Origin of the sequence: Streptomyces sp. NPDC005262 (assembly GCF_042872425.1) — a bacterium.
Classification (GTDB): Bacteria; Actinomycetota; Actinomycetes; order Streptomycetales; family Streptomycetaceae; genus Streptomyces.
The window spans coordinates 55275-168350 of record NZ_JBIAKK010000012.1; the positions used below are offsets into that span (position 1 = coordinate 55275).

At 69.8% G+C, this 113076-nt stretch carries 106 protein-coding genes, 2 tRNA genes and 1 pseudogene (2 of these 109 running past the window's edge); 74 read left to right on the forward strand and 35 right to left on the reverse strand.

Annotated elements, in window-relative coordinates:
* The 4 genes from ACFYP5_RS26375 to ACFYP5_RS26390 all read left to right on the forward strand — a co-directional run.
* A protein-coding gene (locus tag ACFYP5_RS26375) for a DUF2993 domain-containing protein (protein ID WP_389040573.1) crosses the window boundary here: on the forward strand, positions 1–361 show its 3' portion. 329 nt of this gene lie to the left of the window's left edge; only the last 361 of its 690 coding nucleotides appear in the window; its start codon lies off the left edge, out of view; the stop codon is at positions 359–361.
* A gap of 452 nt (positions 362–813) precedes the next feature.
* Positions 814–1659: a sulfurtransferase gene (locus tag ACFYP5_RS26380; protein WP_389040576.1), complete on the forward strand. Its 846-nt coding sequence runs from the start codon at positions 814–816 to the stop codon at positions 1657–1659.
* A 50-nt stretch (positions 1660–1709) separates the two neighbouring features.
* The gene (locus tag ACFYP5_RS26385; protein WP_030925040.1) at positions 1710–1997 is read left to right on the forward strand and encodes a DUF1416 domain-containing protein; all 288 of its coding nucleotides are present in this window, start codon (positions 1710–1712) and stop codon (positions 1995–1997) included.
* Between the two features lie 212 nt (positions 1998–2209).
* Positions 2210–2467 carry a DUF3099 domain-containing protein gene (locus tag ACFYP5_RS26390; protein WP_389040579.1) on the forward strand — a complete coding sequence of 86 codons (258 nt, stop codon included), beginning with the start codon at positions 2210–2212 and terminating at the stop codon, positions 2465–2467.
* Between the two features lie 9 nt (positions 2468–2476).
* Here ACFYP5_RS26390 and ACFYP5_RS26395 read toward each other — a convergent pair whose 3' ends face one another.
* Complete coding sequence (locus ACFYP5_RS26395) at positions 2477–2839, reverse strand: DsrE family protein (protein ID WP_327125699.1); 363 nt, start codon at positions 2837–2839, stop codon at positions 2477–2479.
* Positions 2840–2944: 105 nt separating this feature from the next.
* Here ACFYP5_RS26395 and ACFYP5_RS26400 point away from each other — a divergent pair, with 105 nt between their 5' ends.
* The 6 genes from ACFYP5_RS26400 (at position 2945) to ACFYP5_RS26425 (ending at position 8062) form a co-directional block, all read left to right on the forward strand.
* A complete protein-coding gene (locus tag ACFYP5_RS26400; protein ID WP_389040583.1) occupies positions 2945–3853 on the forward strand; it encodes a hypothetical protein in 909 nt (302 codons plus the stop codon).
* Positions 3850–4683, forward strand: a complete 834-nt coding sequence (locus ACFYP5_RS26405) for a hypothetical protein (protein ID WP_389040586.1) — start codon at positions 3850–3852, stop codon at positions 4681–4683. The genes ACFYP5_RS26400 and ACFYP5_RS26405 overlap by 4 nt, the downstream gene beginning before the upstream one ends.
* Entirely contained in the window at positions 4680–5681 is a 1002-nt protein-coding gene (locus tag ACFYP5_RS26410) for a hypothetical protein (RefSeq protein ID WP_389040589.1), read from the forward strand. The genes ACFYP5_RS26405 and ACFYP5_RS26410 overlap by 4 nt, the downstream gene beginning before the upstream one ends.
* A 278-nt stretch (positions 5682–5959) precedes the next feature.
* Positions 5960–6532 carry an FABP family protein gene (locus tag ACFYP5_RS26415; RefSeq protein WP_389040591.1) on the forward strand — a complete coding sequence of 191 codons (573 nt, stop codon included), beginning with the start codon at positions 5960–5962 and terminating at the stop codon, positions 6530–6532.
* Between the two features lie 81 nt (positions 6533–6613).
* A complete protein-coding gene (locus tag ACFYP5_RS26420; protein ID WP_389040594.1) occupies positions 6614–7075 on the forward strand; it encodes a Fur family transcriptional regulator in 462 nt (153 codons plus the stop codon).
* Positions 7076–7096: 21 nt separating this feature from the next.
* Positions 7097–8062: a YgfZ/GcvT domain-containing protein gene (locus ACFYP5_RS26425; protein ID WP_389040597.1), complete on the forward strand. Its 966-nt coding sequence runs from the start codon at positions 7097–7099 to the stop codon at positions 8060–8062.
* 50 nt (positions 8063–8112) lie between these two features.
* Here ACFYP5_RS26425 and dtd read toward each other — a convergent pair whose 3' ends face one another.
* Positions 8113–8562: a D-aminoacyl-tRNA deacylase gene (gene dtd, locus ACFYP5_RS26430; protein WP_389040600.1), complete on the reverse strand. Its 450-nt coding sequence runs from the start codon at positions 8560–8562 to the stop codon at positions 8113–8115.
* Positions 8563–8678: 116 nt separating this feature from the next.
* Here dtd and ACFYP5_RS26435 point away from each other — a divergent pair, with 116 nt between their 5' ends.
* From ACFYP5_RS26435 to ACFYP5_RS26450, 4 genes are all read left to right on the forward strand, one after another.
* The gene (locus ACFYP5_RS26435) at positions 8679–9299 is read left to right on the forward strand and encodes an ABC transporter substrate-binding protein (protein WP_389040603.1); all 621 of its coding nucleotides are present in this window, start codon (positions 8679–8681) and stop codon (positions 9297–9299) included.
* Positions 9300–9355: 56 nt separating this feature from the next.
* Positions 9356–10348 (forward strand): asparaginase, encoded by a 993-nt coding sequence (locus tag ACFYP5_RS26440; protein ID WP_389040606.1) that lies wholly within the window; start codon positions 9356–9358, stop codon positions 10346–10348.
* Positions 10349–10410: 62 nt separating this feature from the next.
* Entirely contained in the window at positions 10411–11664 is a 1254-nt protein-coding gene (locus ACFYP5_RS26445; protein ID WP_389040609.1) for a GNAT family N-acetyltransferase, read from the forward strand.
* Between the two features lie 83 nt (positions 11665–11747).
* Positions 11748–12167 carry a GntR family transcriptional regulator gene (locus tag ACFYP5_RS26450; protein WP_389040612.1) on the forward strand — a complete coding sequence of 140 codons (420 nt, stop codon included), beginning with the start codon at positions 11748–11750 and terminating at the stop codon, positions 12165–12167.
* On the opposite strand, the gene ACFYP5_RS26455 is transcribed toward ACFYP5_RS26450, so the two are convergent.
* Positions 12060–12308 carry a hypothetical protein gene (locus ACFYP5_RS26455; RefSeq protein ID WP_389040907.1) on the reverse strand — a complete coding sequence of 83 codons (249 nt, stop codon included), beginning with the start codon at positions 12306–12308 and terminating at the stop codon, positions 12060–12062. The genes ACFYP5_RS26450 and ACFYP5_RS26455 overlap by 108 nt on opposite strands.
* A gap of 229 nt (positions 12309–12537) precedes the next feature.
* On the opposite strand from ACFYP5_RS26455, the gene ACFYP5_RS26460 reads away from it, so the two are divergent.
* The 3 genes from ACFYP5_RS26460 to ACFYP5_RS26470 all read left to right on the forward strand — a co-directional run bounded on the left by ACFYP5_RS26460 (position 12538) and on the right by ACFYP5_RS26470 (position 15466).
* Complete coding sequence (locus ACFYP5_RS26460; protein WP_389040897.1) at positions 12538–13389, forward strand: GntR family transcriptional regulator; 852 nt, start codon at positions 12538–12540, stop codon at positions 13387–13389.
* A 131-nt stretch (positions 13390–13520) separates the two neighbouring features.
* Positions 13521–14240, forward strand: coding sequence for an HAD family hydrolase (locus tag ACFYP5_RS26465; RefSeq protein WP_389040614.1), 720 nt, complete (start codon positions 13521–13523; stop codon positions 14238–14240).
* Positions 14241–14374: 134 nt separating this feature from the next.
* On the forward strand, positions 14375–15466 hold the full coding sequence (locus tag ACFYP5_RS26470) for a phosphotransferase (protein ID WP_389040617.1): 1092 nt from the start codon (positions 14375–14377) through the stop codon (positions 15464–15466).
* A gap of 54 nt (positions 15467–15520) precedes the next feature.
* Here ACFYP5_RS26470 and ACFYP5_RS26475 read toward each other — a convergent pair whose 3' ends face one another.
* Positions 15521–16507, reverse strand: a complete 987-nt coding sequence (locus ACFYP5_RS26475; RefSeq protein ID WP_389040620.1) for a zinc-binding dehydrogenase — start codon at positions 16505–16507, stop codon at positions 15521–15523.
* Positions 16508–16606: 99 nt separating this feature from the next.
* Here ACFYP5_RS26475 and ACFYP5_RS26480 point away from each other — a divergent pair, with 99 nt between their 5' ends.
* On the forward strand, positions 16607–17263 hold the full coding sequence (locus ACFYP5_RS26480) for a TetR/AcrR family transcriptional regulator (protein ID WP_389040623.1): 657 nt from the start codon (positions 16607–16609) through the stop codon (positions 17261–17263).
* A gap of 60 nt (positions 17264–17323) precedes the next feature.
* Here the strand turns inward: ACFYP5_RS26480 and ACFYP5_RS26485 are convergent, their stop codons facing one another.
* Positions 17324–18754: an FG-GAP repeat protein gene (locus tag ACFYP5_RS26485; protein ID WP_389040626.1), complete on the reverse strand. Its 1431-nt coding sequence runs from the start codon at positions 18752–18754 to the stop codon at positions 17324–17326.
* 1203 nt (positions 18755–19957) lie between these two features.
* On the opposite strand from ACFYP5_RS26485, the gene metG reads away from it, so the two are divergent.
* Entirely contained in the window at positions 19958–21679 is a 1722-nt protein-coding gene (gene metG, locus ACFYP5_RS26490) for a methionine--tRNA ligase (RefSeq protein WP_389040629.1), read from the forward strand.
* Between the two features lie 459 nt (positions 21680–22138).
* Here metG and ACFYP5_RS26495 read toward each other — a convergent pair whose 3' ends face one another.
* The 4 genes from ACFYP5_RS26495 to ACFYP5_RS26510 form a co-directional block, all read right to left on the reverse strand.
* Entirely contained in the window at positions 22139–22891 is a 753-nt protein-coding gene (locus tag ACFYP5_RS26495) for a hypothetical protein (RefSeq protein WP_389040632.1), read from the reverse strand.
* 166 nt (positions 22892–23057) lie between these two features.
* Positions 23058–23519 carry a hypothetical protein gene (locus ACFYP5_RS26500; protein ID WP_389040635.1) on the reverse strand — a complete coding sequence of 154 codons (462 nt, stop codon included), beginning with the start codon at positions 23517–23519 and terminating at the stop codon, positions 23058–23060.
* Between the two features lie 287 nt (positions 23520–23806).
* Entirely contained in the window at positions 23807–24355 is a 549-nt protein-coding gene (locus ACFYP5_RS26505) for a GNAT family N-acetyltransferase (protein WP_389040638.1), read from the reverse strand.
* 166 nt (positions 24356–24521) lie between these two features.
* Positions 24522–25331, reverse strand: coding sequence for a class I SAM-dependent methyltransferase (locus ACFYP5_RS26510; protein WP_389040640.1), 810 nt, complete (start codon positions 25329–25331; stop codon positions 24522–24524).
* Between the two features lie 56 nt (positions 25332–25387).
* On the opposite strand from ACFYP5_RS26510, the gene ACFYP5_RS26515 reads away from it, so the two are divergent.
* The 11 genes from ACFYP5_RS26515 to xerC all read left to right on the forward strand — a co-directional run bounded on the left by ACFYP5_RS26515 (position 25388) and on the right by xerC (position 34944).
* A complete protein-coding gene (locus ACFYP5_RS26515; protein WP_389040643.1) occupies positions 25388–26104 on the forward strand; it encodes a GntR family transcriptional regulator in 717 nt (238 codons plus the stop codon).
* 603 nt (positions 26105–26707) lie between these two features.
* Positions 26708–26965, forward strand: a complete 258-nt coding sequence (locus tag ACFYP5_RS26520) for a DUF6284 family protein (RefSeq protein ID WP_389040646.1) — start codon at positions 26708–26710, stop codon at positions 26963–26965.
* A complete protein-coding gene (locus ACFYP5_RS26525; protein ID WP_389040650.1) occupies positions 26965–27804 on the forward strand; it encodes a DUF2637 domain-containing protein in 840 nt (279 codons plus the stop codon). The genes ACFYP5_RS26520 and ACFYP5_RS26525 overlap by 1 nt, the downstream gene beginning before the upstream one ends.
* A complete protein-coding gene (locus tag ACFYP5_RS26530; protein WP_389040653.1) occupies positions 27804–28139 on the forward strand; it encodes an RRQRL motif-containing zinc-binding protein in 336 nt (111 codons plus the stop codon). Before ACFYP5_RS26525 ends, ACFYP5_RS26530 begins: the two co-directional genes overlap by 1 nt.
* Before the next feature lie 27 nt (positions 28140–28166).
* Positions 28167–28541 carry a DUF6251 family protein gene (locus tag ACFYP5_RS26535; RefSeq protein ID WP_389040656.1) on the forward strand — a complete coding sequence of 125 codons (375 nt, stop codon included), beginning with the start codon at positions 28167–28169 and terminating at the stop codon, positions 28539–28541.
* A gap of 322 nt (positions 28542–28863) precedes the next feature.
* On the forward strand, positions 28864–30558 hold the full coding sequence (locus ACFYP5_RS26540; protein WP_389040658.1) for a MarR family transcriptional regulator: 1695 nt from the start codon (positions 28864–28866) through the stop codon (positions 30556–30558).
* 278 nt (positions 30559–30836) lie between these two features.
* Entirely contained in the window at positions 30837–31742 is a 906-nt protein-coding gene (locus ACFYP5_RS26545) for a bifunctional DNA primase/polymerase (protein WP_389040661.1), read from the forward strand.
* On the forward strand, positions 31739–32095 hold the full coding sequence (locus tag ACFYP5_RS26550) for a hypothetical protein (protein ID WP_389040663.1): 357 nt from the start codon (positions 31739–31741) through the stop codon (positions 32093–32095). Before ACFYP5_RS26545 ends, ACFYP5_RS26550 begins: the two co-directional genes overlap by 4 nt.
* Positions 32092–33300: a DUF3631 domain-containing protein gene (locus ACFYP5_RS26555; RefSeq protein WP_389040666.1), complete on the forward strand. Its 1209-nt coding sequence runs from the start codon at positions 32092–32094 to the stop codon at positions 33298–33300. The genes ACFYP5_RS26550 and ACFYP5_RS26555 overlap by 4 nt, the downstream gene beginning before the upstream one ends.
* Positions 33301–33491: 191 nt before the next feature.
* A complete protein-coding gene (locus tag ACFYP5_RS26560) occupies positions 33492–33701 on the forward strand; it encodes a helix-turn-helix domain-containing protein (RefSeq protein ID WP_355788592.1) in 210 nt (69 codons plus the stop codon).
* Positions 33702–33765: 64 nt separating this feature from the next.
* Positions 33766–34944 carry a tyrosine recombinase XerC gene (gene xerC / locus ACFYP5_RS26565; RefSeq protein ID WP_389040670.1) on the forward strand — a complete coding sequence of 393 codons (1179 nt, stop codon included), beginning with the start codon at positions 33766–33768 and terminating at the stop codon, positions 34942–34944.
* A gap of 93 nt (positions 34945–35037) precedes the next feature.
* Here the strand turns inward: xerC and ACFYP5_RS26570 are convergent.
* Positions 35038–35111, reverse strand: a tRNA-Pro gene (locus ACFYP5_RS26570).
* A gap of 110 nt (positions 35112–35221) precedes the next feature.
* A complete protein-coding gene (locus tag ACFYP5_RS26575; protein WP_389040673.1) occupies positions 35222–36160 on the reverse strand; it encodes a metallophosphoesterase in 939 nt (312 codons plus the stop codon).
* A 79-nt stretch (positions 36161–36239) separates the two neighbouring features.
* Between ACFYP5_RS26575 and ACFYP5_RS26580 the strand changes: the two genes are divergently transcribed.
* Complete coding sequence (locus ACFYP5_RS26580) at positions 36240–36704, forward strand: GatB/YqeY domain-containing protein (RefSeq protein WP_389040676.1); 465 nt, start codon at positions 36240–36242, stop codon at positions 36702–36704.
* Positions 36705–36801: 97 nt separating this feature from the next.
* On the opposite strand, the gene ACFYP5_RS26585 is transcribed toward ACFYP5_RS26580, so the two are convergent.
* Positions 36802–39060: a transglycosylase domain-containing protein gene (locus ACFYP5_RS26585; RefSeq protein WP_389040678.1), complete on the reverse strand. Its 2259-nt coding sequence runs from the start codon at positions 39058–39060 to the stop codon at positions 36802–36804.
* A gap of 397 nt (positions 39061–39457) precedes the next feature.
* Here ACFYP5_RS26585 and ACFYP5_RS26590 point away from each other — a divergent pair, with 397 nt between their 5' ends.
* Entirely contained in the window at positions 39458–39808 is a 351-nt protein-coding gene (locus ACFYP5_RS26590; protein ID WP_389040680.1) for a WhiB family transcriptional regulator, read from the forward strand.
* Positions 39809–39838: 30 nt separating this feature from the next.
* Here the strand turns inward: ACFYP5_RS26590 and ACFYP5_RS26595 are convergent, their stop codons facing one another.
* Entirely contained in the window at positions 39839–41224 is a 1386-nt protein-coding gene (locus tag ACFYP5_RS26595; RefSeq protein WP_389040682.1) for an ArsA family ATPase, read from the reverse strand.
* Positions 41221–42207: an ArsA family ATPase gene (locus ACFYP5_RS26600; RefSeq protein WP_389040684.1), complete on the reverse strand. Its 987-nt coding sequence runs from the start codon at positions 42205–42207 to the stop codon at positions 41221–41223. Before ACFYP5_RS26600 ends, ACFYP5_RS26595 begins: the two co-directional genes overlap by 4 nt.
* Positions 42208–42278: 71 nt before the next feature.
* On the opposite strand from ACFYP5_RS26600, the gene ACFYP5_RS26605 reads away from it, so the two are divergent.
* The 4 genes from ACFYP5_RS26605 (at position 42279) to ACFYP5_RS26620 (ending at position 44828) form a co-directional block, all read left to right on the forward strand.
* The gene (locus tag ACFYP5_RS26605; protein ID WP_003967454.1) at positions 42279–42437 is read left to right on the forward strand and encodes a DUF4177 domain-containing protein; all 159 of its coding nucleotides are present in this window, start codon (positions 42279–42281) and stop codon (positions 42435–42437) included.
* Positions 42437–42907 carry a RidA family protein gene (locus ACFYP5_RS26610; protein ID WP_030972189.1) on the forward strand — a complete coding sequence of 157 codons (471 nt, stop codon included), beginning with the start codon at positions 42437–42439 and terminating at the stop codon, positions 42905–42907. The genes ACFYP5_RS26605 and ACFYP5_RS26610 overlap by 1 nt, the downstream gene beginning before the upstream one ends.
* Before the next feature lie 203 nt (positions 42908–43110).
* A complete protein-coding gene (locus ACFYP5_RS26615) occupies positions 43111–44001 on the forward strand; it encodes an NUDIX hydrolase (protein WP_389040686.1) in 891 nt (296 codons plus the stop codon).
* On the forward strand, positions 43998–44828 hold the full coding sequence (locus ACFYP5_RS26620; protein ID WP_389040688.1) for an MBL fold metallo-hydrolase: 831 nt from the start codon (positions 43998–44000) through the stop codon (positions 44826–44828). Before ACFYP5_RS26615 ends, ACFYP5_RS26620 begins: the two co-directional genes overlap by 4 nt.
* 109 nt (positions 44829–44937) lie before the next feature.
* On the opposite strand, the gene ACFYP5_RS26625 is transcribed toward ACFYP5_RS26620, so the two are convergent.
* The gene (locus ACFYP5_RS26625) at positions 44938–45612 is read right to left on the reverse strand and encodes a Crp/Fnr family transcriptional regulator (protein WP_030925113.1); all 675 of its coding nucleotides are present in this window, start codon (positions 45610–45612) and stop codon (positions 44938–44940) included.
* Between the two features lie 253 nt (positions 45613–45865).
* Here ACFYP5_RS26625 and nth point away from each other — a divergent pair, with 253 nt between their 5' ends.
* The 3 genes from nth to ACFYP5_RS26640 all read left to right on the forward strand — a co-directional run bounded on the left by nth (position 45866) and on the right by ACFYP5_RS26640 (position 48911).
* Positions 45866–46759 (forward strand): endonuclease III, encoded by an 894-nt coding sequence (gene nth, locus ACFYP5_RS26630; RefSeq protein WP_389040691.1) that lies wholly within the window; start codon positions 45866–45868, stop codon positions 46757–46759.
* A gap of 84 nt (positions 46760–46843) precedes the next feature.
* Positions 46844–47617, forward strand: a complete 774-nt coding sequence (locus ACFYP5_RS26635; protein WP_389040693.1) for an NUDIX hydrolase — start codon at positions 46844–46846, stop codon at positions 47615–47617.
* A gap of 88 nt (positions 47618–47705) precedes the next feature.
* Positions 47706–48911 (forward strand): MarP family serine protease, encoded by a 1206-nt coding sequence (locus ACFYP5_RS26640; protein ID WP_389040695.1) that lies wholly within the window; start codon positions 47706–47708, stop codon positions 48909–48911.
* Between the two features lie 86 nt (positions 48912–48997).
* Here ACFYP5_RS26640 and ACFYP5_RS26645 read toward each other — a convergent pair whose 3' ends face one another.
* The 7 genes from ACFYP5_RS26645 to ACFYP5_RS26675 form a co-directional block, all read right to left on the reverse strand.
* Positions 48998–49201, reverse strand: coding sequence for a hypothetical protein (locus ACFYP5_RS26645; protein ID WP_326629245.1), 204 nt, complete (start codon positions 49199–49201; stop codon positions 48998–49000).
* A 164-nt stretch (positions 49202–49365) separates the two neighbouring features.
* Positions 49366–50328, reverse strand: coding sequence for an alpha/beta fold hydrolase (locus ACFYP5_RS26650; RefSeq protein WP_389040698.1), 963 nt, complete (start codon positions 50326–50328; stop codon positions 49366–49368).
* Positions 50325–50864, reverse strand: coding sequence for a phage holin family protein (locus ACFYP5_RS26655; protein WP_389040700.1), 540 nt, complete (start codon positions 50862–50864; stop codon positions 50325–50327). Before ACFYP5_RS26655 ends, ACFYP5_RS26650 begins: the two co-directional genes overlap by 4 nt.
* A gap of 45 nt (positions 50865–50909) precedes the next feature.
* The gene (nhaA, locus tag ACFYP5_RS26660; RefSeq protein WP_389040701.1) at positions 50910–52319 is read right to left on the reverse strand and encodes a Na+/H+ antiporter NhaA; all 1410 of its coding nucleotides are present in this window, start codon (positions 52317–52319) and stop codon (positions 50910–50912) included.
* 234 nt (positions 52320–52553) lie between these two features.
* Positions 52554–54551 (reverse strand): acetate--CoA ligase, encoded by a 1998-nt coding sequence (acs, locus tag ACFYP5_RS26665; protein ID WP_389040702.1) that lies wholly within the window; start codon positions 54549–54551, stop codon positions 52554–52556.
* A gap of 128 nt (positions 54552–54679) precedes the next feature.
* Complete coding sequence (locus tag ACFYP5_RS26670) at positions 54680–57388, reverse strand: bifunctional SulP family inorganic anion transporter/carbonic anhydrase (RefSeq protein WP_389040704.1); 2709 nt, start codon at positions 57386–57388, stop codon at positions 54680–54682.
* A gap of 730 nt (positions 57389–58118) precedes the next feature.
* Positions 58119–59114 carry an ATP-binding protein gene (locus ACFYP5_RS26675; protein ID WP_389040706.1) on the reverse strand — a complete coding sequence of 332 codons (996 nt, stop codon included), beginning with the start codon at positions 59112–59114 and terminating at the stop codon, positions 58119–58121.
* A 102-nt stretch (positions 59115–59216) separates the two neighbouring features.
* On the opposite strand from ACFYP5_RS26675, the gene ACFYP5_RS26680 reads away from it, so the two are divergent.
* Entirely contained in the window at positions 59217–60041 is an 825-nt protein-coding gene (locus tag ACFYP5_RS26680; protein WP_389040708.1) for an oxidoreductase, read from the forward strand.
* 550 nt (positions 60042–60591) lie between these two features.
* Here ACFYP5_RS26680 and ACFYP5_RS26685 read toward each other — a convergent pair.
* Positions 60592–61431: an HAD family hydrolase gene (locus ACFYP5_RS26685; RefSeq protein ID WP_389040710.1), complete on the reverse strand. Its 840-nt coding sequence runs from the start codon at positions 61429–61431 to the stop codon at positions 60592–60594.
* 500 nt (positions 61432–61931) lie between these two features.
* Here ACFYP5_RS26685 and ssd point away from each other — a divergent pair, with 500 nt between their 5' ends.
* From ssd to ACFYP5_RS26720, 7 genes and pseudogenes are all read left to right on the forward strand, one after another.
* The gene (gene ssd, locus ACFYP5_RS26690; protein WP_389040712.1) at positions 61932–63047 is read left to right on the forward strand and encodes a septum site-determining protein Ssd; all 1116 of its coding nucleotides are present in this window, start codon (positions 61932–61934) and stop codon (positions 63045–63047) included.
* Positions 63044–64192: a TadA family conjugal transfer-associated ATPase gene (locus tag ACFYP5_RS26695; protein WP_389040714.1), complete on the forward strand. Its 1149-nt coding sequence runs from the start codon at positions 63044–63046 to the stop codon at positions 64190–64192. The genes ssd and ACFYP5_RS26695 overlap by 4 nt, the downstream gene beginning before the upstream one ends.
* Positions 64189–65070 carry a type II secretion system F family protein gene (locus ACFYP5_RS26700; RefSeq protein WP_389040716.1) on the forward strand — a complete coding sequence of 294 codons (882 nt, stop codon included), beginning with the start codon at positions 64189–64191 and terminating at the stop codon, positions 65068–65070. Before ACFYP5_RS26695 ends, ACFYP5_RS26700 begins: the two co-directional genes overlap by 4 nt.
* Positions 65067–65870 (forward strand): type II secretion system F family protein, encoded by an 804-nt coding sequence (locus ACFYP5_RS26705; protein ID WP_389040718.1) that lies wholly within the window; start codon positions 65067–65069, stop codon positions 65868–65870. The genes ACFYP5_RS26700 and ACFYP5_RS26705 overlap by 4 nt, the downstream gene beginning before the upstream one ends.
* A 58-nt stretch (positions 65871–65928) precedes the next feature.
* Entirely contained in the window at positions 65929–66129 is a 201-nt protein-coding gene (locus tag ACFYP5_RS26710; RefSeq protein ID WP_078852720.1) for a DUF4244 domain-containing protein, read from the forward strand.
* A complete protein-coding gene (locus ACFYP5_RS26715) occupies positions 66116–66526 on the forward strand; it encodes a TadE family type IV pilus minor pilin (RefSeq protein WP_389040720.1) in 411 nt (136 codons plus the stop codon). The genes ACFYP5_RS26710 and ACFYP5_RS26715 overlap by 14 nt, the downstream gene beginning before the upstream one ends.
* A 116-nt stretch (positions 66527–66642) precedes the next feature.
* Positions 66643–66876: pseudogene (locus ACFYP5_RS26720) on the forward strand (Rv3654c family TadE-like protein); the annotation flags it as partial.
* Between the two features lie 40 nt (positions 66877–66916).
* Here ACFYP5_RS26720 and ACFYP5_RS26725 read toward each other — a convergent pair.
* On the reverse strand, positions 66917–69490 hold the full coding sequence (locus ACFYP5_RS26725; RefSeq protein WP_389040722.1) for a DEAD/DEAH box helicase: 2574 nt from the start codon (positions 69488–69490) through the stop codon (positions 66917–66919).
* A 78-nt stretch (positions 69491–69568) separates the two neighbouring features.
* Here ACFYP5_RS26725 and bldG point away from each other — a divergent pair, with 78 nt between their 5' ends.
* From bldG to ACFYP5_RS26800, 15 genes are all read left to right on the forward strand, one after another.
* On the forward strand, positions 69569–69922 hold the full coding sequence (gene bldG, locus ACFYP5_RS26730) for an anti-sigma factor antagonist BldG (protein ID WP_078075833.1): 354 nt from the start codon (positions 69569–69571) through the stop codon (positions 69920–69922).
* A gap of 258 nt (positions 69923–70180) precedes the next feature.
* Positions 70181–70654, forward strand: a complete 474-nt coding sequence (locus tag ACFYP5_RS26735; RefSeq protein ID WP_389040725.1) for an ATP-binding protein — start codon at positions 70181–70183, stop codon at positions 70652–70654.
* Positions 70655–70929: 275 nt separating this feature from the next.
* The gene (locus ACFYP5_RS26740; RefSeq protein WP_389040727.1) at positions 70930–73377 is read left to right on the forward strand and encodes a sodium-translocating pyrophosphatase; all 2448 of its coding nucleotides are present in this window, start codon (positions 70930–70932) and stop codon (positions 73375–73377) included.
* A gap of 307 nt (positions 73378–73684) precedes the next feature.
* Complete coding sequence (locus ACFYP5_RS26745) at positions 73685–74290, forward strand: small secreted protein (protein WP_389040729.1); 606 nt, start codon at positions 73685–73687, stop codon at positions 74288–74290.
* Positions 74291–74372: 82 nt separating this feature from the next.
* Positions 74373–75881 carry a methyltransferase gene (locus ACFYP5_RS26750; protein ID WP_389040730.1) on the forward strand — a complete coding sequence of 503 codons (1509 nt, stop codon included), beginning with the start codon at positions 74373–74375 and terminating at the stop codon, positions 75879–75881.
* 59 nt (positions 75882–75940) lie between these two features.
* Complete coding sequence (locus tag ACFYP5_RS26755; protein WP_389040732.1) at positions 75941–76948, forward strand: ArsR/SmtB family transcription factor; 1008 nt, start codon at positions 75941–75943, stop codon at positions 76946–76948.
* 92 nt (positions 76949–77040) lie between these two features.
* Entirely contained in the window at positions 77041–78207 is a 1167-nt protein-coding gene (locus tag ACFYP5_RS26760) for an ATP-binding cassette domain-containing protein (RefSeq protein ID WP_389040734.1), read from the forward strand.
* Positions 78204–78995: an ABC transporter permease gene (locus ACFYP5_RS26765; RefSeq protein WP_389040736.1), complete on the forward strand. Its 792-nt coding sequence runs from the start codon at positions 78204–78206 to the stop codon at positions 78993–78995. The genes ACFYP5_RS26760 and ACFYP5_RS26765 overlap by 4 nt, the downstream gene beginning before the upstream one ends.
* A 19-nt stretch (positions 78996–79014) precedes the next feature.
* Positions 79015–79830, forward strand: coding sequence for an ABC transporter permease (locus tag ACFYP5_RS26770; protein ID WP_389040738.1), 816 nt, complete (start codon positions 79015–79017; stop codon positions 79828–79830).
* 259 nt (positions 79831–80089) lie between these two features.
* On the forward strand, positions 80090–80287 hold the full coding sequence (locus tag ACFYP5_RS26775) for a hypothetical protein (RefSeq protein ID WP_389040740.1): 198 nt from the start codon (positions 80090–80092) through the stop codon (positions 80285–80287).
* 347 nt (positions 80288–80634) lie between these two features.
* A complete protein-coding gene (gene topA / locus ACFYP5_RS26780) occupies positions 80635–83511 on the forward strand; it encodes a type I DNA topoisomerase (protein WP_389040742.1) in 2877 nt (958 codons plus the stop codon).
* Positions 83512–83691: 180 nt separating this feature from the next.
* Entirely contained in the window at positions 83692–86832 is a 3141-nt protein-coding gene (gene tmk, locus ACFYP5_RS26785) for a dTMP kinase (protein ID WP_389040744.1), read from the forward strand.
* A gap of 144 nt (positions 86833–86976) precedes the next feature.
* The gene (locus tag ACFYP5_RS26790) at positions 86977–88182 is read left to right on the forward strand and encodes a DNA polymerase III subunit delta' (protein WP_389040746.1); all 1206 of its coding nucleotides are present in this window, start codon (positions 86977–86979) and stop codon (positions 88180–88182) included.
* A 122-nt stretch (positions 88183–88304) separates the two neighbouring features.
* Positions 88305–89834 (forward strand): alpha/beta hydrolase, encoded by a 1530-nt coding sequence (locus ACFYP5_RS26795; RefSeq protein ID WP_389040748.1) that lies wholly within the window; start codon positions 88305–88307, stop codon positions 89832–89834.
* A gap of 127 nt (positions 89835–89961) precedes the next feature.
* Positions 89962–90035, forward strand: a tRNA-Thr gene (locus ACFYP5_RS26800).
* A gap of 485 nt (positions 90036–90520) precedes the next feature.
* Here the strand turns inward: ACFYP5_RS26800 and ACFYP5_RS26805 are convergent.
* Complete coding sequence (locus ACFYP5_RS26805) at positions 90521–91201, reverse strand: phosphotransferase (RefSeq protein ID WP_389040750.1); 681 nt, start codon at positions 91199–91201, stop codon at positions 90521–90523.
* Positions 91202–91577: 376 nt separating this feature from the next.
* Between ACFYP5_RS26805 and ACFYP5_RS26810 the strand changes: the two genes are divergently transcribed.
* On the forward strand, positions 91578–91874 hold the full coding sequence (locus ACFYP5_RS26810; protein WP_389040752.1) for a hypothetical protein: 297 nt from the start codon (positions 91578–91580) through the stop codon (positions 91872–91874).
* 36 nt (positions 91875–91910) lie between these two features.
* Here ACFYP5_RS26810 and ACFYP5_RS26815 read toward each other — a convergent pair whose 3' ends face one another.
* The 3 genes from ACFYP5_RS26815 to ACFYP5_RS26825 all read right to left on the reverse strand — a co-directional run bounded on the left by ACFYP5_RS26815 (position 91911) and on the right by ACFYP5_RS26825 (position 96721).
* Positions 91911–93605, reverse strand: a complete 1695-nt coding sequence (locus tag ACFYP5_RS26815; RefSeq protein ID WP_389040754.1) for a bifunctional 3'-5' exonuclease/DNA polymerase — start codon at positions 93603–93605, stop codon at positions 91911–91913.
* 153 nt (positions 93606–93758) lie between these two features.
* Positions 93759–95915: an FtsX-like permease family protein gene (locus ACFYP5_RS26820; RefSeq protein WP_389040756.1), complete on the reverse strand. Its 2157-nt coding sequence runs from the start codon at positions 95913–95915 to the stop codon at positions 93759–93761.
* Entirely contained in the window at positions 95909–96721 is an 813-nt protein-coding gene (locus ACFYP5_RS26825; protein WP_389040758.1) for an ABC transporter ATP-binding protein, read from the reverse strand. Before ACFYP5_RS26825 ends, ACFYP5_RS26820 begins: the two co-directional genes overlap by 7 nt.
* 106 nt (positions 96722–96827) lie before the next feature.
* Here ACFYP5_RS26825 and ACFYP5_RS26830 point away from each other — a divergent pair, with 106 nt between their 5' ends.
* Positions 96828–97994, forward strand: a complete 1167-nt coding sequence (locus tag ACFYP5_RS26830) for a DUF2786 domain-containing protein (RefSeq protein ID WP_389040760.1) — start codon at positions 96828–96830, stop codon at positions 97992–97994.
* Positions 97995–98009: 15 nt separating this feature from the next.
* Positions 98010–98312, forward strand: a complete 303-nt coding sequence (locus ACFYP5_RS26835) for a hypothetical protein (RefSeq protein WP_389040909.1) — start codon at positions 98010–98012, stop codon at positions 98310–98312.
* 67 nt (positions 98313–98379) lie between these two features.
* On the opposite strand, the gene ACFYP5_RS26840 is transcribed toward ACFYP5_RS26835, so the two are convergent.
* Positions 98380–98871, reverse strand: a complete 492-nt coding sequence (locus ACFYP5_RS26840; RefSeq protein ID WP_389040762.1) for a hypothetical protein — start codon at positions 98869–98871, stop codon at positions 98380–98382.
* Between the two features lie 281 nt (positions 98872–99152).
* On the opposite strand from ACFYP5_RS26840, the gene ACFYP5_RS26845 reads away from it, so the two are divergent.
* Positions 99153–99395, forward strand: a complete 243-nt coding sequence (locus ACFYP5_RS26845; protein ID WP_389040764.1) for a DUF397 domain-containing protein — start codon at positions 99153–99155, stop codon at positions 99393–99395.
* 58 nt (positions 99396–99453) lie between these two features.
* On the opposite strand, the gene ACFYP5_RS26850 is transcribed toward ACFYP5_RS26845, so the two are convergent.
* Positions 99454–99957 (reverse strand): ATP-binding protein, encoded by a 504-nt coding sequence (locus ACFYP5_RS26850; RefSeq protein ID WP_389040766.1) that lies wholly within the window; start codon positions 99955–99957, stop codon positions 99454–99456.
* Between the two features lie 327 nt (positions 99958–100284).
* Between ACFYP5_RS26850 and ACFYP5_RS26855 the strand changes: the two genes are divergently transcribed.
* The 6 genes from ACFYP5_RS26855 (at position 100285) to ACFYP5_RS26880 (ending at position 105855) form a co-directional block, all read left to right on the forward strand.
* On the forward strand, positions 100285–101166 hold the full coding sequence (locus ACFYP5_RS26855; RefSeq protein WP_389040899.1) for a helix-turn-helix domain-containing protein: 882 nt from the start codon (positions 100285–100287) through the stop codon (positions 101164–101166).
* A gap of 54 nt (positions 101167–101220) precedes the next feature.
* On the forward strand, positions 101221–102678 hold the full coding sequence (locus tag ACFYP5_RS26860; protein ID WP_389040768.1) for an aldehyde dehydrogenase family protein: 1458 nt from the start codon (positions 101221–101223) through the stop codon (positions 102676–102678).
* A gap of 102 nt (positions 102679–102780) precedes the next feature.
* Positions 102781–103332, forward strand: a complete 552-nt coding sequence (locus ACFYP5_RS26865) for a DinB family protein (RefSeq protein ID WP_389040770.1) — start codon at positions 102781–102783, stop codon at positions 103330–103332.
* 17 nt (positions 103333–103349) lie between these two features.
* On the forward strand, positions 103350–103991 hold the full coding sequence (locus tag ACFYP5_RS26870) for a PadR family transcriptional regulator (protein WP_389040901.1): 642 nt from the start codon (positions 103350–103352) through the stop codon (positions 103989–103991).
* An 89-nt stretch (positions 103992–104080) separates the two neighbouring features.
* Positions 104081–105028, forward strand: a complete 948-nt coding sequence (locus tag ACFYP5_RS26875; RefSeq protein ID WP_389040772.1) for an ATP-binding cassette domain-containing protein — start codon at positions 104081–104083, stop codon at positions 105026–105028.
* The gene (locus ACFYP5_RS26880; protein ID WP_389040774.1) at positions 105025–105855 is read left to right on the forward strand and encodes an ABC transporter permease; all 831 of its coding nucleotides are present in this window, start codon (positions 105025–105027) and stop codon (positions 105853–105855) included. Before ACFYP5_RS26875 ends, ACFYP5_RS26880 begins: the two co-directional genes overlap by 4 nt.
* 42 nt (positions 105856–105897) lie before the next feature.
* On the opposite strand, the gene ACFYP5_RS26885 is transcribed toward ACFYP5_RS26880, so the two are convergent.
* From ACFYP5_RS26885 to ACFYP5_RS26895, 3 genes are all read right to left on the reverse strand, one after another.
* Complete coding sequence (locus ACFYP5_RS26885) at positions 105898–107322, reverse strand: glutamate decarboxylase (RefSeq protein ID WP_389040776.1); 1425 nt, start codon at positions 107320–107322, stop codon at positions 105898–105900.
* Between the two features lie 58 nt (positions 107323–107380).
* Positions 107381–108004 carry an NAD(P)H:quinone oxidoreductase gene (gene wrbA, locus ACFYP5_RS26890; protein ID WP_389040778.1) on the reverse strand — a complete coding sequence of 208 codons (624 nt, stop codon included), beginning with the start codon at positions 108002–108004 and terminating at the stop codon, positions 107381–107383.
* Between the two features lie 102 nt (positions 108005–108106).
* Entirely contained in the window at positions 108107–109384 is a 1278-nt protein-coding gene (locus ACFYP5_RS26895) for an ion channel protein (protein ID WP_389040780.1), read from the reverse strand.
* A 148-nt stretch (positions 109385–109532) separates the two neighbouring features.
* Between ACFYP5_RS26895 and ACFYP5_RS26900 the strand changes: the two genes are divergently transcribed.
* The gene (locus ACFYP5_RS26900) at positions 109533–110291 is read left to right on the forward strand and encodes a MerR family transcriptional regulator (RefSeq protein WP_389040782.1); all 759 of its coding nucleotides are present in this window, start codon (positions 109533–109535) and stop codon (positions 110289–110291) included.
* A gap of 44 nt (positions 110292–110335) precedes the next feature.
* Here the strand turns inward: ACFYP5_RS26900 and ACFYP5_RS26905 are convergent, their stop codons facing one another.
* Positions 110336–110698 carry a YbjQ family protein gene (locus ACFYP5_RS26905; protein ID WP_030972297.1) on the reverse strand — a complete coding sequence of 121 codons (363 nt, stop codon included), beginning with the start codon at positions 110696–110698 and terminating at the stop codon, positions 110336–110338.
* Positions 110699–110844: 146 nt separating this feature from the next.
* Here ACFYP5_RS26905 and ACFYP5_RS26910 point away from each other — a divergent pair, with 146 nt between their 5' ends.
* Positions 110845–111558, forward strand: a complete 714-nt coding sequence (locus ACFYP5_RS26910) for a DedA family protein (protein ID WP_389040784.1) — start codon at positions 110845–110847, stop codon at positions 111556–111558.
* 25 nt (positions 111559–111583) lie between these two features.
* On the opposite strand, the gene ACFYP5_RS26915 is transcribed toward ACFYP5_RS26910, so the two are convergent.
* A protein-coding gene (locus ACFYP5_RS26915) for a threonine/serine exporter ThrE family protein (protein ID WP_389040786.1) crosses the window boundary here: on the reverse strand, positions 111584–113076 show its 3' portion. 211 nt of this gene lie beyond the right edge of the window; only the last 1493 of its 1704 coding nucleotides appear in the window; the start codon falls outside the window, past its right edge; the stop codon is at positions 111584–111586.

The following is a 113076-nucleotide window of genomic DNA, read 5'->3' on the forward strand; positions in this document are numbered from 1 at the left end:
CACGGGTACGGCGACCGTCTCGTACGAGGACCTGACGCACGCGGCCGACGACGGCGTCGTCGTCCGGTACGGCGGCAACGGCAAGGTGAAGGTGACCGGTGCCGTCGAGATCCTCGGCCGCACGCTCACGCGCAGCGTGACCTCCACCGTCACCCTGGTCGACGGCCACACCATCCGCGTGCACGCGGACAAGGTGCCTGGTGAAGGCATCCCCGGCCTCGAAGGCCTGGTGCGCAGGAAGACCGACTTCGAGCGGGAGATCGGTGCCCTGCCGAACGGCCTGAAACTGCAGCGGATCGAGCCGACGAAGAACGGCCTGGAGATCTCCGTGACGGGTTCGGACATCCCGCTCGGCGGATAGGCGGCCCGATACGTAAGGCGTGCCGCGGCTGGGTAGGAGCCCCGACAGCCACTGCGCCACATAATGAGACGGACGCGTCCGACCCGTAGATGACCGAGGGACCCGATCGGTCCCGGTTCGGTCCGCGCGGCGCGGCAAGCTTGCTCTCGTCCCGCATTGTGGACGATCGTGTCTCAAGATACGACACGACGGTGACATGCCCGCCCGTACGTCCCTACGATCGGACCCATGAAGCGACAGGCGGATCTCACGAAGCGGCGGGCAGTAGACCTGTGCCGCATCGCCGCCATGCTCTGTCGCACCGTCTGAGCTGGATCGTCGCATCCCGCGTTCCCGGCCCTTCGACCGCTGTCAGGGCCCACCCCGTGCATGTGTGTACGCGCAAATACTGCGCCCCCGTACATCTCGCATCACGCACCATCTCGCCGCAGACTGCCCCGGAGGAGAACAGAATGAGCCGCAGTGACGTCCTGGTAGACGCCGACTGGGTCGAGGCCCACATCGACGACCCGAAGGTCGCCCTCGTCGAGGTCGACGAGGACACCTCGGCATACGAGAAGAACCACATCAAGAACGCCATCCGGATCGACTGGACCAAGGACCTCCAGGATCCGGTCCGCCGTGACTTCATCGACCAGGCCGGCTTCGAGAAGCTGCTGTCCGAGAAGGGCATCGGGAACGACACCACGGTCGTCCTCTACGGCGGCAACAACAACTGGTTCGCGTCCTACGCGTTCTGGTACTTCAAGCTCTACGGTCACCAGGACGTCCGCCTGCTCGACGGCGGCCGCAAGAAGTGGGAGCTGGACTCCCGCGACCTGGTCGACGGCGACCAGATCCCGTCCCGCCCGGCCACCGAGTACAAGGCCCAGGCCCAGGACGAGTCGATCCGCGCCTACCGCGACGACGTCCTGGCCGCGATCGGCAACCAGAACCTGGTCGACGTGCGTTCGCCCGACGAGTTCAGCGGCAAGCTGCTCGCCCCGGCGCACCTCCCGCAGGAGCAGTCGCAGCGCCCCGGCCACGTTCCGAGCGCCCGCAACATCCCGTGGTCGAAGAACGCCAACGACGACGGCACGTTCAAGTCGGACGACGAGCTCAAGGCGCTCTACGAGGCCGAGCAGGTCGACCTGGCGAAGGACACCATCGCGTACTGCCGCATCGGTGAGCGTTCCGCGCTCACGTGGTTCGTGCTGCACCAGCTGCTCGGAGTCGAGAACGTCAAGAACTACGACGGCTCGTGGACCGAGTACGGCTCCCTCGTGGGTGTGCCGATCGAGCTCGGCGCCAACAAGTAGCCCCGCACGACCTGGACCAGCACGACCCCCGACCAGAAGGACAGAACACCATGTGTGGAGCAAAGGCCGGCGGCCCCGACGCTTCGACCATCAAGCCCGGTGAGACCACCATCCAGGGCAGCGTGACCCGCGACGGCGAGCCCGTCACCGGCTACGTCCGTCTCCTGGACTCGACCGGCGAGTTCACCGCGGAGGTCCCGACCTCGGCGACCGGACAGTTCCGCTTCTACGCGGCGGAGGGCACCTGGACGGTACGCGCCCTGGTCCCGGGCGGCAGCGCCGACCGCACAGTCGTCGCACAGACCGGTGGCCTCTCCGAGGTGGCCATCGCCGTCTGATTCGCGGCACACAGATCGGCCGGAGGGCCGTACCCCAGGGGGTTGGACGCCTTCTGAACCGGGGTACGGCCCTTCGCGCCGTTCACGGAGGTGCCGGCGGTGGCGTTCGCGGGCCCGTGCGCGGGGTGGTGCTCGCAGGGGTGTGCACAGCGCGGTCCGCGGGGTCCGTCCACGCTGTTCGCGTGCGCCCGGATCGGGCCTACGCTTGAGTTATGTACGCCCGGCGCCGTCGCGGCTATTTCCTGCTGATGGGCGGATGCATCGTCCTGTTCGTGTCCGCCTGGGCCGTGGTGCGGCTCTGGTCGATGCCCGTCGCCATAGGGATGTGCGTGGTCGCCATGCTCATCCCGCCGATCGCGGCGATGGTCGCCAACCGGCGGGGGCCGGAGGACCGCTGGTGGGACGACCCCTCGGGCGACCCGAAGTCGGACGAGTGGTGGGACGAGCTCGACGGCAAGAAGCGCCGGTAGACAGCTGCTTCAGTAGACGAGGGCCTGGACGCCGTCGGCCATGATCTCGCTGACGAATACCTGGGCACCCGCGATACGTACGCCTTCGAGGACATCGCTCTCGGTGATGTCGCGACGCGCGGCGCACTGCGTGCAGAGGGTGATCAGGCCGGCCGCCTGAATCGACTCGATCAGATCCGGCAGCGGTGCGGCGTGCGGCAGTTCGAACTCGGCGGCCCGGCCCGGCAGCGAGAACCACGAGGATTCGCCGGTCAGCCAGAGCGACACCTCCACACCGCTGGCGACGGCGACCGCCGCCACCGTGAACGCCTGTGAGCAGCGCTCGGGGGAGTCGGCACCTGCGGTCACCTTGATCACGAGCTTCTTCTGCATATGCCGAACTGTAATCGTCGCCGGTACAACCCCACCCCCTTGCGGGGGGTCAGTTCTGTGCGCAGGTAATGGAATCTGCGCCTCAGGTCTCGTGGGGGGACCCTCTTGGAACCGAAAGACACCATTCCTGACGGGCCGGCCGAGCCGCCCGTGCAGGTCGAGGCGCTGGTCCAGGCCGAGGAGCCGCCCGCGCCCGCTCCGGTGGTCGCGCCCGTGACCGAGCCGCTCGCCGGGCCCGCGACTGTTCCGGTGGCCGAGTCCGATGCGCCGGCGACGCCGGTCAAGCCGCGGCCGCGTGGCCGTACCACTCTGCTGATCGCCGCCGCCGCGGTGCTCGGGATCGCCGGTGGCACCGCCGTCGGTTACGGCGTGCAGGCCGACCGGGCCCCGACCCCGCTGCCCGCCCTGTCCCAGCCGAACCTCGCCTACCCGGCGAAGGCGCTGCCCGCGGACAAGGTCCCGACCCCGCTGCCCGTGTCGCAGGACCGGCAGCGGAAGACGGAGGGCGATCTGCGCGGGCTGCTCGTCAGCAAGCCCTCGGGGGCGCGCAACGCCAGGTTCCCGTTCCCGACCAAGGGCTGGATGTCCCTTGACGCGTATGCGCGGGAGTTCAAGAGCGAGGACTACATGTTCGAAACGCTCGCGGAGGCCGACGTCCGCCGGATCGCGGCCGCCAACTGGGCGCAGGGGCAGTACCGCGACGTGGGCATCCGCCTCGTGCAGTTCCGCTCCGGCGCAGAGCTCGGGGCGGCCGACCATGCGAACGACCAGCTGGGTTACATGCCCTACGCCAAGGACGGCGCAGGCAACGAGGGCGATCCGATCAAGGGCAGCGGCAACGGCCGCTACTTCGTGTACAAGGCCGTGAACAAGCCGGGTTACCTGCCTGTCTACCAGGCGCGGGCCATCGCCCAGCGCGGTGACGTCATGTTCGACATCAACATCTTCGACACCGTGCCGATCAGCAAGAAGGACATCCGGACCCTGGCCGAGCGACAGCTGGAGCGGCTGTGAACGACGACATGACACCCGACACCGCCCCGTCGGCCGAACCGGCTTTGCCCGTCGAACCGACGTCGGCCGCCGAGCCGGCCCTGTCCGCCCCGAAGGGCCGGGCCAGGCGTGTGGTGTTCGCCGTGCTCCCCGCGGTCCTGGTCCTCGGCGCCGTCGGCGGTGCGGCCGCCTACACCAAGGTCACCGTGGACGGCGCCGACCGCACCGTCACCACCAAGGTCTGGGGCGAGGGCGCGCCCAAGCCCGCCAAGGACCCCGCCGGGGACACCGGCCGGGGCAGGACCGACACCGAGCTCAGCAAGCTGCTGTTGCCGGTCCCCGAGAGCTACCGACTCGGCCCGGACATGGGCGAGTACGGGAACGACGACGAGATCAGTGGCAAGAAGGCCACGGCCCAGATGAAGGAGGGCGGCCGGGGGATCGCGGGCAAGCAGCGCCGCGAACGGGACCAGCGCATCGACCGGCTCCACCTCCAGGGCATCGCGCAGCGCTCGTACACCTCCGACGACAACGATCTGACGGTCGAGATCCAGATCGTGAAGATGAAGGACAAGAGGGCCGTCCACGACATGTTCGGCTTCCAGACGGAGCTGATGGGTACCTACGGCGGCTTCCGCGACGGGCCGAAGATCGAGGGCCACAAGAAGGCCAAGTGCTTCCGGGAGCCGAAAAGCAAGGCGAAGCTCGACGCCCTGTCCTGCTTCGCATACGACGGCGAGCTGTTCCTCACCGTCGACGCGTACGGCAGCAAGCCGCTCAGCGCGTCCGCCGTCGCCGATCTCGTGAAGGACCAGCTCGACCACATCGAGTCCCCGGGGGAGTACATATGACCGAGCAGACGGCGGCGCCGACCGCCGAGACCGAGGAGCCCGCTGCTCCGGCGCAGGAGCTTCCGCCGACGGGAGCGGAGCCTGCAGCGGCTGCCGAGCCCTCCCCGGCCATGGACGCGCCGGCTGCCGAGCCCGTCCCGGCCACGGAGCCCGTAGCGGCCGTGGAGCCTGTACCGGACACCGAGCCCCTGGCGGCCCCCGAACAGGCACTCGCGGTGGCGGAGCCCGTACCGGCTCCGAAGTCCTCCCGCCGCGTCCTGCGGGCCGTCGCCCGCTGGACCGCCGCCGTGCTGGTGCTCGGCGGTCTCGGCACCGGTACGGCCCTCGGCATCACCTCGATGGAGCGCACCGACGTACCGGGCCTGGCCACCGAGGGCGACGGGCGCTGGGACTACCCGGAGCTCAGCCTGCCCGCGCTGCCGGCCGGTTCGCCGCGCCCGTTCAACGAGGCCAATGTCGCCGAGATCCACCATGCCGACCTGCGGAAGCTGCTGATCCCCGCCCCGACCGGAGCAACCGCGGACAAGAAGCTGACGGGCGGCTGGGTGAGCACGGCGCAGTTCGTCGGCGAGTTCCGCAAGGACAAGCGCGGCGAGCTCACGCAGCTGCTGGACGACTCGGCCCTGCGCCACATCGCGGCGCGCGGCTGGACCATGCCGGACGGCACGAGGTCCCGGGTCTATCTGCTGCAGTTCAACTCGACGGCGTACGCCCAGGGGCTCCGGGACGACACCTACGTGAGCAGCACCCCGGGCATACCGCTCGACTGGCCCACGGAACTGCAGATGGACGAGAGCTGGAACGCCGGCGGCAAGGTGCCGGAGACCGTGGTCTACACGTTCGGCGAGACGAAGACCGGGAAGGGGCGGATCCACGAGGCCTACATCCAGGCCGGCGACACGCTCGCCCTGGTCATCCACTCGCAGCAGGGCAAGAAGATCGCCGAGCAGATCCCGTTCCGCCAGACACTGATCCTGCAGAACCAGCTGCTGGGCTGATCCGCACGCCGGGGAGCCCGCTTCCTCGGCAAGCCCCGAACCATCGCGCCGGGCCCGTACCCATTAGGCTGGGGCCCGGCCCTGTACTCCCGCCATACCGCTCGTTATCGCTCGTCCGAGGAGCTCCCGTGCTTGAGGCATTCTTCTCCACCCTGCTGGTCCTGGTCTGCGTCGGCGTTCTCGCCTTCGCCGCCCTGACCGTGAAGAAGCTGTACCAGGGCCAGCGCTGACCCCGTCCGCACTGCACATCACCCCCTCACAGATCGTCTGAGCCGCTCATGATCGAGATCCCGTCCGACCTCCACCCGGACCTCGTCCCGCTTGCCTTCCTGCTCGGCAACTGGACGGGCGCGGGCGTGTCCGACTTCCCCGGCGCCGAGAAGTGCAACTTCGGTCAGGAAGTCTCCTTCAGCCACGACGGCCGGGACTTCCTGGAATACGTCTCGCACTCCTGGGTGCTCGACGCCGAGGGCAACAAGGTCAAGCCGCTGGAGTCCGAGTCCGGCTACTGGCGCATCGACAAGGACCGCAAGGTCGAGGTCGTCATGGCCCGCGACCAGGGCGTCATCGAGATCTGGTACGGCGAGCTCGCCCACCAGAAGCCGCAGATCGACCTGGTCACGGACGCGGTGGCCCGGACCGCGGCATCCGGCCCGTACAACGGTGGCAAGCGGCTCTACGGCTATGTGAACGGCGACCTGATGTGGGTCGGCGAGAAGGCCACCCCCGAGGTGGAGCTGCGCCCGTACATGTCGGCGCACCTGAAGAAGGTCGTCACCCCCGAAGAGGTCGAGGAGATGGCCAAGGGCCTCGGCGACCTGCCGGACGACGGCATCGCGTTCTTCAAGTAGGCGCACCACCCGCACGCAGCCGGACGGCCGAGTGGCCGTGAGGCCTGCGGGCGGGCGCTCGTCCGGTCCTACACTGGGCCTGTGGTGAGCACCGACTGGAAGAGCGACCTTCGGCAGCGCGGCTACCGGCTGACGCCGCAGCGGCAGCTTGTCCTGGAAGCGGTCGACAGACTGGAACACGCGACGCCGGACGACATCCTCTGCGAGGTGCGCAGGACGGCGTCCGGCGTGAACATCTCCACGGTCTACCGGACTCTGGAGCTCCTGGAGGAGCTGGGGCTGGTCAGCCACGCCCATCTGGGGCACGGGGCACCGACGTACCACCTGGCCGACCGCCACCACCACATCCATCTGGTCTGCCGGGACTGCACCGATGTCATCGAGGCCGATGTCGACGTCGTCGCCGAGTTCACCACGAAGCTGCGGGACACGTTCGGGTTCGAGACCGATATGAAGCACTTCGCGATCTTCGGCCGCTGTGCCGACTGCACGACGAAGGCGGCGGCGGCCGGACCGGCCCCTGCTCCTGGTTCCGAGCAGTAAATCGAGTCGTACGCTGGTCGCATGAAGAGCCCTCTGCTGTCCCTGCCCGGCGCCGTTCCCGCCGAAGGCCGCGACGAAGGCGTCGCCGCGCACTACGGTGACCTGTTCCGCGAGCAGCGCGCCCTCGCCGACGGCACCGGCCTCGTCGACCTCTCGCACCGCGGCGTCGTCACCGTCACCGGAAGCGACCGGCTGGCCTGGCTGCACCTGCTGCTCACCCAGCACGTCAGCGAACTCGCCCCCGGACAGGCCACCGAGGCGCTGATTCTCAGCGCGAACGGGCACATCGAGCACGCCCTCTACCTCGTCGATGACGGCGAGACGGTGTGGGTGCACGTCGAACCCGACACCCAGGGTGAACTGGTCGCCTATCTGGAATCGATGAAGTTCTTCTACCAGGTCGAAGTCGCCGACCGTACCGAGGACTTCGCCGTCGTGCACCTGCCGGCCGGCTCCATCGAAGAGGCGCCGGAAGGTGTCGTCGTGCGGGAGGCGCCGCACGGCCGCGATCTGTTTCTGCCCCGCGCCGACCTGGAGCAGTACGCCGCCGAGCACGGCCCGGTGGCCGGCATCCTGGCGTACGAGGCACTGCGCGTCGAGGCGCACCGCCCCAGGCTGGGCTTCGAGACCGACCACCGCACCATCCCGCACGAGCTGGGCTGGATCGGCACCGCCGTACACCTCCAGAAGGGCTGCTACCGCGGTCAGGAGACCGTGGCCCGGGTGCAGAACCTGGGGAAGCCGCCGCGTCGGCTGGTCTTCCTGCACCTGGACGGCAGCGATGTCCTGCTGCCCGGGCACGGGACGCCGGTACGGCTCGCCGCGGACGGGGCGGACGGCCGTCAGCTCGGCTTCATCACCACGTCCGCCCGCCACCACGAGCTGGGCCCGATCGCACTGGCACTGGTCAAGCGGAACGTGGCGGTGGACGCGGGACTGCTCGCCGGGGACACCGCCGCGGCCCAGGAGACGGTCGTCGAGCCGTAGATCTTCCGCGGCCCCTCTGCGCGTGCGTCCGGCTTCCAGCCGGACCCCGCTCAGACCTCGACGAGGACGGTGAACGGGCCGTGGTTCGTGAGCGAGACCCGCATGTCCGCTCCGAACCGGCCCGTCTCCACATGCGCCCCCAGCGCCCGCAGCTGCGCCACCACCTCGTCGACCAGCGGTTCGGCGATCTCGCCGGGTGCCGCGGCGTTCCAGGTGGGCCTGCGGCCCTTCCGGGCGTCCCCGTAGAGAGTGAACTGCGAAATCACCAGAAGCGGCGCATCAACGTCGGAGCAGGACTTCTCGCCCTCCAGGATGCGGACCGACCAGAGCTTGCGGGCGAGCTGCGCCGCCTTCTCCACGGTGTCCCCATGGGTGACTCCGACCAGCACACACAGTCCCTCGCCGACGATTTCACCCACCACCGCGGGCCCGCTTCCGTCGCCCGCGCCGTCGGCCACCGTGACGCTCGCGCCGTACACCCTCTGTATCACTGCACGCATACAGACCAACCTATCTTGGGCTGAACGGGTACAGAGCACCTGCGTAGTCACAGTACGGAATGGCACCATGCACGGAGGCGGTGTGCCGACGCACCGGTCGAGGGGATGGACAAAGCATGAGTACATATGGAGCCGGGCACCCAGCCGGAGCCGTACCGGTCACGCGTGCCACAACCAGTACCGATATCACCGCCGGCGCCATGCGGCCACCCGTGCAGCGGACCGGTCCGGGCATCGGCGAGCGTCTGCCGGGGCAGTCGCCGCCAGAGCTCGGCGCCCTGCGACTGCCGGAGCTGCGCAACCTGCGCCGTGATTCGCAGCGCGACGAGGCCGACCTCAGTTACGTGCGCCGTCTGGTCCAGGGCCGCATCGACATCCTGCGGGCCGAGCTGGCCCGCCGCCGGGACCCCGAGGCGCCGGTCGTGGACCGGCTCTCCGAGATCCTCACCGACTCCCCGTCCCGGCACCGTTCCTCCGCCCGGCATGTCACGCTCACCACACCGCGCAGCGACGAGTTCCGCCGACTGGCGGCCGAGACGCTCGCCGAGGTCGAACTCTCCGACCTCGACGCCCGCACCGACGAAGAGCTGTACGCCGCGATGGGGCGGCTCGTCCGTTACGAGCAGCAGGTCTCCCGCCGCCGTCACCAGCTGCAACGTACCGCTGACGATTGCAGCGCCGAGATCGCCCGCAGGTACCGTGATGGGGAAGCACAAGTAGACGACCTGCTCGCCTGAAGCGATCCTTCCGGGCGGGGCGGGTCACTCGCCCCGCCCGGAAGGCCGCCCCTCCCATGACCTCCACACCTCTCATATCCCCGGCGTCCACCGCTCTGCCCGCCGGCCCCGCTCTTCCCGTTCTGGCAGAGGTCGTGCGTTCCGGCTTCGTGGAGGGCCACCATCGGGGCTCCCTGGTCGTGCTGGCAGCGGACGGCAGTGTGGAGTGGGCCCTCGGGGAGCCGGACGCGCCGGTCTTCCCCCGTTCGTCCAACAAGCCGATGCAGGCCGCGGCCGTGCTGCGGGCCGGGCTCGACCTCTCCGGGGAGCGGCTGGCGCTGGCCGCTGCGAGCCACTCGGGCGAGGTGTTCCACCTCGACCTCGTACGCAAGATGCTCGCCGACCACGGACTGACGCCCGAGGATCTGCAGACCCCGCCCGATCTGCCGCTGGACCCGGCGGAGGCGGAGACGTATCTCGCCGCAGGCCAGGTCCGTGAGCGGATCACCATGAACTGCTCCGGCAAGCACGCCGCCATGCTCGCGGTCTGCGCACTCAACGGCTGGGACCGGGCGACCTATCTGGACCCGGCGCACCCGCTCCAGCAGCTGGTCCACCAGGTGGTCGAGGAGGCGGCGGGCGAACCCGTCGCGGCGGTCGGTACGGACGGCTGCGGGGCGCCGCTGATGGCGATCAGCCTGGTGGGTCTGGCGCGGGCGTTCCGGTCGTTCGTGCGGGCCGAGGAGGGCACCGCCGAGCGCCGGGTGGCGGACGCGATGCGTGCCCACCCGGAGTGCGTCGCGGGCACCCGGCGGCCCGACACCTGGCTGATGCGCGAGGTGCCGGGCACGCTCTCCAAGATGGGCGCGGAGGCGGTCCAGGCGGTGGCGCTACCGGACGGCCGGGCGCTGGCATTCAAGATCACCGACGGCGGGGGCCGGGCGCTCGGCCCGGTACTGGCCAGGGCGCTGGAGCTGCTCGGCGTCGACGCACCGGTGGTGGGCCGGATCGGACGGGCGCCGCTGATGGGCGGCAGCGCGGAGGTGGGCGAGATCCGGGCGGCCTTCTGACCGGCTCGGTGGCGGCGGAAAACCGGGCGACATTCCACGGACCGCATGCCTAGCGTGGGCGCATGAGCCTTGAGGTCCGTCCCGTCACCGCATCGGAGTTCCCCGACTGGCTGCGCGCCGTGAACACCGGCTTTCTGCGCCCGCCGACGGTGACGGACGTGGAGGTCGCGAGCCGCCTCTCGCACATCGATCTGGACCGGACCCAAGGGGTGTTCGACGCCGGCCGGTGTGTGGCGACGTTCCGCTCGTTCGCGCAGGAACTGACGGTGGTCGGCGGCGCCACGGTGCCGTCCGACGCGGTCACCAATGTCACGGTGTCGCCCACGCACCGCCGGCGCGGGCTGCTCAGCCGGATGATGGCCACGGACCTGGCGGCGGCCAAGGACCGTGGTGACGTGGTCGCGACGCTGATCGCCGCCGAGTACCCGATCTACGGGCGGTACGGGTTCGGCCCGGCCGCCTGGACCACCGAGTGGGAGATCGACGTCCCCCGGGCGGGTCTGGACCCGCGCTGGCCGGGCCCGTCCGCCGCGGACGGCGGCGGTCGGATCGACCTGGTGGACGGCGCGGAGGTACGCAAGCTCGGCCCGGCCCTGCACGACCGGGTGCGCGCCCGGCAGCACGGCGTGGTCAGCCGTGGCGACCGCTGGTGGCAGCTGAACACCGGCGAGGACGTGCCCGTGCCGGGATCGTGGACGGAACCGTTCCACGCGGTGTACCGCAACGAGGACGGCACGGTCGACGGTCTGCTCGTCTACCGCGCCGACGACAAGTGGGGCGATGCGAAGCAGCCGCTGAACCGGGCGTCCGTCCTCGGTCTGATCGCCGAGACCCCGGCGGCGGAACGGGCGCTGTGGCATTTCGTCTGCTCGATCGACTGGATCACCACGGTCCGTTCGGGCCACCGCGCCCCCGACGACGTGCTCCCCCTTCTCCTTCCGGACCCGCGCGCGGCCCGCATCGTGACGCAGGCGGACTGGATGTGGGTGCGGGTCCTGGACGTCGTACGAGCCCTGGAGGCCCGCACCTACGAGGCCCCGGGCTCCCTGACCCTGGACATCCACGACCCGCAGGGCCTCGCCGGCGGCCGTTTCCGCCTGGACGCGTCCCCGGACGGCGCCTCGTGCGCGCCGACGACGCGGAGCGCGGATCTGGCCCTGGACGTACGGGAGCTGGGGACGCTCTGTCTCGGCGACGAGTCGGCGCTGCGGCTGGCTGCGCTGGGCCGGGTCGAGGAGCTCACGCCGGGTGCAGCGGCGGTGGCGGACAGGGTGTTCCGCGCGGGGCGGCGGGCCTGGTGCCCGGATGTGTTCTGAGTCGGCAGTGGTCAACGTTCGTATGAATCAAAGCTGTTGAGTGGCCGGAGCCTTGGTGTCGAGGGGTGCCGAGCCATGGACCTGTGCCAGGTGGCAGCAGTGCGCATCAGTACAAGCGGATCGCCGATGAGCTGCTGAAAGGGATCAACAGCGAGGTATGGCGACCCGGTGACCGGCTGCCCACCTATGAGCAGCTTGCGGACCGTTTCCATGTCTCGTGCGCGACGGTCAAAGAAGCGCTGAAGCTGCTCAGCAGCAAGGGGCTGATCGTCACCCGGCAGGGCAGTGGGACGTTCGTCGGCGAAGGGCCGAAGTCCGAGTCGGGTGCGGTTGGTGCCGCTCGCACCGCAGATGAAGCTCTACGGTCTGAACCGCCGACCCCACGCTCGATCAGGCTACGTTTCATGCAATGTTTGATCGAACTGGGACGAACTGGCGACGTGCGTCGACTTCTGATGGGTCGAGGGTGTCGCATGGGAATCGCGTGCGGAGCCGAGGAGTAGCGCGAGTATCACGCAGCCCACGATCAGGCACTTCGTGTTGCCCAGCTTGATCCCGGCTGCCATGAGGGAGGCGCTCACGCCACCCATGAAGCCGAGTTTCCATTGCGCCAGTTGCTCTAGGAAAAGGGTGATCCAGGGCATGGCGGTCCCTCCTCGGGAGGTGGGGAGCGGAGAGGCTCGGGGGAATCAGCCGATGCGCGAGCAGCACCCGTACGACGGTGGACGGGCGAGCGGGGAGAGGTGCTGGGTCGAACTTGGAGAGGTTACGACCAACTGCCTAAGTTGTTCCCAGTTGGTGCCATCTCGCAAACAACTCCCGCTTGATGGCGGGAAGTTGTAGCGTTCTGTTGTGACTCCTGAGCGCACAGCAATGAACGGCAGTCGTAAGCCCTCGCCCGATGAAGTGGCGGACGCGCTTCGGGCGCGTATCCGTGCCGGAGTCCTGAAGTCCGGCGATCAGCTGCCGACCCAGGCCGTGCTGGCCGAGGAGTTCGGGGTCGAGCGCGGAGTGGTCCGTCTGGCGCTTCAGCGCCTGCAGAGTGACGGGCTGCTCATGGGTGTCACCAGAGGAGCTCCGCCCCGGGTTGCCAGCCCAGCCGCGGTGGAGGTCCCCCAGCAGACGGCGGCGGGGCTCGGTCCCCGGATCCTGGGGGCGTTCCAGGGCGAAGACGTACGGATCGATGCGCTCTGTCTGACGGCCGAGTCCCTCACCCTCGCCCTGTCCGAGCCATTGCAGCGGATCAGAGCGGGGAAGCCGGCCCCGCGTTCGGTGAAGGTCCGGGTGATGCTGCCGGCCCGCGACCTCGACCTGGCTTTTCCCCGACGGGCCGAACCTCTGCACGACGACGGGGCGGTGCACCAGCGCTGGCTGGCGCTGCGCAACTCACAGGGGCAAGTGCTCAAGCACAACCTTGAATCGCTGCGCAGCACGCACGACCTGGACGTCGAAGTGACGATGAGGGCGCTGCCGTTCACTCCTCCGGTGAAGCTGTACCTGCTGAACGAAACAGAGGCGCTGTTCGCGTACTACACGGTGGAGAAGCGTGAGGAGCTGATCGAGGGCTCGCCGACGGAGCTGTTCGATGTGCTGGGCAGTGACTCAACGCTCTTCCGCTTCGAAGTGACTGCCGGGGTACGCGATCAATTGTTCGTGGCGCAGTCTGCGGCATGGTTCGAGAGTCTGTGGAACACGATTGCGACCGAACTGGTTCTGGGCACCTGACACGGAGTGCCCCAATTGTCGTCGTGGTCATGTCGATTGATGGCCCGACACCTCTGACGTACCTGGGGTCTGCGGGCAGTATGGAGGGTGCGAGCCCCGCCACTTGCCTGCTGCCCCACGGACGGAGTGCTGTGACCAACCCGCACCCGAGGGCGCTGTCGGCCCTTTTCGCATCGGCCAAGCATGTGCTCTTCGACTTTGATGGGCCCGTCTGCGATCTGTTCTCCGGACACACTGCGAAACGGGTCGCAGAGGCACTGGCCGGCGAACTGGGGCTGCGCGGAGGTGATCCGGCCAGTGTGTCCGAACCGGTCGGGGAGAGAGACCCGCTGGCCGTGCTGCAGGCGGTCGCCCGCCTCCACACGGACTCCGACCTGGTCGGGCACCTGGAGCGACGGCTCACGGCCGAGGAGGTCATAGCCACAGAGAGCGCCAAAGCCACTCCGGACGCCGATCTGCTGATACGTACCCTTCGCGACGAGGGATACGTCTTGGCCGTGACGACCAACAACTCCGCAACCGCGGTGAATCACTATCTCGCCGACCGCAGTATGGTCGACTGCTTCGGACGACATGTGCACGGCCGGACGCCCGACCCAGCGCTCCTCAAACCGCATCCGCACTGTCTTCGCCGGGCCCTGGAGTCGACCGGATCGGCGGCGGCCGACGCACTCATGATCGGGGACTCGCGGGCCGACCGTGAAGCCGCCCAGACGCTGGGAATTCCCTTTATCGGATACGCGAAGAACTACAGGAAGTGGGAGGCACTGGGTGCCGAGGACGGGGTCACCGTCGAGCGTCTGGGGCTCCTGGTCGAGGCGGTGAAGGGCGTTCGGGGTCAGCGGCGGTGAAGAGTGTTCGGACGGCGTGCGGTGGGGTGGGTGAAGACACGGGGGCGTCCGAGGGATACATGCCCCTGAAAGGCGATGGCACCAGTAGTTTCCCTTCATCAGCTTCAGTCCTGCACCACCAAAGGCACCGAGACATGGCAGTTCCGCTGGAATCCGAAGTCAAGCGCCGAGCGGCGGACACGTTTGGGCGGCCTTTCGACGACCCGGCGATCGAAGGCCCCCTCAAAGGGAACCATCACGAGGCTTATGCGGTTCCGCTGCCTGACGGGGGCCGCGCCAAATACCGGGAGCCCCGCGCGGGGCTGCTCTGGTTCGACCGGAGGTGTTTCGCCTCGGAGGAGGAGCTGCTCCTGGATCTGCGGGGACGTGTGACGCGGGTTCCGGAGGTGGTCGACCGCGGCGTACTTGTGCAACGGTTCATCGAGGGGAGGACTCTTGGGGCCGGCGTACTGCCGAGCAAGGGCCTCTCGCCGAAGCACCGGTCTCAGCTAGGCGAACTCTTTGGAGAGCTGGCCTCTCTCGGCATCGACGATGTCGGAGCGCGTAGGGTCTGTGACGACGTGGACCGCCCCGGCGACGGCGACTCCCACGGATTCCTGACTCGACTGATCAACTTCACAGAGCAACGCGTGTACCGGGGGCACGGCGTCGCGTATCACGGACTGCTGGCAGAGCTCGGCGTACGGGACGGCGCTTTGGACCATCTCAAGGCCCGGGCCGAGGCACTGACGCCACGCTCCTTCTCGCTGATCCACGGTGATCTGCACCGACGTAACTTCATCGTCGACCGCAAGGGGGATCTTTGGGCCATTGACTGGGAGCTCGCCATGATCGGTGATCCGCTCTACGACCTCGCCACCCACCTCCATCTGATGCGTTACTCGGCCAAGGAGGCGCACCGGGTCGGTGAGCTCTGGCGAAGAGCGGTCGAGAGCCGGCGCCCGGAGTGTGTCAAAGGCTGGGACACGGACCTGAATGTGCTGCTCGCGTACAAGAGGGCACAGTCCGTCTACACCGACGTGATCCGGGGTGCACTGGCGCTGAGGACGCAGGGCGCCGAGCCGAACCGGCTACAACTGCCCAGGATCGCCTGGCGGATCAAGCGGGCGCTTGGGGCGGCACGCCTACCGCTCAGGCTGGAGGCCGAGCCCTCGGTGGGTGAGGTGATCACCGCCTACGCTCGCTGGCTGAAGGCGCCCCCTGTCGTTACCGCGACCGCACGCTGAGTAGCACACCGACGGGGTCGGCCCGCCTTTGGGCTCCGTTCCCGCCCCGCCCCGTCACCCCTCCCGTGTGCCTAGCAGCACTTTGCCCAGCAGGCTGCGCTCCTCGATCGTCGTGTGCGCTTCGGCCGCCTGCTCCAGTGGGTAGACGTGCCCGATCACCGGACGCAGCCGTCCGGCCGCTGCCTCGGCCAGTGCGTGTCCGGCCAGGCGTACGTACTCCGCGCCGGTCAGCTGTACGTCCCCGATGCCGCGCAGCGTGATGCCACGCCGTGCCGCTTCTTGCGGGTCGATCGGGGCGAAGCCGCCCGTCGGTGCTCCGTGGGCGGAGAAGCGGCCGCCGTCGGCGGTCAGGGTGAAGGCAGCCGCTCCCATTGCACCGCCGACCCCGTCGAGGACCACATCGGCCGGGCCGCCCGCCGCTTCCAGGGCCGTACGCGCCTGTTCCACCCACCCCCTGCCCGCTCCGTCGATCGCGTCGTCGGCGCCCAGCTCCCGTACCAGCGCCGTCTTCCGGTCGCCGCGGGCCACCGCGACGACATGGGCGCCTGCCGCGTGCGTCAGCTGTACGAGGAGGGTTCCCATGCCGCCGGAGGCGCCGAGGATCAGCACGCGTTCGCCGGGGCCGGGGGCGGTCGCTTCCATCAGCGCGGCGGCCGTCACCCCGTCGTGCGCGAGGGCGGCGGCCTCGCGCAGCCCCAGCCCGTCCGGTACCGGCACCAGGTGGTCGGCGCTGGTCACCGCCTGCTCGGCGTAGCCGCCGGTGAAGCCGACGGAGGCGACGACCCGGCGTCCGGCCCATCCGGTGTCGACGCCCTCGCCGACGGTGCGCACCGTCCCGGCGATCCCGCCTCCCGGAACGTACGGGGGCCGGACCGGAAAGTAGTCACTGAACGCACCCGACCGGATCTGGGTCTCCACGAAGAGCGTGTCGACGTGGCTCACGGCGATCACCACCTCGCCGGGCCCCGGCACCGGGTCGGGCATCTCGGCCGGAGCCAGTACCTCCGGGCCACCCAGCTCCCTGACCAGCGCCACACGCATGCGGATCACACCTCTCCGTCACCGGGCGACCGGCCTGCCCCGCGCCCGTGCGACCACTCTCGGACGTCAAGTCCGGTTGAGGTCAAGGGCGTACCCTTCATGGTCATGAGCGGAGAGAAGACCGGAACCGGGCCGGCTGCGCAGGCGCCGGTCAGTCTGCGTGAGCGGAAGAAGCAGCTGACGTACCAGGCGGTCTCCGATGCCGCGATCGCCATGTTCCTGGAGCGGGGCTTCGACAAGGTCTCGGTGGCGGAGGTGGCGGCCGCTGCCGACATCTCCAAGCCGACGCTGTTCCGGTACTTCCCGGCCAAGGAGGACCTGGCTCTGCACCGGTTCGCCGACCACGAGGACGAGGCGGCCCGGGTGGTCGCGGCCCGTGGGCAGGACGAATCGCCGCTGGACGCCCTGCGCCGCCACTTCCTGGACGGTCTGGAGCGCCGTGACCCGGTGACCGGGCTCTGCGATCACCCGCAGGTCCTGGCGTTCCACCGGATGCTGTACGGGACACCGTCGCTGGTGGCCCGCATGTACGGATACCAGGGCCGCTCGGAGGCGGCGCTCGCCCGCGCGCTGGGCGACGCCGTACCGGACCGGCTGGCAGCGGGGCAGATCATCGCCGTACAGCGGATCCTGGCGCTGGAGAACTGGCGGCGCATCGACGCGGGGGAGAGCGCGGACGAGGTGTACGAGGACGCGGTGCGAGCGGCCGAACTGGGCTTCGTGCAACTGAGGTCGGGTCTGGAGAAGGAGCGGTAGGACGGACGGCCGCGCGAATCCTCCTGGCCGCTCGAACCGAACCGGAATCGCTCGCCCGGCTCAGTCGAGCAGCGACTCTCCGAGGCGCGATCCGTTCGCGAGGCCGTAGTCGTCGGAGCCGAAGACCTTGGAACCGGAGCCGGTGAGGCCGGACGCGGTGCCCAGCAGGGTCCACAGGGCTCCGTTGCGACCGTTCTCGAAGGGTGCGGTGACGGCCAGATCTGCCTTGCCGTTGTGGTTGTAGTCGGCGAGCCGGACCTGGCCGCCGAACAGGTCGTCGGTCTCGGGGCCGCCCGGCACGCCGGTGGTGCCCTGGGAGATGCGCACGACCCCGGACATCGACACTCCGGAGGCGGAGCCGCGGAACACCGCCACATCGCCGGCGTTCTTGGTGCTGCCGAGGTCCTCGCCGTTGACACCGACCACCAGCTCGGCCCGGCCGTCAGCGGTGATGTCGCCGATCGCCAGCGAGCTGCCGAAGCCGTCGGCGTCCTCGTCGGCGCCAGGCACACCGGCGCTGTTCTGGTGGATGACCACCGGATCGCCGACACCCGCCGGGCTGCCGTACCGCACGGTGACGTAGCCGGCGCCGGCGCTCGGATCGGCTGCGGAGTAGTACTCGGGCCAGGTGAGGGACGCCGCCATGTCGTCGTAACCGTCCCCGTTGATGTCGCCGAGGGCGACTGCCGTGCCACCGCCGGTCACCCGCGGCCCCGTCTGCGGCCTTCCTGTCGCGCCGTAGAAGACGTCGACGGCCGGCCGGTCGTACCCGGAGTCGCGTCCGGTCACGGCCAGATCGTCCTTGCCGTCCCCGTCGATGTCGCCCACGGCCGCCTCGCTGTTGCCGAGCTGCCCCCCAGGCCCGGTCAGGCCGGTGTACGTCGGTTCCGGCTGGCTCCCGCGGGCGAAACCCCCATCGTAGACGGCGACGGACTCCGACTCGATCACGGCGAGGTCCGCACCGCTGTCCCCCGTGAAATCGCCCACCGCGACATCCCAGCCGTGGGCCTGCCACGGGTGCGGGTCGGCCACCGCGGTCGTGGTGCTGCTGGTGAACGGCTTGGTGCCGCCCCAGAGGATGGTCACACTGCCCTGGCCCTCGTTGCTGCCCACACCTTCGTGGTCGGCGCCCACGACGAGGTCCGCGTATCCGTCCGCGTCCAGGTCTCCGCTGGCGATCGACATTCCGAAACGGTCGCCGTCCTCCGGCGTCCCCGGAACCCCGGAGGAACTCTGGTTGAGCCCGACCCGCTTGGTGGTCAGACCGGTTGCGGAGCCGAAAGTCACGATCACTCCGCCTGCGGCCGGGGCGCCGTTGATGGCCTTGTACGGCATGCCGATCGCGAGGTCCCGGTGTCCGTCGCCGTTGAAGTCGTCGGCGTACTTGGCGGGGGCGGCGGCGGCCGGCGCCGCGGTGACGGCGGTGAGCAGGCCACCGGTCAGCGCGGCTGCGGCTGCGATGGCGACGAGGGTGCGGGGCTGCAGAGACATGGCGGTGTTTCCCCCCTGGGACAGGTCCAGACAGTTGCGTAGACGACGCGGGGGGCTGAAGGGTTGCACGAGACATGCGTGGTGTTCGTACAGCAGAGGCCACCTACTCCGCTGAGGAGGTGGCCGGCCTGTGTCTGTGCCGTCAGGGCGGTGGGATCGGACCCCCGGCTTCTTCGCCCCGAACGCGGCGATGCGTGCGAGTGGCCTTGTGTGCCAGCTGTTTGGCGTGAGCCGACGCGCAAGTGGCCCGGTCCGTAGCCGTCCACGGGAGTCGGGGAGGGCTGCCGCCGTTGGCCTGCTCGACTGTCGGCCGATGCGCTGGAGGTCGTCCCGTACCGGGTGGTGGTTATGACCTGGGGGTTATGCCCAGCCCTTGTGCGAGTCCCTGGTCCGCTGCCCCACGCTGCAGGGCCCCGCTTTCCCCGGAGCCGCCTCTGCGCCGCAGTACGACCAAGCACGCCCCGACCGCGGCTGAGAACACGACCGCCATGGAAACGATGAAGATCATGGGTCCCCCGTTTGTCCGGCGGAACCGGCCTGCGGTCCCTTGCCGATCCGTAACTGTCAGTATCGGCGCGATGGCGGAGTTTGTGAATACCGCGAACGGGGTCCCGCCGCACATCGCGGTGCGGCGATCTGTTCTTCGGCCCGAACGCGATCACAGACTCAAGTGACCTGACGTGCCTGCCGTTTGACCCGGCCGGCGCGCAAGGTCATGTCCGTAGTCGTCCCTGGGGAACGAGGAAGGCTGCTGCCTCGGCTCTCTGGCCAGGGCATGGTCCAGGTCGGTCCACACCCGCTTCTGGGGTTCGATCGGTTGGGCCTCATGCAGCACGTGCTCCGAGATCTCAGGCCGCTTGCTGCCGCTGGACGCCGCAGCCGTCAGCGAGATCACGACCGTGCAGGCTTCAGAAGTGACCGGCGCTAGCATGAGGACCGCCTCGGCCGTACGGGACTAGCTTGGCCGCCTGCCCCGGACGGCCGAGTGCGTTTTCGACCCGTCGACGCTGGGCGTCCGAGGGATAAACGGCTCGCGGTGACGGTGCCCGGGTGCCATACGATTGCGGCGGTTTGCAGCTCCGGTCCTCACCCCAGGTGATCCGGCTGCGCGACCTGAGCGGTCGCCGCTTGCTGCACCCTTCCGACCTGGGCCCGCCGTGGCATCGCCGCAGGCGCCGTACGTACGAAATGGAGCATCCAAGGATGGCTCGACACCTGGTAACCAGCGCTCTTCCCTACATCAACGGGATCAAGCACCTGGGCAACATGGTCGGGTCGATGCTTCCGGCGGATGTGTACTCCCGGTACCTCCGCCAGCGTGGCCACGACGTCCTCTACATCTGCGCGACCGACGAGCACGGAACGCCGGCCGAGCTGGCGGCCAAGGCGGCAGGGCTGTCGGTGGCGGAGTTCTGCGCGCAGGCCCACGACGACCAGAAGGCCGTCTACGACGGCTTCCAGCTGGCCTTCGACTACTTCGGGCGCAGTTCCTCGCAGCAGAACGTCGAGATCACGCAGCACTTCGCGCGCCGGCTCCACGAGAACGGCTTCATCGAGGAGCGGGATATCCGTCAGGTCTACTCGCCCGTCGACGGCCGCTTCCTCCCCGACCGGTACGTCGAGGGCACCTGTCCGCACTGCGGTTACGACAAGGCCCGGGGCGACCAGTGCGAGAACTGCACCCGGGTGCTCGACCCGACCGACCTGATCGACCCGCGCTCGGCGATCAGCGGTTCCACGGAACTGGAGGCCCGCGAGACGAAGCACCTGTTCCTGCTCCAGTCGAAGCTCCAGCACGAGGTCGAGGCGTGGGTGGCGCTCCACGAGGAACAGTGGCCGCAGTTGTCGTCCTCGATCGCCCGCAAGTGGCTGACCGAGGGCCTGCACGACAGGGCCATCACCCGGGATCTGGACTGGGGTGTACCGGTCCCGGCCGACACCTGGCCGGAGCTGGCGGCCGAGGGCAAGGTCTTCTACGTCTGGTTCGACGCCCCGATCGAGTACATCGGCGCGACGAAGGAGTGGTCGGACGCGGCCCCGGACGGTGAGGTCCGCGACTGGAAGTCGTGGTGGTACGAGGCCGACGACAGCGTGCGCTACACCCAGTTCATGGCCAAGGACAACGTCCCCTTCCACACGGTGATGTTCCCGGCCACCGAACTCGGCGTCCGCGAGCCGTGGAAGAAGGTCGACGTCGTCAAGGGTTTCAACTGGCTGACGTACTACGGCGGGAAGTTCTCCACCTCCCAGAAGCGGGGCATCTTCACCGATGCCGCCCTGGAGACGCTGCCCGCGGACTACTGGCGCTATTTCCTGATCGCCAACGCCCCCGAGTCCGACGACTCCTCCTTCACCTGGGAGCACTTCGCCGCCACGGTCAACAAGGACCTGGCCGACACCCTCGGCAACTTCGTCAACCGCGTGCTGTCCTTCTCCCGCAAGCGCTTCGGGGACGACGTCCCCGCGGGCAACGCGGCAGGCGAGGCGGAGGCACGACTCGGCGAGGAGATCACGCGGCTGCTGGCCGAGTACGAGGAGCACATGGAGGCCCTCCAGTTCCGCAAGGCCGGGGCCGCGCTGCGCGCCCTGTGGTCGGCAGGAAACTCCTACCTGGAGGAGAAGGCCCCCTGGCTGGAGATCAAGACCGACCCGGAAGGTGCGGCCCTGACCCTGCGCACGGCGATGAACCTCATCCACCTCTACGCGATCGTCTCCGAGCCGTTCATCCCGGCTTCGGCCGCCGCGATGCGCGGTGCTTTCGCCCTGGAGAGCGACACCGCGACCTGGGTGACCGCCGAGCCGGCCACGTCTCTGGACGCCGTCCCGGCCGGCACACCGTTCACCGTGCCGCCGGTCCTCTTCGCGAAGATCACGGAGGAGGACCTGGAGTCCTACCGCGAACGCTTCGGCGGAGCCGACGCCTGAGCCAGGATCCGCTTCCGTCGGCGATCACGATGGGCTGAGGGCCCCGAGGGGCTCTCAGCCGTCGAGAGGTTGCCGGAGGGCGTCCTCACGCGTCGGGCAGCAGCCCCGCGCCCTGCGAGCCATCTCGCCGAATCATCGAAACACCCTCACCGCTTCGGGGGCCGATGGGGCGCCGCCTTCCACTCTCGGCTCCCAAGAAGCCTCCGGAAACCACTCAGGGGCCTGATCCACTTAGTGGATCAGGCCCCTGACCTGGTGTTTCAGCTGTCGGGGTGGCGGGATTTGAACCCACGACCTCTTCGTCCCGAACGCGATTCCGAGGGCAGTCGACCTCGTGGGGTGCCCGACTAGCTTGGGCTGGCAGTCCTCGATCTGTCCGTGGCCGTCCAGGGAAATACGCCGCTTGCTAAGGCGGTTGGCCCCCCGTTTGGCCCCCGCTGAGGTGCTGGGACGGCGCGATCAGCTGCCCACAGGCTGCCATTGCCCGCAGCTTTCGCTGTTGAAGGAGTAGTCGCTTCCGAGGATGGTCACTTGGACCCGCTTCGCAGCAGTGACGAAGTTGTTGTCGATTGTCTCCCCGTTGGCGTCGGTCCTTTCCCAGTAGCATCCGTCAACGTCGGTGACGTAGTAGGTGCCGGGTTTGATGTCAGAGCCCACGCGGTAGACGCCGTCGCTGAAGACCCGCCCCTCGTCTTCAAGCTTGTTGCGTTTCGCAGCGCCTCCAACCAGCTTTTCGACCTTTTTCTTGTCTGGGTGGTCCGGGCACAGAAGCAAGGCGCCTCGCACTTCCGCGAGCTGGTCCTTGGAGCCTGCCTGCTGGAGGTACGACCAGCTCTCCGAGCCAGACTGCGCGCAGATGCCATACAGGATGGCGAGGCTGTCGAGGTCCCCCTCATCTCCGTATGCGACCTGCAGCGACTTCGTCTCCGTGTCGCTCATCTCCGTGCCGCTGAGGGTGGCGTCGCACAAATCCTGCTCCTCCGCCCACGCCTCCTCCACGGTGGAGTAGTACTCGCCAGAGCAGTCGATCTCGTCCACCGCGACAGGATCGGGCGCGTCGACGACCTCCTTCTCCTCAGACGGGCTCTCAGCAGCTTCGGTGGCCACCGTGCTTGCCGTCTTCTTTGAATCGGAATGCTGAGTCTCTTCCGGCGCGCCGGAACACCCTGCAACCAAGAGGCCCACTGCCACAACGAGCATGATCTTCTTCATTTTGCCCCCCATACGCACCGAGGCACTCAGATCTCCCCTGCTGGCACCCCGGTTACGGGGCACAATAGACGAACAGCGCTTACTCGAGGAGGCCTTCCGGACCATAAGGACAGCCCCCGACCGGCACTACCCGGGGTCCAGCGAGCAGCCACGTGAGACATCCTCTTTAGTCCTCGGCGTTCAACGCTCTCCGGGCGGCGAACTGGAATTCGCTGCCTGGGACTCGCTTCGCCTTCGCCGCCTGTCGATAGCGTGCATCACACGCTTCGATCAGCCCTGTTCCTTCACTGCGCGCGGCCTTGTGCCAGTCCATCCCGGCCCCGTCCAATGCGGACATGGCATGCCTGAGCGAATCGGCTGCTTCCGCTACGGGACCTGGGCCGGCGACGGTCACGGAGGCCACGGCCGTACTGAACCGCATCCATGCGGCATGGGCTGCTGCAGCAGATTCCTGCCACTGCTCTGGAGTGCTGGTCGCGTCGCGCAGCTGGTCTGCAACTCTCCACCAAGCCGCAGAGAGCTGCTTCGAAGCGTCTATCAAAGTGCCGTAGGCGTCACGGCGGGTCGCTTCCAGTCGGATCTCCCGGTCCACCTGCTGCTGCCGCCGTTGTTGAGCGGTCTGGCTCATGGCGCTCAGCCAACCACCGCCCAACCCCCCTACAGTGCCCATCGCTGCACCGATAACTGCCGCTAGCGCTGCGTCCATGAAGCGGTATTAGAGCGTTCAAGGCGTGCTGACGCCAGACCGCTTAGAGGCGCAACCGCCTGACTGCCCGCTCTCCGTTCGCGAATCTGGCTTTATTCGCGAGTGCGTGGGCCCGAGCCGAGGAGCCCGCCAAGGCTGGCTGAGCCGGCATCCGCGTACACCTATTGCGCTGATCCTGCCGACCTGAACAGCGGGCACGGCCAGTGACATCAGTGCTCATCGTTCAGTAGCGAATACATGAACATGTCCCGCCGGTCGGCCCCCACCTGCTGCCAGCCCCGCAGCAGCCCCTCACGTTGGAACCCCGCGCGCTCGGCAGTGCGCACGGAACCTGTGTTCCACGGCTCGACATACAGCTCAAGCCGAGGAATCCGCAGCTCGCTCAAGGCCCAGCCGGCGACGGCGCTGACCGAGGCAACGGCCGCCCCCTGCCCACGCGCCGACTTAACGACCCAGTAGCCCAACGATGCTCGACCCTGCCCCAGGTCCTTCAGCCACAGCCCCACATTCCCGACCGGCCGACCATCAGCGCTCACGATGACGAACGGATACCCAGTCCTCTCGGTCGCCCGACCCCACTGCCGCTCGACGAACGCGACAGCTGCCGACTCCGAATAGGGCGCGGGCACCGTCGTGATCAACGGGATGTAATCGTCCTCGGACGCCTCGCGGACAAGCTGAAGATCCGAAAGGCGCCACGGCCGAAGACTGAACCGCGCACCAGCAGCGAGTTCGGGCACGTCAAGTGGTTGCTCCATCCGCCCATCCTGCCGTGACGCAAGACCGGCCGCACGCAGATGTTCGCGCACGTTCCGCGCTCTGCTTCCCCATAGTCCGGAAAGGGCCCTCGCAGTCGCCCGCTCTCTGGCCGTGCGGCTCACCGCTGCCGGGCACTACGTGGTCATCCGCCACCGGGACATGGCTTTAATCGCGAGCCCGTCCCACGGCCAGTAGATGCGAACTGGCAGCGAGCAATTCGGGGTACGGCTCGGCCATGCGGGCCGCCTCCATGGCCGAAGCGATCAGCTCATCCGTGGGCCCCTCACCCGGCTGTTGCTCGGCTGTCTTCACGAGCGACCACGCGGGGCCCTCGATCCCAAAAACCTGCACGTCAGTCAGTCCGGACGTCACCAGCTCTGAGGCCAATTCCTCAGCCCTGTGGAAGTAGGACAGGGTGAACCCTCGCACTCCGTCGTAGACGGCTGTCTCAAGAATCTTGGAGACGGAGTCGCGGATTCGCTCTTTGTGGAGGTGGGCGTACGTCACGTGCTCAAAGAGCGAGGCATACCGGTTGATCGCAGCCGCTGCGACCAGCCCGCCCGGCCTCACTACGCGGTGGGCCTCTGCCAGCGCGGTACGACGGTCCTCGGCGTCGGGCAGGTGATACAGCGGCCCGAGGAGCTGCACAACGTCGAAACTGTCGTCCGGCTCACTCAGATCGCGGGCGTCTCCCACGACCGCCGAGCACACGGCTGACGCGCTTTCGACATGGCGCGGCACCGGGTCCACCAGTGTCACGTCGTAGCCGTCCTTCACCAGCCATTCGGCATGAATCCCGGTCCCCCCGCCCACGTCGAGCACGCGGGCCGGCGCAGGGGGCAGAAACCGTCGGAGAAGCTCTTGAGTCCTTTCCAGCTCCATCCGTCCGTCTGCCGAGCTGCGCAGGCGGCTGTCCTCGTTCACCGTCTCGCCATAGAACCGCATCACGGAGGGAGCCAATTCGAGATTCGACATGTTCGCAGTATCGTGTGTACCGGTGGACCAGTCCAGTGTGCGAGGTAGAGGAAGCCATGGCTGTTCTGAAGTACGAGGAGATCGCTGAGTCGCTTCGGGCCCGCATCGCCGCAGGTGAATTCGCTCCTGGCGAGACCATCCCGTCCGGCCGCGACCTGGCCGAACAATGGGACGTGTCACGGGCGACCGCCATCAAGGCGGTGGACGTGCTGCGCAACGACGGCGTCGTGGTGGGCAAGCAGGGGACTGGGTTCGTCGTAACGGAGACACCCGTGGCGCGCCCCGCCGGCGCCCGCCGGGCCGGGTCCGCGCGCATCTTGGGCGGGATGCCGTTCCTGCGGATCGGCACCCCCGACTGGGCCGAACCTCCCACGCACGTCGCCAACGCTCTTGGGCTCGCGCCGGGAGTCCAGGCGCTCCGTCGCGCCCGCGTCCTCCAGCTCCCGGACGGAAGCCCGAACAGCTGCGTGGAGGCGTGGTTCCCGCCCGAGATCGGAGAGGCGGCCCCCCGCCTCTCCGATACCGCTCCCATTGCCGAGGGAACGACTCGCTACGTCCGTCGACAGACCGGACGCTTCCCGGTCGAAGGAGTAGATGTCACCACCGTGCGCCTGGCCACCGACGTGGAGGCGGAGCGGTTGAGGATCGCGGAGGGGAGCCCGGTTGCGGTTCTTCTGCACACGGCGCATGACCAAGCGGGGCGCCCGTTGGTCTGCGAAGAGGGCGTCACGCCTGCCTCCCTCTTCGAGCAGGTGGATAGCTACGCGATGTAGAAAGGCACTCAAATGGGAGCTGGACCGGTCTGCCGGTCCAGCTTTTTTGATGCTTCGTCACGCCGCTTGACCTGCGACAACGAACCAGACCGCTCAGCAACTCAAATTTCATCGCTTGACTGGACCGGTCCACCGGTCCAGTCTCTTGGTGTGGCCACAGCCCAATCCGGAACTTTCGGAGTGGGTCGATCGCGTCACGCCTACAACTCCACAGCGTGATCCACCGCAGCACGACGGCCGTGACCGTTCCGGCCGAGGCGAGTGGAGACCAGCCGATCGAGACCGGGCCCGGTGTCACAACCGGGCCCCACCCCTCCGTGTGGGGGACACGCCATCGGCTTTAAAGAACCGCTACGGCACACCGACTGCGACGACCTCCGGGATCTCGGACCTCCCCGGAGCGAACAGCGCCGTGCGAATCGGAGATCCGAAGTACCAGCGCTCACGGTGCCCGGCATTCGGGCCCGCCTCTTCGGCGGGCTGCGGTGTCGGGTCGCCGTGGTCGCTCGTAGCCACGAACGACCCGCAGACGGCACGCGGCCCCGGTGGGCAAACACCGGGGCCGCTTTCGAGCCGTACCACCTGCTAGGGAGAAAACGACTCATGAAGCACATCGCTGCACTTCAGAACCTTGTTACGGCGGCCTCGCTCGATGGTGAGCCGTCGGGCGCCGAGCTGGACGCGATCGAGCTGGAGATGCCCGTCATCCGGGCGGAAGTCGAGCTGCTGGACGCGCAGATCATGACCCTGGACCGCGAGGCGAACGAGCTGGACGAGCGGCGTATCCGGCGGGCCCGCCGCCGGGTGCTCGCCGCCCGCCGGGAGCTGACGAACCGCGCCGGCTCCGGGGCGGTGGCGTGATGAACCGGACTGGCAAAACGCTGCTCGTCCTCGCCCTGGTCGCCGTGGTCGGTATGGCCTTCCGGGTGTCCTGGAACGCACTGCGCGACGTCGCCACCGCAGTTGGCGCGGACGAGACCGCCGCGACGCTCTACCCGTTCGTGGTCGACGGCCTTATGGCGCTCGCCCTGATCGCCACCCTCGTGCTCGTCGGCAAGGACAAGACGTTCGCGCTGCGGGTGCTGGCCGCCTACGCGCTCGCCTCGCTCGTCCTGAACTACGTCCACGGGCTCGTCCCCGAGCTGCACGGCGGATCGGTCGACTGGGGTCGACTGGCCGACTGGGGCCCCGCGAACTGGGCCCTGGTGCTGCTCGCCACGTCGCTGCCGGTCGGGTCGATCTACTTCGGCTCCGATCTGGTTGCGAAGGTGTTGCATCACCGACCGATCGAGACCACCCCGATCGGCGAATGGGTTGGTACATCAACAAATCGGTCTACTGCTGACCTGGAAGAGTCGACCGCCGCCCCCGTCGCGGTGGTCGAGACTCCTGCCGCGCTTCCTGCGTCCGTCTCCCTCGATCTGGTCGAGCTCGCCCCGGTGCGGTTGGTTGCTGCCGAGTCGGCCCGGCCGCGCGGGGCGACCGGTCGTGTGCCGGACGCTGCCCGCTCCGCCCGACCGGTCCGGACGGCTGATGAACTGCTTGACGAGGCCCGATCGGCTACCGCCGACTGGGCGGTCGCCGATCTGACCGCCGAGGGCATCCGAAAGGCGGTCCGCACCTCTCCGGCCAAGGCCCGTGTGCTGCGCGAGACCCTGCGAGCCGAGCGGACTGCCGCACCGGTTGAGGCGTCGGCCTGATGGCCACGCTCCCCGCATACGCGTGGCGCCTGGCCCCGGACGGATATGCGACCCGCCGCCAGCTCCGGGCGATGGGGTTACGGCCCGGCGGGCAGGACGTCGCCGCTGAACTCCGGCGGCCCCGCAAGCGGCGTGGGCCGCTGGTCGCCTACCTGTACCGCATCGACTTGGCCAAGCCCGTACGGCCCATGACGCGGGGCCGTGCCGCAGCGCTCGCCAAGGCGATGCGAGCGCGCCGCACCTGCCCCAACTGCCGCCGCGACGCCGGGTACTGCATCCCGCCCTCGCTCGGCATGTGCGTGCCCTGCGACTCCGCAAGCCAGACCGCCGCCTGAACTTCCCTGCCTTGAAGGAGTAGGTCCGTGGAATCCCTGCCCGTTCACGCTCAGGTCGTCCAGCTCCCGGACGGCACCTACACCTACGCCGACGCGGCCCACCTGCCCGTACAGCAGCAGACCGGACCGCAGATCGTTCACCAGCACATCCACCAGGCCCCGCCGGACCGGACGGTGCAGCGGATCGCGCTCGGTTCCGGTGTCGGTGCCGGGGCGGTCGCGGCTGGCGTCTACTTCGGCCCGCTGCTCGTGGGTGTCCTGACCGCGATCGCCGCCAACTTGGCGATGCTCGCGTTCCTTGCCGCAGTCCTTGTCTGGGGCGTGACGACTCTCGTGAAGTCGGTGGGCGGTTCGGACGGCAAGGCCGCCGCCAAGACGGTCCGCCGGTCCCGCCGGCGCTGACTGCCCGCTGTCCGTCCGGTCTCGTACCGGGCGGGCGGGGGGCCGGACAGCCTGGCCCCGCATCACCGAAGCCGTGAGCGCCCCGTAGAGCCCTTGACCCCCCTCGCGGGTGGGGTTGAGACCCTCAGGCCGTGTTCGGCCACCAGGGACCCAGTAGCGACGCTGCGTGACATAAGTTTCGCGTCTCGCGCGCGCACGCGTAGGGCCCCCTGAAGGAAACCAGGAAACCGGAAACTCTGTAACTCCCCGTGTTCATAGGTGTGGTGACGGGCCGTCGCATGGCCCGTCACCACCGACTCACAGACATGAGAGGAACCTCCCCGTGAGCCACGCATCAGCCTGGCAGACACAACGCAAGTACGCCGCCACCGCCGCCCGCTGGAGCCACGAACGCTGGCACACCGAGTCCGAGCGCCGCCGCACCCTGCGAGCCGAGCGCCGCCCCATGGTCGGAGACGCCCGCCGCGCCGTTGCCCAGGCGCGCGCCATAGACCCGCAGGGCGTCACGTCCCTCGTTCACCGGGCGGAGCGCGAGCTGGCCACCGCCAAGCGCCGCGTCCCTGACCCCATGTGGCTGTTCGCGTCCAAGACGGCACTCTCCATCGGCGCGGCCGGGTACGTCGGCCTGCCGCTCGTTCCCGGCCGGGTGTGGATGTGGTCGGCCATCGCGGTGACCGTGGCCGTGGTCGGCGCGATCGTGTGGGCGGCTACCCATCGGCCGGCCAAGCCCGACATCGAGCCGACCGCCGAGGAACGCGACCTGCTCAAGCGGCTGCAGCCCGAGCACTGGCGCGACCACGCCGAGCAGCGCGGCCTGGCCGGGACCATCACCGGACGGCCGACGCTCACGGAGTCGGGCATCACGGTCGCGGTGCGGCTGGACGGCAAGTGGACTCCGGGCAAGCTGGCCGACGCCGAGGGCAACGTGCGGGCGCTCCTGGGATGCCGGACCGCGCTGCGCATGGAGATTCAGGCGGGCGAGCGCGGCGGATGGGGAACCATCACGCTCAGGACCCGTCTCGCAGCCGACGGTGCGCGCATGGACTGGACGCCGGACGCCCTGGGGATCGGACTGGACACCGTGACCGGCAAGCCGGTCGAGATCCCACTCGACAACCGCCTGACCGTGGCCGGCGCTTCCGGCTCCGGCAAAAGCTGGTCGTCCCGGCCCCACATGGCCCGCGCCCACATCACGGGTGACCTGGTGTTCGTCGACGGCAAGGGCGAAGAGGCCACCATCTGGGAACAGGTCTGCCGTACAGCCGTCGAGCCGGAAGAGATCCGCACGACCGTGGCCGAGGTCCACGCGGAGATGAACCGCCGGAAGGTGGACATGAAGCGCCGGGGCCTGTCGGTCTGGGACGGGCAGCAGCTCACCCTGTTCGTGGACGAGGGCCGCGTGATCCTCGCGCTCAAGGACAAGGCCCTGACGCAGCAGCTCATCGACATCAGCGCACTGGGCCGCTCCCGTGGCGTGGTCCTGAAGTGGGCGACGCAGTACCCGGTGACCTCCGGGGACGCCCCCGGTATCCACGCACAGATCGCGGCGAACACCGACAGCCGGTTCGCCCTGCGGGTCAAGAACCTCACCCACGCCCAGGTCGCCCTGGACGACGACGCGGACTACGGCCCGCACCTCATCCCCGCGGTGAAGGACATGCGTGGCCACGGATACCTCGGAGGCCACGGCCCCCACCTGATCCGGACGTGGACGATGACAGATGACATGGTCAAGGCCCTCCCGACGAAACGCTGGCACGGGCCGGTCGACACCACGACCGCAGAGGGCCCGTCCCTCCGTCTCGTGAAGCAGGCGCCGACCGATGCTCCGGACAGCACGGAAGCGCGAGTGCTCGCCGTGGTCACCGCAGCCGAGCAGCCGATCCGGCAGAAGGAACTGGCCGAACAGACCGGTCTCTCCAAGGGAACCGTGTCCAAGGTCGTCAAGCGCCTCGCGGACTCCGGGCACATCACCCGGAACGCCGACGGCGGGCTCACCGCCGACGAGGCCGCCTGACCCAGGGAGGCCAGTCATGCCGCTGCTCGACTGGCGCGAAGCCCGGCACTTCGACCCTTCCCGCGACCTTCCCTGCGTGCTGTGCCACCGCCCCACACCGATGCGCTCCCACGACCGCGAACCGGTCCACAAGGTGTGTGTGCCGAGGACTGGTGCGACCAGAACCCCAACTCCAATCGCTTCCACAGCTGAACACCGAGAGCGGCCCCCGTCTCACGCCAATGATCTGGGGCCGCTCTCGTCTGCCAGCACTCTTCACAGAACTGGAGATATTCAGCATGACCCATGAACGCAAGACTGCGCTGCTCTGCGCAGCCTTACAGGCAGCCGATCGTGGTTGGTACGTCCACCCTCTGCGGCCTGGCGGCAAAGCCCCCGCACTGCACGGAGAGGAATACTGCACCGGCGCCGGTGCCTGTGCGGCTGGTCATCAGAAGTGGGAGCAGCGCGCCACTCTGGACGATGACCGTATCCGTGGTGCGTGGTCGGTCCGGCCGTTCAATGTCGGTCTCGCGCCGGGGCCGTCGGGGCTGGTCGTCGTCGATCTTGACATGCCCAAGGCTGAAGACGATGCGGACACACCTAGCGGTGTGGATTCCTTCAAGGCGCTCTGCGAGCGCGCCGGGCAGGCTGTCCCCGCCACCTACCGGGTGCGGACTCCCAGCGGTGGAATGCACCTGTACTTCACCACCCCACCCGGCATCCAGCTCCCCAGCAGCAAGGGCAAGCTGGCCAAGCGGATCGACACCCGCGCATGGGGCGGCAACGTCGTCGCCCCCGGCAGCACCGTGAACGGCCAGGCATACGAGGTCACCGACCCCGCCCCCGTCACCGAACTCCCCGCATGGCTGCTGACCGCTCTTACCCCCGGCCCGCAGCCCGCACCGCCGGTACGCATCCACGTGCGCCGGTGCGGCAACAGGGCCGCCGAAGTGGCGCTGGAACGCGAGACCGTGGCCGTTGCCACCGCATCGGAGGGCGACCGCAACGAGCAGCTGCTCAGGAGCGCCCGCGCCGTGGGCCGTTTCGTCGCATGGGGCGACCTGCCCCGGCACGAGGTGGAGCAGGCTTTTCAGGCCGCGGGCGAGTCGGCCGGACTGTCGGCTGCCGAGTGCCGCTCCACCGTGCGCAGCGCCCTCAACTGGTCTATTCGGACCTGCCGGCCGAGGGAGACCGCCGCATGAGCCGTCAGCAACGCCCGGACCTGAAAAGCCTTCCTGCCACCCCTACCGGCCCCGGCATCGCCGAACGAGCCCCGGCCGCATCCGGCAGTGGAGCGCTGAAGGTCGTCGGCCGTCAGGCCGTCCCCATTGCTGTTCTCCCTGACCCGCGCACGTCCACCCCGAACGGCTTCTGCCCCGGGCTTGATCTCCGTGGCCTGGAGCGGGGCGGATTCCCGGTGGCCGACTGGCTATGCGCCTGCGGCTGTCACGAACGGGCCCGCGGCCGGAAGGCAGTCACCGAACTCACCACCCGCGTACGCGTCGGACAGTGCCCGCACAACGCCGCCGACCAGGCCAGGAGGAACGCCGCATGACTGCCCCCGTACAGACCACGGCACCCGTCGACGGGGCCGTGCTGCTCGCCGAAGTGGAGCGGTTCCACCGCCGGTTCAACGTGTTCCCCCGCGAGGCTGCCTATGTGGCCGTCGCCCTGTGGGACGCGCACGCCCATCTCCTGGATGCGTTTGACTCCACCCCCCGACTCGCGTTCCTTTCCCCGGAACCGGGCTCGGGCAAGTCCCGCGCATTGGAGGTGGTGGAGACTCTGGTGCCGCGTCCGATGCTGGCGGTGAATGCACGGGCTGCTGCACTCTTCCGGTCCGTCTCCGACCCGGTCGGACGGCCCACGATCCTGTTCGACGAGATCGATACCGTCTTCGGTCCGAAGGCCGGGGACAACGAGGAACTGCGCGGCTTCCTGAATGCCGGACACCGCCGCTCCGGAGTCACCTACCGGTGCATCGGGGATGGGGGGAATCAGACGGTGGTGGAGTTCCCCTCCTACACCGCGGTTTCCGTCGCTGGGCTCGGCTACCTGCCGGACACGATCACCACCCGGTCCGTCATCATCCGTATGCGGCGCCGTGCGAGGAACGAGAAGACCGAGCCGTTCCGGGCCCGGCTGCACGAGGCCGAGGGCCACAAGCTGCGGGACCGGCTCGCCCAGTGGGCCGACCAGGTCCGCGACGACATCGCGGGCAGGTGGCCCGAGATGCCCGACGGTGTCACCGACCGGCCCGCCGATGTGTGGGAGCCCCTGCTGTCCGTCGCGGACGCGGCCGGCGGTGACTGGCCCGAGCGCGCCCGCACGGCCTGTGTGGAGTTGGTCAACGCGGCCAGGGCTGATGACAAGGGCAGTCTCGGTATCCGCCTGCTCACTGACCTACGGGACTACGTCATGGCGGGCATCGACCGCATGCCGACCGTCGCCATCCTGGACCGGCTGTGCGCGCTGGACGAGGCCCCGTGGGCGGACATGAGTGGCCGGCCGCTCGACTCCCGGAGCCTGGCGAAGATGCTCGGGGAGTACATGACGACCGAAAACACCCCGGTCAAGGCACGGAACATCAAGTCCGCCGGGACCGTCCTCAAGGGCTACTACGCCGCCGATCTCCACGACGCGTGGCAGCGGTACTGCCCCCCACCCCCCTCAGGGGCCGCTACCTCCGCTACCTCCGCTACCTCGCAGGTCAGCGGCCTGGAAAAGGTAGCGGCAACCCCCTTTCCGTCCGCTACCTAAGCGCTACCCGCTACCGGCCCCGTGCCCGCAGAGGCCGGGGCCGGTAGCGGATTCATCCGCTACCGCTACCCCTATCCGCTACCTCGATCATGCCCCTGACCAGGGCGGTAGCGGAGGTAGCGGAGGTAGCGGACCTGACAGGAAGGGGCCCCGGCCCCGCTTGGACGCACGTTGAAGGGGAGAACGCCTCCATGGCCACGGCACCGACCGCATCTACTCCGCAATGCCGACTCCACCGCGTGGAAGCCGCCGCCGAAATGCTCGGGGTCAAGCGCTCGACCGCCTACGAAGAGATCCGCCGAGGGCGCCTCCGCACTGTTCAGGTGGGCCGCCGTCGCTTGGTTCCGACGGAGTACGTCGAGGAGTACATCGAACTCCTCAAGAGCGAATCCGCCGCCTGAATCTCAGCCCTTCGCGAGGCCGCGCCACCTTGGCGCGGCCTCACCCATGAAAGGAACAGCCGGAGTGACGACGAATCCGAAGCCCGCTCGCAGGGCGGGGCATGGTGAAGACACGATCTATTGGGATGGGGCGAAGAACCGGTTCGTGGGCGCCGTCTCGCTCGGTTATGCGCCGGACGGTAGACGCCTGCGGCCCAAGGTGTACGGCAAGACCAAGACCGAGGTACGCGGCAAGATCCGAGAGCTGAAGAAGGAAGTCGAGGCCGGCGCACGTACGCCCGCGAACTACACGGTCGCCAATGCCGTGAACGACTGGCTTGAGCGGGGGCTGAAGGGTCGCGACGAGCAGACCGTAGGTAAGAACCGCACGCTCGCGACCAAGCATCTGATCCCGTTCGTAGGCCGAGCGAAGCTGAAAGATCTCAGTGCCGACGATGTAGACGACTGGCTGACAGGACGGGCCGAAGAGCTGGCTACCAGAACGCTTCGGGATGTCCTCGCCGTCCTGCGCCGGTCGATCGAGCACGCGCAGCGACGCGACAAGGCGGTGCGGAACGTAGCCGCACTCGTCACCGCGCCAGAGGGGCGGCCGGGGCGACCGAGCAAGGCGCTGAACCTGGAGCAAGCCAAGGCGGTTCTTGTGGCCGCACGAGGCTCGCGGCTGTATGCCTACCTCGTGCTCTCGCTCCTTAGCGGGGTCCGCACGGAGGAAGCTCGCCCACTCACGTGGGACCACGTCTATCTCGCGACGGAGAACGGGGTCCCGCCGCATGTTGCGGTATGGCGATCTGTTCGACGGCACGGGGAGACCAAGACCCGGAAGAGCCGGCGGACGATTGCCCTGCCGAAGCAGGTGGTGGAAGTCCTCGAAGAGCACCTGCGCTGGCAGAAGCAGGAGCGGGGATCCCATGGGATCGAGTGGAGCCCCGCGGGTCGCGTCTTCACCACCAGAAGCGGCGAGCCCCTCGACGCTGCCAACGTGCGCCGTGACTTCCGGGCCATCGTGGTGAAAGCGGGCCTCGAGCCAGAGTGGACGCCCCGGGAGCTCCGGCACAGCTTCGTGTCGCTGCTCTCCGATCACGGCATTCCGCTGGAACGGATCGCGCTGCTGGTGGGGCACAGCAGCCAGGCGACCACAGAGGCCGTCTACCGCAAACAGCTCCGCCCCGTGATCACGCAGGGGGCTGAGGCGATGGATGAGATCTTCGAGTTCGGAGCCACGCGCTCCGACAGCGAGGCTTGATCAAAACCCTTTGGCCCCCGGTTTGGCTCCCTAGGCATGACAAAGGGCACGTACGAAATTTCGTACGTGCCCTTTGACCTGGTGTTTCAGCTGTCGGGGTGGCGGGATTTGAACCCACGACCTCTTCGTCCCGAACGAAGCGCGCTGCCAAGCTGCGCTACACCCCGATCGCCGCCGGTGTCCTGGCGACATCGATTACTTTAGCCCACCCACGCCCGGAGACGAAATCCGGTTTCTGCCCCGGCACGCACCACGTCCCGGGAGGCTGCGTGGGCCGTCAGTCGCGGGGTGCCAGCGTCAGCAGGGTCGCCTCGGGCGGGCAGGCGAAGCGGACCGGGGTGTAGCGGTTGGTGCCGCAGCCTGCCGAGACGTGGAGGTAGGCGCGCCGGTCGCCGACCGTGTGGCTGGAGAGGCCCTTGACCCGGTCCGTGTCCAGGTCGCAGTTGGTGACCAGAGCCCCGTAGAAGGGGATGCAGAGCTGGCCGCCGTGCGTGTGGCCCGCCAGGATCAGGGGGTAGCCGTCGGCGGTGAAGGCGTCGAGGGAGCGCAGGTACGGGGCGTGCACCACGCCGATCGAGAGGTCGGCACCCGTCTCCGGGCCGCCCGCGACCTCCGCGTACCTGTCCCGCTTGATGTGCGGGTCGTCGAGACCGGTGAAGGCGATCTCCAGGCCGTCGACCTTGAGGCGGCCCCGGGTGTTGCTCAGCCCCAGCCAGCCGGCCTCGTCGAACGCGTCGCGCATCGGCTCCCACGGGTTGTGCACGACGCCGACCGCCGGGGCATTCCCGTTGAGACCGTGCTTTCCCTGGGTCTTCTCGAGGAGGTAGAGGGCCGGGTTGCGCAGCTTGGGGCCGTAGTAGTCGTTGGAGCCGAAGACGTACACACCCGGGAAGTCCATCAGCGGACCGAGTGCGTCCAGCAGCTCCGGCACGGCCTTCGGGTCGGAGAGGTTGTCTCCTGTGTTCACGACGAAGTCGGGGCGCAGGCCGGCCAGCGAGTGCAGCCAGCCGCGCTTCTTGCGCTGGCCGCTCACCATATGGATGTCGGAGACCTGCAGTACGCGCAACGGACGTGCCCCGCGCGGGAGAACGGGGATCGTGACGCGGCGGAGCCGGAACGATCGAGCCTCGAAACCTGCCGCGTAGACGAGACCGGCGGCGCCGACCGCTGCGCCGACTGCCGTGACTTTCAGGGGTACTCCGTAGCGTGCGCGCATGCGCCCATCGTCGCAGACACCGTGCGGTCCGCGGAAAACCGGCGGGCGTTCCGCATCCCGCACCTGCCACAATCAGCACATGACCACGCTCAAGTCCAAGCTCAAGGAAGACCTCACGACGGCCATGAAGGCGCGTGACGAGCTGACCTCGTCCACGCTCCGGCTGACCCTCACCGCGATCACGAAGGAGGAGGTCAGCGGCAAGACGGCGCGTGAGCTCTCCGACGCCGAAGTGCAGAAGGTGATCGCCAGGGAGGCGAAGAAGCGCCGCGAGGCGGCGGAGGCCTTCGCCCAGGGCGGCCGGACGGAGCAGGCCGAGCGCGAGCGGGCGGAGGGCGAGCTGCTCGACGCCTACCTGCCGAAGCAGCTGAGCGACGACGAGCTGGGTGCGATCGTGACGGCGGCCGTCGACGAGGCGAAGGCCGCCGGCGCCGAGGGGCCGCGGGCCATGGGCGCCGTCATGAAGATTGTGAACCCGAAGGTCGCGGGGCTTGCCGACGGCGGCCGGGTGGCGGCCGCGGTGAAGAAGCTCCTCGCGGGCTGAGACGGCAGTTCCGTACCTGCGCGAAGGCGGGGTGGACCGGATGTTCCGGTCCGCCCCGCCTTCTGTCTTCTGCGTGGACGGATGCTGCGTCCAGAGGTCAGGGGCCGGTCTGGCCGCCGTTGGTCTGGCCGCGGGGTGTCCCGTCGTTTCCGCCGATCGTGCCCGGCGTGATGGTGATGCCTGGGAACGGGGTGGTGTTGCCGGGCTTGTTCTTGCCGTCGTCGCGGTTGTCGTGCCTGCCCCTGCCCCTGCCTCCGCCCCAGTCCTCGCCCTCGTCCTCGTCATCCCGGGGGTCCGGGATGTCGACGGTGGTGAAGGGTGGTGCAGGCTGGCCGGCGAGGGCGTTCGTCATGGCGTCCCGCCAGATCGGTCCGGGGACCTCACCGCCGTACACCTGGGCCCGGTACACGCCACCGATGGTGATCTGCTCCATCTCGACGCTCTGGGACGGGCTGCCGACCCAGACCGCACCGGACATGTTCGGCGTGTAGCCGACGAACCAGGCGTTCTTACGGGCATCGGTCGTACCCGTCTTGCCCGCGTTGTCGCGGTTCTGGAGACCGGCCTCCCGGCCCGTACCGGAGTCGACGACGCCGCGCAGCAGAGTGTTGATGGTGTCGGCCGTCGTCTGCGACATCGCCTGCGTGCAGGTGGTCTTCGGCACGGGGAGGGAGTCGCCGTTCGCCGTCTTCACCGACTCGATGGCGATCGGCGTGCAGTACGTGCCGCGGTTGGCGAACGCGGCGTATGCGCTGGCCATCGTCAGCGGCGAGAGACCGTTGGAGCCGAGGGTCAGCGCGGACGGGTTCTGCGGCAGCTTGGTGCCGTCGCCCTGCACCACGCCCAGCTTGTCGGTCATGTGCGAGACCGGGCACATGCCGATGTCCTGGAGCATCTGGACGAAGTAGGTGTTGACCGACATCGCCATCGCGTCCTTCAGTGCGTACGGCCCCTCCTCCGACTCGCTCTCGTTCTCCAGGTGATACCTCGGCACGCTGTTGTTGACCCACGGCTTGCCGCAGGTCTGGACCGTGTCCGGGTAGTCCATCTCGTACGGCGCCGAGTACATCTGCGTCGCCGGTGTGCCGCCCTCTATGGCCGCGGCGGCGAGGAACGGCTTGAACGTCGATCCGGTCGGGAAGCCGAAGTTCGAGCCGCCCATGTCCTTGTTGACCGAGTAGTTGTACTGGGTCTCGTTCTGCCCGAGGCCGTACGGCTTGGACTGGCCCATGCCCATGATCTTGCCGGTGCCCGGCTGGACCAGGGTCACGGCGGTGGCGACCTTGTCCGTCTTGTAGACGTGACTCCTGATCGAGTCCTGCACGCCCTGCTGGGCCTGCGGGTCGAGCGTGGTGCGGACCGTGAGGCCGCCCCGGTTCCAGATCTTGGCGCGGTCCTCCTTGGTCTTGCCGAAGGCCGGGTCGGTGAGGAAGACCTGGCGCACGTAGTCACAGAAGAAGCCGGCCCCGCTGACGGCGGTGATGCAGCCGTTCTTGGGCTTGCTGACGTTCAGCTTGATCGGCGTCGACTGCGCCTTCTTCGCCGTGGCCTGCGAGATGTCCCCGACATCCGCCATGCGCTGGAGCACGGTGTTGCGACGCTTGGTCGCCTCCTCCGTGTCGTTGACCGGGTCGTAGCGGCTCGGTGACTGCACGAGGCCGGCCAGCAGCGCGGCCTCCTCCAGCTTCAGGTCCTTCGCCGACTTGGAGAAGTACCGGTGGGAGGCGGCCTCGATGCCGTACGCCTGCTGTCCGAAGAAGGTGATGTTGAGGTAGTTCTCCAGGATCTTCTTCTTGCCGAGCTCTTCCTCGACCTGGATCGCGTACTTCAGCTCCTGGACCTTGCGGCCGATCGTCTGCTGGGTGGCCTGCGCGACCTTGTCCGGGTCGTCGCCCGCCTCCTCGACGAAGACGTTCTTCACGTACTGCTGGGTGAGGGTCGACGCGCCCTGCGCGGTCCCGCCCGACTGCACGTTGCGGTTCATCGCGCGCAGGATGCCCTTGAGGTCGACCGCCCCGTGCTTGTAGAAGCGCGCGTCCTCGATCGCGACGATCGCCTTCTGCATGTACGGGGAGATGTCCTTCAGCGGGACGACGGTGCGGTCGCGCGAGTAGACCGTGGCGATCGCCCCGCCCTTGCTGTCCAGGATCGTGGTGCGCTGGCTCAGCGGCGGCGTCTTGAGATTGGCCGGGATCTCGTCGAATCCCTCGACCGTCCCCTTGGCGGCGAGCCCCAGAGCCCCGGCGGCCGGCAGCGCGATGCCCGCGAGCACGACCCCGGAGAGTGCGGCGACACCGAGAAACTTGGCGGCCTGCTGGGTCGCGGTGAGACCCCCGCCCGAGCGGTTCTTTGGCATGGGGGCAGCCTACGTTCTCATTCGCCGGACAGGCGTACAGGCATTGGCCTAAGCTGCTCCCAACTGTCACAGCAGTCCCGTTGGGTATCAACCCCCATGCATGACCCGGCGTTGGTCCGTTCACGACCCGAGGCGCTCCCGAATTCGCCTGGTGTGTCATCGAACGTCCGTTGTGACCTAGGCGATCTGTCCCGATTTTGGCGGGATGGTCGCGGATGTCGCCACCTCACTCCCCTGGGTGATCTGCCGCGTACGCATAGTCCGTTCGGGCCATTCAAGATTGGGCCCGAAGGGGGTGTTGTGCTGTCACCACTTTCCGTAACGTCCTCAACTGGCAGCGGTGAATATGCCGCTACCGCCGTGGGGGAGCCTCGATTCGGGAGAGGACGGCGCCGTGATGGGCTGGGTAACCGACTGGAGTGCGCAGGCAGCCTGCCGCACTACCGATCCGGATGAACTGTTCGTACAAGGGGCAGCGCAGAACAGGGCCAAGGCGGTGTGCACCGGATGCCCGGTGCGGACCGAATGCCTGGCCGATGCGCTGGACAATCGCGTCGAGTTCGGCGTGTGGGGCGGAATGACCGAGCGGGAGCGTCGCGCACTGTTGCGCAGACGGCCCACCGTCACGTCCTGGCGCCGGCTGCTGGAGACCGCTCGCAGTGAGTACGAGCGGTCCACAGGCATCCTGCCGGTGGCCATCGGTCTGGATGACGACGAACTGCACGAGACGTTCGCCGCCGTGGGGTAGTCGGCGAGGGCGACTAGCCCTTTCAGGTGGTCACGCAGCTCCGGCCGGAGCAGAACCGGTCGCGAGCCGATCACCGATGGCTCGCAGCCCTGCGAGGTCATGGACATCACCGGGCAACGCGGCGACTTCGGTCACGGCGACCTCGGGGTGCAGTGCGGTGAAGCGGTCGCGGGTGCGCTGCTCGCGTGCGACGACCTGCATGCGCTCAGCATGCAGTCGCAGCAGACCTGCGGTCAGCTGCTCCACGGAGACGGCTTCAGCCTCGGTCTCGGGTTCGGACGCGGGTTCGTGCTCAGGGGCTTCGGTGTGCGCGGAACGGGCGGGGGAGGGCGGCGACTCGGGATCTTCGGGAGAGGTGACCACCGAGTCGGCCGGGTCACGAAGTCCAGCCTTCCCGGCCGCCTGATCCACAATGCCGATGTCATCAAGATTTTCTGCGGCCGCCAGGGCGCGCTCGGCGGAGAGCCGAGCGGCGTCGCTGCCATGGACCCGGTTGAGGACCAGACCGGCCAGCGGCATCTCCTCCGCGGCCAGCCGCTCCACGAAGTACGCGGCCTCGCGCAGCGCATCGCGTTCCGGGGTCGCGACGACGAGGAACGCCGTGCCGGGGGCCTGCAGCAGCTTGTACGTGGCATCGGCGCGGGTCCGGAAGCCGCCGAACATGGTGTCCATCGCAGCGACGAACGTCTGTACGTCACGCAGGAACTGACCGCCCAGCAGCTTGCCGAGAGTCCCGGTCATCATCGACATGCCGACGTTGAGGAACTTCATCCCGGCCCGGCCGCCCATCTTCGCCGGAGCCATCAGCAGCTTGATGAACTTCCCGTCCAGGAACGAGCCGAGACGTTTCGGCGCGTCCAGGAAGTCCAGTGCGGAACGCGAAGGCGGAGTGTCGACGATGATCAGGTCCCACTCGTCACGCGCCCTCAGCTGCCCGAGCTTCTCCATCGCCATGTACTCCTGCGTGCCCGCGAAACCGGCCGACAGGGACTGGTAGAAGGGGTTCTCCAGGATCGCGCGGGCCCGCTCGCCGTCCGCGTGCGCCTCGACGATCTCGTCGAAGGTCCGCTTCATGTCGAGCATCATGGCGTGCAGTTCCCCGGCGCCCTCGCCGTCGATGCCCGGCACCCGGCGGGGGATGTTGTCCAGTGAGTCGATGCCCATGGACTGCGCGAGCCTGCGGGCCGGGTCGATGGTGAGGACGACGACCTTCCGGCCGCGCTCGGCCGCCCGTACGCCGAGCGCCGCCGCGGTCGTGGTCTTGCCGACCCCGCCCGAACCGCAGCACACGACGATCCGGATGTCCTGGTCGTCGAGCAGCGCGTCGGCGTCCAGGGCGGGGGCGGCCGGAACGGGCACGGCGGCTGTGCCGGTCTCCGTTCCCTCGGCGGCACCCGTCTTCGTACTCGCTGTCATGAACCCACCCCTTGCCCCGCTCCTTCGCCCACGCCCTGTTTGCGGAGTTCGACCGCCAGGTCGTACAGCCCGGGCAGGTCCACGCCCTCGCCGATCAGCGGGAGTTCGTTCGTCGGCAGATCGAGACCCGCGAGCACCGCACGTTGTTCGCGCTCCAGCTCCACGCGCTGGGCATGCTCGGCGGCCTGCTCGACCAACGGCCTCACGAGCGCCGCGGAACCGGTCACGCCGGCCCGGGTGAGCGTCTTCGCGATCTCCCTGCGGCGGCCGCCCGACGCGGTACGCAGTGCGTCCTCGTCCAGCAGATGCGGTCGCACCATGTTCACGATGACCCTGCCCACCGGCAGTTCGGCCGCCCGTAGCTCCGCGATGCCGTCCGCGGTCTCCTGGACCGGCATCTCCTCCAGCAGCGTCACCAGATGGACCGCCGTCTCGGGAGACTTCAACACCCGCATCACAGCCTGCGCCTGATTGTGTATCGGACCGATCCGGGCCAGCCCCGCCACCTCGTCGTTCACGTTGAGGAAGCGCGTGATGCGGCCGGTCGGCGGCGCATCCATGATCACGTAGTCGTAGCTGTACCGGCCTTGCTTGTCCTTGCGCCGTACGGCTTCGCAGGCCTTGCCGGTCAGCAGCACGTCCCGCACACCGGGCGCGATGGTGGTGGCGAAGTCGATCGCGCCGAGCTTCTTGAGCGCCCGCCCCGCGCTGCCGAGTTTGTAGAACATCTGGAGGTAGTCGAGAAGCGCGCGCTCCGCGTCGATCGCGAGGGCGTACACCTCGCCGCCGCCCGGCGCGACGGCGATCTTGCGCTCCTCGTACGGAAGGGACTCCGCCTCGAAGAGCTGGGCGATGCCCTGCCTGCCTTCGACCTCGACGAGGAGGGTGCGCTTGCCCTCGGTCGCGAGGGCGAGCGCGAGTGCGGCGGCGACCGTGGTCTTACCGGTACCACCCTTGCCGCTGACGACCTGGAACCTGCTCACGTATTCGAGCCTAACCAGTCGAGCCGTGGGCTACGCACGAGGTCGTGCGTGCCAGGCATTACAGTCGGCCTATGACCAAGTGGGAATACGCGACCGTGCCCCTTCTCGTGCACGCGACCAAGCAGATTCTGGACACCTGGGGCGAGGACGGCTGGGAGCTGGTCCAGGTCGTTCCCGGCCCGAACAACCCTGAGCAGCTCGTGGCGTACCTGAAGCGGGAGAAGGCATAGTGGCGAGTGCTGTCGAGGCGAAGCTCGCCGAACTCGGACTGACTCTGCCGGACGTCGTACCGCCGCTCGCCTCGTACCAGCCGGCCGTCCAGTCCGGGGTGTACGTGTACACATCGGGTCAGCTGCCCATGGTGGACGGCAAACTCTCGGTCACCGGCAAGGTCGGTGCGGAGGTCACGCCGGACGAGGCCAAGGAGCTGGCGAAGACCTGCGCGCTCAACGCGCTGGCCGCCGTGAAGTCGGTCGCCGGCGACCTGGACCGGATCAAGCGGGTCGTGAAGGTCGTGGGCTTCGTCGCCTCGGCCACCGACTTCACCGGGCAGCCCGCCGTGATCAACGGTGCGAGTGAGCTGCTGGGCGCGGTGCTCGGCGACAAGGGCGTGCACGCGCGCAGCGCGGTGGGCGTCGCGGTGCTGCCGCTGGACGCACCGGTCGAGGTCGAGGTCCAGGTCGAGCTGACCGGGGCCTGAGCCGCCACAGCGTGGGACGAGCGTTTCCGTGATCCCGTCCGGTCGATGCGACCGGGCGGGATCGTGCGTATGGGCCGCATCGTGGGCGCTGTGCGTAAGGAGCAGGGGTGCACCGGGCCGGAACGCCGGCGTGGCCGGGGGGAACGCGGGATGCGTGATCGGCACCTCTCGAACATCGGCGCGGTTCCGGATAGCCTCCGGCCATGTCCAATGGTCAGTGGTACCCACCGGAATGGCCCGATCGGATCCGGGCGCTCGCCGCGGGCGAGCTGACGGCCGCGACTCCCCGGCGGGCCGCCACCGTGATGCTGCTCCGGGACTCCGCTGACACCGGCGGCCGGCCCGACGTCCACATGCTGCGCCGCCGCGCCTCCATGGCTTTCGCCGGGGGCGCGTACGCCTATCCGGGCGGCGGGGTCGACCCGCGCGACGACGACCGCCTCGTCGAGTGGGCCGGACCCACGCTGGAGAGCTGGGCCGAGCGGCTCGGTGTCGGCACGGCGGCCGAGGCGCAGGCCATCGTGTGCGCGGCCGTGCGCGAGACATACGAGGAGGCAGGCGTCCTCCTCGCCGGGCCGGCCGCCGGCACGGTCGTCAGCGACACCACGGGCGCCGACTGGGAGGCCGACCGCGAGGCACTGGTCGCCCGCGAGCTGTCCTTCGCCGAGTTCCTGGACCGGCGGGGTCTGGTGCTGCGGTCCGATCTGCTCGGGGCGTGGGCGCGCTGGATCACCCCCGAGTTCGAGCCGCGCCGCTACGACACCTGGTTCTTCGTCGCCGCGCTCCCCGAGGGCCAGCGGACCCGCAACGCGTCCACCGAGGCCGACCGTACGGTGTGGATCGCCCCCGGGGACGCCGCCGACGGGTACGACCGGGGCGAGCTGCTGATGATGCCGCCGACCGTGTCGACGCTGCGTCAGCTGCGGCCGTACGGGACCGCCGCCGAGGCTCTGAAGGCCGCGTCCTCCCAGGACCTCACCCCCGTACTCGCACAGGCCCGGCTCGAAGGTGACGAGTTGGTGCTGAGCTGGCCGGGGCACGACGAGTTCACCAAGCACATTCCGACCGGCAGCGCGGGCGGTGAGGCCGTATGAGCGAGGCAGCAGCCCTTCCGGGACAGCCGCGAGGCGGCGTCCTGTCCGGCCCCGCCACCACCCGTACCGTCAACGTCCTCGCGCCCAACGCCTCGGCGATGACGCTCGACGGAACCAACACCTGGATCGTCGCCGAACCCGACTCCGATCTCGCGGTCGTCATCGATCCGGGACCGCTGGACGACGGCCATCTGCGGGCTGTCATCGACTCCGTCGAGCGCGCGGGCCGGCGGATCGCACTCACCCTGCTCACCCACGGACACCCGGACCATGCCGAGGGCGCCGCGCGCTTCGCCGAGCTGACACGCACGAAGGTGCGCGCCCTGGACCCGGCGCTGCGTCTCGGCGACGAGGGACTGTCCACCGGCGATGTGATCACGGTCGGCGGCCTGGAGATGCACGTCGTGCCGACCCCCGGACACACCGCGGACTCGCTCTCCTTCCATCTGCCTGCCGACCGGGCGGTGCTGACGGGGGACACCATCCTCGGGCGGGGCACGACGGTCGTCGCACATCCGGACGGGCGGCTCGGCGACTACCTCGACTCGCTGCGGCGGCTGCGCTCGCTGACGGTCGACGACGGGGTGCACACGGTGCTGCCGGGGCACGGGCCGGTGCTGGACGACGCGCAGGGCGCGGTCGAGTTCTACCTGGCGCACCGCGCGCACCGGCTGGCGCAGGTGGAGACGGCGGTGGAATCGGGGCACCGTACGGCGCCTGAGGTGGTGGCGCAGGTCTACGCGGACGTGGACCGGACGCTGTGGCCGGCGGCGGAGCTCTCGGTGCTGGCTCAGCTGGAGTACCTGGGCGAGCACGGGCTGATCTGACGCGCGGATGCGACACGGTCGTGCGCGGGCCCGGTGGGCGGCCCTGACACGCGTGGAGGGCCCCGCCGGGCGGCGGGGCCCTCCACGTCGTGAGGAGAAGGTGTTCCGGCTAGCGCGAACGCTTCGCGAGGCGCTCCACGTCCAGCAGGATCACGGCGCGCGCCTCCAGGCGCAGCCAGCCGCGGCCCGCGAAGTCGGCGAGCGCCTTGTTGACCGTCTCGCGGGAGGCGCCGACCAGCTGGGCCAGCTCTTCCTGGGTCAGGTCGTGGACGACGTGGATGCCTTCCTCCGACTGGACGCCGAACCGGCGCGACAGGTCGAGGAGGGCGCGGGCGACACGGCCCGGAACGTCGGAGAAGACCAGGTCGGACATCTGGTCGTTGGTCTTGCGCAGTCGGCGGGCAACCGCGCGCAGCAGGGCCGTGGCCACCTCGGGGCGGGCGTTCAGCCAGGGCTGCAGGTCGCCGTGACCGAGGCCGAGGAGCTTGACCTCGGTGAGCGCGGTGGCGGTGGCGGTGCGAGGGCCCGGGTCGAAGAGCGACAGCTCACCGATCAGCTCGCCGGGGCCGAGGACCGCGAGCATGTTCTCGCGTCCGTCGGGGGACGTGCGGTGGAGCTTCACCTTGCCCTCGGTGACCACATACAGCCGGTCACCCTGGTCGCCCTCGTGGAAGAGAGCGTCGCCGCGTGCGAGGGTCACCTCACTCATCGAGGCGCGGAGCTCCGCGGCCTGCTCATCATCGAGCGCCGCGAAAAGCGGGGCGCGCCGCAGAACGTCGTCCACGAGTTCTCTCCTTGTCGGCCTGTTCAGGGAACCGTGGTCCCCATCATGCCGGACGGTAAAACAGTGCGATCAATCACAAACCAGTTTGACGCACGGGCGCAGCTCACCGTGCGGCAGGGGGCCGATTGGGGGTGGATCCGCAGTGACCGGGGCGGATGTCAGTGCGTGGCTCTAGGCTGGCCGGGTGTCCAAATCGCCGGTGAGAGCGCAGGCCAAGGGGGCTGATGGGGTGTCGGAAGGACATAATTCCGCTGTGGGCGAACAGGATATCAGTCGCCCGACAAAAGGGACAAAAAGTCCGTCTGGGGGTTCGGTGAAGTCGGCCAGGTCGGGGAAGCCCGCGAAAGCGGCCGAGGTGGCGAAGTCCCCGAAGCCCGCAAAGCCGGAATCCCACCTCGCGATGGTCCGCCGTGCCCGCCGGATCAACCGCGAACTCGCCGAGATCTACCCGTACGCCCACCCGGAGCTGGACTTCAGGAACCCGTTCGAGCTCCTCGTCGCCACGGTCCTGTCCGCCCAGACCACCGACCTGAGGGTCAACCAGACCACCCCCGCGCTGTTCGCCGCCTACCCCACCCCCGAGGACATGGCGGCGGCCGTCCCGGAGGAGCTGGAGGAACTCATCCGGCCGACCGGTTTCTTCCGGGCCAAGGCCAAGTCGCTGATAGGCCTCTCCGCGTCGATCAGGGACAACTTCGGCGGTGAGGTGCCGGGGCGGCTGGCGGATCTGGTCACGCTGCCCGGCGTGGGCCGCAAGACCGCCAACGTCGTCCTCGGCAATGCCTTCGGTGTCCCCGGCATCACGGTCGACACCCACTTCGGCCGGCTGGTCCGCCGCTGGAAGTGGACGGAACAGGAGGACCCGGAGAAGGTCGAGGCGGAGATCGCCGCGATCTTCCCCAAGAGCGAGTGGACGATGCTCTCGCATCGCGTGGTCTTCCACGGCCGCCGCATCTGCCACGCTCGCAGGCCTGCCTGCGGCGCATGTCCGATCGCCCCGCTCTGCCCCTCGTACGGCGAGGGCGAGACGGACCCGGAGAAGGCCCGGAAGCTCCTGAAGTACGAGATGGGCGGCCAGCCGGGCCAGCGGCTCAGCCCGCCGCCGGACTACCCGGGCAGGCCCGCGCCCGCGCTCGGAGCCGGGTGACGCAGGCGGTGGCCGGCTGACGGGTGCTCCCGCGCCGGAACGAAATGCGTGGCGACAGGCGTTGTGGGACGACGAGGGGTGCCTATGAAGACGCACGAACAGAGCCACGTCCGGCCGGACGGGCAGACGCCCGACCGGAGCGACGTGGAGAAGCGCGAACACGAGCACACCGCCGGGGCGGGTCATGACGACGCGATCGCTGTCACGACTGACGGGCTGCCCGGCTGGCTCGACCCTGTCGTCCGCGCCGCGCGGACCGTCGAGCCCCGGCAGCTCAGCCGCTTCCTGCCGCCCGAGAACGGCGCCGGGCGGCAGTCCGCGGTGCTGATCCTGTTCGGTGAGGGTGAGCGAGGCCCCGAGCTGCTCCTGATGGAGCGCTCCGGATCCCTGCGCTCCCACGCAGGGCAGCCTTCGTTCCCCGGTGGCGCCCTGGACCCCGAGGACGGCGATCAGGCGACCACAGGGCCGCTGAGGGCCGCTCTGCGGGAGGCCGAGGAGGAGACAGGCCTCGATCCGAGCGGCGTCCAGCTCTTCGGCGTGCTGCCCCGCCTGTACATCCCGGTGAGCAGCTTCGTGGTGACGCCGGTCCTCGGCTGGTGGCGGGCGCCGAGCCCGGTCGGAGTCGTCGATCCGGCGGAGACGGCCCGGGTCTTCACGGTTCCCGTGGCGGATCTCACGGATCCGGCCAACAGGGTGACGACGGTGCACCCCAGCGGTCACCTGGGCCCGGCATTTCTGGTCGAATCAGCCCTCGTCTGGGGCTTCACGGCAGGGGTCATCGACCGCATTCTGCACTTCGCAGGGTGGGAGCGCCCCTGGGACAGGTCCAGACAGGTGCCGCTCGACTGGCGCGCATGACAGGCTGACTCCCGCCGGGCTCTTCCGGGCCCGCCCGGCCTCAGCCGAACGAACGGGTCCGGCGACGAATCTGCGAGGGCAATAGACGGTGAACGTGCTGGACATCCTGCTGCTGGCCGGCGCCGTGTGGTTCGCAGTGATCGGCTACCGCCAGGGCTTCGTCGTCGGCATCCTGTCGGTGATCGGGTTCCTCGGCGGCGGCCTTGTCGCCGTCTATCTGCTGCCGGTCCTGTGGGACCAATTGACTGACAGCTCGGAAGTCTCCTCGACTGCCGCGGTCGTCGCGGTCATAATCGTGATCGTGTGCGCGTCCGTCGGCCAGGCCTTCACTACGCATCTCGGTAACAAACTCCGCCGCTACATCACGTGGTCGCCTGCGCGGGCACTCGACGCGACCGGCGGCGCGCTGGTCAACGTGGTCGCGATGCTGCTGGTGGCGTGGCTGATCGGGTCAGCCCTCGCCGGTACGTCGCTGCCGACACTGGGCAAAGAGGTCCGTAACTCCTCGGTGCTGCTCGGTGTCTCCCGGGTGATGCCCTCCCAGGCCTCCACCTGGTTCACGGACTTCTCCTCGGTCCTCGCGCAGAACGGCTTCCCGCAGGTCTTCAGCCCCTTCGCCAACGAGCCGATCACCGAGGTCAGGGCCCCGGACCCGGCTCTGGCCGGCAGCCCGGTCGCGACGCGCGCCAAGCAGTCCATCGTCAAGGTCGTCGGTACGGCTCCGAGTTGCGGCAAGGTCCTCGAAGGCACCGGCTTCGTCTTCTCCGACCGCCGGGTGATGACCAACGCGCATGTCGTCGGCGGCGTCGACGAGCCGACCGTCCAGATCGGCGGCCAGGGGCGGCTCTACGACGCGAAGGTCGTCCTCTACGACTGGCAGCGCGACATCGCCGTACTCGACGTCCCGGGCCTCGACGCGAGGCCGCTGAAGTTCACCGACACCGACCACGACGCGGCCTCGGGTCACAGCGCCATCGTCGCGGGCTTCCCGGAGAACGGCTCCTACGACGTACGCGCCGCGCGCGTCCGCGGCCGCATCGACGCCAACGGCCCGGACATCTACCACCGGGGCACGGTCCGCCGCGACGTGTACTCGCTCTACGCGACGGTCCGTCAGGGCAACTCCGGCGGCCCGCTGCTGACCCCCGACGGCAAGGTGTACGGAGTCGTGTTCGCCAAGTCGCTGGACGACCCCCAGACGGGCTACGCCCTGACGGCCGACGAGATCCGCCAGGACATCACGACCGGCCGCACCGCCAACCAACAGGTCGACAGCCAGGCGTGCGCGCTGTAGGTCGCGAAGAGGGCGAGGAAGTGCGGGGCAGCTGCCCCGCACTCACCTCCTGGAGTCCTTGTCCGTGGGATCGGGTGAGGGGCGCGTCATCCGCGGGGATGCCGCAGCCGCGCCGAGACCCAGCGGGCCCGGCGGCGGAGGATGCGCGGAATGCCCAGCCGGGGATCATGCAGATCATGCGCACTGCGCACCCGGCCCTGGGGGCCGTCCCCCTCATGAGTGCTCGGATCCGCCGTAGCGGTCGAGCGTCGATTGCGTGCTGCGTCACCGAAGTCGTGCGTCCAGCCCATACCCCGACGTCTGCCCGTGCCTCATGGTCGGTAATCGCCCATGCGTCAGCCAATTGGCCTATGCGCCGGGCAATTGGCTGTTCCTCGGACAACTGTGCTCTTCCGGCCACCGGTCGGCCGCGCCGGGAGACCGGCCCCGGCAGCCCGCAGAGCCGGTCGCGGGGCTACCGGTCCGGCTCAGGATCCTTGAGCCAGCTGATGAGTTCGGTCGAGAAACCCACCGGATCCTCCTCGTGCGGGAAGTGCCCCAGACCATCGAAAAGTCGCCAACGGTACGGCGCTTCGACGTACTGGCCGGACCCCGCCGCACTCCGCGTACGGACCGCCGGATCGAGCGAACCGTGCAGATGCAGCGTGGGAACCCGTACGGGGCGCTTCATCCTGCGGTTGAACTGGATGCCGTCCGGGCGAGCCATCGACCGCACCATCCAGCGGTAGGGCTCGATCGCGCAGTGCGCCGTCGACGGGATGCACATCGCGCGCCGGTAGATGTCCACCGCCGCGTCGTCGGGGAACTCCGCGGTCCGCGGCCCCGACCAGTCGCGGATCAGCCGGCCCACCAACGCCCCGTCGTCCACGACGAGCTGACGCTCCGGTACCCACGGCCGCTGGAAGCCCCAGATGTACGAGCCCGCCCGGGACTGCGCGAAGTCGGAGAGCATGGAGGACCGCCAACGGCGCGGGTGCGGCATCGAGGAGACTGCCAGCCGGCGCACCAGCTTCGGCCGCATCACCGCGGCCGTCCAGGCGAGGTAGCCGCCCATGTCGTGGCCGACCAGCGCGGCGTCCGGCTCGCCGAGCGAGCGGATCACGCCGGTGATGTCGAGGGCGAGGTTGGCGGGGTCGTAACCCCGAGGCGTACGGTCGCTGCCCCCCACCCCGCGCAGATCCATCGCGACGGCACGGAAGCCGGCGTCGGCGAGCGCGGTCAGCTGATGGCGCCAGGTCCACCAGAACTGCGGGAAGCCGTGCAGCAGCAGTACGAGCGGCCCGTCCCCCAGCTCGGCGATGTGGAAGCGCGCCCCGTTGGCCGCCACGTCGCGGTGGGTCCAGGGACCGTCGAGGCGTACGGGACTGCCTGAGCCGGGGCCCGTGGGGCCGAATGCGCTGGAATCGGGGACGCTCATGTGGACGAGCGTGCCACAGCGGACGTCTTGTCCTGGACCGCGGACTTCTCCAGGGCCTTGTTCGACGGGGTGCTGCCCGAGGCCGTGACGGCCGGACGGCTCGCACCCGCGGTGACGGCGGGCCGCGGATGCGGCTTGACGCCTTGCAGCACGGCCGCCGTCTGCTTGGCCGAGGCGATGGACTTCTCCGGCGGCTTGACCTTCTTGAACTTGGCGATGGCGATCAGCGCGAGCAGGATCGCCAGCACGATGAACGCGGCGCCGACGATCAGGAACGACCACGCGAGCCCGAGTCCCAGGTTGTGGATTCCGTACGCCGCCGCGAAGCTCAGCACGGGCAGCGCGAACAGAATCAGCACACCTGCGACGATGAACGCCACGCTGCCGGCCACGCCCCGCTTGACGTCCCGCCGCATCTCCGCCTTGGCCAGGGCGATCTCGTCGTGCACCAGTGCGGACACCTCGGCCGTCGCCGAGGCGACCAGCTGCCCGAGACTGCGGTCGGCGCTGCCCGCGTAGTTGCCGGGGTCGCTCATCCCTGACTCCCTCTTCTGCTCCTGCTCGACACATCTGGTGTCAGATCATGCCGGACTGTCCGGCTTGCTGCTCGCTGCCCCCGCCAGTTCGGCAAGGCGGCGGTGTTCCGCGGCCTTCTTCTCGTAGATCGCGGCCATCCGAAGGTGGTACGCCGGATCGTCCTGCTCGTAGATGTCGGGAACGCCGTCCTGGTCCTCGTCGAGCTCCTCCGCCTCGTAGAGCGTCCGGTATCTGCGTACCCGGAGTTTGAGCAATGCACCGGAGAACACGGCCGCGATCAGGGAGCCCATCAGCACCGCGGCCTTGATCTCGTTGGTGAGGGTGGCGTCCCCCTCGAATGCGAGCTCGCCGATGAGCAGCGACACGGTGAAGCCGATCCCGGCGAGCGCGGCGACTGCGAAGACGTCCGCCCATGCCAGGTCCTCGCTGAGCTCGGCCTTGGTGAAGCGGGCGGCCAGCCAGGTACCGCCGAAGATGCCGATCGTCTTGCCGACGACGAGCCCCAGCACCACACCGAGCGTCTCGGGCCGGGTGAAGACCCCCGTCAGCGCGTTGCCGGAGAGCGAGACCCCGGCTGAGAAGAGCGCGAACAGCGGCACGGCGAGACCGGCCGACAGCGGGCGCATCAGGTGTTCGATGTGCTCGCCGGGGGAGTGCTGCTCGCCCTCGCGCCGGGTGCAGCGCAGCATCAGGCCCATGGCGACGCCGGCGATGGTGGCGTGGATGCCGCTGTTGTACATCAGTCCCCAGATGACCAGGGCGAGCGGTACGTAGACGTACCAGCCGCGCACGTTCTTGTGCAGCAGCAGATGGAAGACGGCGAGGCCGACGACAGCGCCGATGAGCGCCGTGAAGTTGATTTTCTCGGTGAAGAAGATGGCGATGATCAGGATCGCGAAGAGGTCGTCGACGACGGCAAGGGTGAGCAGGAAGGCGCGGAGTGCGGACGGCAGCGAGGTGCCGATGACCGCGAGGACGGCGAGCGCGAAGGCGATGTCGGTGGCGGTCGGGACGGCCCAGCCGTCCGTGGAACCGCCGCCGACAACGGCCTCCAGCGTGTAGACGACGGCCGGCACAGCCATGCCGCAGACGGCGGCGATGACCGGCAGGACGGCCGCCCTGGGGTCGCGCAGGTCACCCGCTACCAGTTCCCGTTTGAGCTCGACACCCGCGACGAAGAAGAAGATCGCGAGCAGCCCGTCGGCCGCCCAGTGCTGCACGGAGAGGTCCAGCCCCAGGGACTGCGGCCCGAGGTGGAAGTCGCTGACGGCCCGGTAACTGGACCCGAGTGTGTTCGCCCACGTCAGTGCGGCGACGGCGGCGACCAGCAGGATGACTCCGCCGACGGTCTCGGTGCGCAGGGCGTCGGCGAGGTAGTTCCGCTCGGGGAGGGAGAGACGCCGGAGAAAGGTACGGCGGGACGGAGACGGGGGTGTGGGGGCGGGCGCGGCCACGAGTGGGGTCCTCCGGGTCGGTACGGCAGCAATGGCATGACTCATGCACTTGCCGACCAGACTTCCCGGCACACCCTGTGGAGATTTATTGATGAGTTGTTGATGCAGCTGCCACTGTACCCGGGGTGTGCGGGGCCGTATCCGGTGATCTTCACCTTAAATGCCCGAGGGGCACCCGGCGCGTTGCCGGATGCCCCTCGGGGTCGTATCTGATCCCGCCCGATGCCGCCGGTCTCAGTCCTCGGAGGACGACGACGGCAGCTGCGTCTGGATGAGGTCCATCACCGAGGAGTCGGTGAGCGTGGTGACATCGCCCAGCTCGCGGTTCTCCGCGACATCGCGCAGCAGGCGGCGCATGATCTTGCCGGATCGGGTCTTCGGCAGCTCGGCGACCGGCAGGATCCGCTTGGGCTTGGCGATCGGGCCGAGCGTGGCGCCGACGTGGCTGCGCAGATCGGCGACGAGGCTGTCGGAGGCCGATGCCGAACCACGCAGTATCACGAACGCGACAATGGCCTGGCCGGTCGTCTCGTCGGCCGCGCCGACCACGGCGGCCTCGGCGACCGACGGGTGCGACACGAGCGCCGACTCGACCTCGGTGGTCGAGATGTTGTGCCCGGACACGAGCATCACGTCGTCGACCCGGCCGAGCAGCCAGATGTCGCCGTCCTCGTCCTTCTTGGCGCCGTCGCCCGCGAAGTACTTGCCTTCGAAGCGCGACCAGTAGGTGTCGATGAAGCGCTGGTCGTCGCCCCAGATGGTGCGGAGCATCGACGGCCACGGCTCGGTGAGGACGAGGTAGCCGCCCCCGCCTTTCGCCACCTCGTTGGCCTCGTCGTCGACGACGGTGGCGGAGATACCGGGCAGCGCGCGCTGGGCCGAACCGGGCTTGGTCTCCGTGACGCCGGGAAGCGGCGAGATCATCATCGCGCCGGTCTCGGTCTGCCACCAGGTGTCCACGATCGGGCACTTGTCGGCGCCGATGTGCTTGCGGTACCAGATCCACGCCTCGGGGTTGATCGGCTCACCGACCGAACCGAGAATCCGCAGCGACGACAGGTCGAACTTGGCGGGGATGTCGTCGCCCCACTTCATGAAGGTACGGATCGCGGTCGGCGCGGTGTAGAGGATCGTGACGCCGTACTTCTGGATGACCTCCCAGAAGCGCCCCTGGTGAGGGGTGTCGGGCGTGCCCTCGTACATCACCTGCGTCGCGCCGTTGGCCAGCGGTCCGTACACGATGTACGAGTGCCCCGTCACCCAGCCGATGTCGGCGGTGCACCAGTAGACGTCGGTCTCCGGCTTGAGGTCGAAGACGGCGTGGTGCGTGTACGCCGCCTGTGTGAGGTAGCCGCCGGAGGTGTGCAGGATGCCCTTCGGCTTACCCGTCGTACCCGACGTGTAGAGGATGAAGAGCGGGTGCTCGGCGTCGAATGCCTCGGGGGCGTGCTCGGCGGACTGGCGGCCGGTGATCTCGTGCCACCAGACGTCACGGCCCTCGGTCCACGGGGTGTCCTGGCCGGTGCGCCGCACCACGAGGACATGCTCGACGGTGTCGAGACGCGAGACGGCGTCGTCCACGGCGGGCTTCAGTGCGGACGGCTTGCCGCGTCGGTAGCCACCGTCGGCGGTGATGACGACCTTGGCGTCCGCGTCCTGGATGCGGGCGGCGATGGCGTCGGCGGAGAAGCCGCCGAAGACCACCGAGTGTGCGGCGCCGATGCGGGCGCAGGCCAGCATCGCGACAGCGGCCTCGGGGATCATCGGCAGATAGACGGCGACCCGGTCGCCCTTGCCGACACCGAGTTCGGTGAGGGCGTTGGCGGCGCGGGAGACCTCGTCCTTCAGTTCCGCGTACGTGATCGCGCGGCTGTCGCCGGGCTCGCCCTCGAAGTGGATGGCGACACGGTCGCCGTGGCCCGCTTCGACGTGACGGTCCACGCAGTTGTACGCGACGTTCAGCTTGCCGTCCGCGAACCACTTGGCGAAGGGCGGGTTGCTCCAGTCGAGCGTCTCGGTCGGCTCCGTGGCCCAGGTCAGGCGCCGGGCCTGATCGGCCCAGAAGCCCAGCCGATCCGCCTCGGCCTGCTCGTACGCCTCGGCTGTGACGTTGGCGTCGGCGGCCAGATCGGCGGGTGGTGCGAACCGGCGATCTTCCCGAAGCAGATTGGCCAAGCTTTCGTTGCTCACGACATCTCCCATTCCCAGGGTGTCCGTTGTGTCCCGGGGCATAGCTCATCAGGCCAGGGGCCGGGTGACAAGTCTCTGCCGGGAATTGGTTTAGACCTGTGCTTCGTGTATGGAGGAACGATCACAAGGTCTCACGGACCCGAGGCGCACGTGGTTCAGGTGCGTGTGGTTCAGGCGCTCGTACGTTCCAACTCGCCGGAACCAGGAGGATCGGCGGGGTCGGCCGTGATGGTGGGGGAGGGCATAGCGGAGTGATCACCGGGAACACCGAGACCGGTGGGATCACTGAGGTCGGTGATGTCGTACGGGTGGGCGTGGTTCGGGTCGCAGGGGCCCACCCGGTCGAAGACCTCGTCGACCCCGCTTCCGGCGCTCGCGCCCTCGGCCAGCAGATACGCCTGCGCCTCGCCGACATGGAAGTACATCCCGTGCAACTGGAGCGCACCCTCGGCGAGTCTCCGCGCCACCGACTCATGGGCCCGCAGATGGTCCAACTGCTGGACCACATTGGTGAGGCAGAGCTGCTCCACCTCATCGGCGGGCAGCCGGCCGGAGATCCGCGCCCAGGCATGATGCCGGGACGTCATTCGCTCCATGCTCGGCAGGCCGTGCCGCAGCCAGCGCCACAGTGATGTCTGCGGGGTGTCCGGCTTGGAGTTCATCAGTGCCTGCATCGCACCGCAGCCGGAGTGGCCGCAGACGGTGATGGACTCGACCTCGAGCACATCCACCGCGTACTCGATCGCGGCGCCCACCGAGTCGTCACCGGCCTCCGCGCCCGGCGGGGGCACGAGGTTGCCGACGTTCCGAACAGTGAACAGGTCGCCCGGGCCGCTCGCCGTGATCATGCTGGTGACCAGGCGGGAGTCCGCGCAGGTGATGAAGAGCTGGGAGGGGCACTGACCCTCGCGGGCCAGCCGGGCCAGCTCGTCGCGCACCAGCGGAGCCGTATTGCGCTGGAACGAACTGAGCCCGCTGGCCAGTCGGTGCGCGCCGGTCCGACGCGGAACGGCGGCCCCATGGCCGGGGGTGTCGAGCCGGTCGGTGGAGCCGACGGTGGCGTCGACCGCATCGGCCGCCCGGGCGTCGGCGTCGGCGCAGCCCGAGGCTGTGGGTCCCTGGCCGGCGCCGGGGCTTTCGCCGGGAGCGAAGGCCGCCCCGGTGGCGGCACGGCGGGCGTCGACCGGATGGCCGGGCTGGTCGGGCCGGTCGTGACAGTGATGGTTGCGCCACGGTGTCCAGGGGCGGCAGCAGGAGTGGGCCGCCGAGGCGGGCTCGGCGATCCGGCCACCGGATCTGCCGGTGAAGACGACGTGGCCGCCCTGCGCGGTCTGGGTGTCGCTCCAGTCCTGGATCGTCTCGTATGCCGCGTGGTCCATGAAGAAGCCGTCCAACTCGACCACCGCGTCCCCGCCTCGGGGCAACTGGCCGAGCGCCCGACTGAGCCGTGGCACTGCGAGGAACGTCAGCTGCCCTCGTACGATGACCAGATGCTGGCCGCCCTGATCGGTCACCGTGATCCTGGTGCGGGCCAGCCGGTGCAGGGCGACGGCCACGGCCACGGCGATACCGATGGCCACACCCTCCAGCACGCCGAAGAGCAACACTCCGGTGATCGTCGCCCCGTACACCAGGAATTCACGATGCCTGTGGACATTGCGGATGTGGGCGTAGTTCACCATCTGGAAGCCGACCACCATCACCAGAGCGGCGAGCGCGGCCAGCGGGATCCACTCCAGGGCTGTGACCAGCAGTCCGGCGGCGAGCAGCACCCAGACGCCGTGCAGCACGGTGGCGGCTCTGCCGGTGGCCCCGGCCCGTACGTTCGCCGAACTCCGCACCGCGCCACCGGACACCGGCAGCCCGCCGAGCAACCCGGACAGTACGTTGGCGACGCCCTGACCGCGCAGTTCGCGATCGAGATCGGCGCGCCGGACCGGCTGGGCGGCGGGGGCCGGAGTGGCGGAATCGGCGGTTCGGCCGCCGGCACGGTCGGCGGTCAGTTTGTCCACCGCCACCGCGGCGAGCAGCGATTCGAGGCTGGCCACCAGCAGCACCGTGAACACGGCGGTGGCCAGGGCCAGGACGGGGCCCTGCGGCAGCTCGGGCAGGGCGTGCGAGCGCCAGGACGGCAGGTCGACCCGGGCGATCCCGGGCGCCGCAACCGTGGCCACCGCCGTTGCGATCGCTACCGAGGCGAGGGCCGCAGGCAGCCGTCGCACCGCTCGCCCGATCCGCCCGGGGAGCCGGGGCCACACCACCAGTACGGTGATGGTCAGTGCACCGATCAGGGGCGCGGCCGGGCTCATTCGGCCCAACTGCTCCGGAAGCGCGAGGGCATTGGCGGCTGCCGAGCTCTTGGGCGAGGCGCCGAGCATGATGTGCAACTGGGCGAGCGCGATGGCCACGCCGATACCGGCGAGGGTGCCGTGCACGATGGCGGGGCTGACAGCTAGGGCGCCGCGCGCCGCTCGCAGCGAGCCCAGCAGGATCTGCAGAAGTCCGGCGCCGATGGTGATCGCGCAGGTGGTGCGCCAGCCGTAGATCTGGATCAACTCGGCTGTGACCACGGTCAGACCGGCGGACGGGCCGCTGACCTGGAGGGGTGTGCCGCCGAGCAGTCCGGCGACGATGCCGCCGACCGCGGCGGAGATGAGTCCGGCTTCCAGCGGTGCGTCCATGGCGACGGCCAGGCCGAGCGACATGGGGACGGCGATGAGAAAGACAGTGATCGACGCGGACAGGTCGGCGCCCGCGATGCGGAATCGTCCGCCGCGGCGCGGCGGTGGCGGGCTGTGAGGTCGCTTGATTCCCGAGGCGCGGGAAGGTGGCGAACTGTGGGCTGTGTGGTCATGACGGATGCGGACGCAAGCAGACATGTTCCCGTCTCCTCCGGGGCAGCGCGGTCGCGGAACGTGGGGACGCGGCCGTGGGTCACGGCGTGCAGCGGCGGGATTTCTCAACTCTCAGTAAATGAATCGTAATGGAGAGTAAAGATTCGTGTCCATGATTTAGGGCAAATGGGCCATTGAGTCACTCCTTCAAGTGAATAGGCAGCTTTTTGCGCCATCTTTCATGGCGTCACTTGCGCCGTTGCCTGCGACCTCGGCCGCGCCGCGTCGGAAGATTTCGTACAAATTGGAAGAGGGTGGGGATGGTGGCTGCCGCGAGAGGGGCTGCGGGCCCAAGCGGAACGCGCGCGAAATTGCCCTCGGGAGCCGTGTCCGCCTCACCGGTCCGGCTCCACCACCCTTCACCGGAATCGGCCGAAACAGCCCCGGTCGGAGCGGCTGTCGCCCGGTCAGAAGCCGTCGCAGTGCGTGGTGTTCTTTTGGGGTGGCACGGGGCGAGGGCGTGCTCGGCGTCTGAGGGACGCCGCTGGGCGGAGCGGGGCGGAGCGGGGCGGGCGGCGCGTTGGAAGGCGGGGCGGCTGCCTGCCGCACCCCCCGGTTCCGGACGAGTTCGACGGGAAGCCGGCGCAGCGCCAAGGGGTGTCCGGCCCCGTTACCGCGCTGGTCACCGAGTCGTGGGCGACCGGTTGGATCGCAGATCAGGGGCCGGGCGGATCAAGGGTCCGAGCGATCGACGGAGTACGGCATCGCGACCCGCTCACACGGGCTGTGCGGCGCCGGCATGCGCGCTCCGCTCGTCGAGTACGAAGGAGGGGTCGACCTGGGCAGCCAGGTCGGCGCCCGTTTTCTCGTTGCCCCAGCTCTCCGCGTTCTTCAGATGGAAGTGCACCATCTGCCGCGTGTAGCGCTCCCAGTCGCGCGCCCCGTACGAATCCTCCGCCGCGTCCTGCAGGGCCTGCAGGGCCATCCGGTTGTCGGCCTCCAGCAGCTCGAAGCGGGCCGGTCGGCCTTTTTCCATCGCCCGCACCCAGTCGGACTGACCGACGCTGACCAGCAGGTCGTCGCCGACCTCGGCCCGCAGGAAGTCCAGGTCGTCCTGGCCCTGCACCTTGTTCCCGACGACCTTCAGGGCGACCCCGAAGTCCCGTGCGTACTCCTTGTACTGGCGGTAGACCGAGACGCCTTTGCGGGTCGGCTCGGCAACCAGGAACGTCATGTCGAAGCGGGTGAACATTCCTGACGCGAAGGAGTCCGAACCCGCGGTCATGTCGACGACCACGTACTCGTCGGGGCCGTCGATGAGATGGTTGAGGCAGAGCTCGACCGCGCCGACCTTGGAGTGGTAGCACGCCACCCCCAGATCCGACTCGGTGAACGGCCCGGTTGCCATCAGCCGGATGTCCCCGTCGTCCAGCGCGATCGTGCGGGCGCACGCGTCATAGACCGGGTTGTCCTCGCGGACGCGCAGCAGCCGCGAGCCCTCGCCGGGCGGAGTCGTCTTGATCATTGTCTCGACGGAGGTGATGCGGGAGTTGCTCCCTCGCAGGTACTGCTTGATCAGTGGCAGTTGTGCCCCCATGGCGGGCAGCGCCGCCGCCTCCTCGTCATCGAGGCCGAGTGCGGCCCCCAGGTGCTGGTTGATGTCGGCGTCCACCGCGACGACATGGGCTTCATTGGCGGCAAGGTGGCGGATGAAGAGCGAGGACAGCGTGGTCTTGCCGCTGCCGCCCTTCCCTACGAAAGCGATCTTCATGTTCACCTAGGGTAGCTGCATAATTGCTCTCCGCTGTCGAACTTCGTGAAGAAGGCCACTCCGGGGCGGTATGGGTGTAGGGGGCGCGTAGCCTCGCTACCTATGAGTACGACTGCCCCAGACCCGCTTGCCACCCTGGGCGCCCTGCCGGGGGTCGCCGACGCGGTGGACTCCGTACGCAAGGCCGTCGACCGCGTCTACGGCCACCGAGTCATGCGGCGCCGCAGCAACGAGGTCACCGCGGAGGCGGCGCTGCGCGGCGCCCGTGGCTCCGCCGCGCTCTCCGGTGCCGACTGGAACCTCGAGGAGGTGCGTCGGCGCACCGACTTCAGCGGTGGCGACGAGTCGCAGGTGATCGGAGCCGCCCTCCGGCTCACCGCGGAAGCAGGTCAACTGCTCTCCATCTGGCGCCAGTCGCCGCTGCGGGTCCTTGCCCGGCTGCATCTGGTGGCGGCCGGCGGGGCCGCACCCGACGACGCGGTCGGCCGGCCTCGGCTGGCGGGCGAGCCGGTGGATGAGCCGCTGATCGAAGCGCCGCTGCCGGATGCGGACGAGGTCGCCGGGCGGCTGGAAGGTCTCTCGGGACTGATTTTGGCGGGGAGTGCGGCGCCCGCGCTGGTGACGGCCGCGGTCGTGCACGGCGAACTGCTGGCGCTGCGCCCCTTCGGTTCGTGCAACGGGCTGGTCGCGCGGACCGCCGAACGGATCGTGCTGATCGGGAGTGGGCTGGACCCGAAGTCCATCTGCCCCGCCGAGGTCGGTCATGCGGAACAGGGCCGGGCGGCGTACGTCGCAGCGTTCGAAGGCTATCTGTCGGGGACGCCGGACGGCATGGCCGCCTGGATGGCGCACTGCGGGCGCGCGGTGGAACTCGGTGTCAGGGAGTCGACGGCGGTCTGTGAGGCGCTGCAGCGCGGAGCCGCTTAGCTCCCGCCCGGCGCTCGTCGATCAGCTCGGCCGCCAACTCCCCGGCCGCACTGTTGATTTCACTGCCCGATCAAAGGGTTGCGGCGGTACCGTCCTCGGTACCGCCGCTGGCACGTCCACCGAGTTACCATGCGTCCTCGATGTATGCCCATCAGGTCGGGAACTCAGCCCGTTACCTGGTGCGGCTGGCCCGTAATCGACGGGTCGACGTCGCGTGGGTACTCGGTTTTCGTGCTCGGTCCGTGGGGCCTTCTCTGCGTTACAGGTAATCCTCTCGGATGTCCTTGGTCTCGCGGGCCGTTGACTCCTTTGTACTCCACACCTGGGGCAAGCGGTAGTGCTGGCCATGCTTCTTTACTTTTTGGTTCAAATATGGACGAGCCGAACATGCTGGTCGGGGCCGTAATTTGGCGTACGGCGAGCCGTTCGGTGCGGACCGGGGCCGCTGTCCGGAGGCAGGCTCCGGACAGCGGTCGGGTGGTGACCCGGTCGGCGGCCTTCGCGCGGCGAGGGCCGAGGTCTGCCGGTGCGTGGACGCCGGTGCGGGGCGTCAGGCGGTTGTCGCGGCCGCGCGCCGGCGCGAGGTGTACCAGACGAGTCCCGCGGTGACGGCCGCTGCGCCCACCGCTGCGGCGGCGACGAGTGCTGGTCGGGGTGGCATCGAGAACGTGGGCAGCCGCTGCTTGAGTCGAACCGGGCGGTCGAAGGCGAGAATCGGCCATTCCCGGAGCGCTGCTTCACGCCGCAGCGCGCGGTCCGGATTGACCGCGTGCGGGTGGCCGACGGACTCCAGCATCGGTACGTCGGTCGCGGAATCGCTGTAGGCGTAACAGCGCGAGAGGTCGTATCCCTCCGACACGGCGAGGGCCTGGACCGCCTCGGCCTTCGTCGGCCCGTATGCGTAGTACTCCACCTCGCCGGTGAAACAGCCGTCGTCGCCGACGATCATTCGGGTGGCGACGACCCGGTCGGCGCCCAGCAGCTCGCCGATCGGCTCGACGACTTCTGCACCCGAGGTGGAAACGATGACGACATCGCGTCCGGCGGTGTGGTGCTCCTCGATGAGGGTCGCCGCCTCGTCGTAGATGATGGGGTCGATCAGATCGTGCAAGGTCTCGGCGACGATTTCCTTCACCTGCTGGACGTTCCAGCCCTTGCAGAGCGCGGAGAGATATTCGCGCATCCGCTCCATCTGGTCGTGATCGGCGCCCCCGGCGAGGAACACGAACTGTGCGTACGCGGTGCGCAGTACGGCACGGCGGTTGATCAGTCCGCCTTGGTAGAAGGACTTGCTGAAGGTCAGAGTCGAGGACTTCGCAATGACCGTCTTGTCCAGGTCAAAGAAGGCTGCTGTGCGCGGCAAGGAGTGGTCTTCCACAAGGCAGAGCATAGGGGCCCACCATTCGGCGTAAACTCTGGCGCGTGGGTTTGCCTGAGAAGGCTCTCGGGTACACCATGGAAGTCACGGATCGTTCGCGACCGTGCTAACCCGGTCCGGCTCCTCCCCCCCCGAGTCGGCCGTGGGGACGACCCCCGCTCTCCCCCCCGGCGGGGGTCGTCGCATGTCCGGACGCATTTCCGGTGCTCGGAATCAAGCATTCTGTCTCCTTCTCGGCCGCGACGGCCCGTTTTTCTGCGCTCTCGAACCACCACGACTCGTCACAGTGTGTAGCGGAAGTGCTGCTCTCCGGAAGTCGCCGGTATGGGTGACGGAGATATTCACAGCGGTGGAGTTGTCCACAGTTTTTGAGCAAGATCCACACGATTTCCCGAAGCGTTGCACGGTGATTCCACCGCGAAGTCCGCGGGTTCCGGATATCGCCGATCTCGGAGGGCTCCGAGATCGCCGCGAAACCGCGGTGAAGGTGCAGGGAGAAGGGGGCGGAGATCGTGGCCGAATCCATCGCACGGGGTCGTCTGCCGGTCGCCGAAGAGCGGAGCGGCGGACCGCTGATCGTGACCGAGGATGTTGAACTGCTCGACGATCTGCTTCGGCTGTGCGCGGCCGCCGGAGCCGAACCAGAGGTTCTCCACACGCTGCCCGAAGGCAGAGGCGGCTGGGAGCGAGCTCCCATGGTTCTGGTGGGCGACGACGCGGCTCCGCGATGCCGTGGAGTCGCGCGCAGACAGGGCGTGATGCTCGTGGGGCGAGACCAGGACGCTCCGGACGTCTGGCGGCAGGGCGTGGAGATCGGGGCGGAATATGTGCTGCGGTTGCCCGACGCGGAGAGCTGGCTCGTCGATCAGATCGCCAATGCGGCGGAGGGCGTGGGCAGGCCCGCGCTCACCGTCGGAGTGATCGGCGGACGGGGCGGAGCCGGCGCGTCGACGCTGGCCTGCGCGCTGGCCGTGGCCGCAGCCAGGGGCGGGCGGCGGACCATGCTGATCGACGGCGATCCGCTGGGTGGCGGCATCGATGTGCTGCTCGGTGGCGAGCGCGCCGAGGGGATGAGATGGCCGGATTTCGCCCATTCCAAAGGACGGGTAGGTGGCGGCGCCCTGGAGGAGTCGCTGCCCGCGTTGCACGGGTTGCGCGTGCTCAGCTGGGGCCGCGACGACTGGGTGGTCGTTCCACCCCCGGCCATGGCGGCGGTGCTGGCTGCCGCGCGCAGGCTCGGTGGGGTGGTGGTCGTCGATCTGCCGCGCCGGGTCGATGAGTCGGTGGCCGAGGCGCTTGCCCAGCTGGACCTCGGGCTGCTGGTCGTCCCCGGCGAGTTGCGAGCGGTCGCGGCGGCCAAGCGGGTGGCGTCGATGGCCGGGATGGTCCTGGGCGATCTGAGGGTGATGGCACGCGGCCCCTACGCGGCGGGTCTGGACGAGCGCTGGGTGGCGCATGCCCTGGGGCTGCCGCTCGCCGGTGAACTCCCGCTGGAGCCGGGGCTGCTCGCCGCTCAGGACGGTGGGACGCCGCCCGGCGGCAGCGCCCGCTCCCCGCTGGCCAGATTCTGCACGGCGTTCTGGGAGCGGGCGCTTGCCGGAGGCGTCGCCGGGGGAGCGGTGTCATGACCGACGCACTGCTCGACGCCGTGCGGCAACGGCTGGCGCAGAGCGGCGCCGCACCGACCCCGGCCGGGGTGGCGGCCGCGCTGCGCGCCCAGGGGAGGCTGCTCGGCGATGCCGAAGTGCTCGGAGCCGCGGAGGAGTTGCGCGGCGAGCTGGTCGGTACCGGGGTGCTGGAACCGCTGCTCGCCGATCCCGCGGTCACGGACGTGCTGGTGTCCGCGCCCGACCGGGTGTGGGTGGACCGGGGAGGCGGGCTCGAACTCACCGGGGTGACCTTCCGGGACGCTCCGGCGGTGCGCAGGCTGGCGCAGCGGCTCGCCGCGGTCGCCGGGAGGCGGCTGGACGACGCCCGGCCCTGGGTGGACGCCCGGCTGCCGGACGGGACGCGGATGCACGCGGTGCTGCCGCCGGTGTCCGTCGGCTCCACATGCCTGTCGCTGCGGGTGGTGCGCCCCAGGGCCTTCTCGCTGCCGGAGCTGGTTGCCGCGGGGACCGTACCGCCGGGCGGGGACCGGGTGTTGCGGGCCTTGGTGGAAGGCCGGATCTCGTATCTGATCAGTGGCGGCACGGGCGCGGGGAAGACCACGCTGTTGTCGAGCCTGCTGGGCGCCGTCGGGGAGCGGGAGCGGATCGTGCTCGCCGAGGACTCGGCCGAGCTGCGGCCGGACCACCCTCATGTGGTGCGCCTGGAGTCGCGTCCTGCCAATCAGGAGGGGGCGGGCCGGGTGACCCTGCAGGACCTGGTGCGTCAGGCACTGCGGATGCGGCCGGACCGGCTGGTGGTGGGGGAGGTGCGTGGTTCCGAGGTGACGGAGTTGCTGGCTGCGCTGAACACGGGCCACGAGGGCGGGTGCGGCACGGTCCACGCGAATGCCGCCGAGCATGTCCCCGCCCGTCTGGAGGCTCTCGGCACGGCGGCCGGTCTCGACCGGGTCGCGCTGCACAGCCAGTTGGCGGCGGCGCTTTCGGTGGTGGTCCATCTCGTACGGGACCGGGCGGGGCTGCGAAAAATCGCCGAGGTGCATGTGCTGGAGCGTGATGCGGCCGGTCTGGTGGTGACGGTGCCCGCGCTGCGCTGGGGCGCCGACGGATTCGTCCGGGAGCGGGGCTGGGAGCGGCTGCGGTCGCTGATCGGGGGTGCGACATGACCGGTGGGTTGTCGGCGGGGGCGGCGGAGTACGCGACATACACCATGGCCATGTGCGCAGGGGCGGCTGCCTGGTTGGTGGTGGGGCGGGACCACGGTCTGCGGCGGGCCAGGGTGTTGTTCGTCGACGGGGTGGGTGAGCCGGCGCCGCGGAGCTGCTGGGAGCGGGGCCTGGAGTGGTGCGGCGGGATGTTCCGGGGACGGAGGGAGTGGCTGTGTCTGCCGGTGGCGCTGGTCCTTGCCGTGCTGGGGGAGTCCCTGCTGCCGGTGGCCGCGGGGGCGGTGGCGGTGCCGCTGGTACGGCGGTGGCTGAGCAGACGGGCCGGGCGGCGGGAACGGGAGCGCCGGGCCGACGCGGTGGTGGCGCTGTGCGCTGCCGTGGTGGGTGAGTTGCGGGCCGGGCACGAGCCTGGGCAGGCGCTGTTGGCCGCAGTGCGCGGCACCGGCGCGCTGGGTGCGGCGGAGGCCGCCGTGTCGGCTGCTGCACGGTTCGGCGGGGATGTGCCGGCGGCGCTCGGGCAGGCGGCGCGTGAGCCGGGCCTGGAAGGGCTCGTCGGGGTGTCGGCGTGCTGGCGGGTTGCGGTGGATGGAGGGGCCGGGCTGGCGGCCGGTCTGGACCGTCTGGAGGGAGCGCTGCGGGCCGAGCGGCGTCGGCGGGAGGAGTTGCGGGCGCAGCTGGCGGGTGCCTGGTCGACGGTGGCCGTGCTGGCGCTGTTGCCGGTGCTGGGTCTGGGGCTGGGGGCGGCGCTCGGGGCCGACCCGTTGCGGGTGCTCCTGCACGGTCCGGCCGGGCTGGTCTGCCTGGCGGTGGGCGGGCTGCTGGAGACGGCCGGTCTCCTCTGGGCCGGCCGGATCGTACGGGCGGGGGAAGCCGCATGAGCCGAGTGGCAGGCGAGGTCGTGCACCTTGTCCCCGGGTTGGGTCTGCTGGGGGTGGTCCTGGGCGCGGTCGTGTATCCGGCTCTCGCCCTGGCCGGACGGCGGCGAGAGCGGACGGTGCTTCGCCGGGGCGCGTCGCTGCTGGCGGTCGACCCCGGGAAGCGGCGGCGCAGGCGGTCGGTCGGCGGGGCTCGGATCAGGGATCTGGCCGCGCCGCTGGGCGCTGTGGTGACCGGCTGGATTCTGGTCGGTGGTCCGCTGGGGTGCGCGGCCGGACTCGCGGCCGCGTACGGCACCTGGCGGTGGCAGCGGACGCGCCGTCGGCGCAGACCCGGTGTGCCCGCAGCGGAGATGGCGGAGACCGCACGGCAGCTCCCGCTGGCAGCCGATCTGCTGGCAGCCTGCATCTCGGTCGGAGCCGGGCCGTGTGAGGCGGCAGAGGCGGTGGGGGAGTCGCTGGGCGGTCCGGTCGGCGAACGGCTGGCGCGGACGGCGGCGGAGATCCGGCTGGGCGGCGAACCGGCCGCCTCCTGGGGGAGGTTCGGCGAGATACCGGGCGCCGGTGCACTGGCCCGCTGTCTGGAGCGAGCGGGCTCGACCGGGGCTCCCGCGGCGGAGCCGGTCTCCCGACTGGCCGAGGCGATGCGCGCGGAACGGTCGAGTGCGGCCGTGGCGCGAGCCCAGCGGGCCGGAGTGCTGATCACGGCACCGGTGGGGCTCTGTTTCCTGCCCGCCTTTCTCGCGGTCGGGGTGGCGCCCGTTGTCATCGGCCTGGCGACCGGGCTGCTGCACACCGGCTGAGACAAGAGCGGCAATAGGTGTTCATTCGAACTAAATCGAACCATTCTCGGGGGTTGAAATGGCACAGCGAATCCGGAGCTGGGTGCGGGGCATGGTGCGCCGAGCCCGCTCGGACGGCGGAATGACGACGTCCGAATATGCGGTGGGGACGATTGCGGCCTGCGCGTTCGCGGCGGTGCTCTACAAGGTGGTCACGAGTCCGCCTGTCATGTCGGCGCTGCAGTCGCTTCTCAAGGACGCGCTCGATGCGAAGTTCTGAGAGGCGGCCTCCCGGGAGCGGGAGCGGCGAGGCCCGGGGATGCGGAGGGGGAGGTGACCGGGGCGCGGTGACGGCGGAGGCGGCCATGGTGATTCCGGTACTGGCGTTGTTCGCCCTGGCCCTTGTTTGGGCACTGATGGCCGCCTCCGCCCAGATCCGGTGTGTGGATGCGGCGAGGGCCGGTGCCCGGGCCGCGGCCCGCTCCGAACCGAAGGCGCAGGTGCTCGCCGCCGCCCGGTCGGCGGCACCCGACCGGGCTCGGGTCGATCTGGAACGCGCCGGGGAACTGTGGCGGGTACGGGTCGCCGCACAGACGCCCGGACCCAGCCCGCTGACCCTGACGCTGAGCGCGGAGGCGGCAGCGCTGGCCGAGGACACGGTGGGGGCGGCGCCGTGACGAGGGAGGACGTCGGCTCGGGACACACGGCCCGGCGGCAGGCATGGCAGGCGCGACGGGTGCGGTGCTTCTCGGGGGCGCGGCAGGGCGGGGGAGGGGACCGGGGGGTGGCGACCGTGTGGGTGGCGATGACCACGGCCACGCTGTGTGCGGTCTTCGCGATCGTGCTCGCACTCGGACAAGTGGTGGTCGCCCGGCACCGGGCCGGTGGGGCGGCGGACATGGCGGCCCTGGCAGCCGCCGACCGGGCCCTGCGGGGGACGGAGGCGGCGTGCCGGGCGGCCGAGGAGGTGGCCGGGGCTCAGGGGGCGGTGGTGGTGCGGTGTGTGGTGCAGGGGGAGATCGCCGATGTGACGGCCCGGGTGAGGTTCGGGCCGTACACGCCGACGGTCAGGTCCCGGGCGGGCCCTCCTGAGGCCGTTCCGGGTCCGCCCGGCTCTCCGTGGACCGCTCCGGGGCCGGGCTCGGGCTCCCCGGCTCCTCCCGCTCTCCCGGCTCCTGCGGCTCTTCCGGATCGGCTGGGGCGGACCTGAGGAGTTCGCCCAGGAGACGGACGGCGCCTCGCTTGTGCAGCGGATCGTTGCCGTTGCCGCACTTGGGGGACTGGATGCAGGACGGGCAGCCCGCCTCGCACTCGCAGGACGCGATGGCCTGGCGGGTGGCGGTGAGCCAGCCACGGGCGGTGTGGAAGGCCCGCTCGGCGAATCCGGCACCGCCGGGATGGCCGTCGTACACGAAGACGGTCGGCAGCAGCGTGTCCGGATGGAGGGGCACGGAGACACCGCCGATGTCCCAGCGGTCGCAGGTGGCGAAGAGGGGCAGCATCCCGATCGACGCGTGCTCGGCGGCATGCAGCGCGCCGCCGAGTATCTCCGGATTGATGCGGGCGGCATCCAGCTGGTCCTGGGTGACCGTCCACCACACGGCACGGGTGCGCAGCGTACGGGGCGGCAGGTCGAGCTTGGTCTCGCCGAGGACCTCGCCGGTGATCAGTTTGCGACGCAGGAAGGAGACGACCTGGTTGGTGACTTCGACGGAGCCGTAACAGAGCCGGCCGTCACCCCACGGGATCTCGGTGTCGGTCTCCAGGACGGCGATGGATGTGGTGTCACGGGCGGTTGTCGAGTACGGCGGGTCGGCCTGCTCGACCAAGGCGACCGAGTCCTCCAGATCCAGTTTCCGGACCAGATAGGTGCGGCCCTGGTGGAGGTGGACGGCTCCTTCGTGGACGGCGGTGTGTGCGGCCGATTCGTCGACGGTGCCCAGCAGCCGGCCGGTTCCCTCCTCGACGATCTGGACCGGACGGCCGCCCTCGCCGCGGATGTCGGTGAGATCGGCGGCCCGCTCACGGCGGGTCCAGTGCCAGCCCGACGCCCGTTTACGGAGCAGTTTCGCGGCCTCCAATTGCGGCAGTAGCTCCGGCACGGCGGGCCCGAACAGCTCCAGGTCGGTCTCGGTGAGCGGAAGCTCCGCGGCCGCCGCGCACAGATGGGGGGCGAGGACGTACGGGTTGTCCGGGTCGAGGACGGTCGACTCCACAGGCTGCTGGAACAGCGCCTCGGGGTGGTGGACGAGGAAGGTGTCCAGCGGGTCGTCGCGGGCCACCAGGACGGCCAGGGCGCCCTGCCCGGCGCGTCCGGCCCGGCCGGCCTGCTGCCACAGCGACGCCCTGGTGCCGGGATAGCCGGCGATGACGACGGCATCCAGGCCCGAGACATCGATGCCGAGTTCGAGGGCGGTGGTGGCCGCCAGGCCGAGCAGACGGCCGGAGTGCAGGGCGTGCTCCAGGGCGCGGCGTTCCTCGGGGAGGTATCCGCCGCGGTAGGCGGCGACCCGGGCGGGCAGTGAGCGGTCCACCTCGGCGAGTCGCTCCTTGGCGATGACGGAGATGAGCTCGGCGCCGCGCCGGGAGCGTACGAAGGCGACGGAGCGGACGCCCTGGACGGTCAGATCGGTGAGGAGGTCGGCGGTCTCGGCGGTGGCCGTACGGCGTACGGGGGCGCCCTTCTCGCCGTGCAGCTCGGTCAGCGGTGGCTCCCACAGGGCGAAGACCATTTCGCCGCGGGGCGAGGCGTCGTCGGCGACCTCCCTGACGGGGAGACCGATGAGACGGCCCGCGGCCACCGAGGGCTGCGCCGCGGTGGCCGAGGCGAGCAGGAAGACCGGATCGGCTCCGTAACGGGCGCAGATGCGACGGAGCCGGCGTACCACCTGGGCGACATGCGAGCCGAAGACGCCGCGGTAGGTGTGGCACTCATCGATGACGACGAAGCGCAGGGCGCGCAGGAAGGAGGACCAGCGGGGGTGGGACGGCAGAATCCCGCGGTGCAGCATGTCGGGGTTGGTCAGGACGTAGTTGGCGTACTGACGTACCCACTCGCGTTCCTCGACCGGGGTGTCGCCGTCGTAGACCGCCGGCCTGATCGCGTTGGCGAGCGGCGCCGCGAGCTCCTTCACCGAACGCCGCTGATCGGCGGCCAGGGCCTTGGTGGGGGCGAGGTACAGGGCGGTCGCGCCGCGGCCGTTGGGGGCCTCCGAGCCGGCGAGCAGGGCGCTGAGGACCGGAGCGAGGTAGGCGAGCGACTTGCCGGAGGCGGTTCCGGTGGCGATCACGACGGATTCACCGTTCAGGGCGTGCTCCGCAGCGGCTGCCTGATGGGCCCATGGGTGGTCGATGCCGGCTTTCCGGATGGCGGTGATCACTTCTGGCCGGATGCGATCCGGCCAGATGGCATGGGTTCCCGTACGCGGGGGCAAGTGCTCCGTATGAGTGATGCGCGCGGACCGGCCCGCCCCTGCGGCGAGCCGGTGGAGGATCATTGCCGGAGAGGGGCGGGAGTCCCCGCTCACGGGTGGTCGACTGGGGCGGTGATTCTTGGCCATCAGCACCGAGTGTGTCACCGCCGTGACGGACAATGGTCCCAAGGCGTCGTGCATGGCTGCTGGTAAGTGATTGAATGCCATCGCGGCTGGCGATCCGTCCCCTGGCTCCGTCGGGGAGACCGAGGGGCGACCGCTCGATAGCAAGGTGCTGGAGGATCCGTGGACCTGTCCTTGTCGACTCGCAATGTGTCCGGCCCTGGTGGCGACCGTACGGTCGTCGAGGTCGGTGGCGAGATTGATGTGTATACCGCGCCCAAGCTGCGCGAGCAGTTGGTCGAGTTGGTGAATGACGGCAGCTACCACCTGGTTGTCGACATGGAAGGTGTCGACTTTCTCGACTCCACCGGCCTCGGCGTGCTTGTGGGCGGCCTGAAGCGTGTCCGGGCCCATGAGGGCTCGCTGCGCCTGGTCTGCAACCAGGAGCGCATTCTCAAGATCTTCCGGATCACTGGTCTGACCAAGGTGTTCCCGATTCACACCACGGTCGAAGAGGCTGTCGCGGCCACCGACTGAGGTCGGTCCGCGGCCGGACCGACTGAGGTCGGTCCGGCAGGCAGTCCGTTCGGCGGACAGGCGGTCCATCGGGCCGTCCGTCCGCCGGGCCGGGCCGTCGGCTGCCCGTGGCCGGTGGCCGGACCGGCGTGTCGGCGGCAAGCTGTCGGCTGCTGGTCGGCCGATTGGCTCAGTCGGCTTCCGGAAGAAGAGAGCAGGGGTACCGGGCGGCACGCCCGGGCCCTTGAGATGCACGCCCGTACGTCTGAGGGGGATCGCATGGCCACCGTTGAACTCCGCTTCAGCGCCCAGCCCGAACATGTCAGGACGGCCCGCCTCGTGGCGGCCGCAGTGGCGCGCCGGGCCGGGGTCGACGAGGCTGCGCTCGACGAGGTCAGACTCGCCGTCGGTGAGGCCTGCAGCCGCGCTGTCGGGCTGCACCGCAGCCATGGCATCACCGCTCCGATCAAGGTCGTCCTGACCGAGGAGGAGAAGTCCTTCTCCATCGAGGTCGGCGACGAGGTGCCCGGCCCGGGCGGCGAAGCCGGGTCCGCGGCAGCATCCGGGACACGCGGCGCCACGCCCGGCGGGGCGCCCGATGAGCCGGAATCCGAAGTTGACGCGGACGGCGAGGACGAGATGGGTCTCGCGGTCATCAGCGGCCTCGTCGACGATGTGGAAGTCAGATCGGCAGCCGACGGCGGAGTGATCCGGATGAGCTGGCCGAAGACGCCCGCCCCGCTGGCCCCCTGAGGCGCCGCAGGCGCGACGGCCGGCCGGCCCGTCCTGGCGCGCAACGCTTGATCCGTTCTTCGAGGCCCTGCTGAGCAGGGCCTTTTTCATTTGTGCTTGATCAATGATCAACGGACAATGTGTCTGCCCCATTACTGCATTCGGCTCAATCCGAGAATGCGATCATTTGCCGATCTGGTGTAGAAGGTCAATTACATTTACCGCGCACTGTTTTGATCAGGTTCCGGTCCCTACAATCCGTCCACGTCTTGAGCGCTGAGCGTCGAGGAGGACGTATGGCGGGGTTCTTCAACACATCACTGGCAGAACTGCCCGAAGTTTCCGCACTTTCCGACCGGCCCACCTCACTCGCGGCCGCGGTACTGACCGATGACAACCGCGTCATCGTGATCGTCGTTGCCGCCGTGGCCGTCGCCGCACTGATCGTTGCCAGGCTGCTGGTGCGCCAGGTGCTGGCGGCCGGTGAGGGCACCGACCGTATGAAGGAGATCGCGGCGGCCGTCCAGGAAGGCGCGAATGCCTATCTGGCCCGGCAGTTGCGGACCGTCGGCGTCTTTGCCGTCGTGGTCTTCTTCCTGCTTCTGCTGCTGCCGGCCGACAACTGGTCGCAACGCGCAGGCCGTTCAGTGTTCTTCCTGGTGGGTGCGCTTTTCTCGGCGGCCACCGGATACATCGGCATGCGTCTTGCCGTACGCAGCAATGTGCGAGTGGCTGCCGCGGCCCGTGAGGCGACGCCAGCTGAAGGTGAACCGGAAAAAGATCTCACCGCCGTATCGCACCGGGCGATGAAGATCGCATTCCGTACGGGCGGCGTAGTCGGCATGATCACGGTGGGGCTCGGGCTGCTCGGTGCCTCCTGTGTGGTCCTCGCCTATGCCGCCGACGCGCCCAAGGTCCTGGAGGGCTTCGGCCTCGGTGCCGCGCTGATCGCCATGTTCATGAGGGTCGGCGGCGGCATCTTCACCAAGGCCGCCGACGTCGGTGCCGACCTCGTCGGCAAGGTCGAGCAGGGCATCCCGGAGGACGACCCGCGTAACGCCGCCACCATCGCCGACAACGTGGGCGACAACGTCGGCGACTGCGCGGGCATGGCGGCCGACCTCTTCGAGTCGTACGCCGTGACCCTCGTCGCCGCGCTGATCCTCGGCAAGGCCGCCTTCGGCGACGCCGGACTGGCCTTCCCGCTGATCGTGCCGGCGATCGGCGTGCTCACCGCCATGATCGGGATCTTCGCGGTCGCCCCGCGACGCGCCGACCGCAGCGGGATGACCGCCATCAACCGCGGCTTCTTCATCTCCGCGGTGATCTCGCTGGTCCTGGTGGCGGTGGGAGTCTTCCTCTATCTGCCGTCGTCGTACGCCGATCTGGACGGCGTCACCGACAGCGCCATCACCTCGCACGGCGGCGACCCGCGGATCTTCGCCCTGGTCGCCGTTGCCATCGGCATCGTGCTGGCCGCGCTGATCCAGCAGCTCACCGGCTACTTCACCGAGACCAACCGGCGCCCCGTCCGGGACATCGGCAAGTCCTCGCTGACCGGCCCGGCGACCGTGGTGCTCGCCGGGATCTCCATCGGTCTGGAGTCGGCCGTCTACACCGCGCTGCTGATCGGCCTCGGTGTCTACGGGGCCTTCCTGCTCGGCGGTACGTCGATCATGCTGGCGCTCTTCGCGGTGGCCCTCGCCGGGACCGGGCTGCTCACCACCGTCGGGGTGATCGTGGCCATGGACACCTTCGGTCCGGTCTCCGACAACGCCCAGGGCATCGCCGAGATGTCCGGTGATGTCACCGGCGCCGGTGCCCAGGTCCTCACCGACCTGGACGCCGTCGGCAACACCACCAAGGCGATCACCAAGGGCATCGCCATCGCCACCGCCGTTCTCGCGGCCTCGGCGCTGTTCGGCTCGTACCGCGACGCCATCGCCACGGCGGTCGACGACGTCGGGGCCGGCGCCGGAGCGATGGGGCTCAGCCTCGACATCTCGCAGCCCAACAACCTGGTGGGGCTGATCCTCGGTGCCGCGGTCGTCTTCCTCTTCTCCGGTCTGGCCATCAACGCGGTGTCCCGGTCCGCGGGGGCCGTGGTCTACGAGGTGCGCCGGCAGTTCAGAGAGCATCCCGGGATCATGAACTACACCGAGAAGCCCGAGTACGGACGCGTCGTCGACATCTGTACCAAGGACGCGCTGCGCGAACTCGCCACGCCCGGACTGCTCGCGGTGCTCGCACCGATCGCGGTCGGCTTCACCCTCGGCGTCGGGGCGCTCGGTTCGTATCTTGCGGGCGCGATCGGCACCGGGACGCTGATGGCAGTCTTCCTCGCCAACTCCGGAGGCGCCTGGGACAACGCCAAGAAGCTCGTGGAGGACGGTCATCACGGCGGCAAGGGCAGCGACGCCCACGCCGCGACGGTGATCGGTGACACGGTCGGAGACCCGTTCAAGGACACGGCGGGACCGGCGATCAACCCGCTGCTCAAGGTGATGAACCTGGTGGCGCTGCTCATCGCCCCCGCGGTGGTGCAGTTCAGCTTCGGGGCGGACGCGAGCGCGGGTGTGCGGGCGGTGGTGGCGGTGCTCGCCATCGCGGTCATCGTCGGCGCGGTCTATGTCTCCAAGCGGCGTGGGATCGCCGTGGGTGAGGAGGGCGACTCCGGCGGCGGCGACGACGACGAGGACGGCGGCAGGACCGCCGAGACGACCGATCCGGCGGCCGTTTCCTGAGGCGCGCCGGGGACGGCGCGGCAGCCCGAAGACAGCGGCTGATCGGCATCTGGTCAGCCCGTCGGCGGCAGCCGGCCGAAGGATGAAAGGGGCGGGCGGCACATCATCTGATGTGCCGCCCGCCCCTTCATTTGTTCGAAGCGTTCACCTGTTCGGCTTGTTCACCCGTTCGCGAGCGAGTGGTATCTCCCTCATTTCCCTTGGTGCAAATGGCTGCAAAAGGTCACCCACTGGACGCCGGGCACCCGGATGGAGGTCTTCCGGCGTGTAAGTTCCGGGGCCGAGAGCCTTGGAAGGGACCGATCCGGTGAACAAGAAGCTTGCAGCCGCACTGTCCGGCGGTGCGGTACTCGTACTTGCGCTGTCGGGCTGCAGCGACGACAGCAGCAGCGACAACAAGGTCAACGACTGGGCCAAGAAGGTCTGTGACCAGGTCAAGCCCCAGCTGCAGAAGATCGCGAACGCCAACGCCGCCATCCAGCAGCAGACCGCCGACAACAGCAAGCCCGCTGACGTCCAGGAGACGGACTCGGCCGCCTTCCAGCAGATCTCACAGGCGTACAAGGCCCTGGGCGCAGCGGTGGAATCGGCGGGCGCGCCGCCGGTCGACGGCGGCGAGGCCACGCAGAAGGAGGCCGTGAAGGAGCTCAACGCCTCCTCGGCGGCGTACGCGAACCTGCAGAAGAAGGTCGACGACCTCAACACGAAGGACCAGGCGAAGTTTGCCGACGGTCTGAAGGGCATCGCCGACGAGCTGAACAAGATCAGCTCCAACGGTGACGAGGCGCTGAGGAAGCTCCAGTCCGGCGAGGTCGGCACCGCCATGGCCAAGCAGCCCGGCTGCCAGAAGCCGAAGGCTTCGGTCGCGCCGACCGCTCCTGCACCGTCCGCCTCGCCCAGCAAGAAGTCGTAACCGGCAGTCGTACGACCGGCCCGGTGGCCCAGGTGGCCGCCGGGCCGGTGCCGTTGTCAGCGGGAACGGCCACAATGGGCGGGTGAGTACGACCAGCCTCCCCGCGCCCGACCGTTCGCCCCGGCTCCGCGAAGCCCTGCTTGCCGCCGCCTTCACCGCCGACGGGCTCCTCGACCTGCTCGGCGCGCCCGCCTATGCCGCGCTCGCCCGCAGCGAGACGGTTCCGGCGCTCCGCGCCACCCGGGGTGACGCTCCGCTCGACACACTGGTGCGGCTCTTCCTGCTTCAGCGCCCCGTTCCGTACGAGCGGGCGCGGGCCGCGCTCCCGCTGGCCGAGTGCATCGAGGACGGCTGGGTGGTTCAGGAGGACGACGAGGTACGGGCCACCGTCGATGTGCGGCCGTACAGCGGGCCCGAGGACCAGGACTGGTTCATCGTCTCCGACCTGGGCTGCGCCGTCGGCGGCGCGGGCGGCATCGGTTCGCACGAGGAGGGGGTGGTCCTGGGTGTCGGCGGGGCGTCCACCACGCTCGCCGGAATCACCGTGCGCAAGCCGGTCGCCTCCGCGCTCGACCTCGGTACCGGCTCCGGCATCCAGGCGCTGCACGCCTCGCAGCACGCCACCCGGGTCACGGCCACGGACCTCAACCCCCGAGCCCTCGTCTTCACCCGGTTGACCCTCGCCCTGTCCGGTGCCACCCCGGCCGACCTGCGCGAGGGTTCCCTCTTCGAGCCGGTCGGCACCGAGACGTACGACCTGATCGTCTCCAACCCGCCGTTCGTCATCTCGCCCGGCGCCCGCCTCACGTACCGCGACGGCGGCATGGGCGGCGACGACCTGTGCCGGACGCTGGTGCAGCAGGCGGGCGACCGGCTGAACGACGGGGGGTACGCACACTTCCTCGCCAACTGGCAGCACGTCGAAGGCGAGGAGTGGCAGGACCGGCTGCGTTCCTGGGTGCCGCGCGGCTGCGACGCCTGGATCGTCCAGCGGGAGATGCAGGACATCACGCAGTACGCGGAGCTGTGGCTGCGCGACAGCGGTGACCACCGTACGGACCCCGCGCAGTACGCCGCGCGGTACGACGCCTGGCTGGACGAGTTCGAGGCCCGCAAGACGAAGGGTGTCGGCTTCGGCTGGATCACGCTGCGGAAGTCGCAATCGTCCGCGGAGAACCCGTCGATCGTGATCGAGGAGTGGCCGCATCCGGTGGAGCAGCCGCTCGGCGAGGCGGTGGAAGCCCACTTCGCGCGCCAGGACTACCTGCGGACCCACGACGACGCGGCTCTCCTCGCCGATCACTTCACGCTGACGCTGGAGGTGATGCAGGAACAGGTCGGGCTGCCCGGCGCGGAGGATCCCGAGCATGTGGTGCTGCGTCAGAACCGCGGTATGCGGCGCGCGACGAAGGTCGACGCGGTCGGCGCGGGTTTCGCGGGTGTCTGTGACGGGACGCTGCCCGCAGGCCGGATCCTGGACGCGATCGCCCAGTTGATGAACGAGGACCCGGTGCTGCTGCGCGACCGCACTCCGCAGGCGATCCGGCTGCTGGTGGGGGAGGGGTTCCTGGAACCGGCGGGGCAGGCCTGATCGGTGCACGTCGACGGGCGGGGAGATTCGATGAGGCCGGAGGGGACGGTGGGGGCGCGGTGATCCGGATCGAGCTGGACGAGGCGACGCTCGGCGCGACCCGGATCGCCATCAGCCCGCTGTGGGACGCCTTCTGCAGCCTGCATCTGGCCCGGCCGCACCGCGCGCCCTCCTGGCCGTACGAGGAGTGGGCCGTACGGGCCCGCGAGGTACTGCGTGAGGACGACCGGACCGCGGCGTTGCAGCTGCTGGTCGACGGCCCGGCGAACTTCCCGGACTTCCTGCTTCCGCTTCCCGTCGGGGCCTCGTCCGTCGAGACGGAGCTGGACACCATCCGGGCGACGCCGCCCGAGGTCGTGCGGGCCGGGGTCGAGGAGCACTATCCGGGGCTGGAGGACCATCCCCGGATCCGCCCCTACCTGGACGACCCCGAGGCGGCCTGCGCCGCACTCGCCGATGCGTATCTTGCGTACTGGGAAGGCGCGCTGGAGCAGCGGTGGCCGACCATGCGCCGCCTGGTCGAGGACGAAGTCCTCATCCGTGCCCGGACCTTCGCGACCGAAGGGATCGACGCGCTCTTCGCCGGGCTGGAGGCACGTGCCAGGTGGACGCCGCCCGTCCTCGAACTGACGAAGCACATCGACGCCGAGTACCGGGCGGGCGAGCGGCGGCTCCTGCTCGTGCCGCTCGTCTTCGCCGAGGGCTGCCGGCTCTACTCCACCGACGATCCCGAGGTCCTCGCCGTCTCCTTCCAGGCCCGGGGCGCGGGCGCGCTGCGCGAGCGGGCCGCGACCGGGCCGGAGGCCACCGACCGGCTCGGTGTGCTGCTCGGACGGGGCCGGGCATCGGTGCTGCGCCAGCTCGGCGGACCGCTCACCACGGCAGGGATAGCCGACCGGCTCGGCCTCGCACCGAGCACGGTCTCGGAACATCTGTCCGTCCTCGCCGACGCGGACGTCGTCACTCGTCACCGGGTCGGACGCAGCGTCTACTACCAGCTCACCGACACCGGCCGGGCGCTGCTCGCGCTGCTGTCGGGCGAGGACGTGCTGCGCGCCGTGTCCTGACCGGACCGGACACCGGACCGGTGGGTGAACGACGATTCGGCAGCCACCGAATTGATGGCGGGTGCGGTACGGGCGCGCCTAGCGTCCCCGCCATGCTTGCGATCGAGGCGAAGAATCTCCGCCGCACCTACACCAGCCGCACCGGCTTTCTGCGCCCCCGCCGCACCGCGACCGAGGCCGTGCGCGGCGTCAGTTTCGAGGTCGCGCGCGGCGAGCTTTTCGGACTGCTCGGCCCCAACGGCGCGGGCAAGACCACGACCATCAAGATGCTCAACACCCTGCTGCTGCCCACCTCCGGCACGGCTCGTGTCCTCGGCCATGACGTGGCGTCCGACCCCGTGGCCGTACGCCGCAGAATCGGTTACGTCTTCGGTGGCGACCGTGGCCTGTACGACCGGCTCTCCGCTCTCGACAACCTGCGCTACTTCGCCGAGCTGTACGGGGTCGAGCCACGCGAGCAGAAGCGCCGGATCGCCGAACTCCTCGACCTGGTCGGTCTGGCCGGCCGGGAGAGGGAACGTGTCGAGGGCTACTCGCGCGGGATGAGGCAGCGTCTGCACATCGCCCGCGGTCTGCTGCACAAGCCCGATGTCCTCTTCCTCGACGAGCCGTCCATCGGTGTCGACCCGGTGGCGGCGCGGCATCTGCGCCGTACGGTCGCCGATCTGCGGACCGGTGGCACCACGGTTCTGCTCACCACCCATTACATGGCCGAGGCCGACGAGTTGTGCGACCGGATCGCGGTGATCGCGGGCGGCACGATCCGGGCGCTCGGCACGCCGGACCGGCTCAAATCCCGGGTTCAGGAGCGCGACATCCTGGAGATCGAGGCGTACGGGGCTGCCGGCGAGCACCTCGACCGCATCCGCGAACTGCCGGGAGTGCGCGGGGTGGCGGCCGAGGACCGGGGGAGCCGGCAGGCCGTCATGGTGCAGACGGAACGCGGAGCGGAGCTGCACGCGCAGGTCCTGGCGGCGCTCGACGGGATCCGGATCGGACGGGTCGTCACCCGTGAACCCACCCTGGAGGACGCGTACATCGCGATCGTCGAAGAGGCCGAGCAGGCCGAGCAGGCCGAGCAGGCCGAGGGAGCCGAGGGAGCCCGCCAGGCCGAGCAGGCCGAGGGAGCCGAGCGGGCCGGGGGGCCCGAGGTGGCGGGGATCGGCACGGCCGGTGACGCCGGCCCCGGCAGGGACGGCGGCGCGGGCGACGACTTCCGCGCCGGGAAGGCCGGCCGGTCCGAGGAGGCCGCGGTATGACTGTGTCGCGGGCCCTTCGCCTGACCGTCGTCGGAGTGCGGACCCACGTCTCGTACATGAGCCGCTCACCGCTCGAAATCACCTTCGCCGTCCTCGTGCCCCTGGTGTACGCGACCCTCGCCGTCTACCTCTTCCGTGCCGCCGACGACCCTGACGGGCTGCTCACCGCAGCTGTCGGCGCGGGGCTGATGGGCATCTGGTCCTCGGTGCTCTTCGGGTCGGGCGGAGCCGTACAGAACCAGCGCTGGCTCGGCACCCTGGAGACGCTGGTCAGCTCCCCCACACCGCTCTTCCTCGTCCTTCTGCCCATCACCCTGGCCACGGCCGTCATCGGTACCTATGCCATGGGCGCGACCTTGGTCTGGGGGGCCGTGCTCTTCGACGTGCCCCTCGACTTCGCGCACCCGCTGCTCTTTCTGGTGGCCGTACCGGTGTGTGTCCTGTCGCTCGGGATGATGGGGCTGCTGCTCGCCGCCACGTTCGTCCTGCTGCGCAACGCCAACGCGCTCGCCAACCCGCTGGACGCGCCCGTGTGGCTGCTGTCCGGGCTGCTCGTGCCTGTCACCGTGCTCCCGGACTGGACGTCTCCGGTCTCCTGGGCGCTGCCGACCACGTGGGGTTCGCGGGCCGTGCACGCGGCGGCATCGGGTAGGGCGTCCGTCGATGAGGTACTGACCCCGATGGCCGTCGCCCTCGCCCTCGGCGCGGTCTACGCGCTGGTCGCCGTGCTCGTCCTGGGGCGGGTCGAACGCCGTGCGCGGGCCGCTGCCACCCTCTCCCTCGCCTGAAGCCCAGGAGTTACGCCGCATGTTCCACCGGATTCCCCACCTCGCTCGACGCCTTGTCCGCACGCTGCGACTCGTCCTGATCGGTGGTGCCCTCTCGTACCGGGCACTGTTCAACTGGACGACGCCGCCCATGTTCATCGGCACATTGCTGGTCGGCCCGCTGCTGCAACTGCTGTTCTTCGTCTTCCTCGGGCGACAGCTGGGTGTCGCCGACGACCGCTTCTACCTCCTGGGCAACGCCGTTGTCGCAGCCTCCACGGCCTGCGTCTACGGCGGAACCATGGCCATCGCCAACGAGCGCCGCTACGGCACCCTCGGAGCGGTGTTGCTGAGCCCTCGGCACCGGGCTCCGCTCTGGTTCGGGCGCGCTCTGCCCTACGTACTGAACGGCCTCCTGATCAGCGTCTTCACGCTCACGGCCGCCTGCCTCCTGCTGGGACTGCGGGTTCCGGTTGGCTCGCTGCCCGGTCTCGGAGCGGTGCTCGTCGCCGCCGCGGCCGGCTGCTCCGCCTTCGGGCTCGCCCTGGGGGCGCTCGGGCTGCGTCTCCGCGATGTGTTCCTGGTGTCCAACGTGGCGAGTTCCGTACTCCTTCTGCTCACCGGGGCCAATGTGCCGCGCGAGACCCTGCCGGGATGGATGCGGGCCTTCGGGGACGTACTCCCGCTGACCCACGCCGCCGAGGCCGCCCGGCAGTTGTCCGCGGGGGGTGGGCTCGACCGGGGGCGGCTCGGTGCCGAGCTGGCGACGGGGGCCGGGTACGCGGTACTCGCCGTCGTTCTGCTGGCGCTCTTCGAACGCGGCAGCAGACGACGCGCGACGCTCGACGTGATGTGAGTCCGGGTGAGGTGAATCCGGCCATCGCGGACGGTCGAGACGCACGGCGGTCATGCACGGCCGTCACGCTGCCCGGCGGGTGCGGCCCCGGCACCGACCGTGCCGGGGTGCACCGCCGCCCGGCACCGCCACGGGCCGCGGTGCTGGAGTTCACCCGGGGTTCGTGTCCACGACGCCCGTGCGTGGCAGCCTCCCCTGGCGAGGCGACTGGACGCGGGCACCGGCTCCGCGCGGGGCGTAGACAGAGAGGCGTGCGGACATGGAGAGCGGACCTGCGGTCTTCGCCGGGACGGCGTTCGCGCTGTTCGGGGCCGCGCTGCTGGTATGGACGGGGGCGCGCATCGTCCACCGGGCGCCGGTCGCGCACGGGGTGAGCCCTTTCGTGTCCACCACACTCGCCACTTTGTTCGGCGTACTTTTCCTCGTCCTCGGCGTGTGGTGCTTCACTCACCTCTGATCCGTTCTTCGGCCCGGCGCCACCGGGCTCCCACCGTCTCCCCGGCCGTGCCGCCACCGGGTCCGGACCCGCGAACACGCCCGGCGGCGCCGCCTCTCTCCCCTGTCGATCACAGGGCGGCCACCGGGCCCCGAAACCCGCAGGCAGCGACCGTGCGCACCGCGTAACGGGCACTCCGGGCGGCAGGAATGGCGGAAGTCGGGTTACCGTTCGAGTGGCCGTTGCGGGCTTTTGCCGTTTGACACGGGGGCGGGTTGTACCGTCACACTCCGCAGCGACAGCACCGTCGGCAGCGCCATCGCGCTGCCCGGATGCCCACTGAGTGTCGACCGGAGAGAAGAGCGAAGTTGTCCCCGACCAGCGAGACCGCACAGGGCGGCCGCCGACTCGTCATCGTCGAGTCGCCTGCCAAGGCGAAGACGATCAAGGGCTACCTCGGCCCCGGATACGTCGTCGAGGCGAGCGTCGGGCACATCCGCGACCTGCCGAACGGCGCCGCAGAGGTGCCGGACGAGTACACCGGCGAGGTCCGCCGGCTCGGCGTCGACGTCGAGCATGACTTCCAGCCCGTCTACGTCGTCAACGCGGACAAGAAGGCGCAGGTCAGGAAGCTCAAGCAGCTGCTGGCCGAGTCCGACGAACTCTTCCTCGCCACCGATGAGGACCGCGAGGGCGAAGCCATCGCGTGGCACCTGCAGGAAGTGCTCAAGCCGAAGGTTCCGGTCCACCGGATGGTCTTCCACGAGATCACCAAGGACGCGATCCGGGAGGCTGTGGCCAACCCGCGCGAGCTCAATCAGCGCATGGTCGACGCCCAGGAGACCCGCCGTATCCTCGACCGTCTCTACGGCTACGAGGTCTCGCCGGTCCTGTGGAAGAAGGTCATGCCGCGACTGTCGGCCGGCCGCGTCCAGTCCGTCGCCACCCGCCTCGTCGTCGAGCGGGAGCGCGAGCGCATCGCCTTCCGGTCCGCCGAGTACTGGGACCTGACCGGCACGTTCGCCACCGGCCGGACCGGTGACGCCTCCGACCCGTCGACGCTGACCGCCCGCCTCAGCGCGGTGGACGGCCGCCGGATCGCCCAGGGCCGCGACTTCGGTCCGGACGGGCAGCTGAAGTCCGGCTCCGGCCAGGTGCTGCACCTGGACGAGACGAATGCCCGGGCCCTGGCCGCCGCGCTCGCCGACTCCGCGTTCGCCGTACGGTCCGTCGAGTCGAAGCCGTACCGCCGCTCCCCGTACGCCCCGTTCCGTACGACGACCCTCCAGCAGGAGGCGAGCCGCAAGCTGGGCTTCGGGGCCAAGGCCACCATGCAGGTCGCGCAGAAGCTGTACGAGAACGGCTTCATCACCTACATGCGTACCGACTCCACGACCCTCTCCGACACCGCGATCTCCGCGGCAAGGGCGCAGGTCACGCAGTTGTACGGCGCCGACTACCTGCCGGAGAAGCCGCGTACGTACGCAGGGAAGGTCAAGAACGCACAGGAGGCGCACGAGGCGATCCGCCCCTCCGGCGACCGCTTCCGCACGCCTGCCGAGACCGGCCTGACCGGCGACCAGTTCCGGCTCTACGAGCTGATCTGGAAGCGGACCGTCGCCTCCCAGATGAAGGACGCGGTCGGCAACTCCGTCACCGTGAAGATCGGTGGCCGGGCGAGCGACGGCCGGGACGCCGAGTTCTCCGCGTCCGGCAAGACGATCACCTTCCACGGCTTCATGAAGGCGTACGTCGAAGGCGCCGACGACCCGAACGCCGAGCTCGACGACCGTGAGCGGCGGCTGCCGCAGGTCGCCGAGGGTGACGCGCTGTCCGCCGAGGAGATCTCGGCCGACGGCCACTCGACCAAGCCGCCGGCCCGTTACACCGAGGCCTCGCTGGTCAAGGAGCTGGAAGAGCGCGAGATCGGCCGTCCGTCGACCTACGCCTCGATCATCGGCACCATCCTCGACCGCGGCTATGTCTTCAAGAAGGGCACGGCGCTCGTCCCGTCGTTCCTCTCCTTCGCCGTGGTCAACCTGCTGGAGAAGCACTTCGGCCGGCTCGTCGACTACGACTTCACCGCGCGGATGGAGGACGACCTCGACCGCATCGCGCGGGGCGAGGCCCAGTCCGTGCCGTGGCTGAGGCGCTTCTACTTCGGCGAGGGCGACGACGCCGTCAGCGGCGCGGCCTCCGCCGCGGGCAACGGCGACGGCGACCACCTCGGCGGTCTGAAGGAGCTCGTCACCGACCTCGGCGCGATCGACGCCAGGGAGATCTCCTCCTTCCCCGTCGGCAACGACATCAAGCTCCGCGTCGGGCGGTACGGCCCGTACATCGAGCGCGGGGAGAAGGACGCCGAGGGGCACCAGCGCGCGGATGTGCCGGAGGACCTGGCGCCCGACGAGCTGTCCGTCGAGTACGCGGAGGAGCTGCTCGCCAAGCCGAGCGGCGACTACGAGCTCGGTGCGGACCCGGTCACCGGGAACCAGATCATCGCGAAGGACGGCCGGTACGGTCCGTACGTCACCGAGGTGCTGCCCGAGGGCACGCCGAAGACCGGCAAGAACGCGGTGAAGCCGCGGACCGCGTCGCTCTTCAAGTCGATGGCGCTGGACACGGTGACGCTGGCCGACGCGCTCAAGCTGATGTCGCTGCCGCGGGTCGTCGGTGAGGACGCCGAAGGCGTCGAGATCACCGCGCAGAACGGCCGCTACGGCCCGTACCTGAAGAAGGGCACGGACTCGCGTTCGCTCACCTCCGAGGATCAGCTCTTCGACATCACGCTCGAAGAGGCCCTCGCGATCTACGCCCAGCCGAAGCAGCGGGGGCGGGCCGCCGCCAAGCCGCCGCTGAAGGAACTGGGCACGGACCCGGTGAGCGGTGCTCCGGTCGTCGTCAAGGACGGGCGCTTCGGTGCGTACGTCACCGACGGCGAGACGAACGCGACGCTGCGCACCGGCGACAGCGTCGAGGACATCACGCCGGAGCGCGGCTACGAGCTCCTCGCGGAGAAGCGCGCCAAGGGACCCGCCAAGAAGAAGACGGCGAAGAAGGCCCCGGCGAAGAAGGCCCCGGCGAAGAAGGCGACCACCGCGAAGAAGACGACGACGGCGAAGAAGACGACGGCGTCGGCGGCCAAGAAGACCGCGGCGAAGAAGGCGACGACCGCGAAGAAGGCGACGACGGCGAAGAAGGCCGTGGCCAAGAAGGCGACTGCGGCGTCCCCCGCCGAGGACTGACGGCACTCGGCTGACGGCCGAGCACGTGCGAGCGCCGGGGCCCGGCACCTCCCAAGGTGCCTGGCCCCGCGTTTTTCGGGTGGGCGACAGGCAGGCCGCAGGCGCCGGGACACCGCGCCTGGCGCCCATATGTTCGGATGGGGGCACCGGTGACCGCACCGCTCCGGATAGGCTGGGCGGATGACGCGAGCCGAGCAGCCAACGGTCGTGAGCCCCACCTCCGACACACTTGCCGCAGACTCACGCGAGCGCGCCGTACGAGCCCTGTTGCGTGTTCCCCCGCTGAAGCGGTTGTGGAGCGCGCAGCTCGTCGGTGGAATCGGCGATGCACTCGCCCTTCTCGTGCTGGTGCTGCTGTCGCTGCAAGCGGCGGTCCTCGAGGGCTCATTCGGATCCGGATACCGCGGGGCGGCCTTTGCCGTCGCCGCTGTCTTCGGTGCCCGAATCCTTGCCACGCTCCTCTTCGGAGCCGTACTCCTGGGGCCGCTGACGGCGCTCACCGCGCCCGGCGGCCCGCTGGACCGGCGGTGGCTGATGATCGGAGCGGACGGGCTGAGGCTCGCACTGCTCGTGGTCGCACCGCTGTGGATCGACTGGGTGCCCGACAAGGCGCTCATGATGATCCTCATCACCGTCTTCGTCGCCGGCATCGGCGAACGGCTGTGGACCATCGCCAAGGAGAGCGCCGCGCCCGCGCTGCTGCCCGCCCCGCCCGCGGAGGGCGCCGCGGTACGCCCGCTGCCGGACCACCTCGACGCCCTGCGCCGGCTCTCCCTGCGTACGGACTTCGCCGCCGTTCCCGCCGCGGCGGCCGTCCTGCTGATCGCCACGCTCATCGGCAATCTGCTGGGTTCGGGGCTGGAGTGGTTCTCCTTCCACCAGGCGGCCCTCGGCTCGTACGTCGCGGCCGGGCTGTTCTCCGCCTCGATCTCCACCCTGTACTTCCTGGAACTGCCCGGTTCGCCGACGCCCCGCCCGCGCTCGCCCCTGGAGGGCCTGCGCCGGCCGTCCACGGCCGACGGCCCGGACAGGGGCCGTACCGGCGCCGTCCCGCTGATCGTCGGTGCCTGCGCGGCGGTCGCCGGAGCGATCGCCGCCGCGGCCGCGGTCGCCGCACTGCACGCGGCCGACCTCGGTGGTGGCCCCGTCACCTTCGCACTGCTGATCCTCGCCCTGACCGGCGCCACCGGGACGGGCATCCGAACCGCCGAGAAGGTGCTGCGCACCCTGTCGCGGCGCCGGCTTCTCGCGCTCGCCACAGCCGTCACCGGGGTCGCGCTCCTCGCGATGGGCCTGGTGCCGGACACGGCGACCGTGGTGCTCCTCGCGGTGCTCGCCGGATACGCGGCGGGTGTCGCCGCGTACACCGGGCACACGCTCGTGGACCAGGAGACCGAGGAGGTCCGCCGGGCCAGGACCACCGAGCACCTCCAGGCCGTCGTCCGGGTCCTGATCGCGCTCGGCGCGGTCGGGGGCCCGCTGCTGGCCGCTGCCATCGGCACGCACCGGCTGACCGCAGGTGACTTGGTCTTCGCGCACGGCGGCGCCGCCTTCGCCCTGATGCTCATCGGCGCCCTGCTGCTGCCGGTCGCCGCCATCGTCCTCGCCAGGACGGACGACCGGTCCGGAGTGCCGCTGCGCCGCGATCTGCGCGAGGCGCTGCGCGGCGGCGAACCGGCTGTGGCGCCCGCGGCGACGGGCTTCTTCCTGGTCCTGGAGGGCGGCGACGGGGCCGGCAAGTCCACCCAGGTCGAGGCGCTCGCCGAGTGGATCCGCGCCAAGGGCCACGAGGTCGTCGTCACCCGCGAGCCGGGGGCGACCCCGGTCGGCAAGCGGCTGCGTTCCATCCTGCTCGACGTGTCGTCGGCCGGTCTTTCGAACCGGGCCGAAGCCCTGCTGTACGCCGCCGACCGGGCCGAGCACGTCGACTCGCTGGTGCGTCCGGCGCTGGAGCGCGGCGCGATCGTCATCTCCGACCGTTACATCGACTCGTCCGTCGCGTACCAGGGCGCCGGCCGCGACCTGTCCCCGACCGAGATCGCCCGGATTTCGCGGTGGGCGACGAGCGGCCTCGTCCCGCATCTGACGGTGCTGCTCGATGTCGACCCGGAGACCGCGCGGGAACGGTTCACCGAGGCACCCGACCGGCTGGAGTCCGAGCCGCCCGAGTTCCACGCCCGGGTGCGGTCCGGCTTCCTGACCCTGGCCGCCGCCGACCCGACCCGCTATCTGGTGGTGGATGCAGGCCAGGATCCGGAGTCGATCACCACTGTCGTACGTCACCGGCTCGACCAGCTCCTGCCGCTCTCCGAGGCCGAGATCAAGGCCCAGGCGGAGGCGCGCAAGGCGGCCGAGGACGAGGCCCGGCGCAAGGCCGAGGAAGAGGCCGCCCGTAAGGCGGAGGAGGAGCGACTGGAGCGCGAGCGCCAGGAACAGCTCGCCAAGCTCCGCGCCGAGGAGGAGGAGCGTCAGCGCCGCGAGCTGGAGGAGGCGCGGCAGCGCGAGGCCGAACGGCAGGCGGAGGAAGCCCGTCGACGGGCTGAGGAGGCCCGCAGGATCGCCGAGGAGGAGCGGGTCAGGCGGGAGGCCGAGGAGCAGGCCCGCGAGGCCGAGCAGGCCCGGCTGCGCAGGCAGGCCGAGGAGGAGGCCAGGCTCCGCAAGGAGGCCGAGGCGCGGCGGCTGGAGAAGCAGCGCAAGGCCGAGGAGGCTCTGCTGCGGGCCGAGGCGGCCCGGCGGCAGGCGGAGGCCGAGGCGGCTTCGGCTGCGGCGGCGGGGGCTGCCCGAGCGGGGTCCGCGTCCGTCCCGGACAACGAGCTGACGGTGCCGACGCCGGTGGTCGGCCCCAACGAGGTGACCCAGGCGGTGCCGTCGCCGGTTGCCACACCGTCGCCCGAGGCCGAGACGACGATGCTCCCGAAGATCTCCGACGAGACAGACCGTTCCGAGCGGTCGGAGCGTCCTTCGGCACGGGACGCTGCGGGCGCCGCGGACGAGACGACCGTGCTTCCGCCGGTCAGGGACGTACGGGAGGCTCGTGACGAGCACCCGGCGGACCGGGTTCCGCGTGGCATCTTCCGTGACGAGCACGCAGCGGAGAGGGAGAACGAGCGCACCCGGGAGCTGCCGCAGTTCAGCGATCCGCACGCCGCCCCGCACGCTGCCGAGGAGCGGCGGCCGCACGGCCGGCGTCCTCGTCCGGACTGGGCCGAGGAGACCCCGCTGGACGATCTGCCGACGCTGGCGGACGAGCTGCTCGGTGATCACGACAACGACGACGAGGACCCCGGCACCTCCGGACGCGGCCGCCGCCCGCGCCGCTGAGCGAAGCCCGCTGACGGGGCTCCGGCCGGATCCCCGGCCGGAGGCCCGGGGCCCGGGGACGGACCGGATCGTCGGGATTGTCAGACCCTTCCCCCACAATGGGAAGCCGGAGCCCGTACACGACCACCGGAAGGGCGGTGACCCATGTCCGTATGGGACGACCTGGTCGGCCAGGACCGAGTGCAGGAGCAGCTCGGCGCCGCCGCTCAGGACGCCGATGCGCTGGTCACCGCAGTCTCTGCGGGGGAGGAGGTGCCGCCGGGGTCGAGGATGACCCACGCCTGGCTCTTCACCGGACCGCCGGGCTCCGGGCGGTCCACCGCCGCCCGCGCCTTCGCCGCCGCCCTCCAGTGCACCAGCCCGGACCGCGCGCTGGGCGGCGCACCGGGGTGCGGCTTCTGCGACGGCTGTCACACGAGCCTGGTCGGTACGCATGCCGACGTCGAGGTGGTCCGCACGGACCTGCTCTCCATCGGGGTGAGGGAGACCCGCGAGCTGGTCCGCCGCGCCCAGCTCTCCCCGGCCGTCGGCCGCTGGCAGGTGATCATCCTGGAGGACGCCGACCGGCTCACGGAGGGCGCGGGGAACGTGCTGCTGAAGGCGGTCGAGGAGCCCGCGCCCCGCACCGTGTGGCTGCTCTGCGCCCCCTCCCTCGAAGACGTGCTGCCCACCATCCGGTCCCGCTGCCGTCATCTCACGCTGCGCACCCCGCCGGTCGACGCCGTCGCCGATGTGCTGATCCGGCGCGACGGCATCGATCCGGAGCGGGCCGCGTCCGCCGCGCGCGCCACGCAGGGCCACATCGGCCGGGCCCGCCGCCTCGCCACCGACGAGAAGGCCCGCGCGCGCCGCGCGGCCGTGCTCAAGCTCCCGCTCAGGGTCGACGACATCGGCGGCTGTCTGAAGGCGGCCCAGGAGCTCATCGACACCGCTGCCGACGATGCGAAGCAGGTCGCCGAAGAGGTCGACGTCAAGGAGACGGAAGACATGAAGGCCGCGCTCGGCGCGGTCGCCGGAGGCCGGATGCCGCGCGGCACGGCGGGGGTGATGAAGGAGCTGGAGGACAAGCAGAAGCGCCGCAAGACCCGCACCCAGCGCGACAGCCTGGATCTGGCGCTCACTGATCTGACCGGCTTCTACCGTGACGTACTGGCGCTCCAGCTGGGTTCGCAGACCGCGCTCTCCAATGGCGATGTCCGGGACTCACTCGACCGGATCGCCCGGTCCTCCACACCCGAGCGCACCCTGCGCCGGATAGAGGCGGTGATCGCCTGCCGCCGGGCGCTGGACCGCAATGTGGCGCCGCTGCTCGCGGTGGAGGCGATGACGATGGCACTACGCGCAGGCTGACCCGGACTTCCGACACGAAGCTCCGGCATCGATCGCCGACACGGATCGCCGGCGCGGATCGCTGATTCATCCGATTGGGTAATGAATCGGGTGAGTCGTCGCATGGAGGCTACGCTCCGAGGATGGACACCAGGCGCCTGCTCCGTACCTTCGGCACCCTGCTCGGCACTGCCGGCCTACTAATCTCCGGCTGCAGCAGCGGCAGCTCGACGACGAGTGCGTCGAGTTCCGCGTCTGCTGCGCCCAAGGGGCTCCTGTCGTACTACACACAGCATCTGACCTGGCGGGACTGCGGCGTCTCCGGCTTCCAGTGCGCCACCATGAAGGCGCCCCTCGACTACGCGAAGCCGGGCGCCGGCGACATCAAACTGGCCGTCTCCCGCAAGAAGGCCACCGGCCCGGGCAAGCGGATCGGCTCCCTCCTGGTGAACCCGGGCGGCCCCGGCGGCTCGGCCGTCGGCTACCTCCAGAGCTACGCGGCCGCGGGCTACCCCGCCCCGGTCCGCGCCCGCTACGACATGGTCGCCGTCGACCCGCGCGGCGTCGCCCGCAGTGAACCCGTCGAATGTCTCACCGGTCCGCAGATGGACGCGTACACCCAGGTCGATCAGACCCCCGACGACGACGCCGAGGTCACGCAGCTGAGCGACTCGTTCCAGAAGTTCTCGGGCGGTTGCGAGCAGCGCTCCGGCAAGATCCTCCCGCACGTCTCCACCGTCGAGGCGGCCCGCGACATGGACATCCTGCGGGCGCTGCTCGGTGACGAGAAGCTGACGTATGTAGGGGCGTCGTACGGCACCTTCCTTGGTGCGACGTACGCCGAGCTCTTCCCTGCCCGGACCGGCCGCCTCGTCCTCGACGGTGCGATGGACCCGTCGCTCTCGTCGCTCGAGATGAACCGCGACCAGACCGCGGGGTTCGAGACCGCATTCCAGTCCTTCGCCGCGGACTGCGTGAAGAAGTCGGACTGCCCGCTCGGCACCGCGTCCACCGCCGATGCCGCCACCCGACTCGAGCAGCTCTTCGCCGACCTCGACGGCAAGCCCCTCCCGACCGGCGAGACCCGCAAGCTCGGCGAGTCCCTCGCCACCATGGGCGTCGTCGCCGCCATGTACGACGAATCGTCCTGGCCCCAGCTCCGCGAAGCCATCAAGGGCGCCCAGGCGGGCGACGGTTCCGGCCTGCTGGCCCTCGCCGACAGCTACTACGAGCGTCAGCCGAACGGCACGTACGCGAACCTGATGGCCGCCAACGCAGCCGTGAACTGCCTCGACTCGCCCGCGGCCTTCGCCGGCCCGAACGCCGTCATGCAGGCCCTCCCCAGCTTCGAGGAGGCGTCCCCGGTCTTCGGCAAGGCTCTCGCCTGGGCCTCCCTGAACTGCGCCGGCTGGCCCGTGGGCGCCACCGGCACCCCGCACCGCATCAAGGCGAAGGGCGCTTCCCCGATCGTCGTGGTCGGTACCACCCGCGACCCGGCCACCCCGTACAAGTGGGCCCAGTCCCTGGCCGGCCAGCTGTCCTCCGGAAGGCTCCTCACCTACGAGGGTGACGGCCACACGGCGTACGGCCGCGGCAGCGACTGCATCGACACGGCGATCAACACGTACCTCCTGAACGGCACCCCGCCCGCCGCCGACAAGAGGTGCTCCTGACTCCCCGATCCGCCGAACCTCCCCCCTGACCAGCGGATACGGCTCCGGGGGAGGGCGGTACGGAGCACTCTCCGAAACTGTGTAGACTTGGCGACGCCGCTGATCGCACCATGGTGCGACGGGGCGCGCCGCCTTAGCTCAGTTGGCCAGAGCAACGCACTCGTAATGCGTAGGTCTCGGGTTCGAATCCCGAAGGCGGCTCAGAGAAACCCCAGGACTCACTCGCCGTGACCTGGGGTTTTTCCCTTTTGTGGACGTGACGTCGAGGTCCGGCGTGGCGGCGGCCGCCGCAGGGCGACAACAGCGACTGATTCTTTCCGCTTCCTCTCTTGTACTACGGACAAATGAGGAGGAAGCTAGCTAATACACCAGCCAACCAATGAGAGCCGCACCGTCGATGAAGACGTTCGTCGACCGAGTGACACCCATCTCGGCGACTGGCTAGGCTCCCGGGAGAGCAACGCATTGGCATCGGAGTCGTCAGCGACGACTGACGCTTACGGACCGATGTGGGGCACCGGGAGCCACCGTCTGTCCGGCTCCGTCTCCGTAGTGGCGCCAGAATTTGAGCAACCCCAGAACTCACTCGCGTGTGATCTGGGGCTTTTTCTTTTCCCGGTTTCCCGGGGTGGGCGTCGGGAACGCGTTGATCTCGGCGCCGGGCTGTCGCTCGGGCGTTTAGGGGCTCAGCCGGCCAGTTCCCCGATCAGGTCCGCGGCCGGGTCGATGAGGGCCAGTTCGTCCGGGCTCAGGTTCGAGTCCGCCGCGCGGCGGCGCTTGGCCTGGGCGAGTTGGGTAGCGGGGACGCCTCCGTGGTCGGCGAGGTGCGGGAGCAGGACCTTGAGCAGGGAGCGGGCGCCCGCTGCCGACGGCGACGCGGGGCCCACCGCCACCTGGGCCAGGATCAGCGACGACATGGCCCGGTCCAGGGCCGGCGGACCTTCCGCGGTGGTCCGCCAGTCGATCACCACCGGGCCGTCGGGCGTCAGCATCACATTGTCCGGGTGCAGGTCGAGGTGGAGGATCCGGTCCTCCGGGTCCTGGGAGACCCTGGCCGGGATCGTGTGCAGGTCGGTGAGGAGGCCGGCGAGCATGGCGCCGCCCTCGTCCTCGGCGAGCGCGCCGGAGAGCAGCGACTCCAGCATCGTCGGGCCGGTCAGACGCTGCAGCACCAGTTCGGAGGGGGTGGCGTCGGCCGGGCTCGGGCCGACGCGGGGGACGGGGTAGCCGCACGCCGAGAGGTAGGACATGACGGCGAGTTCCGGTGTGGCATCGCTGCTGTCGCGGTACCGGCGGAGGACCCAGGCCTCGTCGATCGCGTACACGTCGGCAGAACGTCCCGTACCCAGCAGTTGGCCTATTCGCATGAGGGGAACCTACTGGTGCGGTCCTCGGCCGGGGAGATCTCCCACGCATATCGGAGGGGCCCATAACGCGAAGTGAGGGACCGCTCCAGCCGTTGTCGCTGCGGTGTCGGCAATTCCCGCCGGCGCCCTTGGCCGCCACCGTGGTCACCGGCGCGCTGGCTCCTTCGGGCCGGCGCCCGGCATCGCGTCCGCCGACCCGGCCTTCCCTCGTCTTGCATGGCTCACGGCGCCGGGACGAAAGCGTTCCCGGTCCGGGCCGTTTTCCGCGGAGTAGCCTGGGAATGTCGAGAACGTTCCGTACGCCGGTTCGTCGGGCTGCGTCGTTCCCGGCGATTCTTGTTCTTTCGGCCTGCGCGTGCGAAGGGGGCCGTCTCTTATGGACACCTTGATCATGGCGGCGGTCGTCGTGGCGATGATCGCGCTGACCGCGTTCTTGATTCATCTGCTCAACGCGCGGCACCGGCATCAGCATCTGCGAGCGGTGCATTACGACCACGGTCTGGCCGGGTTCGGCGGCTTCGGGGGGCCGGGCGCGAGTACCGGGCGTGTCGTACCGCCGGTGGAGACCGTGCAGCCCGCGCCATCCATGCGGAAGCCCGCGCCATCCTTGCGGAAGGGCGAACCACGGGCGGCCGCTCGGCCCGGTGGTTCCGGTTCCCGTTCCGGGAAGTGATGGATGGTGACGGGGAGTGGCATCTCCTGAGCGGTCCTACTTGGCGTCGGAGTAGCGCTCCACGATCGCCGTCGTGAAAGGGAAACGCACCGGCGTCTCGCCGAAGGCGGTCCGCCCTGCCCGCTCCCCGGCGGCCCGGATCGCCTCCACCACCGTATCCGCCTCCTCCTGGGGGCAGTGCACCATCACCTCGTCGTGCTGGAAGAAGACCAGCTCGGCCCGGAGACCGGCGGCCGTCAGGGACTGGCGCAGCGCGGCCAGGAACAGCAGTGCCCAGTCCGCGGCACTGCCCTGCACCACGAAGTTGCGGGTGAAGCGCCCGCGCGCGCGGGCGTTCGACGAGGCATAGCCCGGGGTGAAGCCGTCGTCGCCGGACGACTGCTCGTCGCTCTCCTGCGGGATACCCGCCTCGTCGTCGTCCCCGCTCCCGGCGGCCGGCGGGCTGGTCCGGCCCAGCCAGGTCCGTACGAGACGGCCCTCCTCGCCTTCCTTCGCCGCGTCGTCGACATACGCGACGGCCAGCGGGAACCGGCGCCGCAACGCCGCCAGATTCTTCAGGCCGTCGCCCGACGTCTGGCCGTAGATCGCGCCCAGCAGCGCGATCTTGGCATGGTCGCGGTCGCCGTGGAACGCGCGGTCCGACAGCGCCGTATAGAGGTCGCCGTCGTGGCCCGCCACCTCCATCAGGCCGCGGTCGCGGGAGATCGCGGCCAGCACCCTCGGCTCCATCTGATCGGCGTCGGCGACGACCAGCCGCCAGCCGTCGTCGGCGACGACCGCCTGCCGGATCACCTTGGGGATCTGCAGCGCCCCGCCGCCGTTGGTCGTCCAGCGGCCGCTGACCGTGCCGCCCGGCTGGTACTCGGGGCGGAACCGGCCGTCCCGCACCCAGTCCTGGAGCCAGCTCCAGCCGTGCGCCGTCCAGATCCGGTACAGCTTCTTGTACTGGATCAGTGGCTCCACCGCCGGATGGTCCAGCTCCTCCAGCTCCCATCGGCGGGTCGACTTCACCTTGATGCCGGCCTGCGCGAATGCCTTCACGACGTCGGCGGGGAGGTCGGGCCGGACACGGCGACCGAACGCCGCGGACACCTCGTCGGCCAGCTTGGCCAGTCTGCGGGGTTCGCCGCCGCCGGCGTAGCGCTCGCCCAGCAGGTCGTGCAGCACGTCCCGGTGCACGTCGGCCCGCCAGGGCAGGCCGGCCCGGTGCATCTCCGCGGCGACCAGCATGCCGGCCGACTCGGCGGCCGTCAGCAGGCGCATCCTGCCGGGGTGCGCGGTGGCGTCGTGGCGGCGCAGCTGTTCCGCGTAGACCTGGAGGAGCGCCTCGAACGGGATGTCCGTGCCGGACGGCGGCTCGAAGAGGGAGGACTGCGAGCCGGGTTCGGCGGAGCGGGACGGGGGATCCCGAGGCACGGGAGCGTTACGGAGGCGGGCATGGGCTGCTGCGGCTGAGCGAGGCTCGCCGAGCCGTCCCTCGTGTGCGAGAAGGAGCGACTCGGCGACTTCGATGTCGTAGCAGCGGCTGACCCGTACGCCCGCCGCCAGCAGGCGTGGGTAGATCTCGGCGGTCGACCGCCAGACCCAGCGGGTGACGTCCGGGCGGGAACGGACGGCCTCCACCAGGTCGGGCTCGGTGTGGAACGGGGCCGCGGGCAGGCCGGTGGGGGCCAGCGGGGCGAGGTGGGCTCCGCCGGTCTCTGTGGCGGTCAGAGCCCAGCGCTCGGTCATGCGTTTGAGTTTGGCAGGTGGGACTGACAGCGGGGGTGGGGCTGCGGGGCGGCCCCGCACGGTCCCACCAGAAGACGCTTCTTCCCGAACCGGGGCTTCCCCGGGCGGACCTCCAGTCCTTGATCACCTGATGGGCTGAGGGGGAGCGGCGATTCACCCGTGCCGGACGGCCTTCGGCGCCATGGCCGCCGCCACCGCGACCACTGCACAGGACCCGGCCGCACCCCCCACGACCGGCCACTGGACCGCCACCGTGACCGGTGCGGACAGCGTGGCGAGCGCGGCGCCGAGCCCGGCCAGATTCACGGCGGTCACGGCCAGGCCGAGCACCGTGCCGAGCCCTACCGCGAACAGCGTCTCCCCGGCGACGACCCCGAGCACCTGCGGCCGGGTCGCCCCTGCGAGGCGCAGTGCGTTCAGCTCCGCGGACCGTACGGACCCCGCCATCAGCAGGGTGTTGGCGAGCGAGAGTGCCGTGTACACGAGGGCGATGCCCAGCACCACGATCAGGCCTAGCCGCGTCTGCGGGCTCGTGCGTGGATGCGTCGCGGCCAGCCACTGATCCGTCGACCGCACCGTCCCCCCGGTGTCGCGCAGGGCGGCTGTGACCGCCACCCTGTCCGCGCCGGGGGCGAGGCGTACGTCGATCCGGTCCACCGGAGCCGTCGGCGCGTTCGCCGCCGTGACGTACGCCCCGTTGTTCCCCGTCCCGATGGCCAGTACCGCCGCGATCCGCAGTGACACCGGGCGCCCGTCGCCGAGCCACACCCGTACCGTCGAGCCGACCGTGTGCCGCTCCCACTCCTCGTTCACGACGATCGAGCGGTCGTCGAGATCGCGCAGGTCGCCCGCCACCACCGGCAGCCGCTCGACGGCCGCCAGCGCCTTCGCGTCGTCCACCGCCCGCGCCTGCGATCCGATGAGGGCGGTGCCCTCCTCCCGTACGAAGACCGCGGTCGACGCCGACGCGGACAACGTCGCCCCGGGAACCGGGCGCGCCTCCAAGTCCTTCGAGCCCCTCAGGTCCTCGCCTGTCACGACCAGATCGGCCCGGGTGTGTTCGCGCGCCTCGGCGGCCTTCGCCTGCGACACCGTCATCGCGGAACCCAGCACCGAACCGGCGAGTGCGACCGTGATCAGGACCGGAGCGGCCACCGCGGCGGTGCGGCGCAGGCCCGCGGCCGTATTCGCCTGTACGAGCATCCCCACCGCCCCGGGAAGACGGAGCAGCCGGGTCGACGGACGTACGAGCAGCGGCGCGAGCAGGGCCGCGGCCGTGATCAGCACCATCGGCTGGGTGGTGTACGTCTTCCGCTTCAGTAGCCCGGACGCATCCGTGACCAGCGACTTCGTCATCAGGAACGCGGCGCCGACGAGCAGTGCGAAACCCAGCAGCCGGCGTACCGGTGGCAGGACGCCCGTGTCGACGTCGGCCTCGCGCAACGCCTCGGCCGGGCCGGTCCTGCCCGCTCGCCGCGATGCCGCCCATACGCCCGCCAGCGCCACGGCCGGGCCGGTCCAGAAGGCCGCGTGCAGTGGCCAGGCCACGGGGTGGATGGTGAACCAGGAGGGCGCCGCCCCGCCGTCGACCAGCAGTCGCGCGAGGTGCGGTGCGCCCCAGCGGCCCAGTACGCACCCGGCCGCCGAGGCGAGCGTGCCGACCACGGCCGCCTCCGTCAGCAGCAGCCGCCGCAGCTGGCCGGGGGTGGCGCCCGCCGTGCGCAGCAGTCCGAACTCACGGCGGCGCAGTGCCACCGCGAACGCGAACGTCGATGCGACGACGAAGACCGAGACGAATGCGGTGATACCGGCCGCCGTGCCGAGCAGCGCGTTCACGGTCAGCAGCGCCTCGGCGTCCTGCTCCGTCGCCGGGTCGGCGCGGCGGCGGTCGTCGCCGGTGAGGATCTGGGCGCGGTCGCCGACGACGCGGCGTACGTCGGTGACGGGGGCGTCCACGCCGACGGCGTCCGGCCCGCCTCCGCGGGTCGTCTGCCGTCCGGCCAGGGTCAGCGGGCCGAGCGCCCGTAGGTCGCTCAGGAGTTCCCTGTCCACAGGGTGTGGATGAGCGAGTCGCTTCGTGACCTGCGCGGTGGACACTCCGCGCCGCACCGGTACGGTCAGCGTGTCGTTGCCCATCACCACCACCCGGGAGGCGGCGAACCGTTGCGGCTCACGGTCGGGGGCGTCGAACGTCGAGGCCAGTCCCAGCCCCATGGTCGCGATCAGCCCGACGCCGAGCGCGAGGGCGACGAAGGTGCCGATGAGGGTGGTCCAGCGGGTCCGCAGGGCGGCCAGGGCGACGGTCAGCACGACGCCTCCGTGCGAACGGGAAGGAACGGGGCCGTCCGGCTGGAGGTCTTCTGCGGGCTGCCTGTTCGTCCTTCGGCCGTCCGGGTCGCGATCCGTTCCGCGGTGAGGCCGGTCAGGTCGTCCGCCACCTGCCCGTCGACCAGGAAGACCACCCGGTCCGCACAGGCCGCCGCCACCGGATCGTGCGTGACCATCACGATCGTCTGCCGCTCCCGGTCCACCAGTTCGCGCAGCATCACCAGCACCTGCCGGCTCGTCGCGGTGTCCAGCGCGCCGGTGGGTTCGTCGCCGAAGAGCACCGCGGGCCGGGTGATCAGCGCCCGTGCCAGCGCGACCCGTTGCTGCTGGCCGCCGGAGAGTTCGGTGGGCCGGTGGTCCGCCCGGTCGGCGAGACCGACCCGGGCGAGCGAGGCACGTACGTCGGTACGGGACGGGCGGCGGCCGGCCAGTCGCAGCGGCAGCGCGACGTTCTGGGCGGCCGTCAGCGAAGGGACCAGGTTGAACGACTGGAAGACGAAGCCGATCCGGTCCCGGCGCAGCAGCGTGAGCCGGCGTTCACTCAGTCCGGTCAGCTCCGTGCCGCCCACCTCGACGCTGCCGGACGTCGGCCGGTCGAGTCCGGCCGCGCAGTGCAGGAGCGTCGATTTGCCGGAACCGGACGGTCCCATGACGGCGGTGAAGGTGCCGGGGCGGACGGTGAGGTCGACGCCACGGAGGGCGTCGACGTCACCGTGGACGCGTCGTACGGAGCGGAGCCGCACGGCGTCGGTGGCATCGGTGGAGTCGGTCGCGGGGGCGGAAGTCATGCTTTCGATCGAACCGTGGCAGGACCCGCCGGACACGACCACCAGAACCCGTCTCCGGGGTAGGGCCAGGCGTACCCCGGAGCCCGGCCCTGCCTACCCTGACCTCATGGAACCGGTGATCGACCAGGCATTCGCGGCAGCCCTCTACTCGGACGGCGACGCCGGTCTCGACACCGGTGCCTCCCTTCTCGCCGCCGACCCGACGGCGGATGCGGAACTGTTCCGGCGCGGCGAGGAGTTCGTCCGGCGCGCTTGGGAGCGCGGCTGGCAGCCCGCGGACGTCGTGCGGATCGTCCGCCGCGAACTCGACGAGACGCGGGCCGGGCTCGCCGCCGACCTGATCACCACGGAGACCGGACGGTACGAGCAGTTGCCGTCCCGCTGGGGGGCCCAGCTCGCCGAGCTTCCCGCGCCGCCGCCCCGGAACCGGCCCGACCGGTTCTCGTACGCCTCCGCCCTGCTCGGTCTCTACCGGCTGCTGCTCCGGCTCCCCGCGATCGAACCGGTCGGCCCGCCGCCCGGCGCCACCGGCAACCGGCTCCGTCTGCCGCCCGCCCACGACGAACCCCGCATGCTGACCCGGATCCGCGCCCTGCTCGCGAAGGCGGAGGCGACCGGTTTCCCGGAGGAGGCGGAAGCCCTGACCACCAAGGCGCAGGAGCTGATGGCCCGGCACTCCATCGACGAGGCCCTTCTCGCCGCCCGTACGCACAGCAAGGAGGCGCCGGGCGCCTGCCGGATCGGGGTCGATGCCCCGTACGAGACGGCGAAGGCGATCCTGCTCGACGCCGTCGCCTCGGCCAACCGCTGCCGCGCGGTGTGGAACAGCGACCTCGGCTTCTCGACGGTCGTCGGCTTCGAACCGGACCTGGAGGCCGTGGAACTTCTCTACACCTCCCTGCTGGTCCAGGGCACGGCGGCGATGGCGAAGGCCGAGGCGGGGCAGCGGGCCGGCGGACGCAAGCGGACCAAGACGTTCCGTCAGTCTTTCCTGATGGCGTACGTCCAGCGGCTGGGCGCTCGTCTCGCGGCCGACACCGCCCGGGTGACCGCGGCCTCGGTCTCGGAGGAGGGGGCTGCCGCCGGCGATCTGCTCCCGGTCCTTGCGGCGCGGGACGTGGCGGTCACGGACGCCGCGGACCGGATGTTCCCGGAGACGACGAGCACCCGGGTGCGCGGAGTGTCGGACGGCGAGGGCTGGGCGCACGGTACGGCTGCCGCCGACCGGGCCCGGATGGGTGAGCGGAGGCCGGGCATCGACGGCTCCCGGTAGCGGGTGCGCGCGTATGTGACACGTCGCAGCCGGGTGCCCGTCATGGTGATGCGGCCCGAGTTCTCCCAGACGTACGCACGTTCCGTGGCCCGGTTCGGTGGCACCGTCGTCCAGGCCGCCCACCCGGGCGTGGGTGGGGCGCGGCACGTGAGGCGCTGGCACAGTGGGACGAGGAGGACAGCCTGCACGGGCAGGCGGCCGACCCGGTCGTGCGGAAACGGGGCCGGTCTGCTGCTGGAAACCCTGGAGGAGTCCTCCCGCGGCCTGGACGGCTCCGCGTCCGGCACTGCCGGAGTCGGCTGTGCCGGACGGAACTGAACGACCGACCGTCCGGCCCCGTACGCGGTCCCGCTTCAGGACTCGGCCCTGTACCGGCGACGGGCACTCAGGGGGTGGGCAGGCCCGGCAGCCCCGTCGGCAGCGCACCCGGATCGGTCTTGGCCAGGGTGTCCTTGCCGCCCGCGTCCCACGACACGGTGATCGTCTTGCCGTTGTCGGACTCGATGGATCCCATGGTGCGGTCGGTGTTGCCGTCGGTGCACTTCAGCTCCAGCATCACCTTGCCCATGTCCTTCACCTCGCCCGAGCAGACATGGGCGTCCGCGACCAGCGCCGCCTTCCCGGATGCGACGGACAGGGCGACGGCCTTGCCGTCGGTCATCCCGGCCCAGGTACCCTCCAGCGCCGAGGCGTCGGTCCCGGAACCGCTGTCGCCACTGTCTTCGGAGTCGCCGCCGCCACCGGTCGCCGACGTCTGCCCGTCGGTGGCGCCCTTGCCCGAATCACTCTTCCCGCTGTCACTGCCGCAACCGGTCAGAGTGACCGCGGCGATCAGACCCGCGACGAGGACGGCGCCGATGCGTCCAAGCTTCTGCACGTGAATTCCCCCTTGTTGACGAAAGACCGCGCAAAACTACCAGGGAGCGCGGAGCGGCTCACGGCGCAGCGCATGGGGCTACTTCCGGGCAACTGCGCTGAGCGGGAGCCAAATAGACGGTCCGTTCGTCTATCTCCCGTGAGGGCGGGCAGACGGGGAAGGTAAAGCTGTAATCAAAGGACCACCCCGCGTGCACGTGCATCTGCTCATGCATTGGCATATGAACACAGCTATGATCCGAGACAGTTGACACTTGCACCTTGCAACTCGGGGAGCGTCCTGTGCACCACGTGTACAACGGCATGGCGGCCACAGAGCTTCGCGGAGTCGTCTGGCAGAAGAGCAGACACAGCAACTCACAGGGATCTTGCGTGGAGTTCGCAAAACTGCCCGGCGGGGATGTGGCGATGCGGAATTCCCGCCATCCCGACGGGCCCGCCCTGGTCTATACGCCGGCCGAGATAGAGGCGTTGCTGCTCGGCGTGAAGGACGGGGAGTTCGACCACCTGATAGCGGGACACTGACCGTCGCGCCCGCGTGAGCGGTCACGGGCCCCGCGCACGGGCCCCGGGTTCGTGGGTGTCACGCGTCGCCGGCCAGCCGGAACAGCGCCCAGACCACCTTGCCGCGCAGCGCCGGCGCCCCCGCCGACAGGTTCTCCGCGCCCGGCACGGGGGACAGATGCCAGCCCCAGCTGTCGCTGAACGACTCCACCAGGAACAGTCCCCGGCCCGACTCCGCGGAGTCCGGTGCCTCGCCGGCGACAGGGCTCTTCTGGCTGGGGTCGCGCACCGCGCAAACCAGTCGCGAGGTCCAGCGCATCAGGTGCAGCCGTACGGGAGGGTCCTGGGGGTCTCTCGGAGCGTCCGCCGGCAGTGCGTGCCGCAGGGCGTTGGTGACGAGTTCGGAGACGACGAGCGCGACGTCGTCGAAGCGGTCGCTCAGCTCCCACCGGTTCAGCGTCGCCTTGGTGAACTGCCTGGCCCCGCCCACGGCTTCGTACCGGGCCGGAAGGGTGCAGGTGGCAGATCCGGAGACGGCTGAGGGATCGATGGGGGGAAGCCCCTGCCGTAACGGCTCGAGCATCGTCGATCCATTCGTCCCCATGCGAGGCACTCCCGGGATTCGCGGCTGTAGCGGTACTGCGGTGGTACAGCGGCACAACACGAACGAGCACGCAGGTGCGCGGGGTCCATGGTTCCGAATGCGCTGGGCAGATGCAAGGGCAGATGCACGTGCACGCGCCGGACCTGTCCGATCCCGTGCCGGTTCTTGCTCATTTCTTCCTACGGGCAGTTTCATGGCTTTCTGGAAGTCTTCTCATTTCCGTAATCGAATGAGTACGGGCTGAAGCGTTTTGATGGCAGAATCCGGCTCTTGGGGTTCAGGGGGAGCCCCGATGCCCAGGAAGCGATGGGGAGGGTTGGACCAGTGGCGGCAGGCGAGTCGAGTGGATCTGTGGTGCGGCGCATCCTGCTGGGCTCACAGCTCAGGCGGCTGCGCGATTCGCGCGGCATCACCCGCGAGGCGGCCGGCTACTCCATCCGGGCTTCCGAATCGAAGATCAGCCGCATGGAGTTGGGACGGGTGAGCTTCAAGGCCAGGGACGTCGAGGACCTGCTCACGCTCTACGGCGTCACGGACGAGGTGGAGCGCGACTCCCTTCTGGGCCTGGCCCGCGAGGCCAATGTGGCGGGGTGGTGGCACAGTTACGGAGATGTGCTGCCCGGCTGGTTCCAGACGTACATCGGCCTGGAGGGGGCGGCCTCGCTCATCCGGATCTACGAAGTCCAGTTCGTCCACGGTCTGTTGCAGACCGAGGCCTACGCCCACGCCGTCGTCTCCCGTGGCATGCGCGGTGCCCCCGCCGCCGAGATCGACCGCCGGGTCGCGCTGCGGCTGGAGCGGCAGAAGGTCCTCGTCTCCGAACGGGCGCCGCGCTTCCATGCCGTGCTGGACGAGGCCGCGCTGCGCCGCCCGTACGGCGAACGCGAAGTGATGCAGGCGCAATTGCGGCATCTGATCGAAATGTCGGAACAGCCGAACATCACGCTTCAGGTGATGCCCTTCAGTTTTGGCGGGCATGCGGGCGAGAGCGGTTCCTTTACGATGCTGAGTTTCCCGGAATCCGATCTGTCGGACATTGTCTATTTGGAGCAGCTGACAAGTGCGCTCTATCTGGACAAGCGCGAGGAAGTCGCTCAGTACGAAAAGGCCATGGCGCGGCTCCATCAGGACAGTCCGGGTCCTGAAGAGAGTCGTGATCTGCTCCGCGGCCTGCTCCAACTGACCTGAGACATCAGTACGATGACGCCTCAACAGGAGTCTGCACCTGCAGTAAGGGATCGCATGTCCTTCTTCAATGAGCTGGCCAACCAGTACATCGACGGTGAGTGGCGGACCGGTACCGGCTCCTGGGACATCATCGATTTCAATCCGTACAACGGCGAAAAGCTCGCCGCGATTACCGTCGCCTCCGTGCAGGAGGTCGACGAGGCCTATCGCGCCGCCGAGCGCGCCCAGCGGATCTGGGCCGACACCAATCCCTACGAACGCCGCCTCGTCCTCGAACGCGCCCTGCGCATCACCGATGAACTCACCGAGGACATCATCGGCGCGATCATCGACGAGCTGGGCGGCACCCGGCTCAAGGCGGAGTACGAGATCCGCTGCGCCAAGGACTTCCTGCGCGAGGCGATCCAGCAGGCGCTGCACCCCGAGGGCCGGATCCTGCCGTCCCCGGTGGACGGCAAGGAGAACCGCGTCTACCGGATTCCCGTCGGCGTCATAGGTGTGATCAGCCCCTTCAACTTCCCCTTCCTGGTGACGATGAAGTCGGTCGCGCCGGCCCTGGCGCTCGGCAACGCGGTCGTCATCAAGCCCAACCAGAACGCTCCCGTGGTCGGCGGCGGACTGATCGCCAAGATCTTCGAGGAGGCCGGGCTGCCCGCCGGGCTGCTCAACGTCCTGGTCACCGACATCGCCGAGATCGGCGACGCGCTCATAGCGCACCCCGTACCCAAGGTGATCTCCTTCGCCGGGTCGGACCGGGTCGGCCGCCACGTCGGCGCGACCGCCGGCGGACTCTTCAAGCGCGCCGTTCTCGAACTCAGCGGCAACAGCGCCCTGGTGGTGCTGGACGACGCAGACATCGACTACGCGGTCGACGCGGCGGTCTTCAGCCGCTTCGTCTACCAGGGGCAGGTCTGCATGGCCGCCAACCGCATCCTGGTGGACCGCTCCGTCGCGCCGGAGTTCACCGAGAAGTTCATCGCCAAGGTGGCCGCGCTCAGGACCGGCGACCCGCGGGATCCGGCCACCCAGATCGGCCCCGTCATCAACACCTTCCAGGCCGACGCGCTGACCGCCCTGGTCGACCAGGCGATCGCGGAAGGCGCCACGGCGCTCGTGCGGGGCCGTACCCACGGCAATCTCGTCGCGCCCACGGTCCTCGCCGGGCTGCCGGACGACTCCCCGCTGCTGGCCCAGGAGATCTTCGGCCCGGTGGCGCTGCTGATGACGTTCGACGGCGAGGAGGACGCGGTACGGATCGCCAACGACTCCCGGTACGGGCTGAGCGGCGCCGTGCACACGGCCGACGCCGAACGCGGAGTGCGGTTCGCGAAGCGCATCGTCACCGGGATGTTCCACGTGAACGACTCCACCATCCAGGACGACCCGCTGGTGGCCTTCGGCGGCGAGAAGTTCTCCGGATCGGGGCGGCTGAACGGCGATGCCACCGTGGAGGCGTTCACCACCCAGAAGTGGATCTCGATCCAGCACGGCCGGACCGAATTCTCGCTCTGACGCCGCCTGTTGAGGACGGAAGCTGTCCGCAAGGGTCCGTAGCTTGGTCGGTGTCAGGAAGACACCGGGCGCAAGCCCGAACGGTTCCGAAGGGCGGACACCATGGTCACTCACGTTCCCGCAGAGGCCCACGGCGACGAGCGCGGCGCGCTCCTCTCCTTCGTCGAGGCGCAGCGCGGCGCGATCCGGCGCTCGCTGATCGGGCTGACCGAGGAGCAGGCGGCGAGCCGGCCCAGCGCCAGTGGGCTCTCCCTCTCCGGGCTGCTCAAGCATGTCGCCGAGACCGAGCTGAACTGGCTGCGTCTGGCCCAGCAGCGCCCCAACGAGAAGGCCCGCACCGAGGAGACGTGGGCGGACAGTTTCCGGCTGGTCGGGGACGAGACCGTCCCGCAGATGCTGGAGCTCTGGGCGAAGGTGGCGGCGGAGACCGAGGAGTTCATCCACTCGGTGGAGAGCATGAACGACACGTTCCCGCTGCCCGAGGCGCCCTGGTTCCCGAAGGACCAGAAGTGCTCGATGCGCTGGCTGCTGGTCCATCTCGTCGAGGAGATCGCCCGGCACGCCGGGCACGCCGACATCATCCGGGAGTCCCTGGACGGCCGTACCGCGTTCGAACTGGTCGCGCAGGAGGCGGGCTACCCTAGTCAAAGTTGAGTAGGAAGGGTGAGTGGATGTCCGCGATCCGGCTGCTGGTCCTCGGAGCGGTGCGACAGCACGGCCGGGCGCACGGCTATCAGGTCCGCAACGACCTGGAGTACTGGGGCGCCCACGAGTGGTCCAACGCCAAGCCGGGCTCGATCTACCACGCCCTGAAGCAGATGGCGAAGCAAGGGCTGCTGGTCGCCCATGAGACCGCACCCAGCACCGCCGGCGGCCCGCCCCGCACCGAGTACGAGATCACCGAGCGGGGCACCGAGGAGTACCTCGCGCTGCTGCGTGCCGCGCTGACCGCGTACGACCAGAAGATGGACGTGCTGTCGGCGGGCATCGGCTTCATCGTCGACCTGGAGCGGTCCGAGGCGGTCGCGTTGCTGAAGGAGCGGGTGGCGGGGCTGGTGGCCTGGCGGGCCTCGGTCACCGAGTACTACACGCCGGAGGACGGGCCCGAGTCGCTGGGCCACATCGGCGAGATCATGAACATGTGGGTCCACTCGGCCGACGCCGGGGCCGAGTGGACGCGAGGGCTGATCGCGCGGATCGAGGGCGGCGCGTACACCTTCGCGGGGGAGGGCGACCCGTTCGTCGGCGTACTCGCCGACGGCGAGGAGAACCCGTACGCGACCGGCGTTCCGGACCCGGGGGACAACGACTAATCAAGTTTGACGAATGAGGGAGCCGCAGTTATCTTCTGCATCTAGTCAAGTTTGACTAGGGGCCTTGACGGCGAGAGGGTGTGGCGATTTTGACCGACGCGATCGTTCTCGAAGATGTGCACAAGAGGTACGGGGGCAAGCGCGCCCTGGACGGCCTCGACCTCAGGGTAGGCCGGGGCACGGTGCACGCCGTGCTCGGTCCCAACGGCGCCGGCAAGACCACGGCCGTACGCATCCTGTCGACGCTGCTCCGGCACGACGGGGGCCGGGCCGAGGTGGCGGGGTTCGACGTGAGGAGCCGGGCCGGCGAGGTCCGGCGACGGATCGGGCTGCTCGGGCAGAACGCGGCGGTCGACGAGGAGCTCGGCGGCCGGCAGAACCTGGAGATGTTCGGCCGGCTGTACCACCTGGGCGCACGCCGTGCGGGCGTGCGGGCCGACGAACTGCTGGCCCGCTTCGGGCTCGCGGACACCGGCCGAAAGGCGGTCAGGGAGTACAGCGGCGGTATGCGACGGCGTCTCGATCTGGCCGCCTCGCTGATCACCGACCCCGAGGTGCTCTTCCTGGACGAGCCGACGACTGGACTCGACCCGCGCGGGCGGGCCGAGGTGTGGGCGGCGGTGCGTTCGCTGGTCGGCGGCGGCACGACCGTACTGCTGACCACGCAGTATCTGGAGGAGGCCGATCAGCTCGCGGACCGGATCTCGGTGATCGACGCCGGACGGGTGGCCGCGGAGGGCACGGCCGACGAGCTGAAGGCGCTGGTGGGCGGGGATCGGATCGATGTCGTCGTCCGTGACGCGGCACAACTCGCCGCCGCGGCGGGGCTGCTGACGGACGGAGCCGTCGTGGATGCGGACCGGAGGCTGATCGGAGCGCCCGCGGGGGACCGGATGGCGACGCTGACCCGGACCGTACGGGCCCTGGAGGAGGCGGGCATCGAGGCGGAGGACATCGCGGTGCGCCGCCCCACCCTGGACGAGGTGTTCCTGTCCCTCACCGGCAGGAAGGCGGACGACTCGGAGGTGGCGGCATGAGTGCGGTCGGTACGGGAACGGCCGGTACGGGCGCGGTGCCCGCGACCACGATCGGCTGGGCCGCGGCCGATTCATGGACGATGACCCGGCGCGAACTCGCGCACTGGGCCCGGCAGCCGGTGCAGATCGTCGTCGGCCTGGTGTTCCCCGTGATGCTGCTTCTGATGTTCAACTACCTGGTCGGCGGCGGGCGGGGCGTCGACGGCGACAACACCGAGTTCCTGGTGCCCGGCATGCTCGCGCTGACCATGGCGTTCGGTCTGGAGTCGACCATGCTCGCGGTCACCCAGGACCTCACCGAAGGAGTCATCGACCGGTTCCGCTCCATGCCGATGGTGTCCGGTTCGGTGCTGGTCGGCCGGAGCGTGGCGGACATGCTCCAGTCGGTGGCCGCGCTCGCCGTGATGATCGGGGTCGGGTACGCGGTCGGCTGGCGCTGGCACAACGGGGTGGCGGCGGCGCTGGGTGCGGTCGGGCTGCTACTGCTGCTGCGGTTCGCGATGCTGTGGATCGGCATCCAGCTGGCGATGGTGGCCGGGAGGCCGGAGATGGTGCAGGCGGTGCAGATCCTGGTCTGGCCGGTCGGCTTCCTCTCCAACGTCTTCGCCGCGCCGGAGTCGATGCCGGACTGGCTGGGCGCGGTCGTCGAATGGAACCCGATGTCGGCGACGGCCACGGCGGTGCGCGACCTGTTCGGCAACCCCGGCGGGGCCGGGGGATCCTGGGCGGCGGATCACGCCGGACTGCTCGCGGTGGTCTGGCCGGTGGCGCTGATCGCGGTCTTCCTTCCGCTTGCGGTGAGGCGGTTCGCGCGGCTGAGCCACTGACCCGAATCCGATCCGGACCACCGGCGCCGGCTTGCTCCTCGGTCAGTGGTGGAAGGCCGTCGCGACCTCTCGGTCATGACTCAACGGGTGCCGCTGGCCGCGTAGTTCGGGCAGCAGCAGGCGGAGGTCCTCCAGCAGCAGTTCCGCGAGGTCCGAGGAGAAGCCGTTGCGGCACACCACCCGGAGCACCGACAGATCCTGCCGGTTGGCGGGGAAGGTGTACGCGGGCACCAGCCAGCCGTTCTCGCGCAGCCGCCGCGACACGTCGAAGACGTCGTACGCCTGCACTTCGGGGGCGGTCGTCAGGGCGAAGACGGGCAACTCGTCACCCCTGGTGAGGAGGTGGAAGTCGCCCAGCTTCTCGATCTGGGTGGCGAGCCCGCTCGCCACATCGCGGGAGGCCTGCTGAACGGCGCGGTAGCCGTCCCGGCCCAGCCGCAGGAAGGTGTAGTACTGCGCCACCACCTGCGCACCGGGCCGGGAGAAGTTCAGCGCGAACGTCGGCATGTCGCCGCCCAGGTAGTTGACCCGGAAGACGAGCTCCTCGGGGAGATCCGAGGGCGAGCGCCACAGGACCCAGCCGACGCCCGGGTAGACCAGTCCGTATTTGTGGCCGGAGGTGTTGATGGACGACACCCGGGGGAGCCGGAAGTCCCACACCAGGTCCTCGTCCAGGAACGGTGCCACCATCCCGCCGGACGCGCCGTCGACATGGACGGGGATGTCGAGGCCGGTGTGCTCCTGGAGAGTGTCCAGGGCCGCGCAGATGTCGGCGATGGGCTCGTACGAGCCGTCGAAGGTGGAGCCGAGGATACCGACCACGCCGATGGTGTTCTCGTCGCAGAGCTCTGCGGCGGCCTGCGGGTCGAGATGGAAGCGTCCGCCCTCCATCGGGACCTGCCGGGCCTCGACCTCCCAGAAGTTGCAGAACTTCTCCCAGCAGACCTGCACATTGATGCCCATGACCAGATTGGGCTTGGCGGTCGCCGGATAGCGGTCGGCGTTCCTGGTCGCCCAGCGGCGTTTGAGCGCCAGGCCGGCGAGCATGCAGGCCTCGCTGGAGCCCGTGGTCGAACAGCCCACCGTCGTCGTGGGGTCGGGGGCGTTCCACAGGTCGGCGAGCATCGCCACACAGCGGCGTTCCAGCTCGGCGGTGCGCGGGTACTCGTCCTTGTCGATCATGTTCTTGTCCCGGCACTCGCCCATCAGCACCCCCGCCTCGGGCTCCATCCAGGTGGTGACGAAGGTGGCGAGATTGAGCCGGGAGTTCCCGTCGAGCATCAGCTCGTCATGGACCAGGCCGTACGCGGTCGAGGGCGGCAACGGTCCGTCGGGCAGCCGGTGCCGGGGCGGCGCGGACGTCATCCCGGCCGTCGGATCGGCCTCTCCGAAGAACGGGTTCAAGGCGCGTCTGCGCCGCTCTTTGGACGGTTCCTTGTCGCGATTCGAACCTTTGTGGAGAGGCATCGGCGGACAGCCCTTCTCAGCTCATGGCGGCGATGACGGTGGCAGCGGCCTGCTCGGGTCAGTTCCCGACCGCGAGGCCGGACTTGATGGCGCGGGTGAACTTCACGACCCGCTCGGCCTGAACCCGGGCCGCGGTCAGGGTCTGCTCGCCGACCGGGATCTCGCCCTGCCCGGCGACATGCGAGGTGCCGTAGGGATTGCCGTCGACGAACTTCGTCGGGTCCGTGTAACCGGGGGTGACGAGGATGCCGCCGAAGTGATGGATCGAGTTGTAGAGCGCCAGCAGCGTGGACTCCTGACCGCCGTGCGGGGTGCTGGTGGAGGTGAAGCCGCTGTAGACCTTGTCCGCGAGATGGCCCGCCTGCCAGAGGGCGCCCAGCCGGTCCAGGAACTCCTTGAGCTGGGCGGCGACATTGCCGAACCGGGTCGGCGACCCGAAGATCACGGCATCCGCCCAGATCACGTCGTCCTTCGAGACCTCGGCGATCCCGGCGGTCGCCTTCGCGTTGGCGGCCCAGGCCGGGTTGGAGTCGATGGCCGCCTGCGGCGCGAGCTCAGCCGTCTTGCGCAGCCGTACTTCCGCACCTGCCTCCCCCGCGTACTCCGCGATGGCCTCGGCGATGGTCGCGACGGTGCCGGTGGCGGAGTAGTAGATGACGGCGACGTTGACAGGCGTGGGCATGACGGAAACCTCCGACGGGCAGACCGGGACATGGCCATATGAATGTGACGATACGGATAACTGCCGCAACCGGCGCGTCCGACAGGCACGGTGCGGCCCGGTTCACCTCAGTGGTGTGCCGTCCCCGTGGAGCTGCATCTGCGGCCGCCCGGTCACCAGGAGCCAACCCGGCAGCGAGGCGACGCACAACAGCGGCAGTACGGCCGCGTCACCGACCAGCACCGCCGCCGTGAACAGGCTCAGCCAGCCCTGCCGGGTGATGGCCAGCAGAACCCCCAGCACCGCGCACGGCACTGCGAGCGCCGGCGGCACCGCGTCGACCGCGGCATGCGCGCACAACCCGAGCGCTACGCCGACGAACACGGCAGGGAAGATCCGGCCGCCCCGGAAGCCGCAGGTCGCGGCGATCACCAGTGCGGCCGTCTTCACCACCGCCATGGCGGCGAGCCGGCCGGCCGACCAGCCGTTGGGATCGGCGCTGAGCTCCTTCACCTCGTCCAGCCCCTTGAAGAGCGTGAGATGTCCGCCGAGCGCGCCGAGCAGACCGAGCACCAGCCCGCCGCAGGTCAGCATCAGGACCGGATGACGCAGGGTGCGAAAGGCGCGGTGCGCGTAGGGGAACGCGTACACCGCCGCCAGTCCGAGCAGGGCCGCGGCCGACGTGATCACGACCGAGGAGAGCAGATCGCCCCAGTGCGGGCCGGGGTACGGCGGCAGTGACAGATCGAAGCTGGGGTGGGTCAGCAGCGACATGGTGAGTGCCCCCGCGGCGCCCGCCGCGAGCGGCCCGAAGAGCCGGTCCCAGAGCGCGCCCGGGCCGCCCCCGTCGGCCGCGAGCGACTCGGAGAGGATCAGGGCCGCGGCGACCGGGGTGCCGAACAGCGCGCCGATGGTGCCGGCCGAGGCGAGCGCGATCCACAGGGCGGCCGGGGTCTGCGGGGCGACCCGGCGGCCCAGCCAGAAGGTGAGCGCGATGTTGGCGGCGGTGATCGGGTTCTCGGGCCCGAGGCTGACCCCGCCCGCCAGCGCCAGGACCGTCACGGCCAGCAGCCCGGGGATGACGTCCGGCGGCATGGGCGGATCGACCAGCCCGGTGGTGGCCGGGTCCGCTCCCGCGTGGCCGTGCACCGTATGGATGACCAGGCCGACCGCGAGGCCGGTTGCGGTGAGCATCACGATCATCCACAGCGAGGAGTACCCGCCGATGGAGAGCGCCCGGGGGAGGGTCTCCCAGAGCACGTCCTGGAGCCGCTCCGCGAGGAGACTGATGCCGAGCAGGATGAGCGCCGAGGCCACGCCCACGACCAGGGCGGGCACGATGAGGAGCAGCAGCCGCCGTGCGGAGGCGGACTCGGCGAGCACGGGGGAGTCGGAGACCATCGGCTCACCCTAGCGACGTAAAAGCCGCATAATGCGCCAATCGGATCCGCGTGCGAGGGCAATTCGGGCTTGCACCTCACGTCACGTCAGGGCTCAGGCTCGGACACGTACCGACGAGCAGAGCGAAGAGGAGAAGGGGGCGGGAACCGTGGATCACTCCGTGGGACAGGTCGCCGGTTTCGCCGGAGTCACGGTGCGCACACTGCACCACTACGACGGCATCGGACTGCTCTCGCCCAGCGGGCGCAGCCACGCGGGCCACCGGCGCTACGACGACGGCGACCTCGACCGGCTGCAGCAGATCCTGTTCTACCGGGAGCTCGGCTTCCCGCTCGAAGAGATCGCGGTGCTGCTCGACGACCCGGACGCGGATCCGCAGGACCACCTGCGCCGCCAGCACGCTCTGCTGTCCGGCCGTATCGCCGAGCTCCAGAAGATGGCCGCCGCCGTCGAAACAGCCATGGAGGCACGGAAGATGGGCATCAATCTCACGCCCGAGGAGAAGTTCGAGGTCTTCGGGGCCAAGGACCCGGAGGAGCACGCGGAGGAGGCCGAGCGCCGCTGGGGCGGAACGGCCACGTACGCGGAGTCGCAGCGCCGGGTGGCCCGCTACACCAAGGACGACTGGAAGCGGATGCAGGCCGAGGTCGCCGCCTGGGGCGAGGCCTACGACGCCGTGATGGAGGCGGGCGAGCCGGCCGGCTCGGAGGCCGCGATGGAGCTGGCCGAGGCGCACCGGCTCCACATCTCCACATGGTTCTACGAATGCACCTACGAGATCCACCGCGGGCTCGGCGAGATGTACGTGTGCGACCCGCAGTTCCGCGCGTACTACGAATCGATCCGGCCCGGCCTGGCCGAGCACCTTCGGGACGCGATCGACGCCAACGCGGAGCGACGGGCGTAACTCCCCGTACGGGGGCCGAAGGCGCCTCGGCCCCCGTCGGGCGGTCAGGTCTTGCTGATCACGGCCGCCGTGCCGTACGCACAGACCTCAGTGCCCACATCGGCCGCCTCCGTCACATCGAAGCGCATCATCAGCACTGCATTGGCGCCGCGGGCCATGGCCTGCTCGACGAGCCGCTCCATGGCCTGGTTACGGGTGGCGACAAGGGTCTTGGTCAGTCCCTTCAGCTCGCCGCCGATCATCGACTTCAGTCCGGCGCCGATCTGGCTGCCGAGGTGACGCGAGCGCACCGTCAGGCCGAACACCTCGCCGATCACCTGGGTCACCTGGTAGCCGGGGACGTCATTGGTGGTGACGATCAGAACCTCGGACTGCGTCTGACCGCCGCCGTAATCTTCAATGCCCATCGTGTGGCACCTCCTGGGGACAGCTTTGTCCCGGTTCACCCCCTGTGCATCCTCGCGTGGGCCACTGGAACCCGGAGGCGCCTTGTGGCGTTGATAGCTTTGGGCGGCCACGCAGCCGCCATCGACCGATCCTGGAGCCCGGACCCTTGAATACGCTTGCGCTCGGACCGAGCTGGCTGGACCCGGACCATCTCATCGGGCAGTTCGGGCTGCTCGGTGTGCTGGTCATCGTCTTCGCCGAGTCCGGGCTGCTGATCGGTTTCTTCCTGCCCGGTGACTCGCTGCTGTTCACCACGGGCCTGCTGGTGACGACGGGCAAACTGCACACCCCGCTGTGGCTGGTCTGCGTCCTCGTGGCGCTGGCGGCGATCATCGGCGACCAGGTGGGTTATCTCTTCGGCCGCAAGGTCGGCCCGTCACTCTTCAAGCGGCCGGACTCCCGCCTCTTCAAGCAGGAGAACGTCGAGAAGGCCCACGAATTCTTCGAGAAGTACGGTCCGAAGTCGCTGATCCTGGCCCGCTTCGTGCCCGTCGTGCGTACGTTCACGCCGATCATCGCCGGTGTGAGCCGGATGAACTACCGCTCGTTCATCACGTTCAACATCATCGGCGGTGTGCTCTGGGGTGTCGGCGTCACACTGCTCGGTGCCGGGCTCGGCCAGATCGAGTTCGTCCGCAACAACATCGAGGCGATGCTCGTCCTGATCGTGCTGATCTCGGTGGTGCCGATCGCGATCGAGTTCCTGCGCGCCCGCAGCAAGGCGAAGAAGGAAGCAGCCGCCCAGGGTGAGGGCCGGGGCCCGATCGCCGGAGGCGGCAGCCCGGCCCCGGGCCAGCGCGGCCGCCACGCCAAGCGCTGACCCCCCTCCGGACCCGTGGAGGGCGTCAGAAGCCGCGCGTCCGCTTGGCCGCGCGGCGGTTCGCCCCGCCGACCGCTCCCGGCACCCGCATGAACAGCCGGGAGATCTCGCTTCCCAGATTCACCCCGATCGCGATGGCCAGCGCCGTCGCCACCGCGGTCGACAGTGAGGCGAGCCCCCGGTCCAGTTCGTTCTGTGCGACACCCAGCAGACCGAAGTACGTGGCCGAACCAGGCAGCAGCGGACCGATCGCCGCCGTGATGAACGGCAACGACGAGGTGTACCGGTACCGCGAGAACAGCTGCCCGAAGAGCCCCACCAGACCCGCCGCCACCGCCGTCGCCGCCACCGGCGAGATACCGGCGGTCCGGGCCATCGCCCCGTAGATCACCCAGGCCACACCGCCGTTGAGGGTCACCGCGAGCACCGTGGACCGTTCCTGCTGAAGCAGGATCGCGAAGGCGAAACAGAGCGCCATCGACGCCAGGATCTGCACCACCGGCCGGTCGTGGGCCACGAACCGCGCCTCCGGATTGAGCTGGGCGCCCAGCTGAACCCCCAGATACAGGACCAGCAGCACACCGGTGACGATGGCGATGAAGAAGTACATGACTTCGAGGAGCCGGGCCGCCGCGGTGATGTAGTAGCCGGTCAGACCGTCCTGGACGCCCGCCACCAGAGCCCGCCCGGGCAGCAGTGCGAACAGCCCACCGGTGATGACGGCGGACGGCCGGATGCCCGTCGAGTGGGTCAGGGTCAGTGCGACCCCTATCGCGGCCGGAGGCATCGCCGCCACCACGAACTGGTAGAACTCCGGCATCCCGCGCCCCGCGAAGAGCCAGGCCAGCCGGTCGCCGAGCATCGCGCCGGCCGCTGCCACCACGAAGACCAGCGCGTTGCCGCCGACCAGCACCGAGGCCGCACCTGCCAGCCCGCCGCCGGCCAGCGTCAGTACCCAGCCGGGATACGGATGCCGGTTGCGCCGGATCTCGGCGAGCCGCCGGTACGCCTCCTCCAGGGAGACCTCGACGTCCTCGGTGGTGATGTCGTCGACGAGCCGGAAGACGGCCGCCAGCCGGGTGTAGTCGGTGCCGCGGCGGCGTACGGTGCGGCTCGCCGTCACCGGATCGTCGACCAGCGACGGCTGGTGCGAGATCGACAGCAGGGTGAAGGTGACCGTCGGCTCGCACCGGTCGAGACCGTAACTGCGGGTCACCGCGAACATCGCGGCCTCGACGTCCTCCGCACCCTCACCGCCCGCGAGCAGCAACTCCCCGATACGCAAGGTCAGGTCGAGCACGCGCGGCACCGCGGGCCCCGCTTCGTCCGGCCTCTGCACCGGCTCCGGGGCCGGTCGCTCGGCGACGGGCATCCGCAGCATCGTGCGCATCCGGTCCTGCCAGGGGGCCTCCTTGGTCAGCTGGACCATCGGAATGCCGTGCGCCGGGGTGAAGGCGGGCGGCGCCTGTTTGGCACCGTGGCCGCGTGGCGGGGCGAACGCGGAACCGATCGTGTCCG

Bases quoted from the DNA above. Each gene is read 5' to 3' on its own strand.
- ACFYP5_RS26380 (WP_389040576.1), top strand. From the start codon at position 814: ATGAGCCGCAGTGACGTCCTGGTAGACGCCGACTGGGTCGAGGCCCAC.
- ACFYP5_RS26385 (WP_030925040.1), top strand. From the start codon at position 1,710: ATGTGTGGAGCAAAGGCCGGCGGCCCCGACGCTTCGACCATCAAGCCC.
- ACFYP5_RS26390 (WP_389040579.1), top strand. From the start codon at position 2,210: ATGTACGCCCGGCGCCGTCGCGGCTATTTCCTGCTGATGGGCGGATGC.
- ACFYP5_RS26395 (WP_327125699.1), bottom strand. From the start codon at position 2,839: ATGCAGAAGAAGCTCGTGATCAAGGTGACCGCAGGTGCCGACTCCCCC.
- ACFYP5_RS26410 (WP_389040589.1), top strand. From the start codon at position 4,680: ATGACCGAGCAGACGGCGGCGCCGACCGCCGAGACCGAGGAGCCCGCT.
- ACFYP5_RS26415 (WP_389040591.1), top strand. From the start codon at position 5,960: ATGATCGAGATCCCGTCCGACCTCCACCCGGACCTCGTCCCGCTTGCC.
- ACFYP5_RS26425 (WP_389040597.1), top strand. From the start codon at position 7,097: ATGAAGAGCCCTCTGCTGTCCCTGCCCGGCGCCGTTCCCGCCGAAGGC.
- dtd (WP_389040600.1), bottom strand. From the start codon at position 8,562: ATGCGTGCAGTGATACAGAGGGTGTACGGCGCGAGCGTCACGGTGGCC.
- ACFYP5_RS26435 (WP_389040603.1), top strand. From the start codon at position 8,679: ATGAGTACATATGGAGCCGGGCACCCAGCCGGAGCCGTACCGGTCACG.
- ACFYP5_RS26440 (WP_389040606.1), top strand. From the start codon at position 9,356: ATGACCTCCACACCTCTCATATCCCCGGCGTCCACCGCTCTGCCCGCC.
- ACFYP5_RS26445 (WP_389040609.1), top strand. From the start codon at position 10,411: ATGAGCCTTGAGGTCCGTCCCGTCACCGCATCGGAGTTCCCCGACTGG.
- ACFYP5_RS26455 (WP_389040907.1), bottom strand. From the start codon at position 12,308: ATGCCCTGGATCACCCTTTTCCTAGAGCAACTGGCGCAATGGAAACTC.
- ACFYP5_RS26460 (WP_389040897.1), top strand. From the start codon at position 12,538: ATGAACGGCAGTCGTAAGCCCTCGCCCGATGAAGTGGCGGACGCGCTT.
- ACFYP5_RS26470 (WP_389040617.1), top strand. From the start codon at position 14,375: ATGGCAGTTCCGCTGGAATCCGAAGTCAAGCGCCGAGCGGCGGACACG.
- ACFYP5_RS26475 (WP_389040620.1), bottom strand. From the start codon at position 16,507: ATGCGTGTGGCGCTGGTCAGGGAGCTGGGTGGCCCGGAGGTACTGGCT.
- ACFYP5_RS26480 (WP_389040623.1), top strand. From the start codon at position 16,607: ATGGTCATGAGCGGAGAGAAGACCGGAACCGGGCCGGCTGCGCAGGCG.
- ACFYP5_RS26485 (WP_389040626.1), bottom strand. From the start codon at position 18,754: ATGTCTCTGCAGCCCCGCACCCTCGTCGCCATCGCAGCCGCAGCCGCG.
- metG (WP_389040629.1), top strand. From the start codon at position 19,958: ATGGCTCGACACCTGGTAACCAGCGCTCTTCCCTACATCAACGGGATC.
- ACFYP5_RS26495 (WP_389040632.1), bottom strand. From the start codon at position 22,891: ATGAAGAAGATCATGCTCGTTGTGGCAGTGGGCCTCTTGGTTGCAGGG.
- ACFYP5_RS26500 (WP_389040635.1), bottom strand. From the start codon at position 23,519: ATGAGCCAGACCGCTCAACAACGGCGGCAGCAGCAGGTGGACCGGGAG.
- ACFYP5_RS26505 (WP_389040638.1), bottom strand. From the start codon at position 24,355: ATGGAGCAACCACTTGACGTGCCCGAACTCGCTGCTGGTGCGCGGTTC.
- ACFYP5_RS26510 (WP_389040640.1), bottom strand. From the start codon at position 25,331: ATGTCGAATCTCGAATTGGCTCCCTCCGTGATGCGGTTCTATGGCGAG.
- ACFYP5_RS26515 (WP_389040643.1), top strand. From the start codon at position 25,388: ATGGCTGTTCTGAAGTACGAGGAGATCGCTGAGTCGCTTCGGGCCCGC.
- ACFYP5_RS26520 (WP_389040646.1), top strand. From the start codon at position 26,708: ATGAAGCACATCGCTGCACTTCAGAACCTTGTTACGGCGGCCTCGCTC.
- ACFYP5_RS26525 (WP_389040650.1), top strand. From the start codon at position 26,965: ATGAACCGGACTGGCAAAACGCTGCTCGTCCTCGCCCTGGTCGCCGTG.
- ACFYP5_RS26530 (WP_389040653.1), top strand. From the start codon at position 27,804: ATGGCCACGCTCCCCGCATACGCGTGGCGCCTGGCCCCGGACGGATAT.
- ACFYP5_RS26545 (WP_389040661.1), top strand. From the start codon at position 30,837: ATGACCCATGAACGCAAGACTGCGCTGCTCTGCGCAGCCTTACAGGCA.
- ACFYP5_RS26550 (WP_389040663.1), top strand. From the start codon at position 31,739: ATGAGCCGTCAGCAACGCCCGGACCTGAAAAGCCTTCCTGCCACCCCT.
- ACFYP5_RS26555 (WP_389040666.1), top strand. From the start codon at position 32,092: ATGACTGCCCCCGTACAGACCACGGCACCCGTCGACGGGGCCGTGCTG.
- ACFYP5_RS26560 (WP_355788592.1), top strand. From the start codon at position 33,492: ATGGCCACGGCACCGACCGCATCTACTCCGCAATGCCGACTCCACCGC.
- ACFYP5_RS26575 (WP_389040673.1), bottom strand. From the start codon at position 36,160: ATGCGCGCACGCTACGGAGTACCCCTGAAAGTCACGGCAGTCGGCGCA.
- ACFYP5_RS26580 (WP_389040676.1), top strand. From the start codon at position 36,240: ATGACCACGCTCAAGTCCAAGCTCAAGGAAGACCTCACGACGGCCATG.
- ACFYP5_RS26585 (WP_389040678.1), bottom strand. From the start codon at position 39,060: ATGCCAAAGAACCGCTCGGGCGGGGGTCTCACCGCGACCCAGCAGGCC.
- ACFYP5_RS26590 (WP_389040680.1), top strand. From the start codon at position 39,458: ATGGGCTGGGTAACCGACTGGAGTGCGCAGGCAGCCTGCCGCACTACC.
- ACFYP5_RS26595 (WP_389040682.1), bottom strand. From the start codon at position 41,224: ATGACAGCGAGTACGAAGACGGGTGCCGCCGAGGGAACGGAGACCGGC.
- ACFYP5_RS26605 (WP_003967454.1), top strand. From the start codon at position 42,279: ATGACCAAGTGGGAATACGCGACCGTGCCCCTTCTCGTGCACGCGACC.
- ACFYP5_RS26615 (WP_389040686.1), top strand. From the start codon at position 43,111: ATGTCCAATGGTCAGTGGTACCCACCGGAATGGCCCGATCGGATCCGG.
- ACFYP5_RS26620 (WP_389040688.1), top strand. From the start codon at position 43,998: ATGAGCGAGGCAGCAGCCCTTCCGGGACAGCCGCGAGGCGGCGTCCTG.
- ACFYP5_RS26635 (WP_389040693.1), top strand. From the start codon at position 46,844: ATGAAGACGCACGAACAGAGCCACGTCCGGCCGGACGGGCAGACGCCC.
- ACFYP5_RS26645 (WP_326629245.1), bottom strand. From the start codon at position 49,201: ATGGGCTGGACGCACGACTTCGGTGACGCAGCACGCAATCGACGCTCG.
- ACFYP5_RS26650 (WP_389040698.1), bottom strand. From the start codon at position 50,328: ATGAGCGTCCCCGATTCCAGCGCATTCGGCCCCACGGGCCCCGGCTCA.
- ACFYP5_RS26655 (WP_389040700.1), bottom strand. From the start codon at position 50,864: ATGAGCGACCCCGGCAACTACGCGGGCAGCGCCGACCGCAGTCTCGGG.
- acs (WP_389040702.1), bottom strand. From the start codon at position 54,551: ATGCCCCGGGACACAACGGACACCCTGGGAATGGGAGATGTCGTGAGC.
- ACFYP5_RS26670 (WP_389040704.1), bottom strand. From the start codon at position 57,388: ATGTCTGCTTGCGTCCGCATCCGTCATGACCACACAGCCCACAGTTCG.
- ACFYP5_RS26675 (WP_389040706.1), bottom strand. From the start codon at position 59,114: ATGAAGATCGCTTTCGTAGGGAAGGGCGGCAGCGGCAAGACCACGCTG.
- ACFYP5_RS26680 (WP_389040708.1), top strand. From the start codon at position 59,217: ATGAGTACGACTGCCCCAGACCCGCTTGCCACCCTGGGCGCCCTGCCG.
- ACFYP5_RS26685 (WP_389040710.1), bottom strand. From the start codon at position 61,431: ATGCTCTGCCTTGTGGAAGACCACTCCTTGCCGCGCACAGCAGCCTTC.
- ACFYP5_RS26695 (WP_389040714.1), top strand. From the start codon at position 63,044: ATGACCGACGCACTGCTCGACGCCGTGCGGCAACGGCTGGCGCAGAGC.
- ACFYP5_RS26700 (WP_389040716.1), top strand. From the start codon at position 64,189: ATGACCGGTGGGTTGTCGGCGGGGGCGGCGGAGTACGCGACATACACC.
- ACFYP5_RS26705 (WP_389040718.1), top strand. From the start codon at position 65,067: ATGAGCCGAGTGGCAGGCGAGGTCGTGCACCTTGTCCCCGGGTTGGGT.
- ACFYP5_RS26710 (WP_078852720.1), top strand. From the start codon at position 65,929: ATGGCACAGCGAATCCGGAGCTGGGTGCGGGGCATGGTGCGCCGAGCC.
- ACFYP5_RS26715 (WP_389040720.1), top strand. From the start codon at position 66,116: ATGCGAAGTTCTGAGAGGCGGCCTCCCGGGAGCGGGAGCGGCGAGGCC.
- ACFYP5_RS26725 (WP_389040722.1), bottom strand. From the start codon at position 69,490: ATGGCATTCAATCACTTACCAGCAGCCATGCACGACGCCTTGGGACCA.
- ACFYP5_RS26735 (WP_389040725.1), top strand. From the start codon at position 70,181: ATGGCCACCGTTGAACTCCGCTTCAGCGCCCAGCCCGAACATGTCAGG.
- ACFYP5_RS26740 (WP_389040727.1), top strand. From the start codon at position 70,930: ATGGCGGGGTTCTTCAACACATCACTGGCAGAACTGCCCGAAGTTTCC.
- ACFYP5_RS26760 (WP_389040734.1), top strand. From the start codon at position 77,041: ATGCTTGCGATCGAGGCGAAGAATCTCCGCCGCACCTACACCAGCCGC.
- ACFYP5_RS26765 (WP_389040736.1), top strand. From the start codon at position 78,204: ATGACTGTGTCGCGGGCCCTTCGCCTGACCGTCGTCGGAGTGCGGACC.
- ACFYP5_RS26770 (WP_389040738.1), top strand. From the start codon at position 79,015: ATGTTCCACCGGATTCCCCACCTCGCTCGACGCCTTGTCCGCACGCTG.
- ACFYP5_RS26775 (WP_389040740.1), top strand. From the start codon at position 80,090: ATGGAGAGCGGACCTGCGGTCTTCGCCGGGACGGCGTTCGCGCTGTTC.
- tmk (WP_389040744.1), top strand. From the start codon at position 83,692: ATGACGCGAGCCGAGCAGCCAACGGTCGTGAGCCCCACCTCCGACACA.
- ACFYP5_RS26790 (WP_389040746.1), top strand. From the start codon at position 86,977: ATGTCCGTATGGGACGACCTGGTCGGCCAGGACCGAGTGCAGGAGCAG.
- ACFYP5_RS26795 (WP_389040748.1), top strand. From the start codon at position 88,305: ATGGACACCAGGCGCCTGCTCCGTACCTTCGGCACCCTGCTCGGCACT.
- ACFYP5_RS26805 (WP_389040750.1), bottom strand. From the start codon at position 91,201: ATGCGAATAGGCCAACTGCTGGGTACGGGACGTTCTGCCGACGTGTAC.
- ACFYP5_RS26810 (WP_389040752.1), top strand. From the start codon at position 91,578: ATGGACACCTTGATCATGGCGGCGGTCGTCGTGGCGATGATCGCGCTG.
- ACFYP5_RS26815 (WP_389040754.1), bottom strand. From the start codon at position 93,605: ATGACCGAGCGCTGGGCTCTGACCGCCACAGAGACCGGCGGAGCCCAC.
- ACFYP5_RS26825 (WP_389040758.1), bottom strand. From the start codon at position 96,721: ATGACTTCCGCCCCCGCGACCGACTCCACCGATGCCACCGACGCCGTG.
- ACFYP5_RS26830 (WP_389040760.1), top strand. From the start codon at position 96,828: ATGGAACCGGTGATCGACCAGGCATTCGCGGCAGCCCTCTACTCGGAC.
- ACFYP5_RS26850 (WP_389040766.1), bottom strand. From the start codon at position 99,957: ATGCTCGAGCCGTTACGGCAGGGGCTTCCCCCCATCGATCCCTCAGCC.
- ACFYP5_RS26855 (WP_389040899.1), top strand. From the start codon at position 100,285: ATGGGGAGGGTTGGACCAGTGGCGGCAGGCGAGTCGAGTGGATCTGTG.
- ACFYP5_RS26860 (WP_389040768.1), top strand. From the start codon at position 101,221: ATGTCCTTCTTCAATGAGCTGGCCAACCAGTACATCGACGGTGAGTGG.
- ACFYP5_RS26865 (WP_389040770.1), top strand. From the start codon at position 102,781: ATGGTCACTCACGTTCCCGCAGAGGCCCACGGCGACGAGCGCGGCGCG.
- ACFYP5_RS26870 (WP_389040901.1), top strand. From the start codon at position 103,350: ATGTCCGCGATCCGGCTGCTGGTCCTCGGAGCGGTGCGACAGCACGGC.
- ACFYP5_RS26880 (WP_389040774.1), top strand. From the start codon at position 105,025: ATGAGTGCGGTCGGTACGGGAACGGCCGGTACGGGCGCGGTGCCCGCG.
- ACFYP5_RS26885 (WP_389040776.1), bottom strand. From the start codon at position 107,322: ATGCCTCTCCACAAAGGTTCGAATCGCGACAAGGAACCGTCCAAAGAG.
- wrbA (WP_389040778.1), bottom strand. From the start codon at position 108,004: ATGCCCACGCCTGTCAACGTCGCCGTCATCTACTACTCCGCCACCGGC.
- ACFYP5_RS26895 (WP_389040780.1), bottom strand. From the start codon at position 109,384: ATGGTCTCCGACTCCCCCGTGCTCGCCGAGTCCGCCTCCGCACGGCGG.
- ACFYP5_RS26905 (WP_030972297.1), bottom strand. From the start codon at position 110,698: ATGGGCATTGAAGATTACGGCGGCGGTCAGACGCAGTCCGAGGTTCTG.